We start from the raw sequence: 112,604 nt of genomic DNA, 5'->3' as shown, positions 1-112,604 counted from the left end.
GCAGTCCGGGAAATCGCCCGCCGGGCGTCGAAGCCCGCGTCCGAGTGACGCATCCGTGTCCGGTGCGGCGTTCGCGCCTGCCCGGCCGGTTTTGACGCGGCGTCTTACGGCGCTGCCCAAGGTATGGAAACGGTATTGATCGCCTTGCTGCGCTTCTACAAGGTTGCCGTGAGCCCGATGCTCGGCAACCGTTGCCGTTTTTATCCTTCCTGTTCGGATTACGCGCGCGAGGCAATCCAGTATCATGGCGCCGCGCGCGGCACGTATCTCGCCGTCAGGCGCGTGTGCCGATGCCATCCGTTTTCCGCGGGCGGCATCGACCTCGTCCCGCCGCCCAACTCCGACACTCGCGCTAGCGGCGAAGCCGACGCGCGGTCCCATCGACTCTGAGACAACGCATGGATATCAAACGCACCGTCCTATGGGTGATCTTCTTCATGTCAGCTGTCATGCTGTACGACAACTGGCAGCGGTCCCATGGACGCCCGTCGATGTTCTTCCCGAGCGCCACGCAGACGGCCCCCGCGGCCGCTGCCGGCGGTGCATCGGGCACGGGCGCGACGACGACCGCAGGTGAAGTGCCTGCCGCCGCAGCCGGCGCCGCTCCGTCGACCACTGCTCCGGCCGCCCAGGCGCAGCTCGTGAAGTTCTCGACCGACGTGTATGACGGCGAAATCGACACGCGCGGCGGCACGCTCGCGAAGCTGACGCTGAAGAAGCAGGGCGACGGCAAGCAGCCGGACCTGTACATCACGCTGTTCGACCACACGGCCGGCCACACGTATCTCGCGCGCACGGGCCTGCTCGGCGGCGATTTCCCGAACCACAACGACGTCTACACGCAGCTGAACGCGGGCTCGACGTCGATGACGGGTGACCAGAACGCGCTGAAGCTGTCGTTCGAATCGCCGGTGAAGGGCGGCGTGAAGGTCGTGAAGACCTACACGTTCACGCGCGGCAGCTACGTGATCGGCGTCGACACCAAGATCGACAACGTCGGCACGGCGCCTGTCACGCCGACGGTCTACATGGAACTGGTGCGCGACAACACGGCCGTCGAAACGCCGATGTTCTCGCACACGTTCCTCGGGCCGGCGGTCTACACGGATGCGAAGCACTTCCAGAAGATCAACTTCAGCGACCTCGACAAGAACAAGGCCGACTACGTGACCTCCGCCGACAACGGCTGGGTCGCGATGGTGCAGCACTACTTCGCGTCGGCCTGGATTCCGCAGCAGGGCGTGAAGCGCGACATCTACGCTGAAAAGATCGATCCGACGCTGTACCGTGTCGGCGTGAAGCAGCCGGTCGCCGCGATCGCGCCGGGCCAGTCGGCCGACGTGCAGGCGCGCCTGTTCGCCGGTCCGGAAGAAGAGCGCATGCTCGAAGGCATCGCGCCGGGCCTGGAACTCGTGAAGGACTACGGCTGGGTGACGATCATCGCGAAGCCGCTGTTCTGGCTGCTCGAGAAGATCCATGGCTTCATCGGCAACTGGGGCTGGTCGATCGTGTTGCTCACGATCCTGATCAAGGCCGTGTTCTTCCCGCTGTCGGCTGCGAGCTACAAGTCGATGGCGCGCATGAAGGAAATCACGCCGCGTATGCAGGCGCTGCGCGAACGCTTCAAGAGCGATCCGCAGAAGATGAACGCCGCGCTGATGGAGCTGTACAAGACCGAGAAGGTCAATCCGTTCGGCGGCTGCCTGCCGGTCGTGATCCAGATCCCGGTGTTCATCTCGCTGTACTGGGTGCTGCTCGCGTCGGTCGAAATGCGCGGCGCGCCGTGGGTTCTGTGGATTCACGACCTGTCGCAGCGCGATCCGTTCTTCATCCTGCCGGTGCTGATGGCCGTGTCGATGTACGTGCAGACGAGCCTGAACCCGACCCCGCCGGACCCCGTCCAGGCGAAGATGATGAAGTTCATGCCGATCGCGTTCTCGGTGATGTTCTTCTTCTTCCCGGCCGGCCTCGTGCTGTACTACGTCGTGAACAACGTGCTGTCGATCGCGCAGCAGTACTACATCACGCGCAAGCTCGGCGGGGCCAAGAAGAAACCGGCCTGACGCCCGTTGCACACGCGGGTGGCGAGCCGCCCGCGATGCACGCAAAAAAAGCCGCATGGTTCGCTCCATGCGGCTTTTTGCTTTTGCGGGTCCGGTGCGGGTTCAGCCCTTCTTCGATTCGCCCGAGTCGCCGTAGAACTGTTCGACCAGTTCCTGCACGAGGTAGCGATGATGCGGCGACAACGCTTCGATCTTCGACGCGAGTTCAATCGTCTCGGGCGTCGGCGGATAGCGCTCGTCGCGCGGCAGCGGTTGCGGCGTCGGGTGTTCGATCACGCTCGGCGACGGGCCGTAATGCAGCCAGTGGAGTTCGACGCGCAACCATTCGGCGAGCGTGGCGAGTTTGTCCGACGTCGGAATCGTGCGGCCCGTCAGCCACTTGTGCGCGGTTTGCGGCGAAACGGGTTGCGCTCCGCGGTGGCGCAAATTGAATCGGTTCGCCAGCTCAGTCGCACCGGTGACCTTCTCCGGGCTGCGCCGCAGGGCGAATTTCAGGCGTTCCGAGAACGCGGCTTTTTCTTCGGATGTCGGCATGGGGGAGATTGTGCAATTCCACCGCCATGTTTCAGACAACCATTCGGGCTAAACGTATCTCGTTCAGACGAATCCCAATCTCGATCAGAGTGGGGAACAAAATTGAGGGACACAGCGTTGGGCCGCTCCAGCAGGCATACTCGTCAGAAACGACTGATGTGACATTGCGCTGGACTGATACTTGGCTTATCCCCGGCGGGATAAATTCGGGCGCGTCCGAATCCTGCGTGGCGACCGATGGTGTATGAGCCGGCACGCTACAATGCCGGCGTTCCGATGCCCGAACTGTTGCGCGGGCGCACCATATTCACTGATCACCCGATTCATCCGATTCCCATGCTCGCTACCGATTCCGATCCGATCGTCGCCATTGCCACTGCTGCCGGCCGGGGGGGCATCGGGGTCGTCCGCGTGTCGTTCGGGCGCGGCGGCGAGGCGGCCGCGTTGCCGCTGATCGACGCGTTGTGCGGGCAGAAGCTCGCGCCGCGCCATGCGAGCTACGTGCCGTTCCTCGACGAGCACGGCGCGCCGCTCGACCGCGGGATCGCGCTGTATTTCCCGGCGCCTCATTCGTACACCGGCGAGCACGTGCTCGAGCTGCAGGGGCACGGCGGGCCGATCGTGATGCAGTTGCTGCTGCAACGCTGCCTGGATGCGGGGCGCGGCTTCGGGCTGCGGCTCGCGGAGCCCGGCGAATTCACGCGACGCGCGTTCCTGAACGACAAGCTCGACCTCGCGCAGGCCGAGGCCGTTGCCGACCTGATCGAGGCGAGCACCGAAGCCGCGGCGCGTTCGGCCGGGCGCTCGCTCGACGGCGCGTTCTCGCGACAGATCCATACGCTCGTCGATGACGTGATCACGCTGCGGATGCTGGTCGAGGCGACGCTCGATTTTCCCGAGGAAGAGATCGATTTCCTGGAGGCGGCCGACGCGCGCGGCAAGCTCGCGAAGATCCGCGCGCAGCTCGCGCACGTGCTCGGCGACGCGCGGCAGGGTGCGCTGCTGCGCGAAGGGTTGTCGGTCGTGCTCGCGGGGCAGCCGAACGTCGGCAAGTCGTCGCTGCTGAACGCGCTGGCCGGCGCGGAGCTGGCGATCGTCACGCCGATCGCCGGGACGACGCGCGACAAGGTCGCGCAGACGATCCAGGTCGAAGGGATTCCGCTTCACATCATCGATACGGCCGGGCTGCGTGAGACCGAGGACGAGGTCGAGCGGATCGGTATTGCTCGCACGTGGAGCGAGATCGAGCGTGCGGACGTCGTGCTGCATCTGCTGGATTCGCGTAACGGGATGACGGCGGATGACGAGACGATCGCGGCGCGGTTTCCGGGCGGCGTGCCGGTGGTGCGCGTGCTGAACAAGACGGATCTGACCGGTGTGGCTGCGTGCGTCGAGCATCCGGCGGCGGAAGGTGATCTGACCGAGGTGCATCTGTCGGCGAAGCGCGGCGACGGGATCGATATGTTGCGCGCGGAGCTGCTGCGGATCGCCGGGTGGCAGGCGGGGGCGGAAGGTGTGTATCTCGCGCGCGAGCGCCATCTGATCGCGCTGCGGGCCGCGCAGGAGCATCTCGCGCAGGCGGCGGATCATGCGGAGCAACGCGCGCAGTCGCTCGATCTGTTTGCCGAGGAACTGCGGCTCGCGCAGGAGCAACTCAATGCGATTACCGGGGAGTTCACGTCGGACGATCTGCTGGGGGTGATTTTCAGCAGGTTTTGTATCGGGAAATAAGGGGGCGCAAAACGTTGCTTGCCGAGAATGGTTCGGCTATGACAAGAACAGCAGAACACTTCGGCGTCCGCGCGGCGATTGCGAAATAGTCTGTGCAGACTAGCTTACAGCTGCGGGCGTGTCGCTAATAGTCTATCGATGAGAGACGGGGGGAGGGATATATATACAGAGTTATCCTCACTGTCACCCCTCTAAAATGCCACATATATGTCGTTATAGCTATTCCAGGAAATTTCAGGGGTGGGAGTGCTAAAAGTGTGCTGCGCAAGCAACTTTCCGGTGCTCGCACTGTATACGCGACCAACGTACTCGGAGTTTCCGCCCGGAATCCAAGTCAGAAGACATAGATTCGCAATATATACTCCATCCGGCGATGTTGAATTTGTGCATTCTTCTCCATGTGGGGTTCGGTCGATGGCTAAAAAGACGATAAGAAAAATGGCGAGTAGTGAGCGGGAAATTATGAAAGGCATAAAGGTGCTTTGAGGTGATTTGGCGATCGATTTATTTTGCATATTGCTCGTGGAAGATTGATTCGTAGCGGTGCCGGGAGCATATCGCTTGTCGGAGTAGATGGCAAAACCCCCGCAACCTTGCGCTGCAAGCCGCAACCGGCCGTGACAATTCGCAAGCATTCTCCATGTACGTGGAATCGCCACTCGACGCGCCATTGTGCTTGATATGTTGGCATGTAGCGGCTTATCTCACCGTGTCGCGCAAGCGATTCTCTTTGCGAATTCAGTTCGACCTCTGCCATATTAATGATGGATTTTCAGAGTTATTGGAAATCGATCGGTATTCGCGGGCGCGATGATTGACTGACCAGTTTGATTCCGTCGAGGTCGCCGCAGCCTGTTTCAGTGAGGCCGGGAAACCCGATATGCGCGCAGATTGAGGCTGGCACTCGACAAGCGCTCGTATGGAATTCTTTGATAATCTGGATGAAAGTCGATGACTAACGAAAAAATTCCGTACTACATAGCAAGCAAATTGCTTTGGCAGTGGAAGCTTCGCGACGGCGCGGACGGCTGCAAGATTGTTCCAAATATAGCGCTGTCGATGGATATGGATCCGCCGCCGTTGCCAAGACAACCGACGTCGGAAACTGCTCCGGTCAATCCTGCTCCGAAACGCCCGAAGCCCGATACGCTAGATACGATGGTCGACGACATTGTGCGGGTAGTTGATGCACTTTCACGCTTCAAGACCTGGTTGAACACGCCCGACCCGCCGAAAATTCCTACTTCTGGCCCACCTTTAAAAAAGAAGGAAGCTGTACCACCGTTTGACATTCAAGAAATTCCGCGTGCGATGCGTAAGCTCTGGATGCCTATCTCGGCAAAATTGATGGAGCGGTGGTTTGCCGGCCCGCTAAACTATTCGCCAACCGATGGTGATGAGATGGCATATATCAATCAGGATGGCGAGCCATACCCGCCCGAAATGTACGATAAAAAGACCATCAAACTTGACTGGGTGCTCAAATATGAGCGAGCAAAGGTGCAGTATGATGCCTTGCAACAGATCGAATACTTGCTTACTCGGAACTCGATGAGCGCGATTGGGAATGCGCTGTCGTCGCTCCGGGCTTCGTATAGAGAGATCGACGCTCTCGGCCTTTGTAATGGAGATTTGAAGGAGCTGCACAGGCGATTTCAGTTTCAGCGCGCAGGAGTGGAAAGTTCGTTCAGTCAAAAAATTGATACGTTTATTGCTCAGCGAGTGCGTAGTGGCGGAATACCAGATGATTTGACTGGCGCACTTGGTTCATTTAATTTTTACGCTGCCGTCGGTTATGCGCACTTCAATCAAGATGGTAGCCATGTGACGATCACCTCTATTATCATTTACATCAAGGATAATTACACATTTACCACAGTAGAGGGACAGGCGTCGCAGTATCTCGGACACTGGAACCGAAACGGCGCCGCCATCGTGCCAGCTTCATTGGCTGCTGGGGCGGCGGGCATCTCATGGATAGACTATCCCATTGCGATTGGTGACATGCGAGTGCCAGGGAACGTTTATTACCCTGTTCGGAACAGCTCCTTTCGTCAATGGCAGCAGCGCTATCGTCGTGGCGGTGATTTCGTTATTTTTTCCGACCACCGGTACATCAGGTTGCGGGAACCTATTCAACTTCGATTCGCATGAGCGCGACCATCAACGAAGCCGGTATTGCCCTAACTGTAATTCTTCTGGTCGCGATATTGCCAGTCGTCGCACTGGCTTTTTTGGTGCGATTGCTGAATTCGATCTTATCCAAACCAGGCGATTGGGCGGGCGCTATTGTCGAGGGGGTTGGAGTTTTAATTCGACACACCTTCGCGGTAATTTCTATCGTTGTTGCCCTTGGCATCACGTGGAGTTACTGGAAAGATGCGCAACTGCGTGCGAATTGCTATCCGAGTGAGCGAAACAGCGAGCGCTCTCTGCATGGTAGTTATTGGGCTCGATACTGCTATTTTGGACATACGATCGTTCTCAGGCTTTACGACGATGGAGGCGAGCGCCTCATCGCTGAGCGAACGTACCGGGACACGTCTGGCGTACCGGTTAAGCTCCATTGGGGAAAGGAGGCATTGATGTACCGCGAAGAGGGCGATCTCGGTGAAATCAGTTTGCCGCCGACCTTTCTTGACCAGATGCTTGCGCGACTCCCGTAGCAGATTACGTCGATGTCGATGATTCATGAATTACTGGGCAACCCGTACCAACTGGACGCCGACGACAATCTGATCGAAGACGCTGCAAAGGATGCGCGCCTCGAGCGTCTCCACTACGAAACGCTCGCCGCGCTACAGGTATTTCTGATGCATGCCGAGCTGACCAAGCCGGCTTGATGGCGCGAAGGTCCGGATCGATGCAGCCGGACCCTCACCCGCGTCAATCCCAATGATGGTGATGGTAATACCCGCCACCACCGTAGTACCCGCCGTCAGGCACCACGATACAGCCGCTCAACAGCACGGCGACGCTGGCAATCAGCAAAAGGGTCTTCTTCATCGCGTTCACCTGCTCGGGTTCAATATGAAACCCAGCATAGCGAGCGCGCGCAACACCGGCTGTAAGCGATCGTATCCCTGTTCCGCAATCCGTAACGGCGGATTATTCCGGTCACAATGACCGTAACAAATACCCAAACAGCAGACGTTTTCAGGCGGTGACGACCCTGTTTCGCCCCGTATCCTTCGCACGATACAGCGCGGCATCGGCGGCTTCGATCAACGCATCGGGTGTCGAGAGATCGTCGGCCGCCACGGTCGCGCAGCCGACGCTCACGCTCACGCGCCCGGCGGGTGATGCCGGCATCGCGAGATCGAGCCGCAATACCGCCTCGCGCGCTTCCTCGGCGACCACCCGCGCGCCGCGCGCGCCCGTGTTCGGCAGCACGATCGCGAACTCCTCGCCGCCGTAACGCGCAACCATGTCCGCAGGCCGCCTCACCGCGCCGGCCAACGCATTCGCGACCGCGATCAGGCACGCGTCGCCCTTCACGTGACCGAACGCGTCGTTGTATGCCTTGAAGCGATCGACGTCGACCATCAGCAGCGACAGCGGCTCGCCTTGCCGTCGCGACTGCAGGAACAGCGTGTGGAAATGATCGTTGAAATGCATGCGGTTGAACGCGCCCGTCAGACCGTCGCGCGCAGACGAACGGATCAGCGTCGCGTGTGCCTCGAACAGCCGCTGGTACAGCATCGTCACTTCCCACGCGAGCACGCACACGAGCACGCCCGGCGTGAACATGCTGAACACGCGCGCGAGATACCAGCCGACCGTGAAGCGATTGGTGCTCATCAGGTTCAGCGTCGTGTCGGTGAGGCAAGCGAGCACCGCGATCGCGAGCCACAGGTCGAGCGTCGTGCGCAGCCGGCCGGTGGCCAGCACGGCAACGAGCGCCAGCGCGTTGAGCAGCCACACGATCAGCGCGACGCCGTTGACGGGCAGCACGGCCGCGTCGCCCGGCGGATGAAACGCGGGCGGTAGCGACACGTTCAGCGCGAACAGGCACAGCAGCCCGGCGACGACAGCCGGCCCGCCGATCAGCGCGAGCGTCCACCAGCGTGTCTGCTGCGCGCCGACCGGTGCACGCGCCAGCCGCGCGCGCGCGAGCAGCGCGACCATCACGAAACTCGGGAAGCCGGCATGCCAGAAGATCCACATCCACGCGGCGCTTTGCGGTTGCGCACCGAACAGCCCGTGCGGCGCAAATACGCCGGGAAAAGTGAGCAGCTGCAGCGCGACGGCGAGCGCGGTGAACGCGTAGGCGCCGCCGAGCGCGCCGAGCACCGGCTGGCGTGTCACGGTGAACTGCGCGCCGAGAAAGAACGCCGCGATGCTCGCGGTGGTGAACACGGTGAGCGCGCACATCGGCATGAACGGCTCGACGGCCGGCAGCGAGACGTTCGCGTGCGGCGCGGCGATCCCGAGCGCGAGCACGATGACGAGCGCCGTCAGTGCGCCGAACCAGAGCTGACGGCGGGTCGTGTGCTGGATCAGGATGCCTTCCATGGAGTTCCCCGGGCACGTAGGCGGAAACGCCCGGTCTTGCGCCGGGCGACAGGCAACCGGCCGCTGCGCGACCGGTGCGGCCTGATCCTATCGCGTTATGGGTGCGCGCTCAAACCCCGAGGCCGGGACCGAAGTTGCCGGCGACCCAGTGCGTGACGGCGTTGACGTCCGCGTAGTCCTGTTCGGGCAGGCCGTCGAGCATCGACAGCACTTCGTTGCTGGCGCCTGCGTCGCGCGCGGCATCGACGATCGCATCCTTGTTGGCCGGGTAGCGGACGGCTGCCAGCACGTCGGCGATCTGCAGGTCGATCGTTTCGCCGGGAATGTCGTGCGGAGGCTGGGCGGGCTGGTCGTTCACGGCGGTGTCTCGCGGAGTGAGCAGAGTGAGCGGGTTGAGCGGGAATCGGATCGAGGCTGAATTCGGGGGCGTTACAGGGTGCGTAACGGAGTGCAGAACGGGGGCGCGTCACGCGTTCACATTCCAGGGCGGCCCGGCCGGCGCGCCCCGCGGATGAACGCCAACCGACTCAATGCCCGCGTCGCACGCGGCGCCACGGATGCTTCCAGTCGATGTGCGGGGCGTTTTCGTCGCGCGGATGCTGGCGCCGATGTTCCTGCCAAAGTTCGTCGGAAAACAGCGCCGCTACGATCACGAGCGGCAGCACGAGAAAAATTCCGAGTATGACTTGCTCGATCACGATAGCCTCCTTGCGGTGGCAGGAACCCTAGCTCCCATTCTAGGCTCTGAACTTCGCCCGCGTTCAATTTCTTACAGTGCGTGACAGGCCCGGATGCGGCCTTGCCGCACGTGCGCCGGCATCAAAAAAGGATATGAACATGCAACTCCAGAACGATACCAACACGCTCGCGCTGCGGCCGCTGGAGCGCCAGGACCTGCGCTTCGTCCACGAGCTGAACAACGACGCGAAGATCATGCGCTACTGGTTCGAGGAGCCGTATGAAACCTTCTCGGAACTGTCACAACTGTACGACCGTCACGTGCACGACCAGCGCGAGCGCCGTTTCGTCGCAGTCGACGCGCAAGGCGAACTGGTCGGCCTCGTCGAGCTGATCGAGCTCGACTACATCCATCGCCGCGGCGAGTTCCAGATCATCATCGCGCCGCAATGCCAGGGGCGCGGCTATGCGGGCCAGGCGACGCGCCTCGCGATCGAGTACGCGTTCAAGGTGCTGAACATGCGCAAGCTGTACCTGATCGTCGATACGTCGAATGCGGCGGCGATTCACGTGTACGAGAAATGCGGATTCCAGCACGAGGCCGAACTGAAGGAAGAATTTTTCGGAAACGGCGCGTATCACAACGCTTATCGCATGTGCATCTTTCAACGTGATTATTTCGATCGCCAGCAATCCAGTCCGAATAAAGCAGGGTAAACGCGCTGGTGAAAGGCGCTTGCCGCGGGTTTTTCGCGGGCACCGAATACATTCGGGGAACTACGGATAAATACGGATTCGCTTATACCTGGCATTTTTCTTGTATCAGGTATTTGCGATTCCGCGTTGCGGTAAAGTTGATTCGTTTCGAATGACTTTATGTGCGGTGCATCAAAATGATCCGGATAGCGAAATGGATTATCCAAACCGTTCAATCGCCGCGATGTAATTCGGATGAAAGTCTTGCCAGATAACGCTTTCCGCCCGGCGTGACGGGCCTGTCCGCCACGCAACAGGTGTTGCCCGCCGCGCGCGCCGCGCGAAAAACGGGCTGCGCACAGGGTGCGACAATCCGCCGCTATTGCGGTCGCACAACAAATGTGCTTGCTATCGCTTGCCGGTCTTCTAAAGTGAAAAACGCGGGTTCACGATCACCTTTAAACACATAGCTAACCCAAGCCTGGTGCCTGCAAGCCTGGAGACAGAACATGATGAAGCGTACCGGTATCCTTTTTGCCCTCGTCGGCGCATTTTGCGCGGTGTCGATTGCCCAGGCAGGCGGTGATTCGGCCGTCAAGCCGACGCAGGAAATCCAGTTGACGAAGAATGCATGGGGCTGCCTGTCGAAGGACAATCTGGACTCCGTACTGAGTCACGAGCGTGACGGCAAGTCGCAGGCGAAGCAGCAATACTTCGACGACTACCGTTGCCTGTCGGTGCCGGAAGGCCAGCGTTTCCGCGTCGTGTCGGTCGACCAGGGCGACGTGCAGTTCGTCAGCGCCGACAACAGCGACCAGCAGGGTCTCTGGACCGATTCGCGCTTCGTCAAGCAGTAACCGTTCATCCACCGCGCAGTCACACGACGCGCGAGCGCGCCGGCCCGATGAGCCGGCGGCGCGAACCGAACACGGCCCGGCCCATGCCGGGCCGTTGCGCTGTGAGTGGCGCATGACACGCGCCGGACGGCGCGCATTCGGTATCATCACGGCCCGACCGAACCGAATGCCCGCCCGGGCCGCATCCGCATGGCGCTGAAATCCACGATCTACAAAGCAGAACTGCAAATCGCCGACATGGATCGGCATTACTACGCCGATCACGCGCTGACGGTGGCGCGCCACCCGTCGGAAACCGACGACCGGATGATGGTGCGCATCGTCGCGTTCGCGCTGTTCGCGCACGAACGGCTCGAATTCTGCAAGGGGCTATCGGACGTCGACGAGCCCGATCTGTGGCAGAAGGACCTGACCGGCGCGATCGACGTCTGGATCGAAGCCGGCCAGCCCGACGAGCGGCGCATCTCGAAGGCGGCCGGCCGCGCGGGGCAAGTCACCGTGATCGCGTACGGCGGCAAGACGTCGGACATCTGGTGGCAGGGCGTGCGTAGCAAGGTCGAGCGGCTGCGCAACGTGCAGGTGCTGTCGCTGGCCGACGGCGTCGCGGCCGCGCTCGGGCAGCTCGCGGAGCGCTCGATGCGCCTGCAGTGCACCGTGCAGGACGGTACCGCGTGGATCTCGAGCGCCGACCACGATCCGGTTGCGGTCGAATGGACCGTGCTGAAGGCGCGCGCGGACGCGTGACGGCCCGCGCGCCGGCCGCGTTCAGCCGATCGCGGCCGGCGGCCCCTTGAATTCGAGCATGTTGCCTTCCGGATCGAACAGGTAGATCGACGGCCCGTAGCCGCCGGCGCCGTAGCGTTCCGCGGGCGCGCCCGGCCGTGCGCCATGTGCGGCGAAATGGGTGATCAATGCATCGGGATCGAACGGCTCGACGCGCAGGCACAGGTGATCGAGGTTGCGCCCCGTGCCGGGCGGGCCGCTGTCAGGGCGATCGATCGGGCCGCCGACGGACAGCAGGTCGATCAGCGCGTCGCCGGCGCGTAGCTGCACGAGGCCCAGATCGGGCTGTTCCTTTTCCACATGGCAGCCGACGGCGTCGCAGTAAAAGCGCGTCATCGCGGCCATGTCGGTCACGCGCAGCACGATGTGATCGATGCCGCGGATGGTCGGTTTCATGGGCAGGCACTCCTTCACAGTCGACGAGCATCGAGTGTAGACGCATCGCGCCTGCGCCGCCCGCCGGAGCGCGGCACAATCGACGGACGAAAAAAAGCCCGTTCACGCAGAGCGGAACGGGCTTAATCCATATCAGGAGGAGACATGGAGGAGACAGTTCCAACTATACACACGGCGATGGTGCGACGCAATATTTCGAATGCAAAAAAACGTCAGGACGGCGATTTGTCGCATCCGCAGTGCAGCAAAATGGTGACGGGACGATGACGAAAACCGCGCTGTAACAGCCGGCGCGCGCGTTTTGTCGGATTTATCTTCAATCGATGTGTCCCCGGTTCGCCGGTGCGAATCACAGAGCAAGATTCGGGGCGCGACGGCACATGCCGATGTCTAGAGTAGGCACCATCTACACTAGGGAGTGCGAGGTTCAGATGAAAGCCGCCTATCCGACCGATGATGCCCGCTGGGGCGCCGTGACCGAGCGCGATCCGCATGCGGACGGCGCGTTCTTCTACGCCGTGAGCACGACCGGCGTGTTCTGCCGTCCGACCTGTGCGTCGCGGCTGCCGCGTCGCGAACATGTGTCCTTCTTCGCCGATCCGGCCGCCGCACGCGCGGCCGGCTTCCGGCCCTGCAAGCGCTGCCAGCCGGAAGGGCTGCCGCGCGAGCTCGAGATCGTCAACCGCGCGTGCGCGGTGCTCGACGCGCATGCCGAGCGGCTCACGCTGCAGCAATTGAGCGATGCCGTGCACGTGAGCCCGTTTCATCTTCAGCGGCTTTTCAAGCGCGTGGTCGGCGTGTCGCCGCGGCAGTACCAGGCCGCGCAGCGCGGCGCCGCGCTGCGGCAGGCGCTGCAAAGCGGGCAGCCGGTCACGCAGGCGGCTGTCGACGCGGGCTTCAACTCGCCGTCGCGGCTCTATGCGTCGGTGCCGCGCGAGCTGGGGATGGCGCCGTCGGCGTTCCGCCGCCAGGGTGCCGGCCTGCGGATCGACTATGCGACCGCCTCGACGTCGCTCGGCACGGTGCTTGTCGCGGCGACGGGGCAGGGCATTTGTCGGATCGCGTTCGGCGACGAACCGGCCGCGCTCGTCGGCGAGCTGAAGGACGCGTTCGCACGCGCCGAGCTGGTCGAGGCGTCGGCACGGCTCGCGCCGTTCGTCACGCAGATCCGCGCGTACCTGGACGGCACGCGGCACGCGTTCGACCTGCCGCTCGACATCGCGCCGACCGCATTCCAGCAGCGCGTGTGGGAGGCGCTGACGCATATTCCGTACGGCGAAACACGCAGCTACTCGGAGATCGCCGAGGCGCTGGGTGCGCCGCGCGCGGTGCGCGCCGTCGCATCCGCGTGCGCGTCGAATCCGGTCGCGCTCGCGATCCCGTGCCACCGCGTCGTACAAAAGGGCGGCGCGCTTTCCGGGTATCGTTGGGGCGTGCGCCGCAAGGCGACGCTGCTCGCGTCCGAGGCGCGTCATGTGCGCGACGATGAAACCGAATCCGTTGCGGAGGGCAACGCAGTTTGAGCATCGCAAGAACCACGATTACGTCCATCGTGAACGGCGGCCATGTGCCGCCGTCCGCACAAATGGAACTGCGCTTCAATGCGCCTTACGACTGGGCGCGGGTACTGCGCTTCTTCAGCGGGCGCGCGATTCCGGGCGTCGAGCAGGTGGCGGACGGCGTGTATTGCCGCATCGTCGACGTGCACGGCGACGCTGGCCGGCTCACGGTCGCGAAACATCCGCGCAAGCATTGCCTGGTCGCGACAGTCGAAGGCGCGGTCGCGCGTCATGTCGATGACGTGTTCGCCGCGCGCGTCGCGACGATGTTCGACCTCGGCGCCGATCCGGCCGCAATCGGCAGCGGGCTCGCGCGCGATCCGTGGTTCGTGCCGCTTGTCGACGCTGCGCCGGGGTTGCGCGTGCCCGGCGCGTGGTCGGGATTCGAGCTGGCCGTACGCGCGATCGTCGGCCAGCAGGTGAGCGTGAAGGCCGCGACGACGATCGTCGGCCGGCTCGTCGAGCGGGCCGGAGAGCGGGTGGTGCACGAAGACGACGGTGCGCCCGCATGGCGTTTTCCGACGCCTGACGCGCTGGCCGCCTGCGATCTCGACAAGATCGGGATGCCCGGCAAGCGGGTGGCGGCACTGACGGGCACGGCGCGCGCGGTGGCGGCCGGCGACGTGCCGGTCGATCGCGAGCACGCCGATCTCGCGACGCTGCGCAGTGCGTGGCTCGATCTGCCCGGCATCGGCCCGTGGACCGTCGAATACATCGCGATGCGCGCGTGGCGCGATCCGGACGCATGGCCGGCCTCCGATCTCGTGCTGATGCAGTCGATCGCCGCGCGCGATCCGGCGCTCGACCGGCTCGCGACCCAGAAGCGTCGCACCGAAGGCTGGCGGCCGTGGCGCGCGTACGCGGCGCTGCATTTGTGGAACGAAGTGGCCGACCGGGCGGGCGGCGCGCGCGGCGGGTGAGGGTGGCCGGTGATCGCTGAGGCTCGCGGCCGGGTGCGACCCGACGAAGCCGTGATGCAACCCGTTGCGCAGGTCGTGCCGGTATTCGCAGGCTACCCGCCGGACACCGGTCATCACGGCCATTCCGCGAATCCGTCGTCCGCCGCATGCCGGGCGCACGCCCCATACTTTTCCTTCTTTTCGCCGCCGGTTCGGCGGCACGGTTGCACCTGCCGCCACCCGTGTACGCGTCACGTTCCGTCGGACGAATTCGCGTAACCGGCGTGCCCGTTGCCGCCGCCTGGAACCGGTGGCAGATGCGGCGATCGCCGCGACCGGCCCGTCCGGCGGCCCGCTCCGGCCCGTGCGCCCTGCCCGGGGCCACCTCAAGCGCGTGTTTCGGCGAGATGTTAAAGTGCCCGCTACCAACGAAGCGACCAACAATCCAGCCGGCCGCGCGCGGCGTTCTGCGCGCGGCCGTCACGCACTTGCGTCTCCATGTCGAACACCATGACTCACCGCCAGTCCGAACTGCTGCTGAATCGCCTCGAAGCGCTGAGCTCGGGCCCGACGCGGCAGCATCTGCCCGACGGCCTGCGCGGCATCGAAAAGGAAAGCCTGCGCGTGACGCGCGACGGGATGATCGCGTTCACGCCGCATCCGCGCGCGCTCGGTTCGGCGCTCACGCATCCGTCGCTGACGACCGACTATTCCGAAGCGCTGATCGAACTGATCACGCCTGCGGAACGCGACGCCGCGATCACGCTCGAACGTCTCGACGATCTGCATCGCTACGTGTATGCGTCGCTCGGCGACGAGATGCTGTGGAACGACTCGATGCCCGGCCTGCTGCCGGCCGACGACCAGATTCCGATCGCCGACTACGGCACGTCGAACATCGGCCGCCTGAAGACGGTGTACCGGCGCGGCCTCGCGTATCGCTACGGCCGCACGATGCAGTGCATCGCCGGCATCCACTACAACTACTCGCTGCACGAGGAAGTGTGGCGGCGCCTGCATGCGGAAGAAGGCTCGACGGCCACGCTCGTCGATTACCAGTCGGAGCGCTATCTCGCGCAGATCCGCAACTTCCGCCGCCGCAGCTGGCTGCTGATGTACCTGTTCGGCGCGTCGCCCGCGCTCGATACGAAGTTCCTGCGCGGCAAGCCGCACAAGCTGGACACGTTCGATGCCGACACGCTGTACCTGCCGTATGCGACGAGCCTGCGGATGAGCGATCTCGGCTACTCGAACACGACCGCCCAGGCCGCGCTGCACGTCGACTACAACACGCTGCCCGCCTATCTCGACGCGCTGTCGAAGGCCGTGAGCGAGCCGTATCCGGCGTACGAGGCGATCGGCACGCATCGCGATGGCGAGTGGATCCAGATCAACACGAACGTGCTGCAGATCGAAAACGAGTTCTACTCGACGATCCGGCCGAAGCGCATCACGTATTCGGGCGAGCGGCCGCTGCATGCACTCGCGTCGCGCGGTGTGCAGTACATCGAGGTGCGCTGTCTCGACATCGATCCGTTCGAGCCGACCGGTATCGCACTGGAAACCGCGCGCTTCATCGACGCATTCCTGCTCGCGTGCGCGCTCGACGAGAGCCCGGCGCTCGACTGTCCCGCGTACCAGGAAGCGAACGCGAACTTCGGCAGCGTGACGATGGAAGGGCGCAAGCCGGGGCTGACGCTGCAGCGCGACGGCCAGCCGATCACGCTGCAGGCGTGGGCGGACGAACTGATGACCGATATCGAAACCGTCGGCCGCCGTCTCGACGAAATCCGCGGCGGCGACGAGCATGCGCGCGCGATCGCCGCGCAACGCGAGAAGCTCGCCGATCCAGAGCGCACGGCGTCCGCGCGCGTGCTGCGCACGATGCGTGAGAACGGGCAGTCGTTCCTCGGGTTCGCGCTGGCGCAGAGCGAAGCGCATGCCGCGCAATTCCGCGCGCGCCCGCCGTCGGCGGATACGCTGCGCACCGAGCAGGCGCTCGCCGCGAAGTCGCTGGCCGAGCAGGCCGAGCTCGAAGCGAAGGAGGCCGGATCGTTCGACGCGTTCGTCGCGGCCTATCGCGCCTATACGCTGAACCGCTTCAGCGTGTGATGCCTGGCGCACGTGCACCGCGTCGCTCGGCGCGGTGCGCGATGCGCGTCTCCGCCTCCGTCGCCGGTCGGCGTGCGCCGTTGTGCACCCGATCCGGTTCGATCCGCTTTCAGTGGTGTGCGTACGTGCCGCGATCGATCGCGTGCGGCAGCGCCGGCTTGCCCGATTCCATGTTTACCCCGCCGTCGCCGCCGTAGCCGGTGTCCTCGCCGCGCGCCTGCGCGGCACGGTGCATGATCGCCTGCATGTTTTCCGGAAAGTCGGGACTGCTTGCCAGGCTCGTCCGGTAGCCGGCGGCCTGCAGCTCCACGAGTTCCTGGCGGACCTCGGCGCGCGTCAGCGTCGACGCGGCCTGCGCGTGCGCGGCGACGGCCGCGCCGAGCAGCACGAATGCACATGCTGCCTGTTTCATCGTCTTCATCGTGTTCACTCCGTGAGGTTCCGGCGCCGTGCCGTGGCCGGCGCGGGTGGAATCGATGCGGCCAGTCTAGGCTTCGGACGCCAAACGAAACATCCCGCCTGCCGTCAGGCACCTTTGCCGCACGTGCAACATTGCGCGGGTGACGCTGCCGCGCCGAGCCGGTGAGCCGCGCGTGACGGGCGTCCTGTCGAACGCGACAGCGGAGCGCCCGCTGCCGGTCAGCATGCGGCGGCGGGTTCGGATCGGTTCGGCATGCATCGGGCTTGTCCCCCCTTGTACAAGCGCCGCTCGCCTCCTAACCTCATTTAAGCGACCGATCGGTTGGCCGTGCGACGTCGTTGCGTGCGCAAGCGCCTGATCGCCGTCGCGACTGCAGAAGGACCGCTTTGCACCGAATCCGGGGGCGCCGCCGTGCCAACCCGGGTCGACTTTGGAGACGCGATGAATCCCACCGACGCCCTACCGCCCGGCATCGTCTTCGCGCAGCCGTTGACGCCGGTCGCCAACTCGCTGCTGCTGTCGTTCCTCGTCGCCGCGATCCCGATCGCGGTCGCGCTGATCGCGCTGGGCGTGCTGCGCCGCCCCGCGTGGCAGGCGTCGCTCGCCGGGCTGGTCGCCGGCCTCGCGGTCGCGATCGGTGCGTGGGGGATGCCGGCCGGGCTCGCGTTCAACGCGGTCGGCGCGGGCATGGCGCTCGCGGTCGTGCCGGTGATGTGGATCGTCTTCAACGCGCTGCTGCTGTACAACATCGCGGTGAAGTCGGGCCGCTTCGACCAGTTCCGGCAGTGGATGCTCGACAACCTGCCCGACGATCGCCGCCTCGTGCTGCTCGTCGTCGCGTTCTCGTTCGGCTGCCTGCTCGAAGGGATCTCCGGATTCGGCACGCCGGTCGCGATCACGAGCGCACTGCTGATCGCGCTCGGCTTCCCTGCGCTCGAAGCGCTCACCTATACGCTGCTGTTCAACACGGCGCCGGTTGCGTTCGGCGCGCTCGGCGTGCCGATCACCGTGCTCGGCGCGGTGACGTCGCTGCCGCCCGCGACACTCGCGCAGATGGTCGGCCGCCAGTTGCCGTTCTTCGCGCTGCTGTTGCCGTTCTACGTGGTCGGCGCGTACGGCGGGCTGCGCTCGATCTCGAAGCTGTGGCCCGCGCTGCTCGTGTCGGGCGCCAGTTTCGCGATCGCGCAGTTCGTCACGTCGAACTTCCTCGGCTACCAGCTCACCGACGTGCTGTCGTCGCTCACGTCGCTGATCGTGACGATCGGTTTCCTGCAGGTGTGGAAGCCGCAGCCCGATCCGCAATACGCGCTCGCGCGCAGCGTGCCTGCAACGGCCGGCGCCGCGCGCGCGGGCTTCGGCGGCTGGCTGCCGTGGCTCGTCGTATCGGTGGTCGTGATCGTGTGGGTGCACGCGAACATCGCGGCGATCGGCGACGTGAAGATCAAGTGGCCGGGCCTGCACAACGCGGTGTTCGTGTCGCTGTATCACAAGCCGTATGCGGCGATCTGGGACTTCCAGCCGCTCGGCACGGGCACCGCGATCCTCTTGTCGGCGATCATCACGGCCGCGCTGACGCGCACCGGCGCCGGCGCGTTCCTCGAATGCGTGGTGAAGACGTGGCGGCAGACGTGGATCGCGATCGTCACGGTGATGATGATCGTCGGGCTCGCGTACCTGCTGAACTACTCGGGGATCAGCTACACGCTCGGCACCGGCGTCGCGTCGACGGGCGCGCTGTTCCCGCTGGTGTCCGCGTCGCTCGGCTGGATCGCCGTGTTCCTGTCCGGCAGCGACACGTCGGGCAACGCGCTGTTCGGCAACCTGCAGGTCGTCGCTGCGCGGCAGCTCGGGCTCGATCCGGTGCTGATGGCCGCGACCAACTCGTCGGGCGGCGTGATGGGCAAGATGATCTCGCCGCAGAACATCGCGACGGGTGTGTCGACGACGGACCTGAAAGGGCAGGAAGGTGTCGTGTTTGCGCGCACCTTCTGGCACAGCGTGATCCTCACGCTGCTGCTCGGCGTGCTGGTGTTCCTGCAGCAGCACGTGCTGACGTGGATGATTCCGGCACTGCCGAAATGATGTGAGCGCAACGACAGAAGGAAGGCACGAGGAAAAACGAGGGAAGGCGCGGGAAAAGCGCCGATAACGTGCGGAACCGGCGAACGCGCGGCAGTTCAGCGCGCGTTCGCCCGCCGCGCCGTTCGTCCTGCGTCGGCTGGCCCGGCTGCTTCGGCGCCGGCCGGCAGGATGCACGCAAGGAACGCGTCGATCGCGGGGCTCTGGCGGCGCGCCTTCAGGTAGTACACGTATTCGTCGATCGTCGTGTCGACGCCACGCAGCGCGATCACGCGCAGGTCCGGATGGCGCTCGGCTTCGCCGAGCGGAAACAGGCTGCCGCCCACGCCGTGCAGGATCGCCTCGCGGATCGCTTCGCGGCTGCCGATCTCGGCCACCGATACAGCTGCGACACCGGCCGCCGCGAGGATCGTCTCCGTGCAGCGGCGCGTGACCGAGCCTTCCTCGCGAATCAGCAGCCGCACGTCGGCGAGCTGCGCCGGATCGATCGCGTCGAAGCGCGCGAGCGGATGTGTGCGATGCACGACGAGCACGAGCGGGTCGGTCGAGATCACCTTGCGTTCGAGGCCTTCGGCATCGTTGCGCTGCGACGAGACGGCGAGATCGATGCGGAATTCCTGCAGCGCCTGCAGGATTTCCTCGGAGTTGCCGATCCGGCACGTGAGCGCGATCGACGGATGCGCGTTCGAGAAGCGGCCGACCGCATCCATGATGTAGTACGGCCCCGTCGCACCGATCCGCAGGTGGCCTTCGAACAGGCCGCCGACGTTGCGCAGCATGATGTCGGCCTGCGCCTCGAGCGCGATCATCTTCTCGACGAGCGGCAGCAGCTCGATACCCGTCTCGGTGACCTCGAGCTTGCGGCCGCTGCGGTAGAACAGCTCGACGCCGTACAGCTGCTCGACCTGCCGGATCTGCGCGGCGATCGTCGGCTGGCTCACGCCCAGGTGGCGCGCGGCGCGCGTGATGCTGCCCTGCCGGACGGTCGCGTGGAACGCCTTCAGCTGATCGAACACGACTCGGCTTCTCCCCTCTTCATCGCGCGTCAGCGTAGCGCACACGTGTGTCGGCCGCATGAAAGGCGCGTCGTGCGTTGCTTCGAAAAATTCTTGTGGGTAACCAAAAGAAACCTGCTGGAACCGGTCACGGCCGGGACATGCCGGTGCGGGGTAATAGCGCGTAACACACCGACTGCCGGCCCCGCTCGACCGGCACCCCATTCCTACCGACAACAGGGTTCCCTTCATGTCTTCGAACAATCGACGCGATTTCCTGCGCCTCGCCGCGCAGTCGGCCGGCGCGATGGCCGCCTACGCGGGCTTCCCGCCCGCGATCCGCAACGCGCTGGCGATGCCGGCCGCCTATCGCACGGGCACGATCCGCGACGTCGAACACGTCGTGATCTTCATGCAGGAAAACCGTTCGTTCGACCATTACTTCGGCGGGCTGCGCGGCGTGCGCGGCTTCAACGACCCGCGCCCGCACCTGCTGCCGAGCGGCGCACCGGTGTGGCAGCAGCCGCCGGCGTCGGTGTTCACGAAGAACTACCATTCGCGCGGCCTCGACCCGTCGGCGCCGTACGTGCTGCCGTTCTACCTCGACCCGAAGCAGACGACCGAATTCCAGCCGGGCACCAACCACGGCTGGAGCAGCGGCCACCTGTCCTGGAACAACGGCCAGTGGGACCAGTGGGTGAACCAGAAGCAGGACGTGCTGACGATGGGCTACCTGAAGCGCCAGGATCTCACGTACCACTACGCGTTGGCCGACGCGTTCACGATCTGCGATTCGTACTTCTGCTCCGCGCACGCCGACACCGCGCCGAACCGCATCTACCTGTGGACCGGCACGGTCGACCCGCGCAACATCTACGGCACCCCGCCGAACGGCCCGGGCATCGGCGAGCGTGACGACGTGAACGGCTACACGTGGACGACTTACGCCGAGCGCCTCGAGAACGCGAAGGTCAGCTGGAAGGTGTACCAGGGCGGCACCGGCATCCCGGGCGACCCGACCGACAACTACACCGACAACTCGCTGATGTTCTTCAAGAAGTTCCAGGTGAAGGAAGGCGCGAGCGGCCCGCTGGTCGACAAGGGCGCGTCGGACCACACGCTCGCCGAGCTGAAGGCCGACGTGCAGGCCAACCGGTTGCCGCAGGTGTCGTGGATCGTCGCGCCGTACAAGTACAGCGAGCACCCGCAGGCGTCGCCGACCGACGGCGCGTTCTACATCAACATGGTGCTCGAGGCGCTGACGTCGAACCCGGAGGTGTGGGCGAAGACGGTGTTCATCCTCAACTACGACGAGAACGACGGGCTGTTCGACCACGTCGTTCCGCCGGTGCCGCCGGTGACGAGCGGCGTGGGCGGCCAGGGCATCGTGTCGTCGAACCTGCTGTCGAACCTCGGCGACGAGCTGCTCGACCTGAACAAGTACCCGGGCGAAATGAGCCCGCTCGTGCCGGGTGCCGACCCGGGCGGCATCCAGCCGATCGGCCTCGGGCCGCGCGTGCCGCTGATCATCATCTCGCCGTGGACGAAGGGCGGCTGGGTCTGCTCGGAGACGTTCGACCATACGTCGGTGCTGCGTTTCCTCGAAGCGCGCTTCGGCGTGAAGGAGCCGAACATCAGCGCATGGCGCCGCTCGATCTGCGGCGACCTCACGTCGGCATTCGACTTCTCGGCACGGCCGGACACGCGCACGGTGAGCTTCACCGTGCCGCAGCACATCGCGACGGCCGGCCAGGCGTACCAGGTGCCCGCGCAGCAGGCGATGCCGGCGCAGGAGCCCGGCACGCGGCCCGCGCGTGCGCTGCCGTACGAGCTGTTCGTGCACAGCCGCGTGAGCGGCCATGACGACAGCGTGTCGCTCGACTTCGCGAACACCGGTGATGCAGGCGCGGCGTTCTACGTGTACGACCGCCGCAACCCGACGACGGCGCCGCGTCGTTATGCGGTGTCCGCGCACGACCGCTTCGTCGACACGTGGAACACGTCGGCCGCGCGCGGCGATTACCATCTCGCGGCATATGGCCCGAACGGCTATCTGTGCGAGTTCCAGGGCAACACGCGGCTCGCGGCGGACGGCCGCCACGCGAACCCCGAAGCGCGGATCGGCTACGACGTGCGCAACCGCCACGTGTACCTGCAACTGCGCAACAGCGGGCGCGCGACGTGCCGCGTGACGGTCGACAACGCATACAGCCACAAGCATGCGCGCACCTACACGCTGGAGCCGGGTGAGCGCGTCGAGGATCACTTCGAGCTGTCGTCGAGCCACGGCTGGTACGATCTGACGATCACCGCGACGACGCTGCGCGGCGGCGACGACAAGGTCGTGCGCCGCTTCGCGGGCCACGTCGAGACGGGCCGGCCGAGCCACAGCGATCCGGGGCCGGTGAAGCACACGACGGCCTGACGGCCGGCACGCGTCGCGCGATGCGGGCGAGGTCGGCTCGCCGCGCGACCGCCGCCTGCCGGCGGTGTTTCGACTGCATCCCGGTTGCATCCCGGCAGGCGGAATTGGCTTTTGGAAACTGAAGACTGTTGACAATGTGCCGGGCCGAGGGTATATAAGGATCATTCGCCGATATGGCGCCCTCGTTCTCTACCGCAGCCTTGCTGCCTGCCCGACCATGACAGCCCCGAACGCGCTCAGCGCCATCGAACTCCTGCAAAGCCAGTCGCTCGCGATGATCGTCCAGGACATGCTCGAGCGCGCGATCGTCTCCGGTGAATACGCCCCCGGCGAGAAGCTCAACGAAGTCGAGATCGCGACCAGGCTGAACGTGTCGCGCGGCCCCGTGCGCGAAGCGTTCCGGGCGCTCGAACAGGCCGGCCTGCTGCGTAACGAGAAGAACCGCGGCGTGACGGTGCGCGTCGTGCCGCTGCGCGAGGCCGAGGAGATCTACGAAGTGCGGGCGATGCTCGACGAGTCGGTCGCGCGCGCGCTCGCGAAGCGCATCTCGCCCGACACGCTGAAGGTGTTGAAGGGCATCATCCAGTCGATGAAGGACGCCGCGAAGACGCACGACGTCACGCGCTATACAGAGCTGAACGTGCAGTTCCACGACGCGATGGTCGTCGGCGTCGGCAATACACACCTCACCGATACCTACCGCCGTCTCGTGCGCCAGCTCGGGCTGCTGCGCCAGGCCGCGATCGAAGCCGAGGAAGACGCGATCGCGGTGTCCGCTGCCGAGCACGACAAGATCGTGCAGGCGCTCGCGGGCGGCGACGAGGAGCAGGCGGTCGCGCTGGTGCGCGAGCACGTCTCGCATGGCCTCGCGCGCATGCGCCGCACGCACGAGCAGGGGCTGCCCGCGACGGGCAAGGCGGCGCGGGAGAAAACCGTGCGCGCGTAAGCGCCCGGCAAGGCCCGCGCGGGTTGCCGCGCCACATCAAGGGGACGCTTCGCAGCGTCCCTTTTTCATTGCGTCTTCAGGTTCTGCAGGTCAATACATCGTCACGCCTTGTCGGCCTTCCCGGCTGCGCTCGCAAATTTCGCGAGCCACGTATCGACGGCCGCCGGCGGCCGGCTCTCGTCCTCCGCACGCTCCTTGCGGCGGATCGCATTGCGCACGACGTGCGCGCCGACATAGCGGATCGGCTCCGGCGGGAAATGGCCGAGCGGGCCGCGCACGATCGGGCTGCGCGTCCATGCGTTGTCGAGGCCGAGCACGAGCGACGACAAAATCTGCCCGCCCATGTAGGTCGGCCCGACGCCGTTGCCCGAATAGCCGAAGCCGTAGAACACGTTCGGCGCATCGTCGAGGCGGCCGAAGAACGGGAAGCCGGTGACCGAGCGATCGGACGGCCCGTTCCAGCTTGCCGTGACCGGCACGCCCGCGAGCGACGGGAAGAATTCGCGCAGGCTTTGCGTGAGCTGCGCCTCGTAGGGCGAGCGCCGGTCGAACACCGGCGCGATGCGGCTGCGCCACGAGAACGTGTTGCCGCCCTTGCCGAGCATCAGCCGCCCGTCGGCGGTGGTGCGGTAGTAGTAGACGAAGATCCGCGAATCGAGCACCGACACGCCGTCCACGAGCCCGGTCTTCTCGAGCAGTTCCGGGCATTTCTCGGTGATGACCATGTCGCTCGACACGACCGCGATCGTGCGCTCGAACTGCGGGAAGCGGCTCGCCATCCACGCGTTGATCGCGAACACGAGCTTGCCGGCGCTCACGCTGCCCGACGGCGTGCGCACGACGGCCGGCTGCCCGGGCGTGAAGTCGAGCATCGGCGTGCGTTCGTAGATCCGGATGCCCATCGCGAGCGCGACGCGGCGCAGCCCGCGCACGAGCTTGCCGGGATGCACGGTCGCGGCGATCGGCGAGTAGACGCCGTCGAGGTTGCGCGCGGAACCCGAGCGGCGCGCGACTTCGGTGGCCGGCAGCGGCTCGTAGCTGTGGATGCCGCACGCGGCGAGCGCGTCGAGTACCGGCGCGAGCGTGCCGACCTGCGCGCGCGACGTCGCGGTGTACAGCGTGCCGTCGAGCCGCAGTTCGGCATCGATGTCGTGCGCGCGGCAGAAATCGGCGATGTGCTGCACGGCTGCTTCGGACGCCTTGACGAGCCGGATCGCCTCGGCTTCGCCGAACAGGCGCCGCAGCGTCAGGAATTTCGCGGACCATGTGAGCAGGCAGCCGCCGTTGCGGCCGCTCGCGCCGGCGCCGCACAGGTCGGCCTCGACGATCGCGATGTCGAGCGCGGGGTTCTGCTGTTTGGCCTGGATCGCGGTCCAGAGCCCGGTGAAGCCGCCGCCGACGATGCAGACGTCGGCCCGCGTCGCACCTTGCAGCGCGGGGGCGAGATCGCCGTCGTTGAACAGCGCTTGTTCGATCCAGAAGGGTCGCATTGGAGGGTTCGCCGAAAGGGGGCCGTGCCGCGCACCGCCCGAAAAAAACTGGCCGCCGCATGCGCACATGCACGCGGCGGGGTCCATCACATCACGTCGTATTGCGTCACGTCAGGCGGCCGCTTCGGCCGATACGCGGCGCACGCCCATCGCCCGCAACGTGTCGGCGATCGCGGCGACGGCACCCGGGATGCCGGCTTCGCCGAAGTGACCGATGCAGCCGACCCGGAACGTCTCGACCTCGGTCAGCTTGCCCGGATACAGGATGTAGCCGCGCTTCTTGACCTCCTGGTAGAACCGCTTGAAGTCGTAATTCGGATCGTCCGGCGCATGGAACGTGACGATGATCGGCGCCTGGATCGCCGGATCGAGGAACGGCCGGAAGCCGAGCGCGAGCATCCCGTCGATCAGCGCGCGATAGTTGCGCTGGTAGCGGCCGCCGCGCGCGGCGAGCCCGCCTTCGTCGACGTATTGCGCGACGGCCGCGTCGAGCGCCGCGACTACGTGGGTCGGCGGCGTGAAGCGCCACTGCGTCGTGCGCTGCATGTAGACCCACTGGTCGTACAGGTCCATCGCGAGCGAATGGCTGTTGCCTTCGCAGCGTTCGAGCGTGCTGCGTTTCGCGATCACGAAGCCGAGCCCCGGCACGCCTTCGAGGCATTTGCCGGATGCGGCGATCACCGCGTCGAACGGCGTCGCGCGCGCGTCGATGTCGATCGCGCCGAAGGAACTCATCGCATCGACGATCAAGGCGCGGCCGTGCTTCGCGACCACCTGTGCAATGTCGTGCAGCGGATTCAGCACGCCCGCGCCCGTCTCGCAGTGCACGAGCGCGACGTGCGTGATGGACGGATCGCCAGCGAGCGCGCGTTCGACGTCGGCCGGATCGACGCGGCGATCCTCGCGGTAGTCGATCGTCGTCAGCTTGCGGCCGAGCACTCGGCAGATCTTCGCGATGCGCTGGCAATACGCGCCGTTGTTCGGCACGAGCACGTGGCCGTCGCGCGGCACGAGCGTGCCGAGGGCCGCTTCGACCGAGAACGTGCCGCTGCCTTGCAGCGGTACGCATTCGTGCGTGCCTTCGCCGTGCACGATCTGCAGCAGGCGTTCGCGCAGCCGCGCGGTGATCGCGTTGAAGTCGCTGTCCCACGATCCCCAGTCGCGCAGCATCGCGTCGCGCGTGCGCTCGGAGGTCGTCAGGGGGCCGGGGGTGAGCAGGATGGGCTGGGCGGCGAGCGTCATGGTGTCTCCTTGATGAAGTCGGGACGTCACGTGAATGCGGCGAAAAATCAGTGGCGATGCGGGGTGCGCCAGGCCTGCGTACGGCGCAACAGACGATGCGAGATGCACGCGAACAGCACGCAGGCGCACGACGACGTCGCGAGCACGAGCGTAGCCATCGCGGCGGCCGGGCCCATCTGGCCCGCGTCGTCGAGGTTCAGGATCGCGACCGACGCAGGTTGCGTGTCGGGCGAGTAGAGGAACGCGACGGCCGAGACGGTCGTCATCCCGTTCACGAACAGGTAGCGCGCGATCAGCAGGATCGCAGGCAGGCACACGGGTACGGTCACGCGCAGGAAGGTCTTGTAGAACGGCACCTTCAGCGACGCGGACACCGCCTCGAACTCGCTGTCGATCTGTCTGAGCGCGGTGACGGCAGTGAGATGGCTCGATGCGTAGTAGTGCACCACCGTGACGATCGCGAGCAGCCACAGCGAGCCGTACAGCCCGTTCAGCGGATTGCCGGGCGCGTTGAACAGGAAGATGTAGCTGATCCCCAGCACGAGCCCCGGCACGCCCATCGGCAGGATCGCGCACAGCGCGATGAAGCCGCGCAGCCAGCGCGCGCCACGCGTCTTCTCGATCAGGTACGCCCCGCCGAACACGACGATCGTGCCGCCGATCGCCACCGTCGCGGCCATCCGCAGGCTGTTCTTGTACGCGTCGAAGATGCCGGCGCCGATCAGCCCCATCTTGTAGTGCTGCACCCCGAGGCTCATCTGGTACGGCCAGAACTTCACGAACGACGCGAACACCGAGATGCCGACCACCGCGATGAAGAACGCGCACACCAGCGTGCAGTACGCGAGCATCGCGGCGTCGAAGCCGCGCGACGGTTTCGGCTGGTACGGCGTCGAGCGCGCGCCGAGCTGCGACTGCTGGCGGCGGCGGATGAAGAAGTCGACGCCGAACGCGACCAGTGCCGGACACAGCAGCATCAGGCTCACGACCGCGCTGCGGTTGAAGTCCTGCAGCCCGATGATCAGCTTGTAGATGTCGGTCGACAGTACGTTGTACGAACCGCCGATCACCACCGGCACGCCGAAGTCGTTGATGCACATCGTGAACGCCACCATCGTCGCGCTGATCAGCCCGTACTTCGCGCCCGGCAGCGTGATCGTGAAGAACTTGCGCAGGCGGCCCGTACCCATCGCGTCGGCTGCCTCGTAGAGCCGGCCGTCCGCGAGCGACAGCGCGGTGACGAGGATCATCAGCACGTGCGGGAACGACGCGTACACCATGCTCAGCACGATGCCCGGCAGCCCGTAGATCGAATGGCCGTGCAGCAGCGGCTTCAGCAGCCCCGCGTTGCCGAACCAGTAGATGAACGACACGGCCGACAGCAGTGTCGGGGCGAGCAGCGGCAGCAGCGCGATCGTGCGCGCGGCGTTCTTCAGCGGCATGCACGAGCGCGTCAGCGCGTACGCGAACGTGAACGCCATCGGCACGACGATCATCGTGACGAGTGCGCCGACCGTCAGCGAATGCAGCATCGAGCGCAGCACGCCGCTGTCCTCGAGATAGTCGACGAAGTTGTGCGCGCCGACGAATCGCCCGTCCGCGTCGACGAAGCATTTCTGCACGACGAGCGCGAGCGGCAGCAGCAGGAACAGCGACATCAGCGCGGCCATCGCGACGAGCGCGAGCTGCGCGATGCGGTCGTGCCAGTGCGTGATCTGCCGCACGTCGGCGGGGGCGGAGGCGCCGCGGCGGCGCTCGGTCAGGACGGTGCTCATTGCAGTCGCTCCTTCGCGCGCGGGAACACGCGGACATGTTCGCGATCGAGCGCGAGGTCGATGCGCGCGCCGGCCTCTACGCCGGTGCGGTCGACGTCGTGATACGACAGGTCGGCGACGATTTCCTGACCGTCGAGCCCGTCGATGCGGAAGCTCACCCGGCAGAACGCACCGAGGAATTCGAGCTTCTCGACGCGGCCGGCCAGCACGTTGTCGGCCGTTTCGCCCGGCACGCGGATGCGCAGGTCTTCCGGCCGCACGTAGACCGACACCGCCGCGCCATGCGCGGGGCGGGTAGTGCCATGGCGGCAGTCGAGGCCGACGCCGCCCGCGCGCAGCGAGCCGTCGGGTGCGACTTCGGCGGGAATCGTGTTGACGCGGCCGATGAAGTCTGCGACGAACGGCGAAGCCGGCTGCCGGTAGATTTCGAGCGGCGTGCCGATCTGCTCGATCACGCCGTGGTTCATCACGACGATGCGATCGGCCATCGACAACGCTTCTTCCTGGTCGTGCGTGACCATGATCGTCGTCACGCCGAGCCGCTGCTGCAGCGCGCGGATTTCCTGGCGCAGCCGCACGCGTACGCGTGCGTCGAGCGCCGACAGCGGCTCGTCGAGCAGCAGCAGGCCGGGGGAAGTCGCGAGCGCACGCGCCAGCGCGATGCGCTGCTGCTGGCCGCCGGACAGCTGGCCCGGGTGCTTGCGATGGCTGTCGGGCAGGCCGACCAGCGCGAGCAGCGTGTGCACACGCTCGTGGATTGCGTCGCGCTTCATCTTCCGGTTCACGAGCCCGTACGCGACGTTGTCGTACACGGTGAGGTTCGGGAACAGCGCGTACGACTGGAACACGATCCCGTAGTCGCGCAGTTGCGGCGGTAGCCGCGAGATGTCGCGGCCGTCCTGCATGATGTGGCCGGCGTTTTGCGTTTCGAGCCCCGCGATGATCCGCAGCAGCGTGGTCTTCCCGCAGCCGGACGGCCCGAGGAAACAGATCATCTCGCCCTTCATCACGCTCAGGTTGATGTCGGTGAGGACCTGCGTGTCGTTGTACCGCTTCTCGATGCGTTCTACGCTCAGATAAGGTGCCATGCGCGCCTCCATGCTGGGGCGGCCCGGGGGCCGGATTCGACGAGGGGAAGGGTGACGCGGGGCGGCGCGCGGCGCGGCCCCGCTGCCGGTCGCGGTGTTACTGCTGCGTCTTTGCCCCGTAGCGTTTTTGCCAGGTGTCGAGGATCGACTGGCGGTTCTTCGCCGACCACACGAAGTCGTTCTTCACGAGGAGGTCCGAGTAGTTGTCGGGGATGCCGGCCAGCTTTCGCGCGACGCCCGGGTACGCGACGATCGCCCACCAGCGCGCGGTGATCTCGTTGGCGTCCTTGCTCGCCATGAAGTCGGCGAGCTTCTTCGCGGCGTCGGGCTGCTTCGTCGTCTTCATGATCGCCGTGCCTTCCATGTCCCAGCCGAGCCCTTCCTTCGGGAACACGAGATCGATCGGCGCGCCCTGCGACTGCAGTTCGTGGCCGCGGAACTCGAACGAGATGCCGATCGGGAATTCACCGGTGCCGGCGAGCGTGCAGGGCTTCGAGCCCGAGTGCACGTACTGCGCGACGTTCTTGTCGAGCGCGTCCATGAATTTCCAGCCTTTGTCGTCGCCGAAGGTCTGCAGCCACGCGGTCACGTCGAGGTAGCCGGTGCCGGATGAAACCGGGCTCGGCATCACGATCGCGCCTTTATAGACCGGCTTCGTCAGGTCTTCCCACGACGTCGGCCTCGGGATGTTCTTCGCCTGCGCGGCGATGCGGTTGTAGCAGATCGTCGCGCCCCACACGTCCATGCCGACCCAGTGCGGCGGCGTGTTCGCGTCGCTGTACTTGCGCGTGAGCTGGTCGAAGCCCTTCGGCGTGTACGGCATCAGCATGCCCTGCAGGTCGAGCAGCGTGAGGCTCGACGCGGCGAGGCCGAGCACGACGTCCGCGCGCGGATTGTTCTTCTCCGCGAGCAGCTTCGCGGTGACCGAGCCGGTCGAGTCGCGCACCCAGCGGATCTCGATATCGGGGTTCGCTTTCTCGAACGCGTCCTTGTAGGGCTTCATCGCCTCGTCTTCCAGCGCGGTGTAGACGAGCAGCGACGTCTTCGCGTGCGCTGCCTGCGCGGCGCCGAGCGCGACCGCCGCGGCCAGCGCGAAACGGGCCGCGCTCGCCGCCCATGCATTCAAACGCTTGTTTACCGGCACTTCGTTCATCTTCAGACCCCTTGACTGTGGCGCCGCGGCACACGGCGGATGAGTGGAGACCAGCCCTCTTGCTGCACCATTGTTTTGCTTTCTGTTCTCTGCATGTTGTTGACAATCTACAAATCATCAATTTTAATGTCAAGCATGGAAAACACCTCCCTTCGGCGCGACGCGGGCGCCGACGGCTCTACCCTTCGAACTGAAAGGAATGAACGTCATGATTGAAACGCCTGTATCCGTGGAAGTGAACGGCCGCCGCTACAACTGGATGAGCCGGCCCGTGGTGGTCGTCTGCGTCGATGGCTGCGCATACGAATATCTGGAAGAAGCCGCCGAGGCCGGCGTCGCGCCGTTCCTGCGCACGCTGCTGAAGCCGGGCACGGCGCTCAAGGGCGAGTGCGTGGTGCCGAGCTTCACGAACCCGAACAACCTGTCGATCGTGACGGGCGTGCCGCCGGCGGTGCATGGGATAAGCGGCAACTACTTCTACGATCGCGACACCGGCGCCGAGGTGCTGATGAACGATCCGAAGTACCTGGTCGCGCCCACCGTGCTCGCGACCTTCGCCGAACAGGGCGCGCGCGTCGCGGTCGTCACCGCGAAGGACAAGCTGCGCCGCCTGCTCGGCAAGGGGCTGAAGGGCATCTGCTTCTCGTCGGAAAAGGCCGACGAGGCGAGCGTCGAGGAAAACGGCATCGACAACGTGCTCGAGCTGGTCGGCAAGCCGGTGCCGAGCGTGTACAGCGCGGACCTGTCGGAATTCGTGTTCGCGGCCGGCGTGCGCCTGCTCGAGACGCGCCCGATCGACCTGATGTACCTGTCGACCACCGACTACGTGCAGCACAAGTGCGCGCCCGGCACGGAAGGCGCAAACGCGTTCTACGCGATGATGGACAAGTACCTGCAGCGTCTCGATGAGCTCGGCGCGATCGTCGCGATCACGGCCGACCACGGGATGAACGCGAAGCACGATGATGAAACCGGCGAACCGAACGTGATCTACCTGCAGGAGCTGTTCGACGAGTGGCTCGGCCACGACGCGGCGCGCGTGATCCTGCCGATCACCGACCCGTACGTCGTGCACCACGGCGCGCTCGGCTCGTTCGCGACCGTCTACGTGCCGGCGACGGCCGATGCCGAGGCGCTGCGCGCGCGGCTCGCCGCGGTCGACGGCATCGAGGTCGTGCTGACGGGCGCGGAAGGCTGCGCGCGTTTCGAGCTGCCGCCGGCGCGGATGGGCGACCTGATCGTGATCTCGAAGCAGGACGTCGTGCTCGGCACGCGCCGCATCAAGCACGACCTGTCGGGCCTCGACGTGCCGCTGCGTTCGCATGGCGGCATCTCCGAGCAGATCGTGCCGCTGATCTTCAGCAAGCCGGTCGCCAGCGACGTCACGGGCCGCGCGCGGCTGCGCAACTTCGACATCATCGACATCGCGCTCAACCATCTGCAGTGATGCGCACGCATCCGTAAGGGGACACACTCATGAACGCCATTGCAGCATCGACGGACGTCCGCGAGATTCGTCGCGAAGCACTGCGAATCGACGGCGAAAGGATTCATCGGGACGCGGTAATCGAAGTGCGCAACCCGTACGATGGCGCGCTGGTCGGCACCGTGCCGAAGGCGACGCTGGACGACGTGCAGCGTGCGTTCGCGGCCGCGCGTGCATACCGGCCGACGCTCACGCGCCACGATCGCGCGGCGATCCTGCGCCGTGCGGCCGACATCGTGCGCGCGCGCACCGCCGAGATCGCGGCGCTGATCACGGCCGAGGCCGGGTTGTGCATCAAGGATTCGACGTACGAAGCGGGCCGCGTGGCCGACGTGCTGACGTTCGGCGCCGGCGAAGTGCTGAAGGACGACGGGCAGATCTTCTCGTGCGACCTGACCCCGCACGGCAAGAAGCGCCGCGTGTACACGCAGCGCGACCCGCTGCTCGGCGTGATTTCCGCGATCACGCCGTTCAACCACCCGATGAACCAGGTCGCGCACAAGATCGTGCCGTCGGTCGCGACCAACAACCGGATCGTCGTGAAGCCGTCTGAGAAGGTGCCGCTGTCGTGCTACCTGTTCGCGGACATCCTGTACGAAGCCGGCCTGCCGCCGCAGATGCTGCAGGTGATCACCGGCGACCCGAAGGAGATCGCCGACGAGCTGATCACGAACCCGGCGATCGACCTCATCACGTTCACGGGCGGCGTTTCGATCGGGAAGTCGATCGCGTCGCGGATGGGCTACCGGCGCGCGGTGCTCGAACTCGGCGGCAACGATCCGATCATCGTGATGGAGGACGCCGATCTCGACGAAGCGAGCACGCTCGCGGTGTCGGGTTCATACAAGAACTCGGGGCAACGCTGCACGGCGATCAAGCGGATGCTCGTGCACGAGTCGGTGGCCGATCGCTTCACCGAGCTGGTTGTCGAAAAAACGCGCGCGTGGTCGTACGGCAATCCGTCCGATCCGTCGGTCGACATGGGCACCGTGATCGACGAGGCCGCCGCGAAGTTCTGCGAGCAGCAGGTGAACGATGCGATTTCGCGCGGTGCTCGGCTGCTGGTCGGCAACGTACGTAACGGCGCACTGTATTCGCCGACGGTGATCGATCGCGTGACGCCCGACATGCCGCTCGTGAAGTACGAGACGTTCGGCCCCGTGTCGCCGATCATGCGTTTCAGCGACATCGACGAAGCGATCCGGATGTCGAACAGCACAGACTATGCGCTGTCGTCGTCGGTCTGCACGAACCGCTTCGACAACATCACGCGTTTCATCACCGAGCTGGAAGTCGGCAGCGTGAACGTGCGCGAAGTGCCGGGCTACCGGCTCGAGCTGACGCCGTTCGGCGGCGTGAAGGATTCGGGGCTCGGATACAAGGAAGGCGTGCAGGAAGCGATGAAGAGCTTCACGAATACGAAGACGTATTCGTTGCCGTGGTAAGCGGCGCGTGATGCGGGCGCGCCGGCTCGAAGGCCGGCGCGCGGAATGTCTGGCGGGATGCAGCCGCAGCGGCTGTCAGGCGACGGTCAATCGTCGTCGCCGTGGTGATGTCGCCAGCCGCGATGCCAGCCGTTGTCGTGCCGGTAGCGGCGATAGCGATAGTCGCCGTAGTACGGGCCGTAATAGACGGGCGCCGGCTCGTACACGACGGGCGGCGGCGCGTAGTAGACAGGCGGTGGCGCCTCGATCACCGGCCCCGGCACGCCGAAGTACACGCCGATGTCGGTGTGCGCGAATGCGCTTGCCGACAGGCAGGCGGTCGCGATGCCGACGGCGCAGGACAACAGGATGCGTTTCATTTGCCGTTCACTCCGTTCGTGGGTGCGAAGGCCCGCGAGCAATCGGTTCACCTGTCTTCATGGTACGTAGCGCGTGCCGAATGGGTGATACCGCGGTGTCGCTTCTGTAACTGCCGGTAACGAGCCGTCGGCCGGGTCGACGCGCGGGGTTGCGACGGATTTCGTCAGCGGAATGAGTGGTTGATCGGTGCGTTATTCGATCGGCTCATATCGTTAGCCGATTTGCGTTTTTGCCGGGCCTCGACGCGTCGGTAGAATTCGCGGACCTCTCGAACGGCACGCGCGTGCCGCGGGATCATTCCCTCCAATCATTCGGGGTCCGCACCATGAAATTCCTTCGCTCCATCCTGGTCGTCGCCATGCTGCAGGCCGTTTCGGTCACGAGCGCACTGGCTGCCGACGACCTGTCGCAGATCAAGTCCTCCGGCGTGTTCCGGGTCGGTACCGAAGGGACGTACGCGCCGTTCACGTACCACGACGAGACCGGCAAGCTGACCGGCTTCGACGTCGACATCGCGACCGCGATCGCGCAGCGTCTCGGTGTGAAGCCGCAGTTCGTCGAAGGCAAGTGGGACGGGTTGATCGCGGGCCTCGACGTGAACCGCTACGACGCGGTCGTCAACGAAGTGTCGATCACTGACGCGCGCAAGGCGAAATACGATTTCTCCACGCCGTACATCACGTCGCGCGCGGTGCTGATCGTGCGCGCGGACAACACGACGATCCGCTCGTTCGACGACCTCAAGGGCAAGAAATCCGCGAACACGCTGACCAGCAATTTCGGCAAGCTCGCGGCCGCGCACGGTGCGGATGTCGTGCCCGTGCAGGGCTTCAACGAATCGATCGACCTGCTGAGCTCGGGGCGCGTCGACGCGACGATCAACGATTCGCTGTCGTACCTCGATTTCCGCAAGCACAAGCCGGACGCGAAACTGAAGATCGCGGCGACCGACACGGGTGGCGCCAGCGACGCATCGGGCGTGCTGCTGCGCAAGGGCAGCCCCGCGCTGGTGGCCGCGATCGACAAGGTGCTCGCGGACATCAAGGCCGACGGCACCTACGCGAAGATCTCGCAGAAGTATTTCGGCCGCGACGTGTCGCAGCCGTGACGCGAGGCTGAACGATGCCGGCCTGGCTTCACCTGATGGCGGAATCGCTGCGGCCCCTGCTCGTCGCGGGGCTCGTGTTCACGGTTCCGCTCACGCTCGCGTCGTTCGCGATCGGCCTGCTGCTCGCGTTCGGCGCGGCGCTCGTGCGGCTGTTCGGGCCGCGCTGGGCGCAGGTCGCCGTGCGCTTCTATATCTGGCTGTTTCGCGGTTCGCCGCTGCTCGTGCAACTGTTCGTGATCTTCTACGGCCTGCCGAGCGTCGGCATCGTGCTCGATCCGCTGACGGCTGCCGTGATCGGCTTCTCGCTGAACGTCGGCGCCTACAACGCGGAGGTGATTCGCGGCGTGATCGAATCGATCCCGAAGGGACAGTGGGAGGCTGCGTACTCGATGGCGATGACGCGCCCGCAGGCACTGCGCCGCGCGATCTTGCCGCAGGCCGCGCGCGTCGCGCTGCCGGCGCTGTCGAATTCGTTCATTTCGCTCGTGAAGGACACGTCGCTCGCGGCCGTGCTGACCGTGCCGGAGATCTTCCAGGCCGCGCAGCGGATCGCGGCCGTGACCTACGAGCCGATGATTCTCTATACGGAAGCCGCGCTGATTTACCTGCTGCTCAGTTCGGTGCTGTCCACGCTGCAGCGCCGCCTCGAAACCCGCTTCGGCCGTCATGCGCTGTTCCAGGCGGAGTGGCGATGATCCGGCTCGAACGCATCGACAAGTCGTTCGGCACGCATCGTGTGTTGCACGGGATCGATCTCGCGTTGCAGCCCGGCAGCGTGACGGCATTGATCGGACCGTCCGGCAGCGGCAAGAGCACGCTGCTGCGTTGCGTGAACCTGCTCGAAGTGCCCGAGACAGGTGCGCTGACGGTCGGCGACGCACGCATCGACTTCTCGCCGGCGCACCGGCCGGCGCGCGACGCCGTATTCGCGGTGCGCCGCCAGACCGGCATGGTATTCCAGAATTTTCAGTTGTTTCCGCACCTGAGCGTCGTGCAGAACGTGATGGAAGGGCTCGTCACGGTGCAGCGCTGGCCGCGCGAACGGGCCCGCGAACGCGCGCTCGCGCTGCTCGAGAAGGTCGGCATCGCGGACAAGGCCGACGCGTGGCCCGGCACGTTGTCGGGTGGCCAGCAGCAACGCGTCGCGATCGCACGTGCGCTTGCGCCGTCGCCGCAGGTGCTGTTGTGCGACGAGCCGACGTCGGCACTCGATCCGGAGCTGTCCGTCGAAGTCGTCGAGGTGTTGCGCCAGCTAGCGCGCGAAGGCACGACGATGCTGATGGCGACGCACGACCTGCGCCTGGCCGCGTCGATCGCGCACGACGCTGTGTTTCTCGCGGAAGGCCGCATCATCGAGGCCGGTGCATCGCGCGACCTGTTCGGCGACCCGCGCGATCCGCGCACCGCGAAGTTCGTGTCGACGCTAGCGCAGGGCGTGCCGGTGTTCTGACGCGACACGCGACACGCGTCAAGCGACAAGCGACAAGCGACAAGCGACAAGCGGCGTCAACCTTGCCCTAGCCCGTCGAGCACCGCCGCGACGATCGCTTCCGGCGCATCTTCCTGCACCAGGTGGCCCGCGCGCGGCACCCTGATCAGCTGGCCGCCGGCGATGCGATCGGCCAGCGCCTGCCCCTGGTCGAGCGGAATCCACGCGTCGTCTTCGCCCCACACGATGCGCACCGGAAAATCCGGCGGCGCGTAACGGGCCTCGGCTTCCTCGATGTAGCGCTGGCGCATCTGCGCGATCTGCCGATAGAACGCGGGCTGACCGGCTGGCGTGAGCCACGGCGCGCGGTAGATCGACAGCGCCTCGTCGCTCAGCGGCCGGGCGACCGCATTGCCGAGATAGGCCGACACGAGCGCGTGATGCGCATACGCGGGCAATCCGGTGAAGGCGGCTTCGTGCTGCGCGACGTGGCGCACGAACGACGAACCCTGCGGCGCAATCGCGACCGGATTCACGAGCGTGAGATCCGCATAGGCGACGCCGTCGAGGAAGTGCGCGCGCAGCACGGTTGCGCCGCCGTAGTCATGCGCGAGCACGCGCGGTCGCGAAATTTTCCACGCGTCGAGCATCGCGCCGAACAGCATGTTCTGGCGGCCGAGCGACACGTCCGCATCCGGCATGTCGGATTGACCGTAGCCGAGCAGGTCGTAGAAGAACACGCGATGACGCCGCGCGAGCCACGGCGCGATCCGGCGCCACACCTGCGACGAGAACGGCGTGCCGTGCACGAGCACGAGCGGCGGGCCTTCGCCGAGCGTTCCCCAGGCAATCCGGTGGCCTTCGAAATTGAAGCGGTTGGCGAGTTCGAGCATCGGCCTCTCCGTGCTAACCTGTTTTGGTTGTTAACAGGTTACTCCGGATTGTCCGGGTATGAAACCAATAGGTGCAAATAAATGGTTACTCGACACGAGCCCGCGCGACACGCGCCTGAATGGAGCGCAGCCGATTTCGTCGGCGGCCATCCGGCGCTCGACTTCCTCAACACGGTGGCCGACACGGGCAAGACGCGCGACGCGGACAAGCTCGTCGACTGGCCGGCCGTGCATGCGTGGGCGGAACGATCGGGGTTGCTGGCGCCGGCCGATCTGGCGCGGCTTCTGCGTCATGCGCGGCAGGACGACGCTGACGCGCTGGCGGCGCTGCATCGTTTTCGCGAGGATGCTTACACGGCGATCGCGCACCTGACGGCCGGAGGTGGCGGCACGGCCGGCGCGCGCGCGGCGGACCGGCTCGCCGTCGCGATTCGCGAGGCGATCGGGCGCGGCGCGTTCGACGCGGTCGGCGGCCGGTTCGCGTGGCGGCCCGACGCGCGCGCCGCGTCGCGCTGGGTCGACGCGGCCGCACTCGGCTTCGAGCAACTGCTGCGCAGCGACGATTTCGCGCGGGTGCGGCAGTGTGGCCGGTGCACGTGGTTCTTCGTCGATCGCGGCCGCGGCGTCGGGCGCCGCTGGTGCGACATGCGCACCTGCGGAAACCGCGCGAAGGTGGAAGCGTTCAGGGAGCGGTGACGCGCGCGCCGAGCCGGTTGGCGTGCCGCGCGGTGGTCAGCCGGCGCGCGAACGTCATTGTGCGATTTCGTGCGGCGGGTGTTCCGGCCACAGCGTCGCGGCGATGAACAGCCCGGCCGCGAGGAACGGCGCGCCGATCGCGAACAGGATGGCCGTGAGGCCCCAGTGATCCCAGAAGCGGTCGACGACCGCGCGCTCGGGGGTGACGGGGTCGTACAGCACGTTGACCGCGTCGCCTTCGTGCAGCCCCGGATGCGACGACGCCGAGCCCTGGGCGAACGTGATCTGGCGTCCGCTGTCGGTCGTGAACGCGACGATCGCCGAATACAGCGACGTGCGTGCGCGGGGCGAGCGCGCGTTTTTCGCGATCTCGACGACATGGCCGGTGGAACGCGCATAGTGGTGGATGATCTGCCACTGGCGCAGGCCGGCCGCGCCGGCGCCGGCGACGAAGCCCGTGCCGATCGCGATCGGAATCAGGACGATCGCGATATTCCAGCGGCTGCGTGCGTGCTTGCGGGCGGGGTGGGCCGGTGGTGGCTCGGATGACCGGCGGCGCTCGCCGGCGATCAGCAGGCCGCCGATCGCGAACGATGCGATGGCGAGCAGCGCCGGCACGATCGCCGGAAACCAGCGTTGCGCGAAATCGTCGATCAGCGCGGGGCGTTCGGGGTGGCTGGGGTCGAGCCAGATCTCGACGTTCTCGCCGATGTCGTAGGCGGGGACGGTCGATGCGGTATTGCCGGCGATTTCGCGGCGTTGGCCATCGTTCGCGAGGTACGCGACGATCGGCCGGTACGCGCGCATTGCGTCGCTGTCCTGCACGATGCGCACGACCGTGCCCGGCGCGCGGACCAGCTGGCCGGTCGCCTGGCCGGCCGTCACGGCGAGCATGCCGGACAGCACGAGCAGCACGACGCCGAGCGCCATGGCGACGAGCGCGTCCTTACCCGGCATGACCGGATCCGGTTCGTGCTTCGCACTGCGGATTCCGGCTTGATCGGGGGCGTGGCGTGTCCCGACGGACTGGCCGATATCGGCGCAACCTGGCTCTCTGAATGGTCGCGTCCCGTTCACATGCTTCCATGTCTGACGTCCCATGCTCTCTCAGTGCCGGCGGGCAAGCGGCAGTGCTTGCGCCGGTCGTGTGATATTTGTCGGACGATTCTAGCGGAAACGATGCGGAAGATGCGTGCGGTCGCGTACCGGGGGGAGGCGCGCACCCCGGAGCGAGGCGACGTAAATGGAAAGCAGCAGGAAAACGGCGTAAACGGAAAAGGCCGGTCAGCTTGCGCTGACCGGCCTTTGAATTCCTGGTGGGGCGTGAGTGACTCGAACACTCGACCTACGGATTAAGAGTCCGCTGCTCTACCAACTGAGCTAACGCCCCCAACAGAAGAAAGATTATGCACGAGCATTTCAGGCTTAGCAAGCCCTTTCTGCAAATCTCCTGAAAATATTTCGTCACGACGACGGCAGCTGTCGGTCAGATAACGAGCGATCGTACTTCCCGTGCTCCCGGTATGATGACGCCACACGTGTTGCGCGGCGGTCGCGCAACGCTTTCTGGGCTTTCGAAGATGGACGAAAACGCAGTCCGCGAATTGCTGGATCGCCTGCTGGCCCCCTGGGTCCGCTCGCTCGGTCTGGTTCCCGTGTCGATCGGCGACGACAGCGTCACGCTGCGCCTGCCGTTTTCCGGCGAATTCCGCCATTCGGGCGGCGTGATCTGCGGCCAGGTGTTCACGGCGGCCGCCGACACCGCGATGGTGGTCGCGATCTCGGCCGCGCTCGGCGAGTTCCGGCCGATGACGACCGTGTCGTTGAACACGAACTTCATGCGTCCCGTGCGCAAGGGCGACGTGCTCGTCACCGCGCGCGTGCTGCGGATGGGCCGCAACCTCGTATTCGGCGAAGTCGAGCTGTTCGACGAAGACGGCAAGATGGCCGTGCACGCGACGTCGACCTACGCGCTCGTCAGCTGAGCGGCGCGATGTTCGACCAGATCGTCTTTGCGGGCGGCGGCAATCGCTGCTGGTGGCAGGCCGGCTTCTGGGACGTCGCGCAGCCGGCGCTCGGCTTGCGCCCGCGCGTGATTACCGGTATCTCGGCCGGCGCGGCGACCGCGTGCATGCTGTATACACGCGACGCCGCATGGGTGATGGGCTATTACGAAGAGGCGCTGCGCCACAACCGGAAGAATGCGTACTGGGGCAACCTGTTCGGGCGCGAGCCCGTGTTTCCGCACTACCGGATTTACCGTCAGGCGCTGCTCGACATCTACGGCGAACCGTTCGCGAAGCTTGCCGCGGCGCCGGAGATCCGCATCGGCGTGTCGCACGTGCCGCGCTGGCTCGGTGCGCGCAGTGCAGTCGCCGCCGGTCTCGTCGCGTACAACATCGAGAAGTACGTGCGCAAGACGCTGCACCCGACGCTCGGGCGCACGCTCGGCTTTCGGCCCGAATTCGTGCGTGCGCAGGCCTGCACGCAAGTCGACGAACTCGCCGACCTGATCCTGCAGTCGTCCTGCACGCCGCCGTTTACGCCGGTGCTGCGCCGCGGCGGCCGGCCCGTGCTCGACGGCGGAATGGTCGACAACGTACCGGTCGATGCGCTCGACCCGACACCGGGCGACGTGCTGGTGCTCGTCACGCGGCTGTATCCGCGCCCGCAGATGTTCACGGTTGCGCATGGTGAGCAGCGTCGGCTGTACGTCCAGCCGTCGAGCAAGGTGCCGATTTCGAGTTGGGATTACACGAGCCCGTCGCAGATGCGGCATGCGTACGACCTCGGGCGGCGCGACGGCGAGCATTTCCTCACGCGCGTCGGCGCGATGACGGGCGGCCGCGTGGCGGCCTGACGATCGGGAATGGAGGAGCGGGCCGCGCGGGGCGCGCAGCCCGTGCGGGTCAGCGCTTGCGGATCGGCGTCAGCGCTTCCGGGTTGGCAACGCTCGACATGTCGCCGTCGTCGAACGCGAGGATGTTGCGGAACGCCGCGCTGAAGTAGAGCTCGTAGCTTTCGCGCTCGACGTAGCCGATGTGCGGCGTGCAGATCACGTTTTCCATCCGCAGCAGGCTGTAGCCCTGCAGGATCGGCTCGCTCTCGAACACGTCGATCGCGACCATCCCCGGACGGTTGTGCGAGAGCGCGTTGACCAGTGCATTTTCCTCGAGCAGTTCGGCGCGGCTCGTGTTGACGAGCAGCGACGTCGGCTTCATCCGCATCAGGTCTTCCTGCTTCACGATCCCGCGCGTGTCGTCATGCATGCGCAGGTGCAGCGACAGCACGTCGCTCTGCTCGAACAGCGCTTCGCGGCTTTCGGCGGCCGTATAGCCGTCGGCGCGCGCGGCCTCGAGCGAGTGCTCGCGGCCCCAGATCAGCACGTTCATCCCGAACGCCTTGCCGTAGCCGGCAACCAGCCGGCCGATCTTGCCGTAGCCCCAGATGCCGAGCGTCTGGCCGCGCAGCACCTGGCCGAGGCCGAAGTTCGGCGGCATGGCCGACGTCTTCAGGCCCGACTGCTGCCAGGCACCCTGCTTCAGGTTTGCGACGTACTGCGGAATGCGGCGCTGGGCGGCCATCACGAGCGCCCAGGTCAGCTCGGCGGGGGCAACCGGCGAGCCCGTGCCTTCGAGCACCGCGATGCCGCGGTCGGTACAGGCCTCGAGATCGATGTGGCTCGACACGCGGCCGGTCTGGCTGATCATGCGCAGGTTCGGCAGCTTGGCGAGCAGTTGCGACGAAATCGGGGTTCGTTCGCGAATCAGCACGAGCGCCTCGACTTCCGCCAGACGGCTGGCGAGCTGTCCCAATCCGCGCACCGTATTGTTGAAGACCTTCACGTCGTGGTCGGCAAGCATCTCGAAGCAGTTCAGCTTGCGGACGGCGTCCTGGTAGTCGTCGAGGATGGCAATTTTCATGGTGAGCGGGTGTCGCGCGTTGAAAGCGGCGGTGGCGGCGGCGCACATCGCGCACCCGTCCCGCCCGGCCGGGGCCGACATGATGCTACGCCGGCCGCCTTCATGGTGTCTTTTTAACAGGTTGTTACGCTCCGCCGCAATTGGCGGCAGCCTGACCCGGAGCCGCTTGCGCGACGGGCGGCAGGGTGCGCTGTTGTGTCGCATCAAATACGTCCTTCCTGATTCGGCCGCTTACTCGACGAGGTTCACCCAATTGTTGCTTCAATCAGAATAATTGGATCAACTATCCGCAGAGGGCGAGGATTTTTGACTATTTTTATCGCCAACCGGGGCCTTGTTGAGCAACTCTGCATCATTTCCGCTGTCGTAGGAGAATTACGCATTTGCTTCATCTTTTTGAAGTTGTAACAGCGGCAGGAGTCGTTTATGGATCATTTGCAGTCGATGCGCGTGTTCGTCAAGGTTGCAGATCTCGGCAGTTTTGCGCGGGCCGCGAGTGCAATGGATATCTCCAACGCGGTCGCGACGCGTCACGTCGCCGACCTGGAAGGCAGGCTTGGCACGCGCTTGCTTAATCGCACCACGCGCAGCCTCTCCCTGACGGAGTCAGGCCAGGTCTATCTGGAGCGCGCCCGCCAGATCCTCGATGAGCTGGAGGACGTCGAGCAGATGGTCGTCGCGCGCAATCACGAGCCGGTCGGCACGCTGCGCATCGTCGCGCCGGTCGTGTTCGGCCTGCACAACCTCGCGCCCGTGTTGCAGTCGTACACGGAGAATTTCCCGAAAGTGGTGCCCGATCTCACGCTGGTCGACCGGCAGGTCGATCTGGTCGAGGAAGGTTTCGATGTGGGCATCGTCGTCACGCGCCAGATGCGCAGCGCGAGCATCGTCACGCGGCGCCTGACCACCGGCTGCATGACCGTGTGCGCGACGCCGAGCTATCTGGAGAAGCACGGCGTGCCGACCCATCCGGAGCATCTCGCCGAGCATCCGAGCCTGAGCCTGCCGACCGAATACTGGGGCGACGAGCGTGTGTTCACGGGGCCGGACGGCGAAGTGCGCGTGCGCCCGACCAACGTGATCGTCGCGAACAACACCGCGATGCTGCGCCAGTTCGCGCTGCTCGGGATGGGTGTCGCGATCCTGCCGAGCTACCTGATCGGCGGCGACATCGCGCGCGGCGCGCTCGTGCGGCTGCTGCCGGATTTCCGGCTGCCGCAGGTCGAGATCAACATCGCTTACCCGAGCCGGCGCCATCTGCCCGCGAAGGTGCGCACGTTCATCGACCACCTCGTCGAGCATTTCAGCCACTCGACCGACGCGACGATGGGCGAACAGTGGGCTGCGCAGAGTTCCGTGCTCGCGCCGATCGGTGTCGAGACGCGTGCCGAGCAACCGGAGTCGGCCGACCCGAACCTGTCGCCGCGCCTGCCGCGTTCGCCGCGCACGCGCGTCGCGGTGCCGTCGCCGCTGTAACGGCGCGACGATCGGGCGTAAGTTACCGCCGGCACAAAGAAAAAACGCGGATCGAGCAGTCGATCCGCGTTTTTTTATGGCTGGCTCGCTGCCGAAGCCGGATACGCCGGGGGAAAGCCAGCCCCGGCGGCCAGGCGATTACGAACCCGTCTTGCGCGCCGTCGTCTTGCGGGCGGCCGTCTTGGTGGCTGCGGTCTTCGCGGCGGTCTTGCGGGCCGGTGCCGGTTTCTCTTCGGCGCCTTCCGTCACGGTTTCGGCATCCTTCGTCGCCGATTTTGCCGTCTTCTTCGCGGCGGCGGCCTTCGGTTCCTTCTTCTCGAACTCGAAGCCGATCTTGCCGTCCGGCTGCTTCACGAGGAACGCCTTGAAGTTGCGGCCCGTGCGCGACGACTTGAAGTTCGGCAGCAGATCCGTGCGGCCGTCGGCCAGCAGCTTGCCCATCTGTTCGCGCGTGATTTCCTGCTGCAGGATCACCTTGCCCGAGCGGAAGTCGCACGTCTTCGGGTTGGCCACCGAGTGCTCGCACACGTAGCTCATCCCGTGCTCGAACACGCGGCCCTTGCACTTCGGGCACGCGCCGACCGGCTCCTGCGCGGAGAAGTCGGGTGCTTCGCCTTCCTCGCCGCCCGTATCCTGGCCGAAGTCGAATTCGAGCTTGTAGTTCTTCGTCTCGTCGTCGAACGAGAGCTTCAGGATCGCCGAGAACGGGCGGCCCATCTTGCTGCGGAACCCGGACAGCGGACCGATCGTCTTCTCCCGCAGCAGCTCCTCGACTTCCGGGATCTCGAATTGCCGGCTGCCCGGGATCTTCGAGATCGAGAACTCGCACTTCGTGCACGCGAAGCGGCGGTAGTTTTCCTTCACCTGGCCGCCGCAGTTCGGGCACGGCGTCTCGAGTGTCGCGTAGTCGCCGGGGATCGTGTCGGAATCGTATTCCTTCGCGCGCTTGACGATTTGCTGCGTCATGCGGGCGATTTCCTGCATGAACGCGTCGCGCCCGAGGTTGCCGCGCTCCATCTGCGACAGCTTGTATTCCCATTCGCCGGTGAGCTCGGGCGCGGTCAGTTCCTTCACGCCGAGCCCGCGCAGCAGCGTCATCAGCTGGAATGCCTTCGCGGTCGGGATCATTTCGCGACCCTCGCGCAGCAGGTATTTCTCGCCGAGCAGGCCTTCGATGATCGCCGCGCGCGTGGCCGGCGTGCCCAGCCCCTTCGCGGCCATCGCCTCGCGCAGCTCGTCGTCCTCGACCAGCTTGCCCGCGCCTTCCATCGCGGACAGCAGCGTCGCTTCCGAGTAGCGGGCGGGCGGTTTCGTCACGAGTGCGACCGCGGCGATCTCGTCCGTCTTCACCTTCTCGTCCTTCTGCACCGGCACGAGATTCGCGTCCGCGCCTTCGGCGTCGCGGCCGTACACCTGCAGCCAGCCCGGCTCGACGAGCACCTTGCCTTCGGTCTTGAAGTGGTGGCCGGCGACTTCGGTGATCCGCGTCGTGACGCGGAATTCTGCGGCCGGGAAGAACACCGCGAGGAAGCGCTTCACGACCAGGTCGTACAGCTTCTGCTCGGGCTCGGACAGCGCCTTCGGCGCCTGCAGCGTCGGGATGATTGCAAAGTGGTCGCTGATCTTCGAGTTGTCGAAGATCCGCTTGTTCGGCTTCACCCAGCCCTTGTCGAGCACCTGCTTCGCATGCGGCAGGTAGTTGTTGCTCTCCTTGAGCATCTCGAGTGTGGACTGGACCGTCGAAATGTAGTCTTCCGGCAGTGCGCGCGCATCGGTACGCGGGTAGGTCAGCACCTTGTGCTTTTCATACAGCGCCTGCGCGAGACCGAGCGTGTTCTTCGCGGAGAAGCCGAAGCGGCCGTTCGCCTCGCGCTGCAGGCTCGTCAGGTCGAACAGCAGCGGCGACAGTTGCGTCGACGGCTTCGATTCCTCGGAGACCGTGCCGACCTGGTCACGGCATGCGGCGACGATCGTTTCGGCGGCAGGCAGGCTCCACAGGCGGGAGTCGCGTCGCTCCGGATCGAATTCGTCGCGCTTGAATTTCGGGTCGTACCACTTGCCTTCGTAGAAACCGCCCGCGCACGCGAATTCGGCCTTCACTTCCCAGTAGTCGCGCGGGACGAAACGGCGGATTTTCTCTTCGCGTTCGACGACGATCGACAACGTTGGCGTTTGAACGCGGCCGACTGTCGTCAGGAAGAAGCCGCCGCCCTTGCTGTTGAACGCCGTCATCGCGCGGGTGCCGTTGATCCCGACGAGCCAGTCGGCTTCCGAGCGGCAGCGTGCGGCGTCGGCGAGCGGCTGCATGTCGGAGTCGCTGCGCAGGTTCGCGAAGCCGTCGCGGATCGCCTGCGGGGTCATCGACTGCAGCCACAGGCGCTGGACCGGCTGCTTGGCTTTCGCGTGCTGCGCGATCAGGCGGAAAATCAGCTCGCCCTCGCGCCCCGCGTCACATGCGTTGATCAGGCGGTCGACGTCCTTGCGCTTCATCAGCTTGGTGAGCACCTTGAGGCGCGACTCGCTTTTTGCGATCGGGTTCAGGTCGAAATGCGGGGGGATGACGGGCAGATGCGCGAAGCTCCATTTCCCGCGCTTGACCTCGTACTCTTCCGGGGCGGCGATTTCCAGCAAGTGGCCGACAGCGGACGAAAGGACGAAATCGTCGCTCTCGTAATACTCGTCATGCTTGGTAAAGCCGCCCAAAGCGCGTGCGATGTCGTTCGCGACAGAAGGCTTTTCCGCAATGATCAGTGCTTTGGACATGACAGGTGTGTGTTGGTAGACCGGGTTCGCCGGTTGTGGGTCCCTTTTACGACCGCTTTATAGCACACGCCGCAGCGACGGCGGCTCAGCGTGTAAAAAGCGGCCCATCATAGAGGGGGGCCGCAACGGCGGCAAGCGCCCGGCGCGGAGGCGCGCGTAAACGCGGACAAAACCACCGGGCCGGCTCGTGAATTCAGGCTTCGACGGTGAGGACGTTGCGCAATTTCGGTGCGTGCGGCGCACCGGGTACTGCGCTCAGGTCGGACAGCATCCGCTCGACGATCGCCGCATGCGGCAGCACCGTGCCGAAGAAGCGTGCGGTGTGGGTATCTTCGATCAGGATCGTCGGGAAGTTCTCGACGTCGAGATCGTCGAGCTGGTCGGCATGCGTTTCGATGTCGATCCAGGCAAAGCAGGCGTCCGGATGCGCGTCGGCGAGCTGGTCGAAGGCCACCCGGTAGTCGCGGCACGTGCCGCACCACTCGGCGCACAGGCAGGCGACGAGCAACGTGCCGGGATCGGCGAGGCGCTCGGCGATCCGATCCGCATCGGTGTCGAGGTTCAGCGCGGGCATGGATTTCCTTGGGTATCGTCGGCGGCATGGCCGCCCCTATGCGGGGGAATGTAGCATGCCGCGCACCGGCGGGGTGCGCGCCGCGTCAAGCCGCGCGAAGCGTCCGCCGGGGAGGCTGGCGACGCGGCCGGCCAGTTCCAGCGCGAGCAGCGCGCGATGCAGCACGTCGTCGGACAGGCCGCTGTGATCGGCGAGCCATTCGTAGGTGACGGGGCCGTATCCCAATGCGGCAAGCACGGCCTGTTCGGACGGGATGTCGGGTAGCGGTGGTGGCGCTTCGATTCGGGCTGGCGGCGCGGCCGCAACGACCGGATCGGCTGGCGCGACGCCGGCGGCCTCGGTTCCGCGGCGGTCGGTCGCGCTGGCAAGCCGATTTCCGGGGCGCGATGCGTCACCCGCCGCGCAAGCCGTTGGTTCGCCCAGCCCGTATTCCTCGAGCACGTCGAGCGGTGCCGCCGTCAGCTTCGCGCCGTCGCGGATCAGTGCGTGGCAGCCCTGCGCGAGCGGTGCGTGGATCGAGCCCGGCATCGCGAACACATCGCGCCCCAGTTCGTTCGCGAGCCGCGCGGTGATCAGCGAGCCGGAGCGCGGGGCGGCCTCGACGACGAGCGCGCCGATCGCGAGCGCGGCGATCAGCCGGTTGCGCTGCGGGAAATGCGCCGCGCGGGCCGGCGTGCCGAGCGGCCATTCCGACACGATCGCGCCGTGCGCGGCGATCTCGTGGGCGAGCGCACGGTGTCGCGCCGGATAGACGAGATCGGCGCCGGTCGCGATCACCGCGACCGTGCCTGACCGCCCGTCGAGCCCGCCGCGATGCGCGGCGCCGTCGATCCCGAGCGCGAGGCCCGACACGATCGGCAGCCCGGCGTCGGACAGTTCGCGTGCGAAGCGCGTCGCGTCGGCGAGCCCCTGCGGCGTCGCGTGACGGCTGCCGACCACGGCGAGACCGCGCGCGTGCAGCAGGTCGAGCCGGCCCTTTACATATAGCAGCGGCGGCGGATCGTGCAGGTCGCGCAGCCGCGGCGGGTAGGCCGGATCGTTGAGCGTGACGAGCGCGTTGCCCGGCGCGTCGAGCCAGGCGAGCGCGGCGTCGGTGCGCGCGTCGAGATCGCCGCGCTCGCTCGCGCTCACGGCCTGGGCGGCGGCGGGGCTGGTGATGGCGGCGATCGCCTGGCCGGATGCACGCAGCAGCGCGTCCGGCGAGCCGAATGCGTCGAGCAGTGCCTGCAGCGCGGCGGGGGTGAGGCCGGGTGCATGCGCGAGCTGCAGCCAGGCGCGCAGCGCGGAAGTGGTCAGCGCTTGCGGCGACATGAGGCGCCCCTCGAATGTGGTGGCCAGCGGACCGCGTGGCGCCATGATAAAATTTTCATCATCCGAAATACTCGACAGGGCCGCGCGCGCAGGCGCCCGGCCAATTGCAGGAGGCGTGATCCGCGGCATTGAATGGCCACGCGTCCGCCTCATCTTCATTGCATACCGGCGGCAGCGCCAGCCGGCCGGATGGCCGATGCGGCACGCCACTCCACCGAATACCGAACGCCATGGCATTACTCAATATTCTTCATTACCCCGACAAGCGGCTGCACAAGGTCGCGAAGCCCGTCGACAAGGTCGACGACCGGATCCGCAAGCTCGTCGCCGACATGGCCGAGACCATGTACGCGGCGCCCGGCATCGGCCTTGCAGCCACGCAGGTCGACGTGCACGAACGCGTGATCGTGATCGACATCTCCGAGGAGAAGAACGAGCTGCGCGCGTTCATCAACCCCGAGATCGTGTGGTCGAGCGACGAGAAGCAGATCTATGAAGAGGGCTGCCTGTCGGTGCCGGGCATCTACGACGAAGTCGAGCGTCCCGATCATGTGCGCGTGCGCGCGCTCAACGAGCAGGGCGAGACCTTCGAGCTCGACTGCGAGGGCCTGCTGGCCGTGTGCGTCCAGCACGAGATGGATCACCTGATGGGGCGCGTGTTCGTCGAATACCTGTCGCCGCTCAAGCAGACGCGTATCAAGACGAAGATGAAGAAACTCGAACGCGCGATGTGACGCGCGTTCGCCCTGCCCGCCCCCGAAAGCTGTCATGACCCATACGTTGCGCGTGATTTTTGCCGGCACGCCGGAATTCGCCGCGGCTGCCCTCGCCGCGATCCACGAGGCCGGTTTTCCGGTGCCGCTCGTGCTTACCCAGCCCGATCGCCCTGCCGGGCGCGGGATGAAGCTGCAGGCAAGCGCGGTGAAGCGCTACGCCGTCGAGCACGGGATGCCCGTCGCGCAGCCGCCGTCGCTGCGCCGCGCAGGCAAGTACCCGGCGGAGGCGGCCGACGCGATCGAGCTGCTGCGCTCGACCCCGCATGACGTGATGGTGGTCGCCGCATACGGCCTGCTGTTGCCGCAGGAGGTGCTCGACATTCCGCGCGGCGGCTGCATCAACATTCATGCGTCGCTGCTGCCGCGCTGGCGCGGCGCTGCCCCGATCCACCGCGCGATCGAGGCCGGCGACGCCGAGACGGGCGTCACGCTGATGCAGATGGACATCGGCCTCGATACCGGCGCGATGATCGAGGACGCGCGCATCGCGATCGCGCCCGACGACACGACCGCGACGCTGCACGACCGCCTCGCCGCCGACGGCGCACGGCTGATCGTCGACGCGCTCGTGCAGCTCGAGCGCGACGGCGTGCTGCCGGCGACGCCGCAACCGGCCGACGGCGTGACCTATGCGGAAAAGATCGGCAAGCACGAAGCGGCGCTCGACTGGCGCAAGCCTGCCGACGTGCTCGCGCGCCAGGTGCGTGCGTTCGATCCGTTCCCGGGCGGCGTCGCGACGCTCGATGGCGCGGCGATCAAGCTGTGGGCGGCCGAGCCCGTGGCGGCGCGCGGCGACGCGCTGCCCGGCACGATCGTCGAAGCCGCGCCGGAAGGCGTGGTCGTTGCGTGCGGCAGCGGTGCGCTGCGCGTCACGCAGTTGCAGAAACCGGGCGGCAAGCGCCTGCCTGCCCGCGAATTCCTGGCCGGCTCGCCGCTCGCCGCAGGCCAGCGTTTCGCGCTGACTGACGTTGCCTGAAGCGGCCTGACCGCCATTCGACACGGCCTGCCGGGCGTGCGCAATCGGCCGGATGGCCGAGTCGCGCGGCGCGGCAGGCGCGCGTAGAATTTCCCTGCGCTCTCCGGTTTCGAGGTTTTCATGTTCGGCATCACCCATTTCGGCTTCTTCGTGCTGGCAGTCTTCCTGCTGAACGTCACGCCCGGCCCCGATACGGCCTATATCGTCGGCCGCAGCGTCGCGCAGGGCCGCGGCGCGGGGCTGATGTCGGCGTTCGGCATTTCGGCCGGTTGCTGCGTTCACGCGCTCGCCTGCGCATTCGGCCTGACCGCGCTGCTCGCGGCGTCGGCTGCCGCGTTCACGGTGATCAAGCTGGTTGGCGCCGCCTACCTGATCTACCTCGGCGTGCGGATGATCATCGCGAAGCAGGCGGTCGAGCCGTCGGGCGCGGCGGCCACGCAAGCCGCGAAGCCGCTGCGCCAGCTGTTCATGCAGGGCTTCTGGACCAACGTGCTGAACCCGAAGGTGGTGCTGTTCTTCGTGTCATTCTTCCCGCAGTTCGTGTCGGCCGACAGCCCGCACAAGGCATTGGCGTTCCTGACCCTCGGCGGTGTGTTCGTCGCGATGAGCACGGTGTGGACCAGCCTCGTCGCCTGGGTCGCGGGCAGTGTCACGGAGCGCTTTTCCGGCAAGCCGGGTGTCAAGAAGTGGCTCGACCGCACGATCGGCAGCGCTTTCGTCGGCCTGGGCCTTCGTCTTGCAGCATCGCAACGCTGAGATTGAATTTTTCCGGCAAGACCTTATCTAACAAATCGCTTACAATTTTCCGTCGCACCCTGTGATGCGCGGCGGGTCCCCTGACGGATAAGGAGTGGGTATGTTCAATTGGGTCAAAACGGCGATGCTGATGGCCGGGATCACGGCCCTGTTCATCGTGATCGGCGGGATGATCGGCGGCTCGCGCGGCATGACGATCGCGCTGCTGTTCGCGCTCGGCATGAATTTCTTCTCGTACTGGTTCTCCGACAAGATGGTGCTGCGCATGTACAACGCGCAGGAAGTCGACGAGAACACGGCGCCGCAGTTCTACCGGATGGTGCGCGAGCTGGCCACGCGCGCGAACCTGCCGATGCCGCGCGTCTACCTGATCAACGAGGATGCGCCGAACGCGTTCGCGACGGGCCGCAACCCCGAGCACGCGGCGGTTGCCGCGACGACGGGGATCCTGCGCGTGCTGTCGGAGCGCGAGATGCGCGGCGTGATGGCGCACGAACTCGCACACGTGAAGCACCGCGACATCCTGATCTCGACGATCACCGCGACGATGGCGGGCGCGATCTCGGCGCTCGCGAACTTCGCGATGTTCTTCGGCGGGCGCGACGAGAACGGCCGGCCGGCCAACCCGATCGCGGGTATCGCGGTCGCGCTGCTCGCACCGATCGCCGGCGCGCTGATCCAGATGGCGATCTCGCGGGCACGCGAGTTCGAGGCCGACCGCGGCGGCGCGCAGATTTCCGGCGATCCGCAGTCGCTCGCGACCGCGCTCGACAAGATCCATCGCTATGCGGCAGGCATTCCGTTCCAGGCGGCCGAAGCGCATCCGGCCACCGCGCAGATGATGATCATGAACCCGCTGCATGGTGGCGGATTGCAGAACCTGTTCTCGACGCACCCGGCCACCGAGGAGCGCATCGCGCGCCTGATGGAGATGGCGCGTACCGGCCGCTTCGATTAAGCCACGGCGCCTCGCGCGGCAGTTGCCGCGCGGGGGCCGCCACGACACCCCGCACGCTTTGCGCTGCGGGGTGTTTCATTTGTGCGTGCCGTAAAGGGGCCAAAGGGGCTGCAGCGTCGCACGCTACAATGCCCGGTTTGGGATCGCAGGGCCATGCGAGCACCGTGATCCCGCCGTTTGCCGTATTTGTTTGCCGCGCTTGTTTGCCGAATTTGCTCCGATGACACGAACCCGTTCTACCGCTCCGTCTTCTTCCGGCCGCCCGGCGCGCCTGTCCGCGCTGCATCTCGCGCCCGATTCGCTCGGTTTCGCACTCGACGCGGCCGCGCAGGCGGTCGATGCGGTACGACGCGGCACCGCGCTGCCGGCGGCACTCTCGGCGGTATTCGCGCATATGGCGCCCGATACGCAGGCACTCGCGCGCGGGGCGACGCAGGACGTCGCGTACCGGACGATGCGCCGCCTCGGCAGCGCGGACTGGCTGATCGGCCGGCTCGTCAGCAAGGCGCCGCCCGCGCACGTGCAGGCAGTACTTGCCGGTGCGTTTGCGCTGCTGCTCGACCCGGCGGACGAGGCCGCATATCCGGCGTTCACGGTGGTCGACCAGGCCGTGACCGTGATCGGCGCCCGCCGCGAATGCGCGTTCGCGAAGGGGATGGTCAACGCGGTGCTGCGCCGGTTCCTGCGCGAGCGCGACGCGCTCGTCGCGGCGCTGCAGGACGATGTCGTCGCACGCTGGAATTACCGTGCGTGGTGGGTCGATTCGGTGAAGCGCGCATGGCCCGACGCATGGCAGGGGATCCTCGCGGCCGGCGAGCGCCAGGGGCCGCTGACGCTGCGCGTGAATGCGCGTCGTTCGAGCGTCGACGCGTATCTCGATACGCTGCGCGCGAGCGGCATCGAAGCGACCGCGATCGGCCGGCATGCAGTGCGGCTCGCGTCGGCGTTGCCGGTTGATCGCATCCCGGGGTTTGCCGACGGCGTCGTGTCGGTGCAGGATGCCGGTGCGCAGCTCGCCGCCGAATGGCTTGGCGCGCGCGACGGCATGCGCGTGCTCGACGCGTGCGCGGCGCCCGGCGGCAAGACCGGCCATATTCTCGAACTCGCCGACGCGGAAGTCGTCGCGCTGGAAAGCGACGCCGCCCGCGCGGCGCGGATCGGCGAGAACCTCGTGCGGCTGTCGCTCGAAGCGGACGTGTGCGTCGGCGATGCGGGTGCGCCCGGCGCGTGGTACGACGGGCGCCCGTTCGATCGTATCCTGGCCGACGTGCCGTGCTCGGCGTCCGGCATCGTGCGTCGGCACCCCGACATTCGCTGGCTGCGCCGCGAGGCCGACATCCCGGCGCTCGTCGCGGAACAGCGCCGCATCCTGTCGGCGTTGTGGCCGCTCGTGAAACCGGGCGGCGAACTGCTTTACGTGACCTGTTCGGTCTTCCCCGAAGAAGGCGAATTGCAGGCCCGCTGGTTTGAAGCGGCCTGTGAAGATGCGGTACGATTGGACGCCCCCGGCCAGCTGCTGCCGGGCGGAGTGCAGGGAGGGGCTGCCGTCGGCGCACTCGACCAGAACACCGATCACGACGGATTTTTCTACGCGCGGTTTCAGAAACGGTGACGATCAAACACCTTTTTCCACTTCGGCTCGCGGCCGTCCTGATGGTCGCGTTGACGCTGTGCCTGGCCGTCGTCCGGCCGGCGCATGCCCAGTCGATCGCTGTGCAGCGCGCGTCGCTCCAGGCCGACGGAAGCGGCTGGAGTCTCGACGCCCGTTTCGATTTCGAGCTGAACCCGAACCTCGAGGATGCCGTGAACAAGGGCATTCCGGTGTATTTCACGACGGATTTCGAGTTGAGCCGCGCGCGCTGGTACTGGCTCGACGAACAGCCGGTATCGGTGTCGCAGACGATCCGCCTGTCGTTCCAGCCGCTCACGCGCGAGTACCGCGTGTCGACGGGCGGCCTGCAGCTCGGCTTCCCGTCGCTGAAGGATGCGCTCGCAGTCATCAGGCACATCACGTCGTGGCACGTGATCGATCGTAACCAGGTGCGCGCGGGCGAAACCTACACGGCATCGGTGCGGATGCAGCTCGATACGGCGCTGATGCCGAAGCCGTTCCAGGTCGATGCCGTGAACAATCGCGACTGGACGCTCGGGTCCGACTGGAAGCGTTTCAACTTCACGGTGACCGAACGTGCTAAATAAAGTGCGCCGCGCGGCCAGCGGGAAGAGCCTCCTCGTTCGCGTGATCGTCTCGACCGTCGCGCTCACCGCGCTGCTGCTGCTCGTGCTGCTCGCGGCCGCGAGCGCGAACACCGAATTCTTCGATCGCTACTACTCGTGGCTGTACGCGACCAACATCGTCGTCGCGCTCGTGTTCCTGCTCGTGGTGCTCGGGCTGATCGGGATGATCGTCGTGCGCCTGAGGAGGGGCAAGTTCGGCACGCGGCTGCTCGCGAAGCTCGCGGTGTTCTTCGCGCTCGTCGGCGTGGTGCCCGGCGGGATCATCTACATCGTGTCGTACCAGTTCGTGTCGCGCAGCATCGAGTCGTGGTTCGACGTGAACGTCGAGACGGCACTGACGGCCGGCCTGAACCTCGGCCGCGGGATGCTCGATGCATCGCTGTCCGATCTGCAGACGAAGGCGCGGCTGATGTCCGACCAGCTCGCGAGCGCCGATGCGAACACGAACGGCACGACGCTCACGCTGCTGCGGCTGCGCGACCAGTTCGGCGTGCAGGACGCGACGATCGTCGAGCCGGGCCGCGGCGGCTCGGGTGCGGCACCCGAGCTGCACATCGTCGCGCAGGCGTCGGGCAATTTCGCGGCGCTGATTCCGGACGACCTGCCGACGTCTCTGATGTTGAGCCAGGCGCGCGAGCACGGCGCGTACGCAGCGATCGAAGGCGAAGTCGACGGCGATCCGCGCGCGCACGGCGCGAAGGGGGCGCTGCGATTGCGTGTCGTGCGGCCGATTCCCGATGCAACGACATCGCTGCTGCAGCCGGCGGAACGCTTCCTGCAGCTCACGCAGCCGGTGCCGCCCACGCTCGCCCACAACGCGGACGCCGTACAGCGCGCGTATCGCGAGTATCAGGAAAAGGCGCTCGGCCGCACCGGGCTGCGCAAGATGTACATCGGCACGCTGACGCTCGCGCTGTTTCTCGCGACCTTCATCGCGATGATGCTCGCGCTCGCGCTCGGCCAGCAGCTCGCGAGGCCGCTGTTCCTGCTCGCGCAGGGCACGAAGGAGGTCACGGAAGGCGACTACACGCCGAAGCGCGAGATCAAGACGCGCGACGAGCTCGGCTTCCTCACGCAGTCGTTCAACGCGATGACGCGCCAGTTGTCCGAGGCGCGGCTCGCGGTCGAGAAGAACCGCGTCGCGCTCGAGCATTCGAAGACGTATCTCGAGAGCATCCTCGCGAACCTGACGGCCGGCGTGTTCGTGCTCGACCGCCAGTTCCGGCTGACGACGGCCAATCGCGGCGCCGAGCGGATCTTCCGGCAGCCGTTCAACGCGCTGATCGGCGCGACGCTCGACCGGATCGGCGTGGCCGCCGGGTTCGGCGCGATGGTGCGCAAGGCGTTCGCCGATCGCGAGGCAGCGTCCGATGGCGGCAGCGGCGATCGCGGCCACTGGCAGCAGCAGTTCGCGATCGAGGTGCCGGGCGAAGCCGATCCGCTGACGCTGCTCGTGCGCGGCACGCGCCTCGTGTCGACGATCGAGGGGCAGGCCGACGATCCACAGACGTCCGGTTACGTCGTCGTGTTCGACGATATTTCCGACGTGATCTCCGCGCAGCGTTCGGTCGCGTGGGGCGAGGTCGCGCGCCGGCTCGCGCACGAGATCAAGAATCCGCTGACGCCGATTCAGCTGTCGGCGGAGCGGTTGCAGATGAAGCTGTCCGACAAGCTCGCACCGCCCGACGCCGATGTGCTCAAGCGCGGCGCGACGATGATCGTCAACCAGGTGGCCGCGATGAAGCGCATGGTCGACGATTTCCGCGAATACGCGCGCACGCCGCCGGCGGTGCTCGCGAACCTGCAGTTGAACGAACTGGCGAGCGAGGTGCTCGGGCTGTACGGCGTGGGCGAAGGCAAGAGCCCGATCGTCGCCGAGCTCGCGCCGTCGCTGCCGGTGATTCGCGGTGACGCGACGCAACTGCGCCAGGTGATTCACAACCTGCTGCAGAATGCGCAGGATTCGGTCTCGGAGTCAGCGCATCCACGTGTGTTGATCGAAACCAAGACAGTAGAATATGGCGATCCCGACGCCGAGGGCAAAACGCGCGTCGCGGTACGTCTCACCGTGTCCGATAACGGGCCCGGTTTTCCGGCGCGCATCCTGACCCGCGCGTTCGAGCCTTATGTGACGACGAAGGCGAAGGGCACGGGGCTGGGGTTGGCCACGGTCAAGAAAATCGTCGATGAGCACGGTGCGCGGATCGATCTGCGCAATCGCATGCACGGCGAGACCGTCGAGGGTGCGCAAGTGTCGATTCTGTTCCTGCAGATGGCGAGCGATGCGCCAGGCGCCGAATCGGGCGTGCAGGACGGGACGGCCCCCGCCAAGACAAAAGCAAGTGAGCAGACAAAGGCAGCGTAAATGGCAACCATCCTGGTGGTAGATGATGAAATGGGCATCCGGGAATTGCTCTCGGAGATCCTCAGCGATGAAGGACATGTCGTCGAGGCGGCGGAGAACGCGCAGGCCGCGCGGGAATACCGGTTGAATCAGGCGCCCGATCTCGTGCTGCTCGATATCTGGATGCCCGATACCGACGGCGTGACGTTGCTCAAGGAGTGGGCGGCGCAGGGGCTGCTGACGATGCCCGTGATCATGATGTCCGGGCACGCGACGATCGACACGGCCGTCGAGGCGACGAAGATCGGCGCGCTCGATTTCCTCGAGAAGCCGATCGCGCTGCAGAAGCTGCTGAAGTCCGTCGAGCACGGTCTCGCACGCGGTGCGGCGCCGGTGTCCGCGAACGCGGCGGCGAAGGCCGGTGCAGGGCAGGCGGCGGGGCCCGCGGCGGTCGCGTCCGCGGCCGCGCTGCCGACGCTTGGCGACGACATGGCCTCGGCACTCGGCCTCGCGGGCCAGACGGCCGCGATTCCGTTCGACATCCCGTTGCGTGAAGCGCGCGATGCGTTCGAGCGCGCGTACTTCGAATATCACCTCGCGCGCGAAAACGGCAGCATGACGCGCGTCGCGGAGAAGACGGGCCTCGAGCGCACGCACCTGTATCGCAAGCTCAAGCAGCTCGGTGTCGAGCTCGGCAAGAAGCCGTCCGAAGGCGCCGTATAAAATATTTTGCGAAAGCGCTTGCTCAGGTACGAATAGCTCGATATACTTTCATTCTTCGTTGGCCCGGTAGCTCAGTTGGTAGAGCAGCGGATTGAAAATCCGCGTGTCGATGGTTCGATTCCGTCCCAGGCCACCAGAATTAAAACCCCAAGAATCGGAAGGTTCTTGGGGTTTTTCGTTTGTGGTGGGGTTTGCGTGATGAGCGCGTGGGGCGGCATGCCCGGCAGTATTCGTGAGGGCATGATAAAATCCGTGTCCGCTCAATAACTTAGCGCATCGCTTCATGCGCACGGCAGGCTGCCAGCGTGGCGCCGCCGTGGCGCGCGGCAACGATGCCGCGCGATGGGCGGTATAAGCGCCTGGCCGCGTTCGCGGCCGACTGCGCTGCCTATACTGGTCGAGCCGGCCCAGGCCGGCACGCGTCGGGCCGCCCGGCGGCAGCCGGCCCCGGGGCGAAGCGCGACGCGAGCCTACACATTCACGGAGTATCACGGTGATTCGGACAGACGCTAAAGACGGCGCGCTCGTGTTGTTTTCCGGCGGGCAGGACTCGGCCACGTGCGTGGCATGGGCACTCGAACGCTACCAGACAGTCGAGACGCTCGGCTTCGATTACGGCCAGCGCCACCGCGTCGAGCTCGAATGTCGCGAAGGCGTGCGCGAAGCGCTGAAGAGCCGGTTTCCCGCGTGGTCGGACCGGCTCGGCGACGATCACATGATCGACCTGTCGGTGCTCGGCGCGATCAGCGATACCGCGATGACGCGCACGATCGAGATCGAGACGGCGGCGAACGGCTTGCCGAACACGTTCGTGCCGGGCCGCAACCTGATGTTCATGACGATCGCCGCGGCGATCGCCTATCGCCGCGGGCTGCGCGTGCTGGTCGGCGGGATGTGCGAAACCGACTTTTCGGGCTACCCCGACTGCCGCGACGACACGATGAAGGCGCTGCAGGTCGCGCTGAACCTCGGGATGGACACGCGCGTCGTGCTCGAGACACCGCTGATGTGGCTCGACAAGGCGCAGACCTGGCAGCTTGCCGAGCAGCTCGGCGGCGAGGCGCTCGTCGAACTGATCCGCGTCGAGACGCACACGTGCTACGTGGGCGAGCGCGCGGAATTGCACGACTGGGGCTTCGGTTGCGGCGAATGCCCGGCCTGCAAGCTGCGCAAGCGCGGCTACGAGGCGTACCTGAAGGGCGAGCGGGTGACCGAAGCGCCGCTGTGACGCGGGTGCGCCGGCAGCGCTGGATGGATGACGGATTCTGATCGATTACGAGCGGCGCGAGCCGGACGAAGGACGATGACTTACGCGGTCAAGGAAATTTTCTACACGTTGCAGGGCGAGGGCGCGAACGCGGGCCGGCCGGCCGTGTTCTGCCGGTTCGCCGGCTGCAACCTGTGGTCGGGCCGTGAAGAGGATCGTGCGGAGGCCGTGTGTCGCTTCTGCGATACCGACTTCGTCGGCACCGACGGCGAGAACGGCGGCAAGTTCAAGGACGCCGAGGCACTCGTCGCGACGATCGCCGGCCTGTGGCCGGAGGGCGAGGCGCACCGCTTCGTCGTCTGCACGGGCGGCGAGCCGATGCTGCAACTCGACCAGCCGCTCGTCGACGCGCTGCACGCGGCCGGCTTCGAGATCGCGATCGAGACCAACGGCTCGCTGCCGGTGCTCGAATCGATCGACTGGATCTGCGTGAGCCCGAAGGCCGATGCGCCGCTCGTCGTCACGAAGGGCAACGAGCTGAAGGTCGTGATCCCGCAGGACAACCAGCGGCTGGCTGACTACGCGAAGCTCGACTTCGAGTATTTCCTCGTGCAGCCCATGGACGGCCCGTCGCGCGACCTCAATACGAAGCTCGCGATCGACTGGTGCAAGCGTCATCCGCAGTGGCGGCTGTCGATGCAGACCCACAAATATCTGAACATTCCCTGAGCCACGGCTTTTGACATCGTGCTGATTACCCGAAAACTCGAATTCGACGCGGGCCACCGCATTCCCGATCACCGCAGCCAGTGCCGGAACCTGCATGGTCATCGCTACGTGCTCGAAGTCACGCTGCGCGGCGATCTCGTCGATACCGAGGGGGCGCCCGACCGCGGCATGGTGATGGATTTCGCCGACGTGAAGGCGCTCGCGATGGAGCACCTGGTCGGCAAGTGGGACCACGCGTTCCTCGTCTACGCTCGCGACGATGTCGTGCGCTCGTTCCTCGAGCAGATGGCCGACCACAAGACGGTCGTGATCGACCGGATCCCGACCGTCGAGAATCTCGCGGCGATCGCGTTCGACATCCTCGCGAGCGTGTACGACGCGCACTACGGCGTGAACCTGCGGCTCGAGCGCGTGCGCCTGTACGAAACGCCGAACTGCTGGGCCGACGTCGAGCGCCAGCCCGGCCGCTGATCCCGCCATTCCGGCAGCCCCGCCAGCCGGCGCGGGCTGCCTGAAGCTGCACCTCGCGGCTTCGTCCCGCCTCGCTCCCCGCCGTTCCCACATTCCGCGTAACGCCGCGCTATGATCGTTGCGTGGCGCCGAAAAACGCAGCCGTGCGCCGTCGCGCGGCCGGCGCTGTCAGATCGGCCGCCCACGGCCGACCAAGGTTCCAGGGCCCGGTCCTGGCGCCGCCGCGCTTCGCTGCCCGGCATGCCGCGCTCCGCCTTGCCCGTTGCTTGTCCCGTTCGATTGCCGTTCCGTCCAGGAGGCCGTATCGATGAGCACGCTCACCAATTCCCTCAAACAACGTCTGCGCGACGGCGACGAGCCGCTGTACGGCCTGTGGCTGTCGCTCGGCAGCGACTCGGCCGCGGAAGCACTCGCGCATGCCGGCTACGACTGGCTCTGCATCGACATGGAGCACGCGCCGAACGACAGCCGCGATGTTGCATCGCAGTTGCGCGCGATCGCAGCCGCCCATCTGCCGAGCGAACCGGTCGTGCGCGTGCCGGCGCGCGAGCCGTGGCTCGTCAAGCGCGCGCTCGACGCGGGCGCGCGCACGCTGATGTTTCCGTGCATCGAGACGCCCGACGATGCCGCGCACGCGGTGCGGCTGACGCGCTATCCGTCGCCCGAATCGCCGGATGGGCTGCGCGGTGTCGCGGGCATGGTGCGCGCGGCGGCGTTCGGGATGCGCCGCGATTACGTGCAGACGGCGAACGCGCAGGTCGCGGTGATCGTGCAGATCGAATCGGCGCGTGGCGTCGACGAAGTCGAGCGGATTGCGGTGCTGCCCGGCATCGACTGCCTGTTCGTTGGCCCGGCCGATCTCGCGGCGAGCCTCGGGCATCTCGGCGACATCCGCCACCCGGATGTCGAAACCGCGATGGCGCGCGTGCTCGCGGCCGGCCGGCAGGCCGGCGTCGCGGTCGGCATCTTCGCGGGCGATACGACGGCCGCGCGCCAGTATCGCGAGGCCGGCTACCGGATGATCTCGCTGTCGGCCGACGTCGGCTGGCTGTTGCGCGCAACGCGGCAGGCGCTGCAGGAGGTACGGTCATGAACGGTGGCGAAGGCGCGCGCCGTGGGCGCGCGCAGGGTGGGATCGGGGTGCGCGGGCGGATCGGCGCGATGTTCGGCCTGTGGTGCGTGTGTAGCGTGGGTATTGCGGCCGGCGCGCAGGACGCGCCGCAAGCGAAGCCCGATCCGTCGCACGAGACACAATCGGCGGTCGCCGACTACAACGCCGGCGACTATCGTGCGGCGCTGGTGCAGTTCCACGACGCGGCGGAGCGTGGCGACCGTCTCGCGCAATTCAACTACGCGATGATGCTGCTGACGGGTGAAGGCGTGACGGCGAACGTAGACGAAGGGCTGCGCTGGCTGAAGCGCGCGGCCGACGCGAACATGTCGCATGCGCAGTACGTGTACGGCCGGATGCTCGACGACGGCGAGTTCGTCGCGCGCAATCCGGCCGAAGCGCATCGCTGGTTCCTGCGGGCGGCGAAGCAGGGGCACGTACAGGCGGCGCTGTCGCTCGCGAACCAGTTCCTCGACGGGCGCGGCACGCCGCGCGACAACCGGCAGGCGTTCACCTGGTACAAGCAGGCCGCCGACGCGGGCGAGCCGACCGCGCAGTACGTGACCGCATCGTTCTACGAGCGCGGTGGCGACGGCGTCGCGCAGAACCTGAACATCGCACGGGCGTATTACGCGGCGGCGGCCGCGCAGGGCGACGAAACGGCCGGGCTGAAATTCAAGGAGCTGAGCGCGCGGCTGAAGGCGCAGGGGCCGGCATCGGGGGCTGGCGCGGAGCCGGGAGGGTCGCACGCGCCGGCGCCGTGAACGGGGGCCGCGCCACTCCACACCGCACGATGCGGCCGTGTGCGCCATGCGCAGTCGAAAAAAAACGGCGCCGGGGCGCCGTTTTTCTTTCTGCGTTGCGTGCCGCGCGGTCAGCTCTTCATCAGCCGCCGCTGCCGCCCGACGCTCATGATCATCCCGATCGCGATGCCGAGCGTCGTGAGCGCCGTGCCGCCATAACTCATGAACGGTAGCGGCACGCCGACGACCGGCAGCACGCCGCTCACCATCCCGATGTTGACGAACGCATAGACGAAGAACGCGAGCGTGAGCGAGCCCGCGAGCAGGCGGCCGAACAGCGTCGCGCCCTGCGCGGCGATATAGAGCCCGCGCGCGATCAGCGCCATGTACAGCGTCAGCAGCACGAGCCCGCCGACGAGCCCCCATTCCTCGGAGAACACCGCGAAGATGAAGTCGGTGTGCTTCTCCGGAATGAACTCGAGGTGCGCCTGCGTGCCTTTCAGGTAGCCCTTGCCGAGCACGCCGCCCGAGCCGATCGCGATCACGGCCTGGATCGTGTGGAAGCCCTTGCCGAGCGGGTCGGAGGTCGGGTCGAGCAGCGTGCACACACGGTGCTTCTGGTAATCGTGCATCAGCGGCCACTGCACTTCGGGCTGGCAGATGCGCTCTTCGAACACGGCGATCGAGCCGACCGCGATCACGCCTGCGACGAGCACCGGCACGATCAACTTGAACGACAGGCCGGCGAGGTAGATCACGAAGAAGCCAGCTGCGAATACGAGCAGGCCGGTGCCGAGGTCGGGCTGCTTTGCGATCAGCCCGACCGGTACCAGCAGGATCCCGAACGCGGCGATGAAGTCGTACCAGCGCAGCCCGCCTTCGCGGCGCTGGTAGTACCACGCGAGCATCAGCGGTGTCGCGATCTTGAGGATTTCCGACGGCTGGATCACGACGCCGACGTTCAGCCAGCGCTTCGCGCCTTTCTTGGTCATCCCGAACAGTGCGACCGCGACCAATAGCGCGACCCCGAACGTGTAGAGCGGGACCGCGAAGCGCATCAGCGTCGTGGGCGGGATGTTGGCGATCACCCACATCAGCACGAACGTCAGCAGGATGTTGCGCAACTGGTCCTCGACGCGGCCCGGCATGTCGATCGCCGCGCTGTACAGCGTGACGATGCCGACGCACAGCAGCAGGAACACGATGAGGGCGAGCGGGCGGTCGAAGCCCGCGAACATCTGCTTGATCTTGTCGAGCCAGGCGCGCTTGTCGAATTGCATGCCTTTCTCCGTTAATGAGCGGTGCCGGCGTCCGCCGCCTTCGCGGGGGCGGTCGCACGGTGGTTGTCGTCGCGCGGCGTGGCGACGAGCGGCTGCGCGTCGCTGGCGGGCCGGCGTGGCCGGTGCGGGCGCCGGATCGGAGGCAGGCTCGCGGCCCTCGGCGCGGCGGCGCTGGCCGACGGGGCGGCGCCCGCGACGGCGGCGGCCGACGCTTCGGAGGCCGCCGCGGCCGAAGCCGCTTCCGCCGCGCTGGCCGGGGTCGGCACGACCGGTTGCGGCAGCGCCGTGAAACCGGCCGCGACGGCAGCAGGCCTGTTCGCGTCGCCGATCACCGGCGCGTTGACGGGTTCGGTTGCCGACGCCGCGGCAGCCACGGCCGCAGCCTCGTTCTGCGGGTTCTGGCGGTCGACGAGGTAGAAGTCGAGCACGCGGCGCGCGATCGGGCCGGCGGCCTGCGCACCCCAGCCGCCGTTTTCGACGACCAGCGCGACGGCGATCTGCGGATGGTCGACCGGCGCGTACGCGATGAACAGCGCGTGGTCGCGCAGGTGCTCGGCAAGCAGGTGGCCCTTGTAGTTGGAGCCTTGCAGCGAAAACACCTGCGCGGTGCCGGTCTTGCCGGCAGCGAGGTACGGCGCGCCGCGGAACACCTTGTACGCGGTGCCGGACGGGTTCTCGATCACGTTCTCCATCCCGCGCTTCACGACGTCGATGTCGGCCTGCTTGAGCGGGATCACTTCGCTTTCCTTCGGCACGGTCAGGCGGCGCCCGCGCGAAATCGGATCCTCGATTTCCTTCACGAGGTGGGGTTTCATCACGACGCCGTTGTTCGCGAGCGTCGCGGTTGCGTGCGCGAGCTGCAGGATCGTGAACGAGTTGTAGCCCTGGCCGATCCCGAGGCTGATCGTCTCGCCGTCGAACCACTTCTGCTGCGCGGCCTTCTTGAACGCCTTCTTCTTCCAGTCGGTCGACGGCAGGATCCCGCGCGCCTCGCCCTGGATGTCGATCCCGGTGATCTGGCCGAAGCCGAACGGCTTCATGAAGTTCGCGATCGAGTTCACGCCGAGGTCGCGCGCGAGCATGTAGAAGTAGGTGTCGTTCGACACCATGATCGCCTTGTTCATGTCGACCCAGCCCTGGCCCGAGCGCACGTCGTTGCGGAACGTGTGGCCGCCGAACGTGAAGTAGCCGGGATCCTGGAAGCCCCAGCCCGGCGTGCGCTTGCCGAGCGTCAGGCCGGCGAGGGCCATGAACGGCTTGTACGTCGAGCCGGGCGGGTAGGTGCCGTGCAGCGGGCGGTTCAGGAGTGGCTTGTCGGTCGAGCTGTTCAGCTCGTCCCAGGTCTGCTGGTCGATGCCGTCGACGAACGAGTTCGGGTCGAAGCTCGGCGACGACACGAACGCGAGCACGTCGCCCGTCTTCGGCTCGATCGCGACCAGCGCGCCACGCTTGCCGGCGAACGCCTGCTCGGCGACCTGCTGCAGCCCGATGTCGAGCGACAACACGAGGTTGTTGCCGGGCGTCGCCTGCGTGCGCGACAGCGTGCGCACGGGCCGGCCACCGGCCGTCACCTCGACTTCCTCGAAGCCCGTCAGCCCGTGCAACTCGGTCTCGTAGCTCTGCTCGACGCCGATCTTGCCGATGTAGTCGGTGCCCTTGTAGTTGTTCGCGTCGCGGCGCGGATCGTAGTTTTCCTGGTCGCTGTCGTTGTCGTCGCTCATCGCGTCGATGCGATCCTGGTCGCGCTTCGAGATCCGGCCGATGTAGCCGATCACGTGCGCGGCCGTGGTGCCGAGCGGATATTGGCGGAACAGCCGCGCGCGCACGTCGACGCCGGGGAAGCGGAAGCGCTGCGCGGTGAAGCGCGCGACTTCCGCGTCGGTGAGCCGCGTGCGGATCGGCAGGCTCTCGAAGTTCTTCGAGTCTTCCTGCAGCTTCTTGAAGCGGCGGCGGTCGCGTGCGTCGATCGGGATGATCTCGGACAGCTTGTCGATCGTGTTGTCGAGCGTGTCGTCGAGCTTCGACGGCGTGATCTCGAGCGTATAGGCCGAGTAGTTCTTCGCGAGGATCACGCCGTTGCGGTCGGTGATGATCCCGCGGTTCGGCACGATCGGCGCGACCGAGATGCGGTTTTCCTCGGCCTGCAGCGCGTATTTGCCATGCTGCATCAACTGCAGGTAGAAGAAGCGGCTCGCGAGCAGCCCGAAGCAGACGAACACGAAGATGCCCGCTGCCGCGACGCGCAAGCGGAACTTCGAGAGCTGCTGTTGGGTGTCGTTGAATTCGGTCATGCGGTTACGATCGATCTGGCCCGCGCACGGCGTGCGGGTGCGGGCGAGGTGCCGCCCCGGAGCGCGGCGCGCAGGCGTGGGGGCGGCGGGTATTCAAGGCGGGCCCTGGGCTCAGATGGGGCGCGTATCGTCCGGATCGACCGGGCGGCGTTGCGGCATCAACAGCAGGTGGCTCGCGATCGGCCACAGCGCGGCCTCGACGAAGCCGTCGACCAGGTAGCGCCAGCCCGGGAACGCGGCGCCCATCACGAGGCGGATCACGAACGGGACGAGCTGCGCGACGACCAGCAGCGGCGTGACGTACAGCACCTGCACGCCGATCGGCATCCACAGCACGCGACGGTGGATCGTGATCGCGCCGTACGACAGCAGCGTATACGCGAGCGCATGCTCGCCGAGCAGCCCCGCGTCATGCACGTCCATCAGGATGCCGAGCGCGAACGCGACGCCCATCCCGACCTTGCGCGGCTGGTGGATGTTCCAGAACAGCACCACGAGCGCGACGAAGTCGGGAACGCCGGGCAGGCGGCCCCACGGCATCAGGTTCAGCAGGAACGCGGCGGCGAGGCTGAAGACGATGAAGTACGGATTGACCGGCTGCAGGATGTATTGCGGGCGATTCATCGCTGGGCTCCTGGTTGCCCGGCCGCGGGCTTCGCGGGCGCGGCGGCGGGCTTGGCCGGAGCGGCAGGCGCCGGCTTGGCGCCGGGCTGGGCCGCGGCGGCCGGCTTCGCACTTGCGTCAGCCTTGTCGGCCTTCTCGCCCTTCGCGGCGGCTTTCGCGCCTTTCTTGCCCTTCGCGTTCTTGTCGGCGGCCGGATCGGGCTCGGCCGGGCGCGGCGGGATGTCGTTCTGGTAATGCAGCACGAGCATCTGGCGCGCGCCGCGCACGGCGGCGATCGGCGCGCAAGTCACGCGCGCGAACGCCGTATCGGCGAGCTTGTCGACCCGTGCGACCTTCGCGACCGGCAGGCCGGGCGGATAGACGCCGTCGAGGCCGCTCGTGACGAGCTCGTCGCCGACGACGAGATCCGCGCTCGTCGGCACGAAGCGCAGGTCGAGCGAATCGCCCTTCGGCGTGCCGTAGATCACGCTGCGCAGGCCGGTGCGCAGCACCTGCACGGGAATCGCGAGATCGCGGTCGGTGATCAGCGTGACTTCGGCCTGCAGCGGGAACACGCGCGTGACCTGGCCGATCACGCCGTCCTCGCTGACGACGGGCGAGCCGCCCTGGATGCCCTGCTGCGAACCTTGCCCGATCACGATCTTCTGCGTGAACGGATCGCTCGTGTCGTACTGGATCTCGACCGGCGTCGATTGCGTCGCGATGTGCTGGCGCAGCTCGAGCACCGCACGCAGATGCGCGTTTTCCTGCGAGAGCACGGCGGCCTGGTTGGCCTGCGTGGACAGCTGCAGGTTGCGCTTGCGGAGATCGTCGTTCTCGTGGCGCAGCGACGCGCCGGTGACGGCGATGTCGGCCGCGCCCATGAACAGGTCGCGCGGCACGAGCGCGGCGCGCTGCAGCGGATAGAGCACGGTGCCGAGCACGCCGCGAACGATTTCGAGCGTGCTGAAGCGCGCGTCCGACACGAGGAGCGCGATGGCGAGGGCAACGAAGAAGATGAGCCGCGCGAGCGCGGGCGGACCTTGCTTGAAGAGGGGCGGCGGACTGTATTCCATGGTCGGCGCCGGGCGCGTGTGATCGGTTAAATGATGCTCAGACGCGCAAACGGCGCGGCGGTTCGTTCTAAACGAGCGATCCGGCCACGCCGCGGGTGCGTCATATCAACGAAACAGCTTAGACGATCACTCGTACGAGAAGATGCTGCCCAGCTTGTCCATGCGCTCGAGCGCCATGCCCGAACCGCGTACGACGCAGGTGAGCGGATCTTCCGCGACGAGCACCGGCAGGCCGGTTTCTTCCGCCAGCAGGCGATCGAGGTCGCGCAGCAGCGCACCGCCGCCCGTCAGCATCATCCCGCGTTCGGCGATGTCGGCGCCGAGTTCCGGCGGCGTCTGTTCGAGCGCGATCTTCACCGACGACACGATCTGGTTCAGCGGATCGGTCAGCGCTTCGAGGATTTCGTTGCTGGAGATCGTGAAGCTGCGCGGAATGCCTTCCGACAGGTTGCGGCCCTTCACTTCCATTTCCTTGACTTCGGAACCCGGGAACGCGGAGCCGATTTCCTTCTTGATCGCCTCGGCGGTTTGCTCGCCGATCAGCATCCCGTAGTTGCGGCGGATGTAGTTGACGATCGCCTCGTCGAACTTGTCGCCGCCGACGCGGACCGAACCCTTGTACACGATGCCGCCGAGCGAGATCACGCCGACTTCGGTCGTGCCGCCGCCGATGTCGACGACCATCGAGCCGGTGGCTTCCGACACCGGCAGGCCCGCGCCGATCGCGGCCGCCATCGGCTCCTCGATCAGGTAGACCTGCGACGCGCCGGCACCGTGCGCGGCTTCCTTGATCGCGCGGCGCTCGACCTGGGTCGAGCCGCACGGCACGCAGATGATGATGCGCGGCGACGGCGAGAACATGCGCGACTCGTGGGCCGTCTTGATGAACTGCTTGATCATCTGCTCGGTGACGGTGAAGTCGGCGATCACGCCGTCCTTCATCGGGCGGATCGCCTCGATGTTGCCCGGCACCTTGCCGAGCATCTGCTTGGCTTCCTTGCCGACCGCCTGGATCGTCTTCTTGCCGTTGGGGCCGCCTTCCTGGCGGATCGACACGACGGACGGCTCATCGAGCACGATGCCCTTGCCGCGCATGTAGATCAGGGTGTTTGCGGTGCCGAGGTCGATCGCGAGATCGTTGGAGAAGTAGCTGCGCAAAAAACCGAACATTCAGAATCCTGTTTCGCTCTGGGCCGGCCCTGCATAGCGAGCGCTGAGGGCGGCAGCGGAAAAAATAACAGCCTCGGGAAGCGTGGCGGAAGCGGCCGCCGCGGCGCACGAAGCTGCGAGTGATGTCTACCGGGGATCGCACGATGCACGCACGGCTTGCCGAAGCGAGGCGAAACGGTGCGGGAAAAGGCTGCCGGGTTTGGGTCGAACGCGTAATGATACCTTATAATTTCACGGTATTTGAATCGAAACGGGCGGTATTTTTGCCGCTTCGGTCCCGATTTTTGAGGGTGGGATCGCACCCTCCAACCCCCCGCCGCAGTGCTGCTTTTGATGCGCTGCGCAGCCTTGTTTTTCCGGTGATCGCATGGCCCTGACCCTGACCGATGTGAAACGCATCGCGCACCTGGCGCGACTCGAAATGGCCGACGCCGACGCCGAGCACATGCTCGGCCAGCTCAATGAACTCTTCGGCCTCGTCGAGCAGATGCAGGCGGTCGACACCGCCGGCATCGCGCCGCTCGCCCACCCGATCGAACAGATCCAGGAAGTCGCGCAGCGCCTGCGCGACGACGCCGTGACGGAAGTCGTCAATCGCGACGACAACCAGCGTCCGGCGCCGGCCGTCCAGGACGGCCTCTATCTCGTGCCGAAGGTGATCGAGTAAGCATTCGATGACAAGCGCGCCGCCGCGTTCGCGCCGCGCGCCACCCAGAATTCCCAGGAAAACCACTCAATGCACGCAAAAAGCCTGACCGAACTGCGCGCCGCGCTCGCCGCCAAGGAATGCTCGGCCGTCGAGCTCGCGCAGCACTACCTGAAACGGATCGATGCCGCGCGCGACCTGAACGCGTTCGTCCACGTCGATGCCGATCTGACCCTCGCGCAGGCGAAAGCTGCCGACGCGGAGCTCGCGCGCGGCGCGGGCGGCGCGCTCACCGGCCTGCCGATCGCGCACAAGGATGTGTTCGTCACGCGCGGCTGGCACTCGACCGCCGGCTCGAAGATGCTCGCGAATTACGAGAGCCCGTTCGACGCGACCGTCGTCGCCCGCCTGCAGGCGGCCGGCATGGTCACGCTCGGCAAGACCAACATGGACGAGTTCGCGATGGGCTCGTCGAACGAGAATTCGGCGTTCGGCGCGGTAAAGAACCCGTGGGACACGAACGCGGTGCCGGGCGGCAGCTCGGGCGGCAGCTCGGCCGCCGTCGCCGCGCGCCTCGCGCCGGCCGCGACCGGCACCGACACCGGCGGCTCGATCCGCCAGCCTGCGTCGTTTGCGGGCGTGACGGGCATCAAGCCGACCTACGGCCGCGTGTCGCGCTACGGGATGATCGCGTTCGCGTCGTCGCTCGACCAGGGCGGCCCGATGGCGCAGAGCGCGTCCGACTGCGCGCTGCTGCTGAATGCGATGGCCGGCTTCGACGAGCGCGACTCGACGAGCCTCGAGCGCGACGATGAAGATTTCACGCGCCACCTCGGCCAGCCGTGGGCAGCCGGCAACGACGCGGGCAAGCCGCTCGCGGGCCTGCGCATCGGCTTGCCGAACGAGTATTTCGGCGACGGCCTCGCCGACGACGTGCGCGCGACGATCGACGCGGCACTCAAGCAGTATGAAGCGCTCGGCGCGACGCTCGTGCCGGTGTCGCTGCCGAAGACGGAACTGTCGATCCCCGTGTACTACGTGATCGCGCCGGCGGAAGCATCGTCGAACCTGTCGCGTTTCGACGGCGTGCGCTTCGGCCACCGCGCCGCGCAGTACGGCGACCTGCTCGACATGTACAAGAAGTCGCGCGCGGAAGGCTTTGGCCCCGAGGTGAAGCGCCGGATTCTGGTCGGCGCGTACGTGCTGTCGCACGGCTACTACGACGCGTACTACCTGCAGGCGCAGAAGATCCGCCGCATCATCGCGAACGATTTCCAGGAAGCGTTCAAGTCCTGCGACGTGATCATGGGCCCGGCGTCGCCGACGGTCGCATGGGATCTCGGTTCGAAGGGCGACGATCCGGTGCAGATGTATCTCGCGGATATCTACACGCTGTCGGTGAGCCTCGCCGGCCTGCCCGGCATGAGCGTGCCGTGCGGTTTCGGCGCGGGTGCGAACGCGAAGCGCCCGGTCGGCCTGCAGATCATCGGCAACTATTTCAACGAAGCCCGGATGCTGCAGGTCGCCGACGCGTTCCAGCGCGCGACCGACTGGCACAAGCAAGTTCCGGCGGGGGTGGAGAATGAGCCCCCACGCTCACTTTGTTCGCTGCCCCCCGAGGGGGCGCATGCCTCCCTTGAGGCGGCTCGGCGGGAGGCATGAATATGGCTACTCAATGGGAAGTCGTTATCGGTCTCGAGACGCACGCGCAACTGTCGACCGTCTCGAAGATTTTCTCGGGCGCGCCGACGCAGTTCGGCGCCGAGCCGAACACGCAGGCGTGCCCGGTCGACCTGGCGCTGCCGGGCGTGCTGCCGGTGCTGAACCGTGGCGCGGTCGAGCGGGCGATCCGCTTCGGCCTTGCGATCGGCTCGACCATCGCGCCGCGCAGCATCTTCGCGCGCAAGAATTATTTCTACCCCGATCTGCCGAAGGGCTATCAGATCAGCCAGTACGAGATTCCGGTCGTCCAGGGCGGCCAGATCACGATCCAGGTGCCCGCCAACGAAAAGGCCGGCAAGGCAGCGTACGAGAAGACGGTCAACCTGACCCGCGCGCACCTCGAGGAAGACGCCGGCAAGTCGCTGCATGAAGACTTCGCCGGAATGACGGGGATCGACCTGAACCGCGCAGGCACGCCGCTGCTCGAGATCGTCACCGAGCCGGAAATGCGCAGTGCGGCCGAGGCGGTTGCCTACGCGAAGGCGCTGCACGGGCTCGTCGTGTGGCTCGGCATCTGCGACGGCAACATGCAGGAAGGCTCGTTCCGCTGCGACGCGAACGTGTCGGTGCGCCCGGTCGGCCAGGAGAAGTTCGGCACGCGCGCGGAAATCAAGAACCTGAACTCGTTCCGGTTCCTCGAGGAAGCGATCAATTTCGAAGTGCGTCGCCAGATCGAGCTGATCGAGGACGGCGGCGAAGTCGTGCAGGAAACCCGCCTCTACGATCCGGACAAGCGCGAGACGCGTTCGATGCGCAGCAAGGAAGACGCGCACGACTACCGCTACTTCCCCGACCCCGACCTGATGCCGCTCGTGATCGGCCAGGACTGGATCGAGCGCGTGCAGTCCGGCATGCCCGAGCTGCCGGCCGCGATCCAGCAGCGCTTCGTCGACGAGTACGGCGTGTCCGCGTATGACGCGGGCGTGCTGACGTCGAGCAAGGCGATGGCCGCGTACTTCGAAGCCGTGGTCGCGAAGGCCGGCGCGGCGAACGCGAAGATCGCCGCGAACTGGCTGATGGGCGACGTATCGTCGCAGCTGAACCGCGACGGCATCGAGATCGACGCGATCCCGGTGTCGGCCGCGCAGCTCGCGCTGTTGCTGCAGCGCATCGCCGACGGCACGATCTCGAACAAGATCGCGAAGGAAATCTTCGCGACGATCTGGGACGAGAAGGCCGACGACGAAGGCGCGGCCGACCGCATCATCGACGCGAAAGGCCTGAAGCAGATCTCCGACACCGGCGCGCTGGAAGCGATCATCGACGAGGTGCTCGCGGCGAACGCGAAGTCGGTCGAGGAATTCCGCGCGGGCAAGGAGAAGGCCTTCAACGCGCTGATCGGCCAGGCGATGAAGGCAACGAAGGGCAAGGCCAATCCGCAGCAGGTCAACGAACTGCTGAAGAAGAAGCTCGGCTGAGCATGAGCGCGCGTTTGAACCGCGCTTGACGACGGGCCGCCCCGAACCAGTTCGGCGCGGCCCGTTGTGTTTGGTGGATGCGTTATCGTATGCATCACAGCGTCCAACGGAGGAACGAATGGCGAAACAACCCGCGCTCGACGATTTCCGCGTGCCTTACAGCACGCGTGAGAAGGAAGCCGCAGCATTCAAGCTCGATGCGTTCGACCCGGCCGCGAAGCCGTTCTCGTCCGGTTCGAAGGACGACGACCGCGAACGGCTGTCGGCCGTGTCGACCGAGCTCGACGTGCAGCAGGAGCGCCTGCACACGCAGCAGAAGAAGCGCGTACTGCTCGTGCTGCAGGGGATGGATACCAGCGGCAAGGACGGCACCGTGCGCGCGGTGTTCCGCGAGGTCGATCCGCTCGGCCTGCGCGTCGTGCCGTTCAAGGCGCCGACGCCGATCGAGGCCGCGCACGACTTCCTGTGGCGCGTGCATGCGCAGGTGCCGGCCGCGGGCGAGCTCGCGATCTTCAACCGCAGCCACTACGAAGACGTGCTCGTGCCGCGCGTGCTCGACCTGATCGACGCGAAGGAATGCGAGCGCCGCTACCGGCAGATCCGCGATTTCGAGACGATGCTGGTCGAGAACGGCACGACGATCATCAAGTGCTTCCTGCACATCTCGAAGGACGAGCAGCGCGAGCGGCTGCAGGCGCGCATCGACGATCCGACCAAGCACTGGAAGTTCGACATCTCCGACCTCGACGCGCGCAAGCACTGGGACGCATACCAGTCCGCCTATCGCGACGCGCTCGCCGCAACGTCCGCCGAGCATGCGCCGTGGTACGTGATCCCGGCAAACTCGAAGACGCACCGCAACGTGATGATCGCCGAGCTGCTGCTGCGCACGATGACCGACATGAAGCTGGAATTCCCGCCGCCGAAGCCCGAGCTCGAAGGCGTGAAGATCCGTTAAGCTGCCCCCCTGTAAAACATCGAACTGAACGGAATCCGACATGATGCGAGTGATTACCGCCAACCTGAACGGCATCCGCTCCGCCGCGAAGAAGGGCTTCTTCGAATGGCTCGGCGAACAGAACGCCGATTGCGTGTGCGTGCAGGAAATCAAGGTCTCGGCCGACGACCTGCCGGCCGAATTCGTCGAGCCGCACGGCTTCAAGAGCTATTTCCACCACGCCGAGAAGAAGGGCTACAGTGGCGCGGGCGTGTACAGTCGCCGCGAGCCCGATGACGTGATCATCGGTTTCGGCAGCAGCGAATTCGATACCGAAGGTCGCTATGTCGAGGCGCGCTACGGCAAGCTGTCGGTCGTGTCGGTGTACGTGCCGTCCGGCTCGAGCGGCGAAGAACGTCAGCAGGCGAAGTACCGTTTCATGGACGAGTTCATGCCGCACCTCGCTCAGCTCAAGAAGAAGCGCGAGGTGATCCTGTGCGGCGACGTGAACATCGTCCACAAGGAAATCGACATCAAGAACTGGAAGAGCAACCAGAAGAACTCGGGCTGCCTGCCGGAGGAGCGCGAGTGGCTCACGAAGCTGTTCGACGATGTCGGCTATGTCGACGTGTTCCGCACGCTCGACCCGCGCGCCGAGCAGTACACGTGGTGGAGCAACCGCGGCCAGGCGTATGCGAAGAACGTCGGGTGGCGGATCGACTACCAGATCGCGACGCCGGGCGTGGCCGGCACCGCGAAAAGCACGTCGATCTTCAAGGACATCAAGTTCAGCGATCACGCGCCGTTGACGATCGATTACGACTACAAGAAGTGACCGCCTGCGCGACGCCGCGCGCGTAGCAGTCGAACCCTCCGGTCGCCGGATGCAGAACGGGCCGCATGTCGAACATGCGGCCCGTTCCGTTTGGGGCGGCGAGCGTGCGAGCCGCCCGGCGGCGCTTACTGCTTGATCGAGGCCATGTCGATCACGAACCGGTACTTCACGTCGCTCTTCAGCATCCGCTCGTAAGCGGCATTGATCTGCTGCATCGGGATCGTCTCGATATCCGACGTGATCCCGTGCTCCGCGCAGAAATCGAGCATTTCTTGCGTTTCCGCGATCCCGCCGATTAGCGAGCCCGCGAGGCGGCGGCGCTTGAAGATCAGGTTGAACACCTGCGGCGACGGATGGTCGTGCTCCGGCGCGCCGACGAGCGTCATCGTGCCGTCGCGCTTCAGCAGGTGCAGGAACGGGTTCAGGTCGTGCTGCGCGGCGACCGTGTTCAGGATGAAGTCGAAGCTGTTCAGGTGCGCGTTCATCTGCGCCTCGTCCTTCGAGATCACCACTTCGTGCGCGCCGACGCGCTTGCCGTCCTCGATCTTCGACGGCGACGTCGTGAACAGCACGACGTGCGCACCCATCGCGCGCGCCAGCTTCACGCCCATGTGGCCGAGGCCGCCGAGGCCGACGATGCCGACCTTCTTGCCGGGGCCGACGTTCCACTGCCGCAGCGGCGAGTAGGTCGTGATCCCCGCGCACAGGAGCGGCGCGGCGCCGGCCGGGTCGAGCGTCTCGGGCACGCGCAGCACGAATGCCTCGTCGACGACGAGCTGCGTCGAGTAGCCGCCGAACGTGACGTCGCCCGTCACGCGATCCTGGCCGTTGTAGGTGCCGACGAAGCCGTTCTCGCAATACTGCTCGAGGCCGTCGGCGCAGCTCGGGCAGGTGCGGCACGAATCGACGAGGCAGCCGACGCCGACCAGCTCGCCGACCTTGAAGCGCGAGACCTGCGGGCCGGTCGCGGTCACGCGGCCGACGATTTCATGGCCCGGCACGACCGGGTAGATCGTGTTGCGCCATTCGTTGCGCGCCTGGTGCAGGTCCGAGTGGCAGACGCCGCAGTAGAGGACGTCGATCTGGACGTCGAGATCGCGCAGCGCGCGACGCTGGAATTCGAACGGGGCGAGCGGCGACTGCGAATCGGTTGCCGCGTAAGCGTAGGTGGTGCTCATGCAGGGGGGCTCCTTGTCCGGGAAAAACTTCCGGCGAAACGAACTGCCGTCGCACCATGTGGCGATGCGGCGAGGCAGGACGTCATCGTAAGGAGCACGGCGCCGCAGCGAAATACACGAAGGTCTGGAAGATTTGCCTATTCCTCTTGAACTGCACGCGAACAACCGTCAAAACGCACGCAAGGTGCTACATTGCGAGCCAGATTCTCTTGCCGGACAGGAACACGCCGATGAGCTTCGAGCCCCTTTTCGCCGACACGGGCGACCGCGTGCAGCGCCGCATGATCGAGCTGCACACGCGCCTCGCGCCGAACGATGGCGAGACGCTCGCGGCGCTCGACGGCGTGCGCTTCATCCGTGTAACCCGTCCCGCGCCGCGCCTGCCCGTGCTGTACGAACCGAGCATCATCGTCGTGTGCCAGGGGCGCAAGCTCGGCTATCTCGGCGACCGCTCGTTCGTGTACGACGCGCAGCAGTACCTGGTGTTGTCGGTACCGCTGCCGTTCGAGTGCGAGACCTTCGCGAGCATGGACGAGCCGTTTCTCGCGATCTCGATCCGCGTCGATCTCGCGGTGATCGCCGAGCTCGCGATCCTGCTCGACGAGACGCTCGGCGCGGCCGCGAGCGAGCCGCTCGGTGTCTATTCGACGCCGCTCGACGCGCCGCTGGCCGACGCGGTCGTGCGGTTGCTCGAAGCGCTGGCTTCGCCGCACGACACGCGCGTGCTGGGGCCGGCGATCATGCGCGAGATCGCGTATCGCGTGCTGACGGGCACGCAGGGTGACGCGATCCGCGCGGCGCTCGTGCAGCAGCATCACTTCGGCCGCATCGCGAAGGCGCTGCGGCGCATCCATGCGGAGTTGGCGGCCGACCTCGACGTCGAGACGCTCGCGCGCGAAGCCGGGATGAGCCTCGCGGTGTTCCACGCGCAGTTCAAGCACGTGACGGCAACGTCGCCGATGCAGTACGTGAAGGCCGCGCGGCTACACCAGGCGCGGCTGATGATGGTGCAGGACGGGGTTGGCGCCGGCACGGCGGCCGCGCGCGTCGGCTACGCGAGCGCGTCGCAGTTCAGCCGCGAGTTCAAGCGGCTGTTCGGTCGCAGCCCGGGTGACGAGGTGCGCTGGATGCGCGAAAGCGGGGTCCGGCCGGTCGCGGCGGGCGTGAATGCGTAGGGCGGTGTAGCGATCGGCGGCGCTCAGCGGTTAGCGCTCAGCGCCGCACGACTTTGCGCCGCTGCGCGTGGATCTCCGCGTAGTCGGGCAGCGTGTCGACGCGCTTGTACGGACGCGTAGCGTCCGGCGTCAACCGGCGCGCCGCACGACCTTGCGCCGCTGCGCGCTGATGCCCGCGTAGTCGGGCAGCGTATCGACGTGCTTGCCGATCGCCTTCGCGTACAGCGGCATCAGGTCCGGCAGCCGGTTCAACAGATCCTGGCGCCGCGCGGTGCTGTACGGGTGCGTGTAGATGAAGCCCGTTGCCTTGTTCGCGCGTGTCGCGACCGCGAGCTTGTCCCACAGCGTGATCGCCGCGCGCGGATCGAAGCCCGCGCGTGCGGCGATGTCGCCGCCGATGACGTCGGCTTCGGTCTCGTCGGTCGGGTCGTAGTGGAGCGACTGCAGGCGCTCGCCGAGGTTCAGCGCCTGCGGCAGCGGATCGCCGACGCCGAACAGCGGCGGCAGCGCGGCGGCGCGCAGCGAAGTTTGCGATGCCGCGCTGAAGTTGCTGCGCGCATGTTCGCGCAGCGCGTGCGCGATGCCGTGCGCGACCAGCACGCCGAGCTCGTCGTCGTTCAGCCGGATGCGGTCGAGCAGGCCGCCGTACACGAGCACCTTGCCGCCCGGCAGGCAGGTCAGCCGGATGTCGCGCGAGCGAATCACGTTCACGTCCCACGCCCAGTTCTTCACGCGATCGTTCCACTTCACCGAATACGGCGCGAGCTTCGCGACGATCGCGCGCAGGCGCTTCACGCGCGGCTGGTTCGCGGGCAGCAGGCGGTTGCTGTCGGCGGCCGCCTGTACGATCTGCGCGTATTCGTTCGCGGTGAGCTGCTCGAGCAGCGGCGACGGCAACAGCGTGCGGAATGCGATCGCATTGCCGTAGCGGACCTGTGGCGTCGTCGGCGCATAAGCCTTCGTCGACGCGGCGGCGCCGGTCGGCTGCGCGGGTTCGGCGGCGGCCGGTTGGGCGGGGACGGCGGAGGTCGACGTTGCAGGCGGTGAAGCCGGTGCAGCGGCCGGCGCGGAGCCCGCGGCGGTTGCTGCGGTTGCTGCGGGCGCACCGGTGTCGGCCGCATGGGCGAACCCCGCGGCGAGCGCTGCAGCACCGACGCTCCACGAAGCCGCAACGCGTGCGAGGCGGTGCAGGCGCTCACTGCGCACGGCTGGCCTCGCCGTTGCGTGCGGTGCCGTTCCACGGCGCGATCTTGAACAGCAGCAGCATGCCGGGAATCGCGAGCGCGGTGCACGCGATGAAGTAGTCGAACCAGCCGATCTTCGCGACGATGAAGCCGCTCGCGGCCGACGCGAGCGTGCGCGGCACCGACGCGAGGCTCGTGAACAGCGCGAACTGCGTGGCCGTATAGCGCGGGTCGGTCGTGCTGGCGATGTACGCGACAAACGCGGCCATCGTCAGGCCGGTCGTGAAGGTTTCGAAACCGTAGACGAGTGCGAGCGCGACGGTCATCGGGCTCAGATGCGGCGTGACCTCGAAGCCGAAGATCGACAGGAACGACGCGAGCGCGTGGCTTGCCGTGACCGTGAATTCGTAGAGTACCGCGAGCACCGGCGAGCTGGGGCCGACCTGCGCAAGCCACGCGAAGCCGAGCGTCGACACCATCTGCAGCGCGCCGAAGACCCACAGCCCGCGGCCGATGCCGATCTTCACGAGCCAGATGCCGCCGATGATGCCGCCGGCGACGCTCGCGACGAGTGCGGTGGTTTTCGCGACGATGCCGATCTCGGTGCGCGAGAAGCCGATGTCGAGGAAGAACGACGTCGACAGCGTGGTGGCCATCGTGTCGCCGATCTTGAACAGGAAGATGAACGCGATGACGAGCAGCGCGCCGGCCCAGCCGTCGCGCTGGATGAATTCGCGGAACGGCAGCACGATCGCGTCGCGCAGGTTGCGCGGCGGTGCGCCGACCACTTCGGGCTCGCGCACCAGCAGCGTCATCAGGATGCCCGGCAGCATGAACGCGCCGGTGAGCGCGAACACGGCGTCCCACGGCATGTGGTCGGACAGGATCAGTGCGAGCGAGCCGGGAATCAGCGCGGCGAGCTTGTACGCGTTCACGTGCACCGCGTTGCCGAGGCCCTGCTCGGTGTCGCGCAGCAGCTCGCGGCGATACGCGTCGATCACGATATCGGAGCTCGCGCCGAAGAATGCGACGAGCGTGGTGAGCGCGGCAACCGTCCAGATCGAGTCGCGCGGCGACACGAAGCCGAGCGCGGCGATCGCGCCCGCGACCAGCACCTGCGTGAGCAGCATCCAGCCGCGCCGGCGGCCCGGCCGCCAGCCGGGCAGGCGCGGGATGTAGCGGTCCATCAGCGGCGCCCACAGGAACTTCCACGTATACGGGAACTGGATCAGCGCGAACAGGCCGATTTCCTTCAGGTTCACGCCTTCCGAGCGCAGCCATGCCTGCACGAGGTAGACGAGCGTGAACAGGGGCAGGCCCGACGTGAAGCCCAGGAACACGCAGATCAGCATGTGCGTGTTCAGATAGGCTCGCCAGCCGGGGTGCTCCTCGTGAGCGGTGAGTGCGGGCGCCTCGTGTGGCGTTTTCGACATGGACAGAAACTGGGTAGCGTTGACTGATTGCGGCGGCAGCGCAGGCGGTGGCGCGGGTAGCACAGGAGCGCGGCCGCGCGTGCGTGCGGGCCGTCGGCGTTCGTCAACGGCCTCCCGGCTCAGCTGCGCTTGACGCGATAGACAGCAAGACTACCACGCCAGTTCGCTCCCCATCGAATCGGCTGGCCTTCGTGCAGCACGACGCGGTCGAGGATCGTGACGCCGACTTCGGGCGCGAGCGCCTCGAAATCCTCGATCGTCAGCACCCGCACGTTCGGCGTGTTGTGCCACTGGTACGGCAGCGATTTCGACACGGGCATCCGGCCGTGCAGCACCGACAGCCGGTGCGACCAATAGCCGAAGTTCGGGAACGACACGATGCACTCGCGGCCGACGCGCGCCGTTTCGCGCAGGATCGCGGCCGTCTGGTGAATCGTCTGCAAGGTTTGCGACAGGATCGCGATGTCGAAGCTGTGGTCTTCGAACAGCCGCAGGCCGTCCTCGAGATTCTGCTGAATCACGTTGATGCCGTTCTTCGCGCTCGCGAGCACGCCCGCATCGTTCAGTTCGATGCCGTAACCGGTGACATCCAGTTCTTCCATCAGCAGCGCGAGCAGCGAGCCGTCGCCGCAGCCGAGGTCGAGCACGGTCGAGCGCGGCTCGACCCAGCGCGCGATCGTGCGGAAGTCCGCGCGCGCGGACAGGGAATTCAGCGCTTGCTGGTTCATGCACCCACCTCGTTGGCGATTCGTTCGTAATACGCGCGGATCAGGTTGTGATAGCGCGCGTCGTCGAGCAGGAACGCGTCGTGACCGTGCGGTGCGTCGATTTCCGCGTAGCTGACCGTGCGCTTGTTGTCGAGCAGCGCCTTCACGATCTCGCGCGAGCGTGCCGGCGCGAAACGCCAGTCGGTCGAGAAGCTCGCGATCAGGTATTTCGCCTGCGTCTGTGCGAGCGCGGCCGTCAGGTTGCCGTCGAATGCCTTCGCCGGGTCGAAGTAGTCGAGCGCGCGCGTGATCAGCAGGTAGGTGTTCGCATCGAAGTAGTCGGCGAACTTGTCGCCCTGGTAGCGCAGGTACGACTCGACTTCGAACTCGACGTCGAAGCTGAAGTTGTACGCGTCGAGCGCGCCGTCGGCGCGGCGCAGCGCACGGCCGAATTTCTCGGCCATGTCGTCGTCGGACAGGTACGTGATGTGGCCGATCATCCGCGCGACGCGCAGGCCGCGCTTCGGTTTCACGTCGTGCGCGTAGTAGTCGCCGCCGTGGAAATCGGGATCGGACAGGATCGCCGAGCGCGCGACCTCGTTGAACGCGATGTTCTGCGCGGACAGCTTCGGCGTCGACGCGATGTCGATGCAGTGCGCGACGCGCTCCGGATACATCAGGCTCCATGCGAGCGCCTGCATCCCGCCGAGGCTGCCGCCCATCACCGCGGCGAAGCGCTCGATGCCGAACGCGTCGGCGACGCGCGCCTGCGCGTGCACCCAGTCCTCGACGGTGACGACCGGGTAGCGTGCGCCGTACGGCTTGCCGGTCGACGGATCGATGCTCATCGGGCCGGTCGAGCCGAAACACGAGCCGAGGTTGTTCACGCCGATCACGAAGAAGCGGTTGGTGTCGAGCGGCTTGCCGGGGCCGACCATGTTGTCCCACCAGCCGGTGCTGCGCGGATCGTCCGCGTAGACGCCGGCGACGTGATGCGACGCGTTGAGCGCGTGGCAGACGAGCACCGCGTTCGAGCGCGCGGCGTTGAGCTCGCCGTACGTCTCGACGACGAGCTGATAGTTGCCGATCACGCTGCCGCTTTGCAAGCGCAGCGGTTCGGCGAAGTGCATGGTCTGTGGAGCGACGATGCCGATCGATTCCATTCGTTCCGCCTTATGCCTTGTGACTGGGCGGCTAAATGGTGTCGGCGAGGCGCGGAGTCGGAGATGCGCGGCTGACGACCTCTTTAGCCGCATTTGTAGTGAACCGCCGGGGCAAGACGAATCAAGGCCCGGCCGGTTCGCGCGCCCGCAATCGAGTCAGCAAATCGGCGCGCTTCCGGCCTGCCGCCAAGGGGGCGGCAAGTCGGCAAAGTATAGCGGAAATTGCGGAGGGCGGATTCGGGGGCGCTCGGGGAGGCGTCGGATCGGCCCCGCGGACGTGCAGGAGACCGGTCGGCCCTTCCGCACGGAGCAGGAGGCGCCGGCCGTGCGACGTCACCAGCGGTACTTCGCCGCCAGCTCGCCCTTGACGACCGCATAGTCGGACAGGTTCGCCTCCAGCCCTAAGCCGGCCGATATCACGAAGCGCTTCGACAATTGCCCCGTCGCACCGACCCGGAACGCCGCGCGATCGCGCGGCACGCTGAACGAGAACGCGTTGCGGTCGAGCGTCAGCGACCGCGATCCGGGGCCGTGCCACCAGTTCGCCTCGATGAACGGCCGCAGCTCGCGCCCGGACGGCATCGCGGTTACGCCATGCACGCGCACGCCGAGACGGGTCAGCACGTCGGTCGAGCCTTGCCCGTCGAGGCGGCCGCCCGGTGCATCGTGCGCCGCCGCGCGATAGTCGGACACGACGAGTTGCGCCTCGGGTTCGATGAAGAACCGCGTATCGCCGCGCTCATAGAAGCGGATCGAATAGCCGGTCTCGACCGATCCCGTCACGGTGCGCGAGCGGTACGAATCGCCGGCGAGGCTGCCGCCGACGCTGTTCGCGTACGCACCGTACATGAACCACGCATCGACGTAGGGCCCGGACAGGAGGTCGCGATTGCCGTACCAGGTGCCGTACAGCCCGACGTTGTAACCCGCGACGCTGCCGCGCGCGGTGGCATCCGACATGCGCTGTTCGACCGCGTTCCATAGCGGGCGGGTCGACCAGCTCGTCTGGCTGCCGTACATGCCCATTGCGCCGATCCGGAAGCGGCCGCCGCGGCCGTCGTCGAAACGGAACAGGTCGGCGCCCGCGTGGATCAGGCGGCCGTTGCCCGACACGCTGCGGTTGCCGCCTGACATCGACGTGAACTGGCCTTCGGCGCGCAGCCAGACGGCGCCGTTGAGCGAAGGCGTCGCGCCGGGAGCCTCGCGCAGCGAACGGTCCTCGCGCTGATGCAGCGTATGGATCGCCATTGTCACGGCCGCATCGGCGTTGGCCAGGTACGCATCGGGTTCGGGCGCGGCAGCGCGCGGCGGGACCGGTGGGACGGTTTCCGGACTGACGGGCGGGTCGGGATCGGTGGGACCGGGCGCGGGTGCCGGCGGCGCGGGTTTGGCGGCCGAGACGAGGTACCAGTTCTCCTCGTGGCCGCCGGTGCCGCCGCGCTTGAGCATGTAGTCGTATCCGCCCGCCGACAGCGTGCCGAAGCCGTTCCGGTAGCCGTCCGATGCGGTGTCGAGCGCGAATGCCGACGCGTCGGTCGTCCCGCCGTGACGTGTCTCGACGATCGGGATGCCGAGTGTCGTCTGCGCGCCGTTGCCGCCCGCGCGCTTCACGACGATTCCCGTGTTGCCCGACGCATGACCGCCGTCGATCACGAGCCGGTCGGTGGGCGACGCGTCGTCCTGCAGCATCGTATGGATGACGAGCCGGCCATTGCGGGCCGCGTAGTCGCCGTTGACGACGAGTGTGCGCGGCGCGGGCGGTGTGCCGGTGTCCGGCGCGGCGAATGCGATCGTCGAGTCGTTCAATGCGATGGAGCCGGCCGACGAATCGGCGGTGACGGTCCAGCGGCTGCCCGTGTCGAGCGACAGCGTGCGCACCGCGTCCGTTGCGCCGGTCCAGACGGACGCGCCGGACAGTGCGACATCGGTTACGGCGGATGTCGCGCTGCCGTCGTCGGTCGGCTGGTTCACGATGTCGCCCGCCGCTTGCGCGCCGGTGTCGAGCGTCAGGCGCACGGGCGCGCCCGACTGGGCACCGACCGACAGCAGCGTGCCGGTGCCGCTGGCGGCGCGGGCGCCGTTCTGCAGCGTGATGTCGGCGTCGGACGCGTCGATGGCCGCATGCCGTTCGCTGAAGAGCGAACCGCCGTCGGCCGTCAGCCTGCCGCCGTGGACGCTCGCGGCAGGCGCGGCGTCGCCGGTCGCGCGGGCGTCGGTGCGCAGCAGGTCGATGCTGCCGCCGGCGCTTGCATAGAGCGCTGCGGCCTCGTTGCCGCGCGTCTCGACGGTTGCGTCGACGAGCGACACAACCGACCCCGCGCCGGCGGACATTGCACCGCGCGCGCGCTCGCCGGTCGTGACGATGCCGCCGCGTGTCATCGTGACCCGGCCGCCGAGCCGGGCCAGTACGCCGATCGAACGGGCGCCGGTGGTGGCCACCTGCGTATCGATCGCGTCGATGGTCGGTATGTCGGTGTATTCCTTCGACGCATACAGCCCGTGTGCGCTGCGGCCGTGCGTGACGACTTGCGTGCGAGCGAGCTCGACGCGCCCTTCGCGGGTGTCCACGCCGAGAGCGTAATCGCCACCGGTTTCGAGGCGGCTGTCGGCGAACGAGACAGCCGATGCGCCGGGCAGGTACAGCGCCGACGCGTAGTCCCCGTCCGTCCGGATATCCGAGCGATTCAACGTCGCACGGACGCCCTCGTAACTGATGCCCAGGCCATAGGCAAACAGGCCGCTGGTGCGAATCAGCGTATCGGCGACGTCGATGACGCCGCCCGGCACGTAGTTCACCGAAATGCCATACGCTTCCTTGCCCCGCGTGACGATGACGCTGTCGGCGATGCGAAGCCGGCTGCCGGCGCTGTCGACGGACACGCCGTGCGCATAGTCGCCGTCGGTATCGATCGAGATGCGTTCTGCGGTCGCGCTGCCGCCGTATCGGAGGTCGATGCCGGCACTGGAGTCGCCGCGGGTGCGGATTTCCGTATCGCTCAGCCTGACGCTCGAGCCGGGGCCTAGGGCAGTCGCGCCCGCCGCGAGATTGGCGGTGGAGAACACGCGTGTCTTGCCGGTCGTCACCAGCGTGCCGCCGTTGACGGCGGAAAGCACGGCCTCGCCCAATTGCGTCGTCGAGTATTCGCCCGGCGCGATTTCAAGCACGACGCCGTCCGCCTGTTGCGGCCCGCCGTTGGTCACTTGCGCGGCCGACGGCCATGGCACTGCCGCCCCCGCAAGCAATGCCGAATGGGCCAGACGTCGGGCGGCCCTCATCTGGGAATGTCGGAATCTGCGATTCACCATCTCACCTGAATTTATCTGCGACAGATAAATTTAACTTGTAAGGTGGGGGCGGGAAATTGGACGAGTTCGAATTTGCGTGTGGTCTTCGCCACCGGCAGAAGGAGGCGGGAAGGTGCGAATCGACGCAGCGCCTTGATGGGGCGACCGCACCATCCGTCGTCGAATACGCGAAACCAGTGTGCGTGTGTTGCCGGATGCGGCCCGGCGCAGTGCTATTGCAGGATCAGCAGCAAATGCGCATCGGCCTGCTCGCCGGGCGACTTCTGGAACCCGCCCTTTGCGAAGCGATGCCATCTGCCGATCACATAGCTGACGAGCAGGCTGGCGCGCGCCGCGGGATCGTAGTCGGCGGGCAGCGCGAACGGCGCCGCGCCGCCGGGTGCATGCGCCTCCGTGCGCGCGACCCGCAGGCACTGCTTGACCGTCGCCTCGATACGATCGAGCAACTGGTTCACGCGCTCGGTGAGGCGCTCGTCCTCGCCGACGAGCGCCTCACCGGTCAGCACGCGCGTCATCCCGGGGTTCTTCGCAGCGAAATTGAGCATCGTCAGCGCGATCGTGCGGGCCTGCAGCACGCCGTTCGGCTCCTTCGCGACGATCTGGTTGACGAGGCCGAACAGCGCCTCCTCGATGAACTCGATCAGGCCTTCGTACATCTTCGCCTTGCTCGGGAAATGGCGGTACAGCGCGGCTTCCGACACGTCGAGCCGGGCCGCCAGCGAGGCCGTCGTGATCTTCTCGCGCTTCGGCGCCTCGAGCATCGTCGCGAGCGTCTGCAGGATGTGCACGCGGCGCTCGCCCGGTTTCGGACGCGTACGGGTGCGGGTGGGTGATGCCTGATCGTCCGTTACGGCTTGGTCCTGCGGGTGAGTCGGCTGCATTTCTGTCGCCCCGATCGAGTGCCCAGTCGAAGCGATTTTAACGAACGAATCCGCTGGTCGACATAAAGCGGGCGGCCGGTACCCGGCAGGTCGCCGGGAAGATGGCCGGTAATCCAGACCGTGCCGATGCCGAGGCGCTTGTAGCGCTTCAGGTGGCCGCGCGTGTCCTCGACGAGGATCGCGTCGGCCATCCGCACATGCGCGGCACGCAGCGTCCGGCGCAGCATCGTGTGGTCGGGCTTCGCGCGCCAGGTGCGGCGGTCGCGCATGTGCTCGATCGCGATCACGCGCTCGAACAGCCGTTCGATGCGCAGTTCGCGCAGCACCGCGCGCGCGTAGTTCTCCGGCGCGTTGGTCAGCACCAGCTTGCGGCCCGGCAGCGCGGCGAGGATGCGCGCGAGGCCGCGCTCGGCGCGCAGCATCCCGGGCAGGTCGGAAAACGTGTGAACGGCCCGCAGGAAGTCGTGCGGATCGATCGGATGATGGCGCGTGAGGCCGAGGAGCGCCGCGCCGTAGCGCTGCGTGTAGCCGGTGCGCAGCCGGTCGGCTTCGACGCGCTCGACCTTGAGCGCGTCGATGATGTACTGCGTCATCGCACGGTTGATCTCGGGAAAGATCGCGTGCGACGCGTGATGAAGCGTGTTGTCGAGATCGAACAGCCAGACCGGCGCGCCGGCGCGCGGCCGGCTGCGCGAGATGCGCCGGCGCCGCAGCGGGGCCGGCAGGTCGGGACTGACGATCTTGCGGCGCGCGCTCAATGCGAGCGGATCATCGTGCCGAACGGCTGCTCGGTCAGGATTTCCAGCAGCACCGAGTGCTCGATCCGGCCGTCGACGATGTGCACCGACTTCACGCCGCTCTTCGCGGCGTCGAGCGCCGACGAGATCTTCGGCAGCATGCCGCCCGAGATCGTGCCGTCCTCGAACAGCGCGTCGATCTCGCGCGCGGACAGATCGGTCAGCAGGTTGCCGTCCTTGTCCATCACGCCGGGGATGTTGGTCATCATCAGCAGCTTCTCGGCGTTGAGCACGGTGGCGAGCTTGCCCGCGACGAGGTCGGCGTTGATGTTGTACGACAGGCCGTCTTCGCCGAAGCCGATCGGCGAGATCACCGGGATGAACGCGTCGTCCTGCAGCGCCTTCACGACCGCCGGGTTGATCGCCTCGACTTCGCCGACCTGGCCGATGTCGATGTACTGGCCCGGGTTGTCGCGGTCCGGCATCAGCAGCTTGCGCGCGTGGATCAGGCCGCCGTCCTTGCCCGTCAGGCCCACCGCGTGGCCGCCGAAGTGGTTGATCAGCGTCACGATGTCCTGCTGCACTTCGCCGCCCAGCACCCATTCGACGACTTCCATCGTCTCTTCGTCGGTCACGCGCATGCCCTGGATGAAGGTGCCGGCCTTGCCGATCTTCTTCAGCGCCTGGTCGATCTGCGGGCCGCCGCCGTGGACGATCACCGGATTGATGCCGACCAGTTTCAGCAGGATCACGTCGCGCGCGAAGCCCTGCTTGAGCCGTTCTTCCGTCATCGCATTGCCGCCGTATTTGATGACCACGGTCTTGCCGTGGTAGCGGCGGATGTACGGCAGCGCTTCGGCGAGGATTTCTGCTTTCAGAGTAGGGGCGATCTGCGAGAGGTCGATGGGCTCGGACATGGCGGCAGCTCTGGCTGGGAACGGTTGAAACAGGGCGAATTGTACAGGAGTGGCGCAGCGCAGCATCGGGTTTTTGGGCTGGCCGGAAGGCGATCGGCGGGGGGCTGACACCTTGCGCGGCGGCCCGCCGGCTATGGCGCTGCGCGATGCGGGCGGCGGTGCGCGGGCAGCGCCGCCGGGTTCGTTCGGAGCGCACTTCGGCTGGGCGACCGGCGTGCAAGATCCGTGCGCCGCGCTATGCTTGTCGCGTGGGGCGATTTCACGCCCGCTTCCGCGATTCCGCCATGACCGATTCCGCCGCCGCCCGTTCCGCCCCGCACCGCGCGCGCTGCCCGCGCTGCGGGCGCGGCTTCGACTGCGGCGCGCGCACGCAACCGTTCGACTGCTGGTGCGCGTCGATGCCGGTGCTGCCCGGTGGCGGCACCCAGCCTGCGGCCGGCGCGCGCTGCCGGTGCCCCGAGTGCCTGGCCGACGAGATCGCGCAGCGCATGACCGGCGCGGCCGGCTGACGGCGCTGGCCGTGCATGCGGTGCGCGCCGTTCGCCGGTTCCGATCCGGCCCCGCTAGGGGCGCCGCCCGCTAAACGGGTAAACTGCCCGGATGCAACGAATCACCACCACCGGGCGCGTCAACCTCAGTCACCTGTTCTGGCTCCGCAATCTCGCGATCATCGGCCAGCTCGTGACGATCGGCGTCGTGCAGACCTATTTCGGCGTGCATCTGCCGTTGCCGGCGATGCTGATGGTCATCGCGCTCGAAATCGTTTTCAACGCGCTGACCTGGGTGCGCGTGCTGCGCGCACGGCCCGAGACCAATTTCGAGCTGCTCGGCCAGCTGTGGGTCGACCTCGGTGCGCTGTCCGCGCTGCTGTTCCTGTCGGGCGGCACGACCAACCCGTTCGTGTCGCTGTACCTGCCGTCGCTCGCGATCGCGGCGGCCGTGCTGCCGTGGCACCTGATGATCTGGCTCGCGGCGTTCGCGGTCGCCTGCTACGCGTCGCTCGGCTTCGATTCGGTGCCGCTCAACATGGACAATCCCGCGAACCTGTTCGACTACTACCGCACCGGGATGTGGGCGAACTTCATGGTCAGCGTCGGGTTGATCGCATGGTTCGTCGCGCGCATGTCGAAGGCGCTGCGCCAGCGCGATTCGGCGCTCGGCGAAGCGCAGCAGCACCTGCTGCGCGACGAGCGTGCGGTCGCGCTCGGCGTGCAGGCCGCCACCGTCGCGCACGAGATGGGCACGCCGCTGTCGACGATCGCGATGCTCGCCGAGGAACTGCGCGACGCGGCGCGCGCCGATCCGGGGCTGGCCCGCTACGAGGCCGACCTGAAGGTGCTCGAGGAACAGATGACGCTCTGCACGTCGGCGCTCGCGCGCCTGCGCAGCCGCGCGAGCGCACCGGCGAGCCGCCAGCCGGTGGACGACTGGCTCGATACGTTCGTCGAGCACTGGCGCCTGCGGCATCCGCATGTGCGGTTCGAGCTGCTCGGCGCGCGTCCGGCGGGCGTCGCGCTCGACGACACGGTCGCGGCCGGCCAGATCCTGACGATCCTGCTCGACAACGCCGCGCGGGCGAGCCCGCAGCGTGTGACGCTGGCCGCGAAGGTCGCGCACGACCGCGCGGCCGACGAGATCGAATTCGAGGTATGCGACGACGGGCCCGGCATTCCGGCCGCGCTGCGCGAATCGCTCGGCGCGATGCCGGTCGACAGCACGCAGGGCGGGCACGGGGTCGGCCTGTACCTCGCGTTCAGTGCGGCCGCGCGGCTCGGCGGCGAAATCGAACTGTCCGATGTCACGCCGCGCGCGGCGGGCGGCAACGGGCGGGCCGGCGGTGCGGCGAATGGTCACGCCGCTGCTGCATCGGGTCATCGCGCGGGCGAACGCGTGGCCGAACGAACGGCCGGCACGCCGGACGGCCGCCCGGCCGGCGCAACCGCCGCGCGCGGCACGCGGGCCGTGCTGCGCCTGCCGGTCGTGCGCGTCGCGGCGCCGGCCGCCTCAACCAACACGTAGACGGAGAAACCACATGAGCGAGAACAATTTCCTGGTGATCGACGACAACGAGGTGTTCGCGGGCACGCTCGCGCGCGGCCTCGAGCGCCGCGGTTATGCGGTCCAGCAGGCGCACGACAAGGAGGCGGCGCTCCGGCTCGCCGCGGGCGGCAAGTTCCAGTTCATCACCGTCGACCTGCATCTCGGCGAGGATTCGGGCCTGAGCCTGATCGCGCCGCTGTGCGACCTGCAGCCCGACGCGCGGATTCTGGTGCTGACCGGCTACGCGAGCATCGCGACCGCCGTGCAGGCGGTGAAGGAAGGCGCCGACAACTACCTCGCGAAGCCCGCGAACGTCGAGTCGATCCTGGCCGCGCTGCAGACCAACGCGACCGAAGTGCAGGCCGACGAGGCGCTCGAGAATCCGGTCGTGCTGTCGGTCGACCGGCTCGAATGGGAGCACATCCAGCGCGTGCTGGCCGAGAACAACAACAACATCTCGGCGACCGCGCGCGCGCTGAACATGCACCGCCGCACGCTGCAGCGCAAGCTCGCGAAGAAGCCGGTGCGGCAGTAAGCGGCGCGACGCGCACAGCGGTCGGCGCGGCGAGCGTCGATTCCGTATGACTTGCGGCGCACCAACGAAAAACGGGCGACCCCGCGAAGGGGCCGCCCGTTTTTCATCGGATACCGCGCGCGTTACAGCACGTAGCGCGACAGATCCTCGTCCTGCGACACTTCGCCGAGCGCCCGGTCGACATACTTCGCGTCGATCGTCACGCGTTCGCCGGCATGGTTGCCCGCCGAGAACGACACTTCCTCGAGCAGTTTCTCGATCACCGTGTACAGCCGGCGCGCGCCGATGTTCTCGGTTTTCTCGTTGACCGCATACGCGATCTCCGCGAGGCGGCGGATACCGTCGTCGGCGAAGTCGAGCTGCACGTCCTCGGTCGCGAGCAGCGCCTGGTACTGCTTGACGAGGCTCGCGTCGGTCGCGTCGAGGATCGCCTCGAAGTCTTCCACCGACAGCGAATCGAGCTCGACGCGGATCGGGAAGCGGCCCTGCAGCTCCGGAATCAGGTCGCTCGGCTTCGCGAGGTGGAACGCGCCGCTCGCGATGAACAGGATGTGATCGGTCTTCACCATCCCGTACTTCGTGTTGATCGTCGTGCCCTCGACGAGCGGCAGCAGGTCGCGCTGCACGCCCTGGCGCGACACTTCGCCGCCGCTGCCTTCGTTGTTGCGCGACGTGATCTTGTCGATCTCGTCGAGGAACACGATGCCGTTCTGCTCGACGTTCTGCACGGCCTTCGTCTTCACTTCCTCTTCGTTCAGCATCTTCGCCGCTTCCTCGTCGGTCAGCAGCTTCAGCGCTTCCTTGATCTTCACCTTGCGGCGCTGCTTCTTGCCGCTGCCGAGGTTCGAGAACATCGAGCGGATCTGCTCGGTCATCTCTTCCATCCCGGGCGGCGCCATGATGTCCATGCCGGCCGACGGCTGCTCGAGGTCGAGCTCGACTTCCTTGTCGTCGAGCTGGCCTTCGCGCAGGCGCTTGCGGAACGTCTGGCGCGTTGCGTTGTTGTCGTCGTTCGCGTGTTCGGCATTGCCGCCGAAGCCCACCGCGCGCGGTTGCGGCAGCAGGATGTCGAGAATGCGGTCTTCGGCCTGGTCGGTTGCCTTGCTGCGCACCTTGCGCATTTCGGTTTCGCGCGTCTGCTTGACCGAGGTCTCCATGAGGTCGCGCACGATGCTGTCGACGTCGCGGCCGACGTAGCCGACTTCGGTGAACTTGGTCGCTTCGATCTTGATGAACGGCGCATCGGCGAGCTTCGCGAGGCGGCGCGCGATTTCGGTCTTGCCGACGCCCGTCGGCCCGATCATCAGGATGTTCTTCGGCGTGATTTCCGTGCGCAGCGGGTCGGCGACCTGCTGGCGGCGCCAGCGGTTGCGCAGCGCGACCGCGACGGCCTTCTTCGCCTTGTTCTGGCCGATGATGTGCTTGTCGAGTTCCGAGACGATCTCGGCAGGGGTCATGGTGCTCATGGTGCGGTCCTTACTCGATCGTTTCGATGATGCGGTTGTGGTTCGTGTAGATGCACATGTCGCCCGCGATCCCGAGCGACTTCTCGACGATCTCGCGCGGCGACAGCTCGGTGTTCTCGACGAGCGCGCGGGCCGCGGCCTGCGCGTAGGCGCCGCCCGAGCCGATCGCGCAGATGCCGCCTTCCGGGTCGAGCACGTCGCCGTTGCCGGTGATCACGAGCGTGGTGGTCGCATCGGCCGTGATCAGCATCGCCTCGAGGCGCCGCAGCATCCGGTCGGTGCGCCAGTCCTTCGCGAGCTCGACGGCCGCACGGGTGAGGTTGCCCTGGTGCTTCTCGAGCTTCGCCTCGAAGCGGTCGAGCAGCGAGAACGCATCGGCGGTGCCGCCCGCGAATCCGACCAGTACCTGATTGTTGTAGATCCGCCGCACTTTCCGCGCGCCACCCTTCATGACGATGTTGCCGAGGGTTACCTGGCCGTCGCCGCCGAGCGCGACCTTGTCGCCGCGCCGGACCGAAACGATGGTCGTGCCGTGAAATTGCTCCATCTGCGTTCCTTGAGAAAAACGGGGAAGAGTCGGGCGGCGCGAGGCGCCGCCGCGTGAATCGCAGTGCGCCGGGGAGCGGCCCGGCGCGCGTCCGTTTCATTTTAGGGCGGGCGCCGGGATATCAAGGGGCGGGAGGCAAATCGGCGGGCCGGCGCAAGCCCGTTATGAGCGGGAGCCGGCCCGGGAACCGGTGCCGGAAAAACAGAAAGCGCGCGGCAGGCCGCGCGCTTTCGGGAAGCAGCGTGTCGGAGCGGAACGCCGCTCGATCAGTCGCCGAACAGCTTCTGGCGCAGCTCGCGGCGCTCTTGCGCCTCGAGCGACAGCGTGGCCGTCGGGCGCGCGAGCAGTCGCGGGATGCCGATCGGCTCGCCGGTTTCCTCGCACCAGCCGTAATCGCCGGAATCGATGCGGGCGAGCGACTGCTGAACCTTCTTGAGGAGCTTGCGTTCGCGATCGCGCGTACGCAGCTCGAGCGCGTGCTCTTCCTCGATCGTCGCGCGATCGGCGGGATCGGGCACGATCACCGTCTCGCGGAGGTTCTCGGTCGTCTGGCCTGCATTCTTGAGGATGTCCGCCTGCAACTGTTCGAGCCGATTTTTGAAGAAGGCGAGCTGATCCTCATTCATGTAATCCTTGTCGCTCATCTTCAGGATTTCGGCTTCGGTCAAGAGTTTCTTCGTCATCTGCTTGCTTCTTCAATGTGCGGCAAATCAAGAGATATTGCCTGCACTTTGGGATTACCCGCAACCGCGCTTGCAATCATTTGCGATTTGCCGCCGCGGGGCCGAAAGCCTCTGGAAAACCGGTTCTCAAATACCAGGATAGGCCTGGCGCGGAGTTGCGCGCGCTGCGAACCGGTGTGCTGCGCGGCACATCGCATCGGCCGCGGCCGGGAGGCGGATTGGCGATCCGGCGCGGTTGCGATGCCCGGAAAACTGGTTCAGCAAGAACCGGGCCTGTTTGTTGCCGTACTCCAGCGGGCACGTATTGTAACTGAATCGCAAGCGGGCGCCGTATCGGGTCGATCCCCGTCGGCTGCGCCAATATCTAGAAAATATAACGCGCAAATCGCGAAAAAGCGATGACGGCGAAACCCTGCCCGAAAAGGCCGCTCCGCGGCCGCCGCAGCCGCCTGCGAGGCGGCCGCGCGGCGGCGTGTGCGGCGGTTGCCCGCGCGCGTCAGGCGAGGCAGGCGTCGAGGCCGTCGGTGATCAGGTCCTGCGGCAGATCGACGCCGATGAACACCATCTTGTTCGTCTTCTTCTCGACCGGCAGCCACTTCGCGGCGAGGTCGCTGCCCATCATCTGGTGCACGCCCTGGAACACGACCTTGCGGTCGACGCCCTTCATGTACAGCACGCCCTTGTAGCGCAGCATCCGCTCGCCGTAGATCTGCAGGATGCCGCCGAGGAAGTCTTCCAGCTTGTTCGGGTCGAACGGGCGGTCGTTGCGATACACGAACGACTTGATCTTGTCGTCGTGGTGCGCGTGGTGATGGTGGTGGCCGTGGTCGTGATCGTGCGCGCATTGACCGTGATCGTGGTCGCAATTGGCGTGATCATGGCCATGGCCATGGCCATGGCCATGGTCGTGATCGTGGTGGTGATGCGCGTGATCGTCTTCGGCGAGGAAGTCGGGGTCGATCTCGAGCTTCGCGTTCAGGTTGAAGCCGCGCAGGTCGAAGATTTCCTTGATGTCGGCTTCACCGAAGTTCACGACCTTGATCGCGGCCTTCGGGTTCATGTGCATCAGGCGGTGCTTCAGGCCGGCCACCGTCTGGTCGTCGACCAGATCCGACTTCGTGACGAACAGCCGATCGGCGAAGCCGACCTGGCGCTGCACGACTTCGTGCTCGTCGAGCTGCGCGTTCGCGTGCTTCGCGTCGACCAGCGTGATGACCGCGTCGAGCAGGAAGTCGTCGGCGATTTCGCTGTCGATGAAGAAGGTTTGCGCGACGGGGCCCGGATTTGCGAGGCCGGTGGTTTCGATCACGATGCGGTCGAAGTCGAGCTTGCCTTCGCGCTTCTTCGCGGCCAGATCGCCGAGCGCGCGGGCCAGATCGCCGCGGATCGTGCAGCAGATGCAGCCGTTGCTCATCTGGATGATCTGCTCGTTCGAATCCTGTACGAGGATTTCGTTATCGATGTTCTCTTCGCCGAACTCGTTCTCGATCACGGCGATCTTCATGCCGTGCTGTTCGTTCAGGATGCGCTTGAGCAGCGTCGTCTTGCCGCTGCCGAGGAAGCCGGTGAGGATGGTGACGGGAGTGGCCATGTCAATCGCCTGTGGTTCGTGAATCGGGGTCAAAACCAGGATGTGCGTCGCGCCCGGGCGTTGCCAGCTGGGGCGCACAACCATCCATTGAAACATACCTGTCAAGCCCCCGCCCGTCGTCCGGACGACAGGGGGGAGAGCGCGAATCCGCCGGGCGCCAGGCCGCGGCCGGCGGACGGTTACGCGCGTAGATCGGGGCGATCAGACGATTTGCAACAGCAGGCCCTTCAGATATTCGCCTTCCGGGAATGCCGCGAGCAGCGGGTGATCGACGCCCGCGCCGAGGCGCTTCAGGATGCGCGCGTCGACCTTCGCGTCCGCTGCCGCGCCCGCGACGATCTTCTGGAACAGGTCCATGTCGATCGCGCCCGAGCACGAGTACGTGAACAGCAGGCCGCCCGGGCGCAGCAGCTTGAAGCCGCTCAGGTTGATGTCCTTGTACGCGCGCGCTGCGCGATCGACGCTGTCGCGGGTCGGCGCGAACTTCGGCGGATCGAGCACGATCAGGTCGAAACGCTCGCCTTCGTCGACGAGGCGGCGCAGCGTCTTGAATGCGTCGGCGTCGAGCCAGGTCGCGCGTTCGGCGTCGAAGCCGTTGGCGACGACGTTCTGCTGCGCGAGCGCGAGTGCATCGCCCGACGAGTCGATCGACACCACACGCTTCGCGCCGCCCTTGAGCGCCGCGAGCGAGAAGCCGCCCGTGTAACAGAAACAGTTCAGCACGTCGCGGTCGGCCGCGTACTGCGCGACCAGCGCGCGGTTGTCGCGCTGGTCGACGTAGAAGCCCGTCTTGTGGCCGTTCGGCACGTCGACGTGATAGCGCACGCCGTTTTCGTTCGAGATCAGCGTCGCGGGCGGCGCATCGCCGGCCAGCACGCCGGTCGTCTGTTCGAGCCCTTCCTTGTCGCGGATCGACACGTCCGAGCGCTCGTAGACGTTCGGGCAGCCGGTCGCGCCGGTGAGCGCCACGACGATCGCGTCCTTCCACGCTTCGACGCCCGCGGCCATGAACTGGCAGACGAGCTGGCCGCGCGGCGCGGCGCCGGCTTCGGCGGTGTCCGCGACGTAGTAGTCGACGATCAGCCCCGGCAGCCCGTCGGCTTCGCCGAACACGAGCCGCACCGCGCCCGTGCCCGACACCATCGTCGTGCGGTGCGCGACCGCGCGCTGCACGCGGCGCTTGAAAAACGCGTGGTCGATCGGCTCGTTCTCGTCGAAGCTCCACACGCGCACGCGGATCTGCGACTGCGGGCTGTACGCGCCGCGCGCGAGGAAGCGGCCGTCGTGCGCGCGCACGAGCACGGTCGCGCCGGGCGCGGGCTTGCCGTCGACGCGGTCGATCGCATTGGCGTAGACCCACGGATGGCGGCGCAGCAGCGATTTTTCCTTGGACGGCTTGAGGGTGACGGTTTGCATGATGAGATCGAAATGGGCCGCGACGGAAGCCGACCGTGGCCGGTCGCCGCGCGCGGCGGGTAACACGGGAAGCGCGTCAGTCGCGCTTCTTCGCGCGCGGATGCGCGCTGTCGTAAATCTTCGCGAGGTGCTGGAAGTCGAGCGACGTATAGACCTGCGTGGCGGACACGCTCGCGTGGCCGAGCAGTTCCTGCACCGCGCGCAGGTCGCCGCTCGACTGCAGCACGTGCGTCGCGAACGAGTGGCGCAGGACGTGCGGATGGACGTTGGCGGGGATGCCCGCGGCAAGCGCCGCGCGCTTCACGCGCTCGCGCACGACACCCGGCGACATCCGGTTGCCGCGCACGGACACGAACAGCGGATGCGGATCGTGCTTCACGAATTCGCCGCGCACCGCGAGCCATGCGTTCAGCGCATCGATGGCCTTGCGGCCGACCGGCACCTTGCGCTCCTTGTTGCCCTTGCCGCGCACGGTGACTTCGGCTTCGGCGAGATCGAGCCAGCCGGCCGAGCGGTAGCCGTCGGCCTGCGTGTACATGACGTCGAGCCCGATCAGCTCGGCGAGGCGCAGCCCCGACGAATAGAACAGCTCGAGGATCGCGTGATCGCGGATGCCTTCGGTCGTGCCGGCGAGCGGTGCGTCCATCAGTGCCGATGCATCGTCGACGGACAGCGCCTTCGGCAAGGTCTTCGGGCGTTTCGGCGCGCGCACCGCGGCGACCGGGTTCGCGGGCATCTCGATGCGCTGCGCGAGCCAGCGGTAGAACGCGCGCCACGCGGACAGCCGGTGCGAGATCGACCGGGCGGACAGCCCGCCCGAATGTGCGCGCGCGACCGCGCCGCGCATGTCGGCGGCCGTCAGCGCTTCGAGCGGCCGGCCGTTCGCGAGCTTCTTCAGTTCGTCGAGTTCGTGCGTGTATCCGCGCAGCGTGTGTTCCGACAGCTGCCTGACGTGCTTCAGGTTCGACAGGTAGGCGGCGATCGGATCGTCTGTCATCGCGTGCGGACGGGTCAGTGCGGCAGCAGGCGCGTGAGCGCCGCGCTCGCGAGCGTCGCGATCTGCGCGAGGAAGTCGGTGGCCATTCCGTCGTGGAAGCGGCGCGGGTCGGGCGAGCCCAGCACGAGCAGGCCGAACGCGGGCGCATCGGTGCCGGCGAGCGGCGCGCGCAGCGCGAGCAGCGCGACCGATGCGGCCGAGCCGTCGCCGGCCGGCGACGCGGCTTCCGCGCCTTCCGCCGCATTCGCGGCCGATGCGGCGACCGCGGGTGCGAGCCACTGCGCGGCCTCGAAGCCCGTGTTCGCGCCGCAGTACGGCGTCGACAGGCCGTTCGTGAACAGGCGCACTTCTTCGCCGACCTGGCGGGCGAAGTCGGCCTGCGAGTAGGTGTCGGCGACGTCCCACACGCGCAGTGCCGTCTGCGGCACGTCGAATACGTCGGCGATGCCGTCGGCGATCGTGCGCGGCAGTGCGTACGGATCGCGTTCCGCGATCACGCGCGCGGTCCAGCGGCTGAACTTCGCAGACAGGCTGTCGTTCTCGTGGCCGTAGCGCACGAGTTCGGCGAGCCGGCGCTCGAGATGCTTGTTCTTGTCGCGCAGCATCTCCATCTGCCGCTCCTGCAGCGAGATCGCGGCCTTGCCGTGCGGGTTCGCGAGACGGATCGTCGCGAGCAGTTCGGCGTGCTGCGCGAAGAATTCGGGATTGGCGAGCAGGTAGTCGGCGACTTCGCGATCGTTCATGTGGCTGGAGCGTTCAGTTATCAAGGACGTTGCAGGGTCAGGCGTGCAGCTCGATCTCGCCTTCGAACACGGTCGCGGCGGGCCCGGCCATCATCAGTGCGGCCGCTTCGTCGCGCGCGCCGTCCCAGCTGATCGTCAGCGTGCCGCCGTGCGTGTGCACGGTCACGGGCGAATCGAGCAGGCCGCGCCGGATGCCGGCCGCGACCGCCGCGCACGCGCCGGTGCCGCACGCGAGCGTCTCGCCCGCCGCGCGTTCGTACACGCGCAGTTGCACTTCGCTGCGCGACACGATCTGCATGAAGCCGGCGTTCACGCGCTCCGGGAAGCGCGCGTGGTGCTCGATCAGCGGCCCTTCTTCGAGCACCGGATACGCTTCGGCGTCGTCGACGATCTGTACCGCGTGCGGGTTGCCCATCGACACCGTCGAGATCCAGCGCGTCGCACCGCCGACGTCGAGCGGCCACAGCGTGTCGCGGCCCTGGGCGCGGCCGTCGAGGCCCGCTGCATCGAACGGCACCAGCGCCGGCGCGAACACGGGCGCACCCATGTCGACGACGACTTCGCCGTTGTCCTGCATCGTCAGCGTGATCAGGCCCTTCATCACCTGCACGCGCACGCTGCGCTTGTCGGTCAGGCCGCGGTCGCTGACGAACTTCACGAAGCAGCGCGCGCCGTTGCCGCAGTGTTCGACCTCGCCGCCGTCGCAATTGAAGATCCGGTACTTGAAATCGGCGCCGTCGACGGTCGGTTTTTCGACGAGCAGCAGCTGATCGGCGCCGATGCCGAAGTGGCGGTTGGCGAGCGCACGCACCTGCGCTTCGGTGAGCGGCGGCAACGCGCGCGAATAGCCGTCGAGCACGACGAAGTCGTTGCCCGCGCCGTGCATCTTGGTGAACGAGAGTTTCACTGGGTCCGGATTTCCATGGCGAACAAGGCGGTCGGCACGGTGCGAACGGCCGGTCGCCATGCCGGGCGTCGTCGTTCGTCGTGCTGATCTCAACCGCAAATGATACATGCAGCCGACAGGGGCGTCCTGCGCGGGCGTTCCGGGTGTTTTCGTACTCGTTCAATTGATGAGGCCACCCGGAGATGCGTATTGTTTCGCTATACGCCGTGTAGCTATCCAGCGAGGGGATTCAAGCCATGACCCGCATCTTCAATCCGCCCCATCCGGGCGAAACGCTGCGCGACGACGTGCTGCCGGCGCTTGGCCTGACCGTCACCGAAGCCGCGTCGCAGCTGGGCGTGACGCGTGCCGCATTGTCGCGGATCCTGCATGGCCACGCCGGCATCTCGCCGGAAATGGCGCTGCGCCTCGAAGCGTGGCTCGGCGAGGAAAATGGGGGGAGGGCCGATCTGTGGCTCGCGCAGCAGTCGGCCCACGATCTGTGGCGGGCGCGCGCGAAGGTGGCACGAGCGCAGGCGCGCGCATGACTGCACGCCTGCGAACGTCTTCCGGCAGGGTCAGTACAGGCTCGGCTCGCCGGGCGGGCGCGTCTTGAAGCGCTTGTGGACCCAGTAGTACTGCTCGGGCATCAGCGGGATCTGTTCCTCGAGGAATTCGTTCATCCGCCGCGCGTCGAGATCGTCGTCGCCGGTCGGGTAGTTGGCCCACGGCTTGAAGACCTTCAGCCGGTAGCCCTTGTAGTTCGGCAGCACTTCGCCGATAAAGGGCAGAACCTGCGCGTGGCCGGTCTTGGCGAACCGGCCCACGGCCGTCAGCGTGCAGGCGGGTATGCCGAAGAAGGGCACGAACGTCGAGTTGCGCAGCCCATAGTCCATGTCGGCGCCGAGCATCACCGGCTTGCGGTCGCGCAGCCAGCGCAGCACGGTACGCGCGCTGTCGGCCCGGCTTGCGAGTTCCGCACCGAAGCGGCTGCGGCCTGCTTTGGCCGCAGCTTCTATTTCCGGGCTCTTCATCGGCGTATAGAGCGAGCCGCACGTCCGGCCGAGTGCGAGATTGATCGCCATCGAGCCGGCCTCGATGCCGACGAAATGGAACCCGAGCAAGAGGGTCGGCGGCATGTCCGGATCGGTGAGGTCGACCTCGCTCTCTACCGTGAACAGCTTGCGATAGATCGCTTCCGACGCGAACCACTGGTAGCTGCGCTCCACGTAGCTGCGGATCGCATGGCGGAAATGCTGCCCCGCCACTTCCTCGCGCCGCGCGTCGCTCCAGTCCGGGAAGCAGAGTTTCAGATTGGTGTGTACGATGCGCTTTCGCCGGCTGGGGATCTTGTAGAGCAGCCAGCCGAGACCATCGCCGAACCGTGCGGTCAGGCCGTACGGCAACAGGGCGAGCAGTTTCAGCAAGCCAATGGCGAGGTGCGTGCCTAGACGACCTAGCATGCGAAACCTCCGTGGGACCGGCTGGCCGGCGCGTTGCGAACAGGGTGGTAAGACAGCGGAAGATGCAGCACGGGCGGCGCTCTGTGACAATTCAGGAAAGCCGCTATAATACGGGCTTCGCCGAGTTAACTGACAACTTGCGGGGCGAAGCCGGTTGGCGTCATACGCGCTGCCCGGTCCTGGTAATCCGCTAAAGCGTCGCCGCTTCAGGCCCAAACGAAGCTGGCTACGTGAAACCAACCGTAACCACACAGGAGCCTGAAAAAGTGGCAAACGATTATCTCTTCACGTCCGAATCCGTCTCCGAAGGCCATCCGGACAAAGTCGCGGACCAAATCTCGGACGCGATCCTCGACGCCATCCTCGAGCAGGACAAATATTCGCGCGTTGCGGCGGAAACGCTGTGCAACACGGGTCTCGTCGTCCTGGCCGGTGAAATCACCACGACGGCCAACATCGACTACATCCAGATCGCGCGCGACACGATCAAGCGCATCGGCTACGACAACACCGAATACGGCATCGACTACAAGGGTTGCGCGGTGCTCGTCGCGTACGACAAGCAGTCGCCGGACATCGCCCAGGGCGTCGATCGTGCACACGACGACAACCTCGATCAAGGTGCGGGCGACCAGGGTCTGATGTTCGGTTACGCGTGCGATGAAACGCCGGAACTGATGCCGCTGCCGATCTATCTGTCGCACCGTCTCGTCGAGCGCCAGGCCAGCCTGCGCCGCGACGGCCGCCTGCAATGGCTGCGCCCGGACGCGAAGTCGCAGGTGACGGTCCGCTACGTCGACGGCAAGCCGCATTCGATCGACACCGTCGTGCTGTCGACGCAGCACGCACCGGACATCGAACTGCCCGCGCTGCGCGAAGCCGTGATCGAGGAAATCATCAAGCCGACGCTGCCGGCCGACCTGATCAAGGGCGACATCAAGTTCCTCGTGAACCCGACCGGCCGGTTCGTGATCGGCGGCCCGCAGGGCGACTGCGGCCTGACCGGCCGCAAGATCATCGTCGACACGTACGGCGGTGCCGCACCGCACGGCGGCGGCGCATTCTCGGGCAAGGATCCGTCGAAGGTCGACCGTTCGGCTGCGTATGCAGGCCGCTACGTCGCGAAGAACATCGTCGCCGCCGGCCTCGCGTCGCGCGCGCTGATCCAGGTGTCGTACGCAATCGGCGTCGCCGAGCCGACCTCGGTGATGGTCAACACGTTCGGCACGGGCCGCGTGTCGGATGCGGTGATCACGAAGCTCGTGCGCGAGCATTTCGACCTGCGCCCGAAGGGCATCATCAAGATGCTCGACCTGCTGCGCCCGATCTACGAGAAGACGGCTGCTTACGGCCACTTCGGCCGCGAAGAGCCGGAATTCTCGTGGGAAGCGACCGACAAGGCGCTCGCACTGGCTGAAGCGGCTGGCGTCGAGCCGACGGCACGCGTCGCGTAAGCGTCGTTCGCCTGAAATGAAAAACCCCGGCTAGCCGGGGTTTTTTTATGGGTTCCGATCACCGGGGCAATCGGACAACGGCGCGACGGCGATCGTCGCGCGCGGTGCCCGCCGGCGCGCGCTCAGCGTGCGCCGAACCCGAACCAGCCGTCGCTGGCCGCGAGGCGGCGCGGGCGGTTGACGCGGCGCTGGGGCCCGAGCGTGCGGCGCAGCGCGAGCGCGCGCAGCGATGACGGTTTCTGCAGCAGCGAGCGCAGGCCGGCACGGCGCGAGAATGCCTGCGCGCTCATCATCGAGAAAAATGCGTGGAACCACGCACGGATACCGTCCAGCCGGCTGTGTGCGGGCGTACGCTCGGCCAGCGCCTGCGTGCGTGCGCGGTGATGGCGCAGCGGGCGGGCAGGAGCGGGCGGCACAACGCGCTTTGCAGCGCGGCTGAGACGGGAAGTCAGACGGAATGGCATGTGAACGATGCTTCGCTTGTATGGGTGGCGCCCTTGAGAGCGCACTGGTATGAACGGCCTCGGATGGCGCAACGGATCCTACCGAAACTCGTTGCGCGCCGCGCCCGCCAGAATTGACAGGCCGCGACAGGCTACAGGGGATTCATGACGGGCAAAAGTCGCGATAAACCCTTGTGCCAAAAGGCGTGTGCCGCATACCGCCTGTCGGTGAGGCCAGCGCCGCGCCGCACAGTTCCCTTGAGCCTGATCAAATCCGCGATTGGCATGCCCCTGCGCACGACAATGGTGCTGTTCGCGGCATCCGGCGCCGATTTACAATCGTCACATTCACACAATAAACGTCTGGCATCCCATGTCGTCTCCATTGCAGTCGGAATCGATCCGCGAGCAAGTCGCGGAATTGCGTGAGCGCGGCTTCGTCGTCGCGCGTGGCCTCGTCGGCGGCGAGCAGTGCGCGGCGCTCAGGCAGATCGCGGAGCGCCAGTTGCGGGAGGCGGCCGAGCCGATCGAGTTCGAGGCGGATCTGCGCTACCCGGGCGCGCCCGAATCCAAGCATGCGCCGGGCGGGCATACGGTGCGGCGGCTGCTCGATGCGTACTCGCGCGATCCGGCGTTCGCCGAGCGCGCGATCGCACCCGAAATCGGTGCGTGGATGCGCGAGTATTTCGGCGAAGAACCCGTGCTGTCGCGCGCGCATCACAACTGCATGATGACGAAGCATCCCGCGTACGGCAGCCTGACCGGCTGGCATCGCGATTTCCGCTACTGGTCGTTCGAGCGCCCGGACATGGTGTCGGTGTGGCTCGCGCTCGGGCCGGAAACGAACGAGAACGGCGCACTGTGGCTCGTGCCGGGGTCGCATACGGCCGAATTCGGGCCTGAAGCGTTCGACGATGCGAAGTTCTTCCGCAGCGACCTGCCGGCGAACAGGAAGATGATCGATGCGGCCACGTGCCCGTCGCTGCAGACGGGCGACGTCGTGTTCTTCCACAGCAACACGCTGCATTCGGCCGGGCAGAATCGATCGGACCAGGTGAAGTTCTCGCTCGTGTACACGTATCACGGCGCGAGCAACCGGCCGCTGCCCGGCACCCGCTCGGCGGCAAAATCGGAAGTGCAGTTCTAGGTTCAGATCGAATGGGCGGTGATACCGCCGCGGTCACGCGATGCGGTGCATCGCGGGCGTTTGAAGCAACGGGCGGCCTGGCCGCCCGTTTCGTTTGGCGCGGCCCGATCGGGCCGTACGTGCAGCGCGCGGCTGCGCGATCAGCGCTTGCCGCCCGGCATCGCGAGGCCGATCAGGCCGACGAACGATGCGACGGCACCGCCCGCGATCAGCAGGATCGTCTTCGTCGCGGGCGAACCGGTGAAGAAGCGCGACACGTTGTCGTTGATCGAATGGAACGACTGGCCGCCGAAATACAGCAGCACGACGCCGCCGACGAGCAGCGCAACCGAGATGACCCGGGACATACCTACCTCGCTGAAACGGTGATTCGAGACGCCGCAGTGTAGGGGACGACCGCGCCCGCGTCCATCGCCTTGCCCGCCGTGCGCGCGCCGGCCGCTTTCGTTACCATAGTCGTCGTATGACTCCTTCGCCGTCGCCGCGCCGTGTGCGCGGCAGGCGCGTCCCTTCCCCGATGTCCTGACGGAACAGACTCATGGCCTACGAAGCAGCTTCCGAACGTTATGCCGACATGCAATACCGCACCTGCGGCCGATCCGGGCTCAAACTGCCCGCACTGTCGCTCGGCCTGTGGCACAACTTCGGCGACTCGACGCCGATCTCGACGCAGCGCGACATCTTGCGCACCGCGTTCGACCTCGGCATCAACCACTTCGATCTCGCGAACAACTACGGGCCGCCGTACGGCAGCGCCGAAACCAACTTCGGCCGGCTGCTGAAGGAGGATTTCCGGCCGTACCGCGACGAGTTGCTGATCTCGACGAAGGCCGGCTGGGACATGTGGCCGGGGCCGTACGGCAGCGGCGGCGGGTCGCGCAAGTACGTGCTCGCGAGCCTCGACCAGAGCCTGCAGCGGATGGGGCTCGACTACGTCGACATCTTCTATTCGCACCGCTTCGACGCGCACACGCCGCTCGAGGAAACGGCGGGCGCGCTCGCGTCGGCCGTGCAGCAGGGCAAGGCGCTCTATATCGGCATTTCGTCGTATTCGGCAGCGAAGACGCGCGAGATGGCCGAGCTGCTCGCGCAGTACAAGGTGCCGCTGCTGATCCACCAGCCGTCGTACAACCTGCTGAATCGCTGGGTCGAAACCGAACTGCTCGGTACGCTCGACGAGATCGGCACCGGCAGCATTGCGTTCACGCCGCTCGCGCAGGGGCTGCTCACGTCGAAGTACCTGAACGGCGTGCCGGCCGATGCGCGTGTGAACAAGCCGGGCGGCGGCTCGCTGAAGCAGGATCACCTGAGCGCGGACAACCTCGACCATGTGCGCAAGCTCAACGCGATCGCCGAACGGCGCGGGCAGAGCCTTGCGCAGATGGCGCTCGCATGGGTGCTGCGCAACGGCCGCGTGACGTCCGCGCTGATCGGCGCGAGCCGTGCGGAGCAGGTACGCGAAAACGTCGGCGCGTTGAAGAACCTCGAATTCTCGGCGGAGGAACTCGCGGAGATCGATCGTTACGCGACCGAAGGTGGCATCAATCTGTGGGAAAAGCCGTCCACCGATCAGGCGATCTGACCGGAAGTCGATACGGCATGCGAAACAACATCGCGTGCCGTATCGCGGGCTAGCGGGCAGCACATCGCATCGCTGCGGTGCAGCGATGCGCGTGATACGCCGAGAGTCGCGCTAGATCAGCGCAGGCAGCCCTTCAACGAGCAACACCGCGACGCCGACGCCGAGGATGACGCCGAGCACGCGCAGCAGGTTGTGACGGAATTCGGTTGCGCACGGTACCGCGCCGAGAAATAGCGCTCCGGCCAGCGCCATCGGAATCAACAGGATGAAGTCGCCGATCGTGAAATAGGTCGTCATGCGTGTCTCCAGTGTCGGCCGGAGTTAGCGCTTCAGCGCTTACTTCGGCCCCATCCCCTTGTGGGACGTCGGTCGGAGTTTGCGCTTTAGCGCTTACTCCGGCCCCATCCCTGTGGGATCTCGGCCTGAGTTGGCGCTTTAGCACTTACTCCGGCCCCATGCCGGGTGTTTCTAGTGTGGGTCCGACCCATTTGCGAGCGGGGCGGTCAATTCGAGTATAGGCAACCGGCAGCGCTTTTCGCTATCCGAACCATTAAAAATCAGCGGAAAGCCCGGCGAATCACGCATTTTTCCCGCAAGTTCAACGAACGCCTTGCACACATCTTTCCTGTTCCTTTCGATTTTCGCGGAATGGTCGTATGTGTCGATGCGGGCCGCCGCACCCGCAGGCGCGGCGGCCCGTCCACTTACGCGCGCTCGGGTTGCGCGCGGGTGGCCGACGCCCGGAACACGAGCGCGAGCCCTGCGATGATCGCCCCCATGCCGGCGAGCGCGAGCGGTTCCGGCCGGTTGCCGAGCCACACGGCGTCCATCAGCGTGGTGACGACGGGCACGAGATAGAACAGGCTCGTCACGTTGACGAGATCGCCGCGCTGCATCAACCGATAGAACAGCAGTTGCGCGATCACCGAAATCACGATGCCGAGCCACAACAGCGGTACGACGAATGCCCAGCTCATCTCGAACGACACCGGCCGGAACGGCACGATCGCGACGCACAGCGCGAGGCCGATCGCATTCTGCAGCGGCAGCACGTCGGCGGGCGCCGCGCGTACGCGCTTTTGCAGCAACGAGCCTGCGGTCAGCGCGACGAGTGCGGTGAGCGCACACGCGATGCCTGCAGCCGACAGGCCGCCCGTACCACCGCTCGCGCCGCGGCACACGACGAGCGCGAGGCCGGCCAGCGACAGCGCGAGCCCCGCGATGCGCACGGGCTGCCAACGCCGCTCGACGATCGCTAGCGTGAGGATCGGCTGCACACCGAGGATCGTGGCGAGTACGCCCGGCGCGATCCCGCGTTCGAGCGCGAGCAGGTAGAAGATCGAATAGCCGCCCACCATCAGCAAGCCGGTCAGCGCGGCCATGCGCCGCTCGCCACGCGGCGGCAGCCAGCGTTTGCGCACGAACGCCAGCCCGAGCAGCACGAGCGATGCAAGGGCGAAACGTGCGGTGAGAAAGACGAACGCGGATGCGTGACGCAGACCGAGTTCAGCGAAGATCGCGCCGCTGCTCCACAGCAGTACGAAGAGCGACGTCGCTCCATGCGCGGTGAGCGCGCGTTTGAACGAAACCATGTGAATCCACCTGTCGAACGGATCGGAACGTTCCATCCGCGCGCGCAGCAGCGAGCCGTGCGTCATGACGCACGAATGCAAGCCTGCGGGCGAATGAAAGACGAAACGGAAGCCGGCTGGTCAGCCGGCGCGTGCCGCCGGAGGGGGCGGCGCGGCGCCGACGAGCGGCGGTGCGACAGGAGGAGGAAGAACCGACGGATGCGCGCACGCCTGCGGCCGCGAGTCGAACTGCGGCCGGGATTTTGCAAGGGCGGACGTGAGCGGATGCATCGTGTCGGAATGCGCTTGAACGCGAATGAGCGTCAAAGGTACCGCAAGGCCGGCATCGGACGCAACCACTGTCGGTGGCGTCGCATGACGAAGGGCGGCGTGCGGTGAGGCGGGCGGTGCGTGCGCGCACGTCGTTGTGCGGGGCGCGTTCAAGGCAGGGGGAAGGCGATGACGGGGTAGCGTGGTTCGGTCACTGCAGTCGAACGAAAGATCCTGGTGACCCGGCACCGGGCCCACGATGCGCGCGTGGCCTCCTTCACGTGCGCGCCGCGGTGCCAAGGCGGATTCGGCGGGCGGTCACATTCGACAGGGTATGATGGGGGGAACCGGGCCGGCAAGCGCTCGTCCGGTGCAGTGGTTGATTGGAGACATTCGACGAATTCGCGGCACTTCGCCTGCTTCTTCTTCTTTTCGCGCTTCGATAAACCGTGAACAATGGGATTACGCGCAACGCTCCGACGAGAGCGCGCGGATCGTGCATTTGCCGGCTCGCCAGCGAGCCGGGTTTCAAGATTCAAGAGTGGGGAACCATCATGCATGTCGGGTCGATTGTCTGCACTACCCATATCGCGGTGCCGAAGGGCGCGCGCGGCATCGTCCAGCGCGTCCTGGGCGACATGGCTATGGTGACCTGGTACGCGGGCGTACCGGGCGAGTCGAAGGAACTCAACACCGAGCCGTTCTTTCTCGAGGACCTGATCGACACCGGCGAATCCGTGCTGCCGGCCGGCGCGGCGCTCCACTAAGCGCACACGTCGCACCGGGCGCTCGTCTTTCAGCCCGGCTGGCGGCACAATGCGGGGCATGACAGACGCTACTTCCGCTCCCGCTTCTCCCGCCAGCCCGCCGTTCGCCGGACTCACGCCCGAGTGCGTGCTCGACGCGCTCGACAGCGTGCTGATGCCGGCCGGCCTGCGCACCGACGGGCGCCTGCTCGCGCTCAACAGCTACGAAAACCGCGTGTATCAGGTGGGCATCGAAGACGGCCCGCCGGTCGTCGCGAAGTTCTACCGTCCGGCACGCTGGTCGGACGAAGCGATTCTCGAAGAGCATGCGTTCGTCGCCGAGCTCGCCGCACGCGAGATTCCGGCGGTGCCTGCGCGCGTATTCGACGGCCTCACGCTGCACGCGTTCGACGGCTTCCGCTTCTCGATCTTCGAGCGGCGCGGCGGCCGCGCGCCCGATCTCGATCGCAGCGACACGCTCGAATGGCTCGGCCGCTTCATCGGCCGGATCCATGCGGTCGGCGCGACCGAGCCGTATGTCGCGCGTCCCGTGCTCGACATCAAAACGTTCGGCTATGAGCCGCGCGACTACCTGCTCGCGCGCGATTTCATTCCGGATGACGTACGACCGGCCTACGAGACGGCCGTCAGGCTCGCCCTCGAAGGCGTCGAGGCTGCGTTCGAGCGCGCGGGCGAGATCCGCCTGCTGCGCACGCACGGCGACTGTCATCCGAGCAACGTGCTGTGGACCGATGCCGGCCCGCACTTCGTCGACTTCGACGACAGCCGGATGGCGCCGGCGGTCCAGGATCTCTGGCTGCTGCTGCCGGGCGATCGCGAAGGCGCGTCGCGTGCGCTGGCGGACCTGCTGGCCGGCTACGAGGATTTCTGCGAATTCGAGCCGCGCGAGTTGCATCTCGTCGAAGCGCTGCGCACGCTGCGGCTGATTCACTACGCGGCATGGCTCGCGCGACGCTGGGACGATCCCGCCTTTCCCGCCGCGTTCCCGTGGTTCAACACGCATCGTTACTGGGAAGCGCGCGTGCTCGAGTTGCGCGAGCAGATCGGCGCGATGCAGGAAGGGCCGCTGTGGCCCGTGTGACGGCACGCGCGGCAGTTGCGCCGCGCGGCATGCCGAAGCGGGCCGTGGCGCGATGCGCGCGGCCCGTTCGATCCTTTCCGTTCAGAACTTCAGCATCAGCTTGATCAGCGCGGCGAAGCGCTTGCCGTACGGCGGCGCGAGCAGGTTGCGTGCATTCAGGCGTGCCTGCGTGAGCACCGGTTTCATCTTCGAGAACGTGACGAAACCGTCGTAGCCGTGATACGCGCCCATGCCGCTCGCACCGACCCCGCCGAACGGCAGGCTGCCGCATGCGATGTGCATCAGCGTTTCGTTGATCGACACGCCGCCCGAGATCGTTTCGCGCATCACGCGGTCGATCGTGCCGCCGTCCTCGTCGAACAGGTAGAGCGCGAGCGGACGCGGGCGCGCATTCACGTATGCGATCGCTTCGTCGAGCCGCTCGTATGGCACGAGCGGCAGCAGCGGCCCGAAGATTTCCTCCTGCATCAGTTGCGACGCGGCCGGCACTTGCGTGACCGCGCATGGCACGAAGCGACGCGATGCGGGATCGGATTGCGCGTCGGACAGCGGATGCAGCTGTGCGCCGGCTGCCTGCGCGTCGCTCGCGAGTTGCTGTAGGCGCGCGTAGTGACGCGGCGACACGATCGTCGTGTAGTCGCCGTTCGCCGACAGGTCCGGATACATCTTCGCGAACCGTGCCCGCGCGCGCTCGATAAACGCGGCTTCCATCCCGCGCGGCAGCAGCACGTAGTCGGGCGCGATGCAGGTCTGGCCCGCATTCAGCGTCTTGCCCGCGACGATCGCGTCGACGGCCGCATCGAAGCGCGCGTTCGGCCCGACGATTGCCGGCGACTTGCCGCCGAGTTCGAGCGTGACGGGCGTGAGGTTGTCGGCGGCCGCGCGCATCACGTGGCGGCCGACGTGCGTCGAGCCGGTGAACAGCAGATGATCGAACGGCAAGCCGCTGAACGCGGCGCCCACTTCCGCATCGCCGTTCACGACCGCGACGTGGTCGCGCGTGAAGGTCTTCGCAATGAGCTGCTCGAACAGCGCCGACGTACGCGGCGTCAGTTCGGACATCTTGATGATCGCGCGGTTGCCGGCCGCGAGCGCGCAGATCAGCGGGCCGGCCGCGAGCAGCACCGGGTAGTTCCACGGCACGACGATGCCGACCACGCCGAGCGGCTGCGGAATCACCTTCGCGCGCGCCGGGCGCAGCCACTTGTTCATCGGCTTGCGGATCGGTTTCATCCAGCGCTTGCCGTGCTTGAGCGCGTCGTCGATCTCTTCCTTCGCCATCCAGATTTCCGACAGCAGCACTTCCTGCTTCGCGCGATGGCCGAAATCGGCGCTGATCGCTTCGGCGAGTGCGTCCGCATGGTCGATCAGCATCGTGCGCAACGCGCGCAAGTGCTGCACGCGCGTTTCCCATGCCGGGTACGGCGCGCGCAGATAGGCCGCGCGCTGGTCGCGTAGCAGCGACGTCAGTGCATCGACCGACGGCAGTGCTTGCGGGGCCAGTTCGGGCAGGTCGTTCTTCATGTCGTCTCCTCCAGTTGGGCCAGGCTGGTCGGCCGGCCGTCACGCCGCACGCGCACGCTCGGCGAGCGCGGCGACGCGGATCGGGGTGGTGCGTGTCGCGCGGCGCGGGGCCGGATGCGACGTGTGCTCGAAAACCGGTTGAAGCGTGCAGCGGGCGTCGCATCCACGCGACGGTGTGCGCATCCGGAAACCGTGTTGCGGCGCATGGACATGCAGCGCGATGCGATTGTTGCCGGGCGCGCGACGGTGCGGCGCGACTACCCGCCGTTGCACCGAAGCGGCGCAGCACGACAGGTCCGTCAAATCATGCCGCAGCGCATCGTGCTGCCGCGGCGACAAACCGTCCAAACGGTCGGCGACGACGTGTGCCGTTCGATTTCGATCGACTGTGCGCATGACGCGGGGCATCTCCGCGCGGGCAGCCGTTTGAAATGAAATGCGGGCTGCGCGCATCGCATCCGGGCAACCCGGTCGGCACGCAGCCTGCAGAACCTGGCGCTGCATCGTCGTCTCTCCCGTTTCGCGACGGATCGGCTTCTCGTGGCCGGCGCGTCGCGCAAAGCGAATCGATACATCTTAAATTTAGTTCACGCGGGCGTTTAGAGGAATCGCTCTTGAATCCGCGCGCCGCGCGCGCGACGGCCATTCCTACAATGCCCGAACAAGAGGGGACGCGGTCGCGCGGCGGTGCCGGGCGCCTTCCATGACACGACGGAGACGTGACATGCAATACGACTACATCATCGTCGGCGGCGGTTCGGGCGGGTCGAGCCTGGCAGGCCGTCTTGCCGATGCCTGCCCCGATGCGACGATCGCGCTGATCGAAGCCGGCTCGCATACGGAGCGCAACCTGCTCGTCAACATGCCGGTCGGCATCGCGGCGCTGGTACCGTTCAAGCTCGGCACGAACTACGGCTACGAGACGGTGCCGCAGCCGGGCCTCGGCGGGCGGCGCGGTTACCAGCCGCGCGGTCGCGGGATGGGCGGCTCGAGCGCGATCAACGCGATGATCTACACGCGCGGCCACCCCGGCGACTACGACGAATGGGCGCAACTCGGCGCGACGGGCTGGGGCTGGCAGGACGTGCTGCCGTATTTCCGCCGCGCGGAAGGCAACGAACGTGGCGCCGATGCGTGGCACGGCGCGGACGGCCCGCTGTCGGTGTCGGATCTGCGCTTTCGCAATCCGTTCTCCGAACGATTCATCCAGGCCGCGCATGCGGCCGGCTATCCGCTGAACGACGATTTCAACGGCGCGACGCAGGAAGGCGTCGGCTTCTATCAGGTCACGCATCGCGACGGTTCGCGCTGCAGCGTCGCGCGCGCGTATATCTACGGCCGCGACCGGCCGAACCTGCACGTGATCACCGATGCGACGGTGCTGCGGGTCACGTTCGACGGCAAGCGTGCGGCCGGTGTCGCGGTCGCGCGCAACGGGCGCGTCGAGACGCTCGAAGCGCGCGCGGAAGTGATCCTGTCGGCCGGCGCGTTCAATTCGCCGCAACTGCTGATGTGCTCGGGGATCGGCCCGGCCGAGCAACTGCGCCGGCACGGGATCGCCGTCGTGCAGGATGCGCCGGATGTCGGCACGAACCTGATCGACCATATCGACTTCATCATCAACACGCGCGTGAATTCATCGGAGCTGGTCGGCGTGTGCTTGCGCGGGATCGCGAAGATGACGCCCGCGCTCGCGCGCTATTTCTCGAGCCGCACGGGGATGATGACGAGCAACGTCGCGGAGGCCGGTGGTTTCATCAAGAGCGATCCGTCGCTCGAGCGTCCCGACCTGCAGCTGCATTTCTGCACGGCGCTCGTGGACGACCACAATCGCAAGATGCACTGGGGCTTCGGCTATTCGCTGCACGTGTGCGCATTGCGGCCGTTCAGCCGCGGCACGGTGGCGCTCGCGAGCGGCGATGCGCGCGACGCACCGCTGATCGATCCGCGCTTCTTCAACGATTCGCGCGATCTCGACCTGCTCGTGCGCGGCACGCAGGCAATGCGCAGGATTCTGTCGCAGGCGCCGCTCGCGTCGCAGGGCGGGCGCGAGCTGTATACGCGGGCGGACCAGAGCGAAGCGGAGCTGCGCAAGACGATCGTCGAGCATGCCGACACGATCTATCACCCGGTCGGCACCTGCCGGATGGGTTCGGACGCGCGCGCGGTCGTCGATCCGCAACTGCGCGTGCGCGGCGTCGAAGGGTTGCGCGTGGTGGATGCGTCGGTGATGCCGACGCTGGTCGGCGGGAACACGAATGCGCCGTCGGTGATGATCGGCGAGCGCGCGGCGGACTTCATCGTCGCGGCGCGCAAGGGCGGGGTGCCGCGCGGTGAGGCGGCTGCCGCGGTGCACGGCCGCTGAACGCGGCGCGCGCACTCGGGCAGCCATGCTCAGGCAAACGTATCGACGAGGCCGGCGCGGCTCACGCTCGCGGCGGCCGGTGCGGATTGCGCAACGTCGGCCGGTGCATCGACGGCTGACGATCCGCCGCTCCCGCGCCGCGACGACTGGCCGCCGGCGAAGGATTGCTGCGGGTTCTGCTGCTGCGAAGCGAAGCCGCCGTCGCTGACGGTCGCGCTGCCGAGCCCGAGCCCGCCCGCTTCCATGGCCTCGCGCAGCTTCGGCAGCGCGGCTTCGACGGCTTCGCGCACCTGCGCGTGCTGCGACACGAACAGCGCGTGCGCGTTGTTGTCCGCGACGCGCAGCACGACCTGCAGCGGCCCGAGATCGGCCGGATTGAGCGTCAGTTCGGCGCTCTGCTGGTGCGCATTCGACAGGAACACGACCTTCTGGCTCAGCGCGTCCGTCCAGTCCGGGGTGCCGACGTGCGGCGCGAGCACGTGCGCGTTCGCGGCGGCGATCGCGCCCGCGGCCGGCGACAGCTGCAGGTTCGCCTGGGCCGCGGCCGCAGCCGTGGCGCCCGCCGCGAGCGTCGCGCTGGCGGCCGGATCCGTCGCTTCGCTGGCGGCCGCGAGTGCGTGCTGCTCGCCCGACTGCGCGTTCGCGTTGGCCTGCAGCGCCTGCGCGGTGGCTTGCGTCGGCGTTTGCTGGGTGCCGAGCGCACCCTTCGCGTCGGCGAGCGTGCGGTCGAAGGTCGGCACCTTCGGTGTCAGCGGCGCGGTGGCGCCGGTCGATGCGGTCGATGCCGGCGCCGACGCTGTCGCGCCGGCCGCGGGTATCGCGATCGCGCCCGAGCCGCCCGTCAGCCTGTCGAGCGCGGTTTGCAGCGCATCGCGGACCGACGCCGGCGTGGCCGGCTGGGCGGCCGCGCCGGCGTCCTTGGCTGCGTGATCCGCCAGCGTGGCCGTGGCATCGGGCTGGCCGGACACGGCCGTCTTTTGTGCAGCGGCAGCGGCGGCAGCAGCAGCGGGATCGGCCGGCGTCGCGTTGTCCGTGCGCGCCTGCAGTTGCGCCTGCACGGCCGCGGCTGCCGCGAGCGCGGCGGCGTCGGGGTTGGTGGCGGCGTTCGTGGTCGTATCGTCGGTCGCGTCGTCGTCATCGGTCGCGGACGGCTTCGTGCCGGCGGCCGGCTTCGACGAAGCCTGTTTCGTCGAAGCATCCGGCACGCCGGCATTCGACGAATCGCGACGCGCGACGACGCTTTGCTTCAGCGTCTGCGCGAACGGCACGGCGCTCGTGGCGGTCGCGGCATCGTTGCCGGCGGCGGTGCCGGACGAACCGGAGCCGCGGGCGGCCTTGAGTGCGGCGCCGGCGGTGTCGATCAGCGCGCCGAGCAGGGGCAGGGGAGGCATGGCGTTCTCTCGTTCGAATGCGGTGGTCGGTTACGACGAGCGGGCCGCGTCGGCCCGCATGCGCAGGATCTTTGCGGCGTGTTCGTCGGAGTCGCGTTGTTCGCGCCGGGCGTCGCGCTGCGCTTCCTGCGCGACGCCGCGCGCCTGCAGGATTTCAAACGAGCCGACGGTGCGTTTCTTCTGTTGCCAGTTCGGGCGTGCTTCGTCGATGCGGACTTCGGCCGCGGCGAGCACGTTGCGCTGCTGCGTGATCGCGGCGTCGAGGGTGTCGATGAACGCCTGGAAATTGCGCCAGTTGCCGGCCGGCATCCCGTGCTGCGCAGATTGCGAGAAGCGCGCGTGGTATTCGTCGCGGTAGCGCAGCAGCGCGTCGAGCTGCTCGGCCGCCGCGGTGCGGTCGCGCTGCGCGGTGCCGAGCTGCCTGGCGGCCGAGTCGAGGTCGTCCTGCGCGCGGTCGAGCAGCAACTGAAGGGGAAAGCCGTGAGCCATCTGGATCAGCCTCCGTAAGCGTCGAACAGTGCATCGAGCCCGGCGAGGCTCGACGCGAAAGGTGCGCATTCGCGAAAGCCCTGCTGCAGGAACGCCTCGATGCGCGGATAGAGCGCGATCGCGCGGTCGAGCTGCGCGTCGCGGCCGGGCGCGTACGCGCCGACCGCGATCAGGTCGCGATTGCGCTGGTAGCGCGACAGCATCTGCTTGAACTGGCGGACGTGGTCGAGATGCGTTTCGTCGATCAGCGCGGTCATCGCGCGGCTGATCGACGCCTCGATGTCGATCGCCGGATAGTGGCCGGCCTCGGCAAGCGCACGCGACAGCACGACGTGGCCGTCGAGGATCGCGCGCGCCGAATCGGCGATCGGGTCCTGCTGGTCGTCGCCTTCGGTCAGCACCGTGTAGAACGCGGTGATCGAGCCGCCGCCCTCCGGCCCGTTGCCGGTGCGCTCGACGAGCGCGGGCAACTTCGCGAACACCGACGGCGGGTAGCCCTTCGTCGCGGGCGGCTCGCCGATCGCCAGCGCGATCTCGCGCTGCGCCATCGCGTAGCGGGTC

Annotated in this window: 105 protein-coding genes and 2 tRNA genes (2 of these 107 cut by a window edge); 55 read left to right on the top strand and 52 right to left on the bottom strand. The window is 66.7% G+C overall.

What is annotated here, in order from left to right:
* The 3 genes from rnpA to yidC form a co-directional block, all read left to right on the top strand.
* A protein-coding gene (rnpA, locus tag ACPTTF_RS17145; RefSeq protein ID WP_166962264.1) for a ribonuclease P protein component crosses the window boundary here: on the top strand, window positions 1-48 show its final stretch. The gene continues 414 nt to the left of window position 1, outside the view; only the last 48 of its 462 coding nucleotides appear in the window; the start codon falls outside the window, past its left edge; its stop codon occupies window positions 46-48.
* A 75-nt stretch (window positions 49-123) separates the two neighbouring features.
* The gene (yidD, locus tag ACPTTF_RS17140; protein WP_059232865.1) at window positions 124-390 is read left to right on the top strand and encodes a membrane protein insertion efficiency factor YidD; all 267 of its coding nucleotides are present in this window, start codon (window positions 124-126) and stop codon (window positions 388-390) included.
* An 8-nt stretch (window positions 391-398) separates the two neighbouring features.
* Window positions 399-2,063 (top strand): membrane protein insertase YidC, encoded by a 1,665-nt coding sequence (yidC, locus tag ACPTTF_RS17135; RefSeq protein ID WP_423371829.1) that lies wholly within the window; start codon window positions 399-401, stop codon window positions 2,061-2,063.
* A gap of 102 nt (window positions 2,064-2,165) precedes the next feature.
* Here yidC and ACPTTF_RS17130 read toward each other — a convergent pair whose 3' ends face one another.
* Window positions 2,166-2,597: a transcriptional regulator gene (locus ACPTTF_RS17130; protein WP_059700521.1), complete on the bottom strand. Its 432-nt coding sequence runs from the start codon at window positions 2,595-2,597 to the stop codon at window positions 2,166-2,168.
* A gap of 336 nt (window positions 2,598-2,933) precedes the next feature.
* Between ACPTTF_RS17130 and mnmE the strand changes: the two genes are divergently transcribed.
* From mnmE to ACPTTF_RS17110, 4 genes are all read left to right on the top strand, one after another.
* Window positions 2,934-4,328: a tRNA uridine-5-carboxymethylaminomethyl(34) synthesis GTPase MnmE gene (gene mnmE / locus ACPTTF_RS17125; protein ID WP_423371828.1), complete on the top strand. Its 1,395-nt coding sequence runs from the start codon at window positions 2,934-2,936 to the stop codon at window positions 4,326-4,328.
* Between the two features lie 951 nt (window positions 4,329-5,279).
* Window positions 5,280-6,482, top strand: coding sequence for a DUF6402 family protein (locus tag ACPTTF_RS17120; protein ID WP_423371827.1), 1,203 nt, complete (start codon window positions 5,280-5,282; stop codon window positions 6,480-6,482).
* The gene (locus ACPTTF_RS17115; protein ID WP_423371826.1) at window positions 6,479-6,994 is read left to right on the top strand and encodes a hypothetical protein; all 516 of its coding nucleotides are present in this window, start codon (window positions 6,479-6,481) and stop codon (window positions 6,992-6,994) included. Before ACPTTF_RS17120 ends, ACPTTF_RS17115 begins: the two co-directional genes overlap by 4 nt.
* A 12-nt stretch (window positions 6,995-7,006) precedes the next feature.
* Window positions 7,007-7,171 (top strand): hypothetical protein, encoded by a 165-nt coding sequence (locus ACPTTF_RS17110; RefSeq protein ID WP_423371825.1) that lies wholly within the window; start codon window positions 7,007-7,009, stop codon window positions 7,169-7,171.
* Window positions 7,172-7,484: 313 nt separating this feature from the next.
* Here the strand turns inward: ACPTTF_RS17110 and ACPTTF_RS17105 are convergent, their stop codons facing one another.
* From ACPTTF_RS17105 to ACPTTF_RS17095, 3 genes are all read right to left on the bottom strand, one after another.
* A complete protein-coding gene (locus ACPTTF_RS17105) occupies window positions 7,485-8,843 on the bottom strand; it encodes a sensor domain-containing diguanylate cyclase (protein ID WP_166962282.1) in 1,359 nt (452 codons plus the stop codon).
* Between the two features lie 109 nt (window positions 8,844-8,952).
* On the bottom strand, window positions 8,953-9,201 hold the full coding sequence (locus tag ACPTTF_RS17100; RefSeq protein ID WP_166962285.1) for a DUF2795 domain-containing protein: 249 nt from the start codon (window positions 9,199-9,201) through the stop codon (window positions 8,953-8,955).
* A 169-nt stretch (window positions 9,202-9,370) separates the two neighbouring features.
* Entirely contained in the window at window positions 9,371-9,508 is a 138-nt protein-coding gene (locus tag ACPTTF_RS17095; RefSeq protein WP_162489606.1) for a hypothetical protein, read from the bottom strand.
* A gap of 172 nt (window positions 9,509-9,680) precedes the next feature.
* Here ACPTTF_RS17095 and speG point away from each other — a divergent pair, with 172 nt between their 5' ends.
* The 3 genes from speG (at window position 9,681) to ACPTTF_RS17080 (ending at window position 11,818) form a co-directional block, all read left to right on the top strand.
* Window positions 9,681-10,238, top strand: a complete 558-nt coding sequence (speG, locus tag ACPTTF_RS17090) for a spermidine N1-acetyltransferase (RefSeq protein ID WP_042973815.1) — start codon at window positions 9,681-9,683, stop codon at window positions 10,236-10,238.
* A 488-nt stretch (window positions 10,239-10,726) separates the two neighbouring features.
* Window positions 10,727-11,074 (top strand): surface attachment protein Sap1, encoded by a 348-nt coding sequence (gene sap1 / locus ACPTTF_RS17085; protein ID WP_027788811.1) that lies wholly within the window; start codon window positions 10,727-10,729, stop codon window positions 11,072-11,074.
* 189 nt (window positions 11,075-11,263) lie between these two features.
* A complete protein-coding gene (locus ACPTTF_RS17080) occupies window positions 11,264-11,818 on the top strand; it encodes a YaeQ family protein (RefSeq protein ID WP_166962288.1) in 555 nt (184 codons plus the stop codon).
* A gap of 21 nt (window positions 11,819-11,839) precedes the next feature.
* On the opposite strand, the gene ACPTTF_RS17075 is transcribed toward ACPTTF_RS17080, so the two are convergent.
* Window positions 11,840-12,253, bottom strand: coding sequence for a VOC family protein (locus tag ACPTTF_RS17075; RefSeq protein ID WP_166962291.1), 414 nt, complete (start codon window positions 12,251-12,253; stop codon window positions 11,840-11,842).
* Between the two features lie 431 nt (window positions 12,254-12,684).
* On the opposite strand from ACPTTF_RS17075, the gene ada reads away from it, so the two are divergent.
* From ada to gshA, 3 genes are all read left to right on the top strand, one after another.
* Window positions 12,685-13,776 carry a bifunctional DNA-binding transcriptional regulator/O6-methylguanine-DNA methyltransferase Ada gene (gene ada, locus ACPTTF_RS17070; RefSeq protein WP_423371824.1) on the top strand — a complete coding sequence of 364 codons (1,092 nt, stop codon included), beginning with the start codon at window positions 12,685-12,687 and terminating at the stop codon, window positions 13,774-13,776.
* Window positions 13,773-14,732 (top strand): DNA-3-methyladenine glycosylase family protein, encoded by a 960-nt coding sequence (locus ACPTTF_RS17065; RefSeq protein ID WP_423371823.1) that lies wholly within the window; start codon window positions 13,773-13,775, stop codon window positions 14,730-14,732. Before ada ends, ACPTTF_RS17065 begins: the two co-directional genes overlap by 4 nt.
* A 477-nt stretch (window positions 14,733-15,209) precedes the next feature.
* A complete protein-coding gene (gene gshA, locus ACPTTF_RS17060) occupies window positions 15,210-16,823 on the top strand; it encodes a glutamate--cysteine ligase (protein WP_423371822.1) in 1,614 nt (537 codons plus the stop codon).
* Between the two features lie 109 nt (window positions 16,824-16,932).
* Here gshA and ACPTTF_RS17055 read toward each other — a convergent pair whose 3' ends face one another.
* Window positions 16,933-17,244, bottom strand: coding sequence for a DUF4148 domain-containing protein (locus ACPTTF_RS17055; protein WP_423371821.1), 312 nt, complete (start codon window positions 17,242-17,244; stop codon window positions 16,933-16,935).
* A 441-nt stretch (window positions 17,245-17,685) separates the two neighbouring features.
* On the opposite strand from ACPTTF_RS17055, the gene ACPTTF_RS17050 reads away from it, so the two are divergent.
* The gene (locus tag ACPTTF_RS17050; protein WP_166962306.1) at window positions 17,686-19,326 is read left to right on the top strand and encodes an L-lactate permease; all 1,641 of its coding nucleotides are present in this window, start codon (window positions 17,686-17,688) and stop codon (window positions 19,324-19,326) included.
* A 95-nt stretch (window positions 19,327-19,421) separates the two neighbouring features.
* Here ACPTTF_RS17050 and ACPTTF_RS17045 read toward each other — a convergent pair whose 3' ends face one another.
* Window positions 19,422-20,339, bottom strand: coding sequence for a LysR family transcriptional regulator (locus ACPTTF_RS17045; RefSeq protein ID WP_423371820.1), 918 nt, complete (start codon window positions 20,337-20,339; stop codon window positions 19,422-19,424).
* Window positions 20,340-20,568: 229 nt separating this feature from the next.
* Here ACPTTF_RS17045 and ACPTTF_RS17040 point away from each other — a divergent pair, with 229 nt between their 5' ends.
* Together ACPTTF_RS17040 and ACPTTF_RS17035 are read left to right on the top strand one after the other, a co-directional pair.
* Window positions 20,569-22,743, top strand: a complete 2,175-nt coding sequence (locus tag ACPTTF_RS17040) for a phosphocholine-specific phospholipase C (protein ID WP_423371819.1) — start codon at window positions 20,569-20,571, stop codon at window positions 22,741-22,743.
* Between the two features lie 217 nt (window positions 22,744-22,960).
* Complete coding sequence (locus ACPTTF_RS17035; protein ID WP_166962316.1) at window positions 22,961-23,689, top strand: phosphonate utilization associated transcriptional regulator; 729 nt, start codon at window positions 22,961-22,963, stop codon at window positions 23,687-23,689.
* Between the two features lie 101 nt (window positions 23,690-23,790).
* Here the strand turns inward: ACPTTF_RS17035 and ACPTTF_RS17030 are convergent, their stop codons facing one another.
* The 5 genes from ACPTTF_RS17030 to ACPTTF_RS17010 form a co-directional block, all read right to left on the bottom strand.
* Entirely contained in the window at window positions 23,791-25,179 is a 1,389-nt protein-coding gene (locus ACPTTF_RS17030; protein ID WP_423371818.1) for an FAD-dependent oxidoreductase, read from the bottom strand.
* 111 nt (window positions 25,180-25,290) lie between these two features.
* A complete protein-coding gene (locus ACPTTF_RS17025; protein ID WP_423371817.1) occupies window positions 25,291-26,421 on the bottom strand; it encodes a 2-aminoethylphosphonate--pyruvate transaminase in 1,131 nt (376 codons plus the stop codon).
* Between the two features lie 47 nt (window positions 26,422-26,468).
* Window positions 26,469-28,196, bottom strand: coding sequence for a putative 2-aminoethylphosphonate ABC transporter permease subunit (locus ACPTTF_RS17020; protein WP_423371816.1), 1,728 nt, complete (start codon window positions 28,194-28,196; stop codon window positions 26,469-26,471).
* Window positions 28,193-29,284, bottom strand: a complete 1,092-nt coding sequence (locus tag ACPTTF_RS17015; protein WP_423371815.1) for a putative 2-aminoethylphosphonate ABC transporter ATP-binding protein — start codon at window positions 29,282-29,284, stop codon at window positions 28,193-28,195. The genes ACPTTF_RS17020 and ACPTTF_RS17015 overlap by 4 nt, the downstream gene beginning before the upstream one ends.
* Window positions 29,285-29,381: 97 nt before the next feature.
* Window positions 29,382-30,437, bottom strand: coding sequence for a putative 2-aminoethylphosphonate ABC transporter substrate-binding protein (locus tag ACPTTF_RS17010; protein WP_423371814.1), 1,056 nt, complete (start codon window positions 30,435-30,437; stop codon window positions 29,382-29,384).
* Window positions 30,438-30,645: 208 nt separating this feature from the next.
* On the opposite strand from ACPTTF_RS17010, the gene phnA reads away from it, so the two are divergent.
* Window positions 30,646-31,884: a phosphonoacetate hydrolase gene (gene phnA, locus ACPTTF_RS17005; RefSeq protein ID WP_423371813.1), complete on the top strand. Its 1,239-nt coding sequence runs from the start codon at window positions 30,646-30,648 to the stop codon at window positions 31,882-31,884.
* 29 nt (window positions 31,885-31,913) lie between these two features.
* The gene (phnY, locus tag ACPTTF_RS17000; protein WP_423371812.1) at window positions 31,914-33,368 is read left to right on the top strand and encodes a phosphonoacetaldehyde dehydrogenase; all 1,455 of its coding nucleotides are present in this window, start codon (window positions 31,914-31,916) and stop codon (window positions 33,366-33,368) included.
* Window positions 33,369-33,454: 86 nt separating this feature from the next.
* Here the strand turns inward: phnY and ACPTTF_RS16995 are convergent, their stop codons facing one another.
* The gene (locus ACPTTF_RS16995) at window positions 33,455-33,727 is read right to left on the bottom strand and encodes a hypothetical protein (protein WP_166962339.1); all 273 of its coding nucleotides are present in this window, start codon (window positions 33,725-33,727) and stop codon (window positions 33,455-33,457) included.
* A 326-nt stretch (window positions 33,728-34,053) separates the two neighbouring features.
* Between ACPTTF_RS16995 and ACPTTF_RS16990 the strand changes: the two genes are divergently transcribed.
* Genes ACPTTF_RS16990 through ACPTTF_RS16980 form a run of 3 tightly spaced genes read left to right on the top strand, consistent with a single transcriptional unit; the run spans window position 34,054 to window position 36,286 of the window.
* Entirely contained in the window at window positions 34,054-34,836 is a 783-nt protein-coding gene (locus ACPTTF_RS16990; protein ID WP_423371811.1) for an amino acid ABC transporter substrate-binding protein, read from the top strand.
* A gap of 14 nt (window positions 34,837-34,850) precedes the next feature.
* A complete protein-coding gene (locus tag ACPTTF_RS16985) occupies window positions 34,851-35,531 on the top strand; it encodes an amino acid ABC transporter permease (protein WP_423371810.1) in 681 nt (226 codons plus the stop codon).
* Window positions 35,528-36,286 carry an amino acid ABC transporter ATP-binding protein gene (locus tag ACPTTF_RS16980; RefSeq protein ID WP_423371809.1) on the top strand — a complete coding sequence of 253 codons (759 nt, stop codon included), beginning with the start codon at window positions 35,528-35,530 and terminating at the stop codon, window positions 36,284-36,286. The genes ACPTTF_RS16985 and ACPTTF_RS16980 overlap by 4 nt, the downstream gene beginning before the upstream one ends.
* A 56-nt stretch (window positions 36,287-36,342) precedes the next feature.
* Here the strand turns inward: ACPTTF_RS16980 and ACPTTF_RS16975 are convergent, their stop codons facing one another.
* Window positions 36,343-37,158, bottom strand: a complete 816-nt coding sequence (locus ACPTTF_RS16975; RefSeq protein ID WP_423371808.1) for an alpha/beta fold hydrolase — start codon at window positions 37,156-37,158, stop codon at window positions 36,343-36,345.
* 81 nt (window positions 37,159-37,239) lie between these two features.
* On the opposite strand from ACPTTF_RS16975, the gene ACPTTF_RS16970 reads away from it, so the two are divergent.
* Window positions 37,240-37,854: a CGNR zinc finger domain-containing protein gene (locus ACPTTF_RS16970; protein ID WP_423371807.1), complete on the top strand. Its 615-nt coding sequence runs from the start codon at window positions 37,240-37,242 to the stop codon at window positions 37,852-37,854.
* A gap of 54 nt (window positions 37,855-37,908) precedes the next feature.
* Here the strand turns inward: ACPTTF_RS16970 and ACPTTF_RS16965 are convergent, their stop codons facing one another.
* Complete coding sequence (locus ACPTTF_RS16965) at window positions 37,909-38,811, bottom strand: DUF3592 domain-containing protein (RefSeq protein WP_423371806.1); 903 nt, start codon at window positions 38,809-38,811, stop codon at window positions 37,909-37,911.
* A gap of 357 nt (window positions 38,812-39,168) precedes the next feature.
* Window positions 39,169-39,244: transfer RNA gene (locus ACPTTF_RS16960), tRNA-Lys, on the bottom strand.
* Window positions 39,245-39,434: 190 nt separating this feature from the next.
* On the opposite strand from ACPTTF_RS16960, the gene ACPTTF_RS16955 reads away from it, so the two are divergent.
* Together ACPTTF_RS16955 and ACPTTF_RS16950 are read left to right on the top strand one after the other, a co-directional pair.
* On the top strand, window positions 39,435-39,839 hold the full coding sequence (locus ACPTTF_RS16955) for a PaaI family thioesterase (protein WP_027785770.1): 405 nt from the start codon (window positions 39,435-39,437) through the stop codon (window positions 39,837-39,839).
* Between the two features lie 8 nt (window positions 39,840-39,847).
* The gene (locus ACPTTF_RS16950) at window positions 39,848-40,714 is read left to right on the top strand and encodes a patatin-like phospholipase family protein (RefSeq protein ID WP_423371805.1); all 867 of its coding nucleotides are present in this window, start codon (window positions 39,848-39,850) and stop codon (window positions 40,712-40,714) included.
* 49 nt (window positions 40,715-40,763) lie between these two features.
* Here the strand turns inward: ACPTTF_RS16950 and ACPTTF_RS16945 are convergent, their stop codons facing one another.
* Window positions 40,764-41,777 (bottom strand): D-2-hydroxyacid dehydrogenase family protein, encoded by a 1,014-nt coding sequence (locus ACPTTF_RS16945; RefSeq protein WP_043184746.1) that lies wholly within the window; start codon window positions 41,775-41,777, stop codon window positions 40,764-40,766.
* Window positions 41,778-42,203: 426 nt separating this feature from the next.
* Between ACPTTF_RS16945 and ACPTTF_RS16940 the strand changes: the two genes are divergently transcribed.
* A complete protein-coding gene (locus ACPTTF_RS16940; protein WP_423371804.1) occupies window positions 42,204-43,253 on the top strand; it encodes a LysR family transcriptional regulator in 1,050 nt (349 codons plus the stop codon).
* 138 nt (window positions 43,254-43,391) lie between these two features.
* On the opposite strand, the gene ACPTTF_RS16935 is transcribed toward ACPTTF_RS16940, so the two are convergent.
* The 3 genes from ACPTTF_RS16935 to dprA form a co-directional block, all read right to left on the bottom strand.
* Window positions 43,392-46,016, bottom strand: coding sequence for a DNA topoisomerase III (locus tag ACPTTF_RS16935; RefSeq protein WP_166962367.1), 2,625 nt, complete (start codon window positions 46,014-46,016; stop codon window positions 43,392-43,394).
* Between the two features lie 193 nt (window positions 46,017-46,209).
* A complete protein-coding gene (locus tag ACPTTF_RS16930) occupies window positions 46,210-46,590 on the bottom strand; it encodes a thioredoxin family protein (protein ID WP_166962370.1) in 381 nt (126 codons plus the stop codon).
* A 36-nt stretch (window positions 46,591-46,626) separates the two neighbouring features.
* On the bottom strand, window positions 46,627-47,946 hold the full coding sequence (gene dprA, locus ACPTTF_RS16925; RefSeq protein ID WP_423371803.1) for a DNA-processing protein DprA: 1,320 nt from the start codon (window positions 47,944-47,946) through the stop codon (window positions 46,627-46,629).
* A gap of 185 nt (window positions 47,947-48,131) precedes the next feature.
* Here dprA and def point away from each other — a divergent pair, with 185 nt between their 5' ends.
* From def to ACPTTF_RS16855, 14 genes are all read left to right on the top strand, one after another.
* Entirely contained in the window at window positions 48,132-48,635 is a 504-nt protein-coding gene (gene def, locus ACPTTF_RS16920; RefSeq protein ID WP_166962376.1) for a peptide deformylase, read from the top strand.
* 34 nt (window positions 48,636-48,669) lie between these two features.
* The gene (fmt, locus tag ACPTTF_RS16915; protein WP_423371802.1) at window positions 48,670-49,653 is read left to right on the top strand and encodes a methionyl-tRNA formyltransferase; all 984 of its coding nucleotides are present in this window, start codon (window positions 48,670-48,672) and stop codon (window positions 49,651-49,653) included.
* Window positions 49,654-49,773: 120 nt separating this feature from the next.
* Window positions 49,774-50,409 (top strand): LysE family translocator, encoded by a 636-nt coding sequence (locus ACPTTF_RS16910; RefSeq protein WP_423371801.1) that lies wholly within the window; start codon window positions 49,774-49,776, stop codon window positions 50,407-50,409.
* A gap of 100 nt (window positions 50,410-50,509) precedes the next feature.
* Window positions 50,510-51,367: a zinc metalloprotease HtpX gene (gene htpX / locus ACPTTF_RS16905; RefSeq protein WP_014895693.1), complete on the top strand. Its 858-nt coding sequence runs from the start codon at window positions 50,510-50,512 to the stop codon at window positions 51,365-51,367.
* A 220-nt stretch (window positions 51,368-51,587) separates the two neighbouring features.
* Complete coding sequence (gene rsmB, locus ACPTTF_RS16900) at window positions 51,588-52,979, top strand: 16S rRNA (cytosine(967)-C(5))-methyltransferase RsmB (protein WP_423371800.1); 1,392 nt, start codon at window positions 51,588-51,590, stop codon at window positions 52,977-52,979.
* Window positions 52,976-53,566: a DUF4390 domain-containing protein gene (locus ACPTTF_RS16895; RefSeq protein ID WP_166962388.1), complete on the top strand. Its 591-nt coding sequence runs from the start codon at window positions 52,976-52,978 to the stop codon at window positions 53,564-53,566. The genes rsmB and ACPTTF_RS16895 overlap by 4 nt, the downstream gene beginning before the upstream one ends.
* Window positions 53,556-55,970 carry a sensor histidine kinase EsaS gene (gene esaS, locus ACPTTF_RS16890; protein WP_423371799.1) on the top strand — a complete coding sequence of 805 codons (2,415 nt, stop codon included), beginning with the start codon at window positions 53,556-53,558 and terminating at the stop codon, window positions 55,968-55,970. The genes ACPTTF_RS16895 and esaS overlap by 11 nt, the downstream gene beginning before the upstream one ends.
* The gene (esaR, locus tag ACPTTF_RS16885) at window positions 55,971-56,672 is read left to right on the top strand and encodes a response regulator transcription factor EsaR (protein ID WP_021163978.1); all 702 of its coding nucleotides are present in this window, start codon (window positions 55,971-55,973) and stop codon (window positions 56,670-56,672) included.
* A gap of 60 nt (window positions 56,673-56,732) precedes the next feature.
* Window positions 56,733-56,808: transfer RNA gene (locus tag ACPTTF_RS16880), tRNA-Phe, on the top strand.
* Between the two features lie 357 nt (window positions 56,809-57,165).
* Window positions 57,166-57,900 carry a 7-cyano-7-deazaguanine synthase QueC gene (queC, locus tag ACPTTF_RS16875; protein WP_166962394.1) on the top strand — a complete coding sequence of 245 codons (735 nt, stop codon included), beginning with the start codon at window positions 57,166-57,168 and terminating at the stop codon, window positions 57,898-57,900.
* 75 nt (window positions 57,901-57,975) lie between these two features.
* Window positions 57,976-58,608: a 7-carboxy-7-deazaguanine synthase gene (queE, locus tag ACPTTF_RS16870; RefSeq protein ID WP_021163976.1), complete on the top strand. Its 633-nt coding sequence runs from the start codon at window positions 57,976-57,978 to the stop codon at window positions 58,606-58,608.
* Window positions 58,609-58,626: 18 nt separating this feature from the next.
* Window positions 58,627-59,079, top strand: a complete 453-nt coding sequence (gene queD, locus ACPTTF_RS16865) for a 6-carboxytetrahydropterin synthase QueD (protein WP_089451443.1) — start codon at window positions 58,627-58,629, stop codon at window positions 59,077-59,079.
* A gap of 307 nt (window positions 59,080-59,386) precedes the next feature.
* Window positions 59,387-60,172 carry an HpcH/HpaI aldolase family protein gene (locus ACPTTF_RS16860; protein WP_423371798.1) on the top strand — a complete coding sequence of 262 codons (786 nt, stop codon included), beginning with the start codon at window positions 59,387-59,389 and terminating at the stop codon, window positions 60,170-60,172.
* Window positions 60,169-60,954, top strand: coding sequence for a tetratricopeptide repeat protein (locus tag ACPTTF_RS16855; protein WP_423371797.1), 786 nt, complete (start codon window positions 60,169-60,171; stop codon window positions 60,952-60,954). The genes ACPTTF_RS16860 and ACPTTF_RS16855 overlap by 4 nt, the downstream gene beginning before the upstream one ends.
* A gap of 110 nt (window positions 60,955-61,064) precedes the next feature.
* Here ACPTTF_RS16855 and rodA read toward each other — a convergent pair whose 3' ends face one another.
* The 5 genes from rodA to ACPTTF_RS16830 all read right to left on the bottom strand — a co-directional run bounded on the left by rodA (window position 61,065) and on the right by ACPTTF_RS16830 (window position 67,353).
* Window positions 61,065-62,213 (bottom strand): rod shape-determining protein RodA, encoded by a 1,149-nt coding sequence (rodA, locus tag ACPTTF_RS16850; protein ID WP_039353786.1) that lies wholly within the window; start codon window positions 62,211-62,213, stop codon window positions 61,065-61,067.
* A gap of 11 nt (window positions 62,214-62,224) precedes the next feature.
* Entirely contained in the window at window positions 62,225-64,504 is a 2,280-nt protein-coding gene (mrdA, locus tag ACPTTF_RS16845) for a penicillin-binding protein 2 (RefSeq protein WP_166962403.1), read from the bottom strand.
* Between the two features lie 111 nt (window positions 64,505-64,615).
* Entirely contained in the window at window positions 64,616-65,128 is a 513-nt protein-coding gene (gene mreD / locus ACPTTF_RS16840; protein ID WP_166962406.1) for a rod shape-determining protein MreD, read from the bottom strand.
* A complete protein-coding gene (gene mreC / locus ACPTTF_RS16835; protein ID WP_166962409.1) occupies window positions 65,125-66,183 on the bottom strand; it encodes a rod shape-determining protein MreC in 1,059 nt (352 codons plus the stop codon). The genes mreD and mreC overlap by 4 nt, the downstream gene beginning before the upstream one ends.
* 126 nt (window positions 66,184-66,309) lie before the next feature.
* Window positions 66,310-67,353, bottom strand: coding sequence for a rod shape-determining protein (locus tag ACPTTF_RS16830; RefSeq protein WP_004189550.1), 1,044 nt, complete (start codon window positions 67,351-67,353; stop codon window positions 66,310-66,312).
* 367 nt (window positions 67,354-67,720) lie between these two features.
* Here ACPTTF_RS16830 and gatC point away from each other — a divergent pair, with 367 nt between their 5' ends.
* The 5 genes from gatC (at window position 67,721) to ACPTTF_RS16805 (ending at window position 72,911) form a co-directional block, all read left to right on the top strand.
* Window positions 67,721-68,020: an Asp-tRNA(Asn)/Glu-tRNA(Gln) amidotransferase subunit GatC gene (gene gatC, locus ACPTTF_RS16825; protein WP_039353798.1), complete on the top strand. Its 300-nt coding sequence runs from the start codon at window positions 67,721-67,723 to the stop codon at window positions 68,018-68,020.
* 69 nt (window positions 68,021-68,089) lie between these two features.
* Window positions 68,090-69,661: an Asp-tRNA(Asn)/Glu-tRNA(Gln) amidotransferase subunit GatA gene (gene gatA / locus ACPTTF_RS16820; RefSeq protein WP_423371796.1), complete on the top strand. Its 1,572-nt coding sequence runs from the start codon at window positions 68,090-68,092 to the stop codon at window positions 69,659-69,661.
* Between the two features lie 2 nt (window positions 69,662-69,663).
* A complete protein-coding gene (gene gatB, locus ACPTTF_RS16815) occupies window positions 69,664-71,139 on the top strand; it encodes an Asp-tRNA(Asn)/Glu-tRNA(Gln) amidotransferase subunit GatB (RefSeq protein WP_423371900.1) in 1,476 nt (491 codons plus the stop codon).
* A 118-nt stretch (window positions 71,140-71,257) separates the two neighbouring features.
* The gene (locus tag ACPTTF_RS16810) at window positions 71,258-72,097 is read left to right on the top strand and encodes a polyphosphate kinase 2 family protein (RefSeq protein ID WP_166962418.1); all 840 of its coding nucleotides are present in this window, start codon (window positions 71,258-71,260) and stop codon (window positions 72,095-72,097) included.
* 40 nt (window positions 72,098-72,137) lie between these two features.
* Entirely contained in the window at window positions 72,138-72,911 is a 774-nt protein-coding gene (locus ACPTTF_RS16805) for an exodeoxyribonuclease III (protein ID WP_166962419.1), read from the top strand.
* A gap of 125 nt (window positions 72,912-73,036) precedes the next feature.
* Here ACPTTF_RS16805 and ACPTTF_RS16800 read toward each other — a convergent pair whose 3' ends face one another.
* The gene (locus ACPTTF_RS16800; RefSeq protein WP_166962422.1) at window positions 73,037-74,089 is read right to left on the bottom strand and encodes an NAD(P)-dependent alcohol dehydrogenase; all 1,053 of its coding nucleotides are present in this window, start codon (window positions 74,087-74,089) and stop codon (window positions 73,037-73,039) included.
* Window positions 74,090-74,319: 230 nt separating this feature from the next.
* On the opposite strand from ACPTTF_RS16800, the gene ACPTTF_RS16795 reads away from it, so the two are divergent.
* The gene (locus ACPTTF_RS16795) at window positions 74,320-75,264 is read left to right on the top strand and encodes an AraC family transcriptional regulator N-terminal domain-containing protein (RefSeq protein WP_423371795.1); all 945 of its coding nucleotides are present in this window, start codon (window positions 74,320-74,322) and stop codon (window positions 75,262-75,264) included.
* 129 nt (window positions 75,265-75,393) lie between these two features.
* On the opposite strand, the gene ACPTTF_RS16790 is transcribed toward ACPTTF_RS16795, so the two are convergent.
* The 8 genes from ACPTTF_RS16790 to argB form a co-directional block, all read right to left on the bottom strand.
* Window positions 75,394-76,470, bottom strand: coding sequence for a M48 family metallopeptidase (locus ACPTTF_RS16790; protein ID WP_423371794.1), 1,077 nt, complete (start codon window positions 76,468-76,470; stop codon window positions 75,394-75,396).
* Window positions 76,460-77,881 (bottom strand): AmpG family muropeptide MFS transporter, encoded by a 1,422-nt coding sequence (locus ACPTTF_RS16785; protein ID WP_166962430.1) that lies wholly within the window; start codon window positions 77,879-77,881, stop codon window positions 76,460-76,462. The genes ACPTTF_RS16790 and ACPTTF_RS16785 overlap by 11 nt, the downstream gene beginning before the upstream one ends.
* A 119-nt stretch (window positions 77,882-78,000) precedes the next feature.
* Window positions 78,001-78,609 (bottom strand): methionine biosynthesis protein MetW, encoded by a 609-nt coding sequence (metW, locus tag ACPTTF_RS16780; protein ID WP_166962431.1) that lies wholly within the window; start codon window positions 78,607-78,609, stop codon window positions 78,001-78,003.
* Window positions 78,606-79,751, bottom strand: a complete 1,146-nt coding sequence (metX, locus tag ACPTTF_RS16775; RefSeq protein ID WP_423371793.1) for a homoserine O-succinyltransferase MetX — start codon at window positions 79,749-79,751, stop codon at window positions 78,606-78,608. Before metX ends, metW begins: the two co-directional genes overlap by 4 nt.
* Before the next feature lie 333 nt (window positions 79,752-80,084).
* A complete protein-coding gene (locus ACPTTF_RS16770; RefSeq protein ID WP_423371792.1) occupies window positions 80,085-83,027 on the bottom strand; it encodes an autotransporter outer membrane beta-barrel domain-containing protein in 2,943 nt (980 codons plus the stop codon).
* Window positions 83,028-83,269: 242 nt separating this feature from the next.
* Window positions 83,270-83,938 (bottom strand): nucleoid occlusion factor SlmA, encoded by a 669-nt coding sequence (gene slmA, locus ACPTTF_RS16765; protein WP_423371791.1) that lies wholly within the window; start codon window positions 83,936-83,938, stop codon window positions 83,270-83,272.
* On the bottom strand, window positions 83,905-84,696 hold the full coding sequence (locus tag ACPTTF_RS16760; protein WP_129513233.1) for a pyrimidine 5'-nucleotidase: 792 nt from the start codon (window positions 84,694-84,696) through the stop codon (window positions 83,905-83,907). Before ACPTTF_RS16760 ends, slmA begins: the two co-directional genes overlap by 34 nt.
* Window positions 84,693-85,592, bottom strand: a complete 900-nt coding sequence (gene argB, locus ACPTTF_RS16755; RefSeq protein WP_006754950.1) for an acetylglutamate kinase — start codon at window positions 85,590-85,592, stop codon at window positions 84,693-84,695. Before argB ends, ACPTTF_RS16760 begins: the two co-directional genes overlap by 4 nt.
* 284 nt (window positions 85,593-85,876) lie before the next feature.
* Here argB and ACPTTF_RS16750 point away from each other — a divergent pair, with 284 nt between their 5' ends.
* The 3 genes from ACPTTF_RS16750 (at window position 85,877) to ACPTTF_RS16740 (ending at window position 88,167) form a co-directional block, all read left to right on the top strand.
* Window positions 85,877-86,101: a cysteine-rich CWC family protein gene (locus ACPTTF_RS16750; protein ID WP_423371790.1), complete on the top strand. Its 225-nt coding sequence runs from the start codon at window positions 85,877-85,879 to the stop codon at window positions 86,099-86,101.
* A 91-nt stretch (window positions 86,102-86,192) separates the two neighbouring features.
* On the top strand, window positions 86,193-87,611 hold the full coding sequence (locus ACPTTF_RS16745) for an ATP-binding protein (protein WP_423371789.1): 1,419 nt from the start codon (window positions 86,193-86,195) through the stop codon (window positions 87,609-87,611).
* 13 nt (window positions 87,612-87,624) lie between these two features.
* A complete protein-coding gene (locus tag ACPTTF_RS16740; RefSeq protein WP_021156278.1) occupies window positions 87,625-88,167 on the top strand; it encodes a response regulator transcription factor in 543 nt (180 codons plus the stop codon).
* 122 nt (window positions 88,168-88,289) lie between these two features.
* On the opposite strand, the gene hslU is transcribed toward ACPTTF_RS16740, so the two are convergent.
* From hslU to dapF, 8 genes are all read right to left on the bottom strand, one after another.
* Window positions 88,290-89,633, bottom strand: a complete 1,344-nt coding sequence (gene hslU, locus ACPTTF_RS16735) for an ATP-dependent protease ATPase subunit HslU (RefSeq protein WP_048244649.1) — start codon at window positions 89,631-89,633, stop codon at window positions 88,290-88,292.
* Between the two features lie 10 nt (window positions 89,634-89,643).
* Window positions 89,644-90,180: an ATP-dependent protease subunit HslV gene (hslV, locus tag ACPTTF_RS16730; RefSeq protein ID WP_006477497.1), complete on the bottom strand. Its 537-nt coding sequence runs from the start codon at window positions 90,178-90,180 to the stop codon at window positions 89,644-89,646.
* Window positions 90,181-90,446: 266 nt separating this feature from the next.
* Window positions 90,447-90,863, bottom strand: coding sequence for an RNA polymerase-binding protein DksA (dksA, locus tag ACPTTF_RS16725; protein WP_006477498.1), 417 nt, complete (start codon window positions 90,861-90,863; stop codon window positions 90,447-90,449).
* Window positions 90,864-91,359: 496 nt separating this feature from the next.
* The gene (locus ACPTTF_RS16720) at window positions 91,360-92,550 is read right to left on the bottom strand and encodes a CobW family GTP-binding protein (RefSeq protein WP_423371788.1); all 1,191 of its coding nucleotides are present in this window, start codon (window positions 92,548-92,550) and stop codon (window positions 91,360-91,362) included.
* Window positions 92,551-92,655: 105 nt separating this feature from the next.
* A complete protein-coding gene (locus ACPTTF_RS16715) occupies window positions 92,656-93,870 on the bottom strand; it encodes a class I SAM-dependent rRNA methyltransferase (RefSeq protein WP_423371787.1) in 1,215 nt (404 codons plus the stop codon).
* A 76-nt stretch (window positions 93,871-93,946) separates the two neighbouring features.
* Window positions 93,947-94,867, bottom strand: a complete 921-nt coding sequence (xerC, locus tag ACPTTF_RS16710) for a tyrosine recombinase XerC (protein WP_423371786.1) — start codon at window positions 94,865-94,867, stop codon at window positions 93,947-93,949.
* A 14-nt stretch (window positions 94,868-94,881) separates the two neighbouring features.
* A complete protein-coding gene (locus ACPTTF_RS16705; protein ID WP_423371785.1) occupies window positions 94,882-95,610 on the bottom strand; it encodes a DUF484 family protein in 729 nt (242 codons plus the stop codon).
* Window positions 95,611-95,647: 37 nt separating this feature from the next.
* Window positions 95,648-96,517 (bottom strand): diaminopimelate epimerase, encoded by an 870-nt coding sequence (gene dapF, locus ACPTTF_RS16700; RefSeq protein ID WP_166962455.1) that lies wholly within the window; start codon window positions 96,515-96,517, stop codon window positions 95,648-95,650.
* A gap of 236 nt (window positions 96,518-96,753) precedes the next feature.
* Here dapF and ACPTTF_RS16695 point away from each other — a divergent pair, with 236 nt between their 5' ends.
* Complete coding sequence (locus tag ACPTTF_RS16695; protein WP_423371784.1) at window positions 96,754-97,044, top strand: HigA family addiction module antitoxin; 291 nt, start codon at window positions 96,754-96,756, stop codon at window positions 97,042-97,044.
* A gap of 30 nt (window positions 97,045-97,074) precedes the next feature.
* Here ACPTTF_RS16695 and ACPTTF_RS16690 read toward each other — a convergent pair whose 3' ends face one another.
* Entirely contained in the window at window positions 97,075-97,959 is an 885-nt protein-coding gene (locus tag ACPTTF_RS16690; protein ID WP_423371783.1) for a lipid A biosynthesis lauroyl acyltransferase, read from the bottom strand.
* Window positions 97,960-98,225: 266 nt separating this feature from the next.
* Here ACPTTF_RS16690 and metK point away from each other — a divergent pair, with 266 nt between their 5' ends.
* The gene (gene metK / locus ACPTTF_RS16685; protein ID WP_166962464.1) at window positions 98,226-99,413 is read left to right on the top strand and encodes a methionine adenosyltransferase; all 1,188 of its coding nucleotides are present in this window, start codon (window positions 98,226-98,228) and stop codon (window positions 99,411-99,413) included.
* 122 nt (window positions 99,414-99,535) lie between these two features.
* Here the strand turns inward: metK and ACPTTF_RS16680 are convergent, their stop codons facing one another.
* Window positions 99,536-99,877, bottom strand: coding sequence for a hypothetical protein (locus tag ACPTTF_RS16680; RefSeq protein WP_166962467.1), 342 nt, complete (start codon window positions 99,875-99,877; stop codon window positions 99,536-99,538).
* Window positions 99,878-100,229: 352 nt separating this feature from the next.
* Here ACPTTF_RS16680 and ACPTTF_RS16675 point away from each other — a divergent pair, with 352 nt between their 5' ends.
* On the top strand, window positions 100,230-101,003 hold the full coding sequence (locus ACPTTF_RS16675) for a phytanoyl-CoA dioxygenase family protein (protein ID WP_166962470.1): 774 nt from the start codon (window positions 100,230-100,232) through the stop codon (window positions 101,001-101,003).
* A 140-nt stretch (window positions 101,004-101,143) separates the two neighbouring features.
* Here the strand turns inward: ACPTTF_RS16675 and ACPTTF_RS16670 are convergent, their stop codons facing one another.
* The gene (locus tag ACPTTF_RS16670; protein WP_006482797.1) at window positions 101,144-101,350 is read right to left on the bottom strand and encodes a DUF3185 family protein; all 207 of its coding nucleotides are present in this window, start codon (window positions 101,348-101,350) and stop codon (window positions 101,144-101,146) included.
* 191 nt (window positions 101,351-101,541) lie between these two features.
* On the opposite strand from ACPTTF_RS16670, the gene mgrA reads away from it, so the two are divergent.
* Window positions 101,542-102,585: an L-glyceraldehyde 3-phosphate reductase gene (mgrA, locus tag ACPTTF_RS16665; RefSeq protein WP_166962472.1), complete on the top strand. Its 1,044-nt coding sequence runs from the start codon at window positions 101,542-101,544 to the stop codon at window positions 102,583-102,585.
* Window positions 102,586-102,696: 111 nt separating this feature from the next.
* Here mgrA and ACPTTF_RS16660 read toward each other — a convergent pair whose 3' ends face one another.
* Together ACPTTF_RS16660 and ACPTTF_RS16655 are read right to left on the bottom strand one after the other, a co-directional pair.
* On the bottom strand, window positions 102,697-102,882 hold the full coding sequence (locus tag ACPTTF_RS16660) for a hypothetical protein (RefSeq protein ID WP_011353526.1): 186 nt from the start codon (window positions 102,880-102,882) through the stop codon (window positions 102,697-102,699).
* A 407-nt stretch (window positions 102,883-103,289) separates the two neighbouring features.
* Window positions 103,290-104,177 carry a DMT family transporter gene (locus ACPTTF_RS16655; protein WP_423371782.1) on the bottom strand — a complete coding sequence of 296 codons (888 nt, stop codon included), beginning with the start codon at window positions 104,175-104,177 and terminating at the stop codon, window positions 103,290-103,292.
* An 803-nt stretch (window positions 104,178-104,980) separates the two neighbouring features.
* Here ACPTTF_RS16655 and ACPTTF_RS16650 point away from each other — a divergent pair.
* Together ACPTTF_RS16650 and ACPTTF_RS16645 are read left to right on the top strand one after the other, a co-directional pair.
* A complete protein-coding gene (locus ACPTTF_RS16650) occupies window positions 104,981-105,193 on the top strand; it encodes a hypothetical protein (RefSeq protein ID WP_011353523.1) in 213 nt (70 codons plus the stop codon).
* 58 nt (window positions 105,194-105,251) lie between these two features.
* Window positions 105,252-106,274: a serine/threonine protein kinase gene (locus ACPTTF_RS16645; RefSeq protein WP_423371781.1), complete on the top strand. Its 1,023-nt coding sequence runs from the start codon at window positions 105,252-105,254 to the stop codon at window positions 106,272-106,274.
* A gap of 81 nt (window positions 106,275-106,355) precedes the next feature.
* Here ACPTTF_RS16645 and ACPTTF_RS16640 read toward each other — a convergent pair whose 3' ends face one another.
* Together ACPTTF_RS16640 and ACPTTF_RS16635 are read right to left on the bottom strand one after the other, a co-directional pair.
* A complete protein-coding gene (locus ACPTTF_RS16640; RefSeq protein WP_059853221.1) occupies window positions 106,356-107,798 on the bottom strand; it encodes a coniferyl aldehyde dehydrogenase in 1,443 nt (480 codons plus the stop codon).
* A gap of 39 nt (window positions 107,799-107,837) precedes the next feature.
* Window positions 107,838-108,302 carry a hypothetical protein gene (locus ACPTTF_RS16635; protein WP_423371780.1) on the bottom strand — a complete coding sequence of 155 codons (465 nt, stop codon included), beginning with the start codon at window positions 108,300-108,302 and terminating at the stop codon, window positions 107,838-107,840.
* A gap of 220 nt (window positions 108,303-108,522) precedes the next feature.
* Between ACPTTF_RS16635 and ACPTTF_RS16630 the strand changes: the two genes are divergently transcribed.
* A complete protein-coding gene (locus ACPTTF_RS16630; protein WP_423371779.1) occupies window positions 108,523-110,163 on the top strand; it encodes a GMC family oxidoreductase in 1,641 nt (546 codons plus the stop codon).
* 29 nt (window positions 110,164-110,192) lie between these two features.
* On the opposite strand, the gene ACPTTF_RS16625 is transcribed toward ACPTTF_RS16630, so the two are convergent.
* The 3 genes in view from ACPTTF_RS16625 to fliI are tightly spaced (at most 30 nt apart) and all read right to left on the bottom strand, a layout consistent with a single transcriptional unit that may run on beyond the window.
* Window positions 110,193-111,554, bottom strand: a complete 1,362-nt coding sequence (locus tag ACPTTF_RS16625) for a flagellar hook-length control protein FliK (protein ID WP_423371778.1) — start codon at window positions 111,552-111,554, stop codon at window positions 110,193-110,195.
* A gap of 30 nt (window positions 111,555-111,584) precedes the next feature.
* On the bottom strand, window positions 111,585-112,043 hold the full coding sequence (gene fliJ, locus ACPTTF_RS16620; protein ID WP_166962490.1) for a flagellar export protein FliJ: 459 nt from the start codon (window positions 112,041-112,043) through the stop codon (window positions 111,585-111,587).
* Between the two features lie 5 nt (window positions 112,044-112,048).
* Window positions 112,049-112,604, bottom strand: partial view of a flagellar protein export ATPase FliI gene (gene fliI / locus ACPTTF_RS16615; RefSeq protein WP_423371899.1) — the final stretch only. It continues 977 nt past the right edge of the window; the window shows 556 of its 1,533 coding nt (coding positions 978-1,533); the start codon falls outside the window, past its right edge; it ends in the stop codon at window positions 112,049-112,051.

Origin of the sequence: Burkholderia crassaminum (genome assembly GCF_964265005.1) — a bacterium.
Taxonomy (GTDB): domain Bacteria; phylum Pseudomonadota; class Gammaproteobacteria; order Burkholderiales; family Burkholderiaceae; genus Burkholderia.
The sequence above is the reverse complement of the archived record's forward strand: the minus strand, read 5'-3'. Positions and strand labels throughout refer to the sequence as shown.

Coding starts and splice junctions, on each gene's coding strand:
- yidD (WP_059232865.1), top strand. CDS start 124: ATGGAAACGGTATTGATCGCCTTGCTGCGCTTCTACAAGGTTGCCGTG.
- yidC (WP_423371829.1), top strand. CDS start 399: ATGGATATCAAACGCACCGTCCTATGGGTGATCTTCTTCATGTCAGCT.
- ACPTTF_RS17130 (WP_059700521.1), bottom strand. CDS start 2,597: ATGCCGACATCCGAAGAAAAAGCCGCGTTCTCGGAACGCCTGAAATTC.
- mnmE (WP_423371828.1), top strand. CDS start 2,934: ATGCTCGCTACCGATTCCGATCCGATCGTCGCCATTGCCACTGCTGCC.
- ACPTTF_RS17120 (WP_423371827.1), top strand. CDS start 5,280: ATGACTAACGAAAAAATTCCGTACTACATAGCAAGCAAATTGCTTTGG.
- ACPTTF_RS17115 (WP_423371826.1), top strand. CDS start 6,479: ATGAGCGCGACCATCAACGAAGCCGGTATTGCCCTAACTGTAATTCTT.
- ACPTTF_RS17110 (WP_423371825.1), top strand. CDS start 7,007: ATGTCGATGATTCATGAATTACTGGGCAACCCGTACCAACTGGACGCC.
- ACPTTF_RS17105 (WP_166962282.1), bottom strand. CDS start 8,843: ATGGAAGGCATCCTGATCCAGCACACGACCCGCCGTCAGCTCTGGTTC.
- speG (WP_042973815.1), top strand. CDS start 9,681: ATGCAACTCCAGAACGATACCAACACGCTCGCGCTGCGGCCGCTGGAG.
- sap1 (WP_027788811.1), top strand. CDS start 10,727: ATGATGAAGCGTACCGGTATCCTTTTTGCCCTCGTCGGCGCATTTTGC.
- ACPTTF_RS17080 (WP_166962288.1), top strand. CDS start 11,264: ATGGCGCTGAAATCCACGATCTACAAAGCAGAACTGCAAATCGCCGAC.
- ACPTTF_RS17075 (WP_166962291.1), bottom strand. CDS start 12,253: ATGAAACCGACCATCCGCGGCATCGATCACATCGTGCTGCGCGTGACC.
- ada (WP_423371824.1), top strand. CDS start 12,685: ATGAAAGCCGCCTATCCGACCGATGATGCCCGCTGGGGCGCCGTGACC.
- gshA (WP_423371822.1), top strand. CDS start 15,210: ATGTCGAACACCATGACTCACCGCCAGTCCGAACTGCTGCTGAATCGC.
- ACPTTF_RS17055 (WP_423371821.1), bottom strand. CDS start 17,244: ATGAAGACGATGAAACAGGCAGCATGTGCATTCGTGCTGCTCGGCGCG.
- ACPTTF_RS17050 (WP_166962306.1), top strand. CDS start 17,686: ATGAATCCCACCGACGCCCTACCGCCCGGCATCGTCTTCGCGCAGCCG.
- ACPTTF_RS17040 (WP_423371819.1), top strand. CDS start 20,569: ATGTCTTCGAACAATCGACGCGATTTCCTGCGCCTCGCCGCGCAGTCG.
- ACPTTF_RS17035 (WP_166962316.1), top strand. CDS start 22,961: ATGACAGCCCCGAACGCGCTCAGCGCCATCGAACTCCTGCAAAGCCAG.
- ACPTTF_RS17030 (WP_423371818.1), bottom strand. CDS start 25,179: ATGCGACCCTTCTGGATCGAACAAGCGCTGTTCAACGACGGCGATCTC.
- ACPTTF_RS17025 (WP_423371817.1), bottom strand. CDS start 26,421: ATGACGCTCGCCGCCCAGCCCATCCTGCTCACCCCCGGCCCCCTGACG.
- ACPTTF_RS17020 (WP_423371816.1), bottom strand. CDS start 28,196: ATGAGCACCGTCCTGACCGAGCGCCGCCGCGGCGCCTCCGCCCCCGCC.
- ACPTTF_RS17015 (WP_423371815.1), bottom strand. CDS start 29,284: ATGGCACCTTATCTGAGCGTAGAACGCATCGAGAAGCGGTACAACGAC.
- ACPTTF_RS17010 (WP_423371814.1), bottom strand. CDS start 30,437: ATGAACGAAGTGCCGGTAAACAAGCGTTTGAATGCATGGGCGGCGAGC.
- phnA (WP_423371813.1), top strand. CDS start 30,646: ATGATTGAAACGCCTGTATCCGTGGAAGTGAACGGCCGCCGCTACAAC.
- phnY (WP_423371812.1), top strand. CDS start 31,914: ATGAACGCCATTGCAGCATCGACGGACGTCCGCGAGATTCGTCGCGAA.
- ACPTTF_RS16995 (WP_166962339.1), bottom strand. CDS start 33,727: ATGAAACGCATCCTGTTGTCCTGCGCCGTCGGCATCGCGACCGCCTGC.
- ACPTTF_RS16990 (WP_423371811.1), top strand. CDS start 34,054: ATGAAATTCCTTCGCTCCATCCTGGTCGTCGCCATGCTGCAGGCCGTT.
- ACPTTF_RS16985 (WP_423371810.1), top strand. CDS start 34,851: ATGCCGGCCTGGCTTCACCTGATGGCGGAATCGCTGCGGCCCCTGCTC.
- ACPTTF_RS16980 (WP_423371809.1), top strand. CDS start 35,528: ATGATCCGGCTCGAACGCATCGACAAGTCGTTCGGCACGCATCGTGTG.
- ACPTTF_RS16975 (WP_423371808.1), bottom strand. CDS start 37,158: ATGCTCGAACTCGCCAACCGCTTCAATTTCGAAGGCCACCGGATTGCC.
- ACPTTF_RS16970 (WP_423371807.1), top strand. CDS start 37,240: ATGGTTACTCGACACGAGCCCGCGCGACACGCGCCTGAATGGAGCGCA.
- ACPTTF_RS16965 (WP_423371806.1), bottom strand. CDS start 38,811: ATGCCGGGTAAGGACGCGCTCGTCGCCATGGCGCTCGGCGTCGTGCTG.
- ACPTTF_RS16955 (WP_027785770.1), top strand. CDS start 39,435: ATGGACGAAAACGCAGTCCGCGAATTGCTGGATCGCCTGCTGGCCCCC.
- ACPTTF_RS16950 (WP_423371805.1), top strand. CDS start 39,848: ATGTTCGACCAGATCGTCTTTGCGGGCGGCGGCAATCGCTGCTGGTGG.
- ACPTTF_RS16945 (WP_043184746.1), bottom strand. CDS start 41,777: ATGAAAATTGCCATCCTCGACGACTACCAGGACGCCGTCCGCAAGCTG.
- ACPTTF_RS16940 (WP_423371804.1), top strand. CDS start 42,204: ATGGATCATTTGCAGTCGATGCGCGTGTTCGTCAAGGTTGCAGATCTC.
- ACPTTF_RS16935 (WP_166962367.1), bottom strand. CDS start 46,016: ATGTCCAAAGCACTGATCATTGCGGAAAAGCCTTCTGTCGCGAACGAC.
- ACPTTF_RS16930 (WP_166962370.1), bottom strand. CDS start 46,590: ATGCCCGCGCTGAACCTCGACACCGATGCGGATCGGATCGCCGAGCGC.
- dprA (WP_423371803.1), bottom strand. CDS start 47,946: ATGGCGCCACGCGGTCCGCTGGCCACCACATTCGAGGGGCGCCTCATG.
- def (WP_166962376.1), top strand. CDS start 48,132: ATGGCATTACTCAATATTCTTCATTACCCCGACAAGCGGCTGCACAAG.
- fmt (WP_423371802.1), top strand. CDS start 48,670: ATGACCCATACGTTGCGCGTGATTTTTGCCGGCACGCCGGAATTCGCC.
- ACPTTF_RS16910 (WP_423371801.1), top strand. CDS start 49,774: ATGTTCGGCATCACCCATTTCGGCTTCTTCGTGCTGGCAGTCTTCCTG.
- htpX (WP_014895693.1), top strand. CDS start 50,510: ATGTTCAATTGGGTCAAAACGGCGATGCTGATGGCCGGGATCACGGCC.
- rsmB (WP_423371800.1), top strand. CDS start 51,588: ATGACACGAACCCGTTCTACCGCTCCGTCTTCTTCCGGCCGCCCGGCG.
- esaR (WP_021163978.1), top strand. CDS start 55,971: ATGGCAACCATCCTGGTGGTAGATGATGAAATGGGCATCCGGGAATTG.
- queE (WP_021163976.1), top strand. CDS start 57,976: ATGACTTACGCGGTCAAGGAAATTTTCTACACGTTGCAGGGCGAGGGC.
- ACPTTF_RS16860 (WP_423371798.1), top strand. CDS start 59,387: ATGAGCACGCTCACCAATTCCCTCAAACAACGTCTGCGCGACGGCGAC.
- ACPTTF_RS16855 (WP_423371797.1), top strand. CDS start 60,169: ATGAACGGTGGCGAAGGCGCGCGCCGTGGGCGCGCGCAGGGTGGGATC.
- rodA (WP_039353786.1), bottom strand. CDS start 62,213: ATGCAATTCGACAAGCGCGCCTGGCTCGACAAGATCAAGCAGATGTTC.
- mrdA (WP_166962403.1), bottom strand. CDS start 64,504: ATGACCGAATTCAACGACACCCAACAGCAGCTCTCGAAGTTCCGCTTG.
- mreD (WP_166962406.1), bottom strand. CDS start 65,128: ATGAATCGCCCGCAATACATCCTGCAGCCGGTCAATCCGTACTTCATC.
- mreC (WP_166962409.1), bottom strand. CDS start 66,183: ATGGAATACAGTCCGCCGCCCCTCTTCAAGCAAGGTCCGCCCGCGCTC.
- ACPTTF_RS16830 (WP_004189550.1), bottom strand. CDS start 67,353: ATGTTCGGTTTTTTGCGCAGCTACTTCTCCAACGATCTCGCGATCGAC.
- gatC (WP_039353798.1), top strand. CDS start 67,721: ATGGCCCTGACCCTGACCGATGTGAAACGCATCGCGCACCTGGCGCGA.
- gatA (WP_423371796.1), top strand. CDS start 68,090: ATGCACGCAAAAAGCCTGACCGAACTGCGCGCCGCGCTCGCCGCCAAG.
- gatB (WP_423371900.1), top strand. CDS start 69,664: ATGGCTACTCAATGGGAAGTCGTTATCGGTCTCGAGACGCACGCGCAA.
- ACPTTF_RS16810 (WP_166962418.1), top strand. CDS start 71,258: ATGGCGAAACAACCCGCGCTCGACGATTTCCGCGTGCCTTACAGCACG.
- ACPTTF_RS16805 (WP_166962419.1), top strand. CDS start 72,138: ATGATGCGAGTGATTACCGCCAACCTGAACGGCATCCGCTCCGCCGCG.
- ACPTTF_RS16800 (WP_166962422.1), bottom strand. CDS start 74,089: ATGAGCACCACCTACGCTTACGCGGCAACCGATTCGCAGTCGCCGCTC.
- ACPTTF_RS16795 (WP_423371795.1), top strand. CDS start 74,320: ATGAGCTTCGAGCCCCTTTTCGCCGACACGGGCGACCGCGTGCAGCGC.
- ACPTTF_RS16785 (WP_166962430.1), bottom strand. CDS start 77,881: ATGTCGAAAACGCCACACGAGGCGCCCGCACTCACCGCTCACGAGGAG.
- metW (WP_166962431.1), bottom strand. CDS start 78,609: ATGAACCAGCAAGCGCTGAATTCCCTGTCCGCGCGCGCGGACTTCCGC.
- metX (WP_423371793.1), bottom strand. CDS start 79,751: ATGGAATCGATCGGCATCGTCGCTCCACAGACCATGCACTTCGCCGAA.
- ACPTTF_RS16770 (WP_423371792.1), bottom strand. CDS start 83,027: ATGAGGGCCGCCCGACGTCTGGCCCATTCGGCATTGCTTGCGGGGGCG.
- slmA (WP_423371791.1), bottom strand. CDS start 83,938: ATGCAGCCGACTCACCCGCAGGACCAAGCCGTAACGGACGATCAGGCA.
- argB (WP_006754950.1), bottom strand. CDS start 85,592: ATGTCCGAGCCCATCGACCTCTCGCAGATCGCCCCTACTCTGAAAGCA.
- ACPTTF_RS16750 (WP_423371790.1), top strand. CDS start 85,877: ATGACCGATTCCGCCGCCGCCCGTTCCGCCCCGCACCGCGCGCGCTGC.
- ACPTTF_RS16745 (WP_423371789.1), top strand. CDS start 86,193: ATGCAACGAATCACCACCACCGGGCGCGTCAACCTCAGTCACCTGTTC.
- ACPTTF_RS16740 (WP_021156278.1), top strand. CDS start 87,625: ATGAGCGAGAACAATTTCCTGGTGATCGACGACAACGAGGTGTTCGCG.
- hslU (WP_048244649.1), bottom strand. CDS start 89,633: ATGAGCACCATGACCCCTGCCGAGATCGTCTCGGAACTCGACAAGCAC.
- hslV (WP_006477497.1), bottom strand. CDS start 90,180: ATGGAGCAATTTCACGGCACGACCATCGTTTCGGTCCGGCGCGGCGAC.
- dksA (WP_006477498.1), bottom strand. CDS start 90,863: ATGACGAAGAAACTCTTGACCGAAGCCGAAATCCTGAAGATGAGCGAC.
- ACPTTF_RS16720 (WP_423371788.1), bottom strand. CDS start 92,550: ATGTTTCAATGGATGGTTGTGCGCCCCAGCTGGCAACGCCCGGGCGCG.
- ACPTTF_RS16715 (WP_423371787.1), bottom strand. CDS start 93,870: ATGCAAACCGTCACCCTCAAGCCGTCCAAGGAAAAATCGCTGCTGCGC.
- xerC (WP_423371786.1), bottom strand. CDS start 94,867: ATGACAGACGATCCGATCGCCGCCTACCTGTCGAACCTGAAGCACGTC.
- ACPTTF_RS16705 (WP_423371785.1), bottom strand. CDS start 95,610: ATGAACGATCGCGAAGTCGCCGACTACCTGCTCGCCAATCCCGAATTC.
- ACPTTF_RS16695 (WP_423371784.1), top strand. CDS start 96,754: ATGACCCGCATCTTCAATCCGCCCCATCCGGGCGAAACGCTGCGCGAC.
- ACPTTF_RS16690 (WP_423371783.1), bottom strand. CDS start 97,959: ATGCTAGGTCGTCTAGGCACGCACCTCGCCATTGGCTTGCTGAAACTG.
- ACPTTF_RS16680 (WP_166962467.1), bottom strand. CDS start 99,877: ATGCCATTCCGTCTGACTTCCCGTCTCAGCCGCGCTGCAAAGCGCGTT.
- ACPTTF_RS16675 (WP_166962470.1), top strand. CDS start 100,230: ATGTCGTCTCCATTGCAGTCGGAATCGATCCGCGAGCAAGTCGCGGAA.
- ACPTTF_RS16670 (WP_006482797.1), bottom strand. CDS start 101,350: ATGTCCCGGGTCATCTCGGTTGCGCTGCTCGTCGGCGGCGTCGTGCTG.
- mgrA (WP_166962472.1), top strand. CDS start 101,542: ATGGCCTACGAAGCAGCTTCCGAACGTTATGCCGACATGCAATACCGC.
- ACPTTF_RS16660 (WP_011353526.1), bottom strand. CDS start 102,882: ATGACGACCTATTTCACGATCGGCGACTTCATCCTGTTGATTCCGATG.
- ACPTTF_RS16655 (WP_423371782.1), bottom strand. CDS start 104,177: ATGGTTTCGTTCAAACGCGCGCTCACCGCGCATGGAGCGACGTCGCTC.
- ACPTTF_RS16650 (WP_011353523.1), top strand. CDS start 104,981: ATGCATGTCGGGTCGATTGTCTGCACTACCCATATCGCGGTGCCGAAG.
- ACPTTF_RS16645 (WP_423371781.1), top strand. CDS start 105,252: ATGACAGACGCTACTTCCGCTCCCGCTTCTCCCGCCAGCCCGCCGTTC.
- ACPTTF_RS16640 (WP_059853221.1), bottom strand. CDS start 107,798: ATGAAGAACGACCTGCCCGAACTGGCCCCGCAAGCACTGCCGTCGGTC.
- ACPTTF_RS16635 (WP_423371780.1), bottom strand. CDS start 108,302: ATGCAGCGCCAGGTTCTGCAGGCTGCGTGCCGACCGGGTTGCCCGGAT.
- ACPTTF_RS16630 (WP_423371779.1), top strand. CDS start 108,523: ATGCAATACGACTACATCATCGTCGGCGGCGGTTCGGGCGGGTCGAGC.
- ACPTTF_RS16625 (WP_423371778.1), bottom strand. CDS start 111,554: ATGCCTCCCCTGCCCCTGCTCGGCGCGCTGATCGACACCGCCGGCGCC.
- fliJ (WP_166962490.1), bottom strand. CDS start 112,043: ATGGCTCACGGCTTTCCCCTTCAGTTGCTGCTCGACCGCGCGCAGGAC.